This is a genomic window from Bradyrhizobium sp. RP6, assembly GCF_003837805.1.
GTDB lineage: Bacteria > Pseudomonadota > Alphaproteobacteria > Rhizobiales > Xanthobacteraceae > Bradyrhizobium.
The window spans coordinates 1-108,559 of sequence record NZ_RQIT01000025.1 but is presented as its reverse complement, the minus strand read 5'-3'; the positions used below and the strand labels follow the sequence as shown (position 1 = coordinate 108,559).

The window sequence follows — 108,559 nt, the reverse complement described above, 5'->3', positions numbered from 1 at the left end:
GGGGGGGGGGGGGGGGGGGGGGGGGGGGGGGGGTGGGGGGGGGGGGTAAGCCCCACGGCCGGTGCCCGCGGCTACCCCCCTCTCCAGCTCTCCCCCACAAGGGGGGAGAGAGCAGAGCGGAGCACGTGGTGAGCGCAACGCCAGACATCGGAAGATGCTTTTCCCTTGGATTCGAGACCGTTCTTAGGAACATCGGGGGCTCACGAAAAGCCCTTTATGGCGCATTTTCCCGCTGTCCCACGTTTTGCGCCGGGGGCCCCGCGGGAACAGGAATTGCACGTCGCGGATGGATCGGATTTAAGGGCTCAACACCCGCAATTGAAGGCCCATTTCCTTGCACGAATTGACCAAGACACCCCCGCCCCGCCGCCCCGACCTCCATGTCGCCACCGAGGGCGAATTTGTCGGCTGGCGGACCTGGATTCGCGACAGTTTCGAGTCCCATGTCGGCCCCTTCTGGCACCGGATCGAGGCGGACGGCAGCGTCAGCTGCGCGTTCCGGGTCGAGAAAAAGCACCTCAACGGCTCCGGCAACGTCCATGGCGGCTGCTTCATGGCGTTTGCCGACTACTCCCTGTTTGCGATCGCCACCCATGTCCTGGACAGCCGGGCGGTGACGACCAACTTCGCCTGCGAATTCCTCGACGCGGCACGCGAGGGCGAGCTGATCGAATGCACCGGCGAGGTCAGCCGCGCCGGCGGTTCGCTGATCTTCCTGCGCGGCAAGATGACGTCCGGCGAGCGGCTGTTGCTGACCTTTTCCGGCACGATCAAGCGGATGAAGCGGAAGTCGCTCCCCCAGCCAAACGCATAGCTCTGCGGCTTCCCTTTTCGCGCGCCCTCGCCCAGACTTCCCGGCAAGCGCGTTCGCGCCGGGGAGCAGGAACAAGGTGCCGCAGAGCACATCGCAGGCGGGTCGCGCGGCGGCATCCGCATCAACGCCGTTGCCGTCCATGCCCGCCACCGGCGCGCGCAGCTGGCGCGACTACGCCCTGCTGTTGGCACTGGCCTGCTGCTGGAGCTCCACCTATCCGCTGGCGAAGCTGGCGCTGGATACGATCCCACCCATCACCTTCATCTCGGCGCGCTCGCTGATCGCGGCCGCCTTCCTGTTCGCGATCCTGTGGATGCGCGGCGTCAGGATCCCGACCGATGCGAAGGCCTGGAAGCTGTTCGCGACCCAGCAATTGATCAACTCGACGTTTCCTTTTCTGATCATCACCTGGTCGCAGCAATATGTGCCGGCGTCGAACACGGTGGTGCTGGCCTCGACGACGCCGATCTTCGCCTTCCTGATCACCTCGCTGATCACGCGGCACGAGCCGGCGACGCTGCTCAAGCTCGCCGGTGCGATCCTCGGCCTTGCCGGAACCATCGCCATCGTCGGCCTCGATGCGCTGCGCGGCTTCGGCAGCGAGATCGTGGCCGAGATCGCAATCCTGCTCGCCACCATCTCCTTTGCCTGCGCGACGATCTTCGGCCTCCGCCTGTCCGAATACGATCCCATGGTGGTGGCGGCCGGCTCGCTGCTGTTCGGCGGCCTTGTGCTGCTGCCGCCCTCGCTGCTCATCGACCAGCCCTGGACGCTGCAGCCGACGCCGACGGCGATCGTCGCCACCGTCGTCATGGGCATCGTCTCCAGCGCCTTGGGATTGATGTTGTTCTACGTCTGCCTCGGACGGCTCGGCACACTGACGACGAACGCGCAAGGCTATTTGCGCATCCCGATCGGCGTCGGCCTGTCCGTGCTGCTGCTCGGCGAGAGCGTGCCGTCGAACCTCGCGCTCGGACTATTGCTGGTCATGGCGGGCGTTGCGGCGATGACGGTGCCGGCGGAAAAGTTGAAGTGGCGGTAGCGAAAGATGCTCCCTCTCCCGCTTGCGCTTGCGGGAGAGGTTACGGGCCGCAGTTGCTCAACTGGCCTCGATCAAGCCGATACGAGATAGCCCAGCTGGATGGCGAGAGCGTCGTGAATCCCCGTCTGCACGATCTGGGCTGGTTGAAAGCTTCCGTTGCCGTTTCCATAGAGCACGCCGGCAGAACCGCCATTGTCGAGCGCGGCGATATCGAGGCGGCCGTCGCCATTGATGTCACCGACCGCTATCGAAATAGTTGTTTGATCGCCGTTCGGTGAAGCACCGTTGGACCAATTGGACTGCGGCTGGAACGTACCGTCACCGTTGCCCAGCATGGTGAAGACGCTGCTATTCACGTCGTGCGTCGCGCCGACGATGTCGAGCTTGCCATCGCCATTCAGGTCGGCCAGGATCAGGTCGGTGGTTTCCTCCGACTGATAGGCAATTGAATTCAACGGAATACCACTGGAGAGCGGCATTGCCGCTTGTAAAGTGCCGTCGCCGTTACCCAGCAGCACGGCCATGGAGTGGGGTGTCTTGCCCGGCGCGAGGTTGTTGTCGTCAAATCCCCCGGTGACGACATCGAGCCTGCCGTCGCCGTTGACCGCGCCGACCGTTACCGCTTCGGTCATTTCGTGCTCGACGACGATGTTTCCCGTCGAATAGATCGTGGCCTTCCCAAAACTGCCGTCGCCGTTCCCGAGCAGCATGCCGACGCTTTCGGTCGCGTTGTCCTCCGTCGACGACCCTGCCGCGCCGACGGTCACGATGTCGAGCTTGCCGTCTCCATTGAAATCGCCGCTCGCCAGCGCGTAGGTGATCTGCGACCGCGAGGCGTAGACGGTCCCGGTGCTATAGGGCTTGCCGTCCTGGAAGGTGCCGTCGCCGTTTCCAAGGAGCACACCCAGGCTGCCGTCGGACGATTCAAGGCTCACCCCTGCGGTCGCGATGTCGGGCACACCGTCTCCGTTGAAGTCGGCGATATCGAGCGCGAACGTGTATTCGTGGTTCGGCCCCCACGACGTGCCATCATGATAGGCGGATCCCGGGCCGAAGGTCCCGTCGCCGTGCCCGAGCAGCACCCCGACGCTGGCGCTCGAGTTGGTGCCGAGGCCGGCAAGGGCAGTGGTCACAATATCGGATACGCCGTCACCATCGAGATCGGCGATTCCGATAGCAGTCGTGTATTCGAGCGTGCCGTTATAATAGCTTGTCCCGTTGTGATAGAGGGCCGGGGTCTGAAAGCCGCCGGCGTCATCGTGCAACACGACGGCAAGGGAGCCCGGGTCCGCCACAATGTCCGTGAACTCCGCTCCCACCACAATGTCGAGGCGCCTGGCTTCGTCGGCGCCATGGATGGTCACGTCGATGACTTGATGTGCGGTGCCGTCCGCAGAGGTGACCGTCAGGTGGTCGTGCCTGACATCATTGGCGGTCAATGCCTGGACATTGGCCGCGCCGTTGTCGAGCGTATAGCCCCAGACGCCGGTCGCTGGGTCGAACGCGAAGGTCCCATAGGTGCCTACCAACGAAGCAGGCACCTGGAACTCACTCTGACCGTGATCGGGGTCGGTGACGGTCAGCGCGCCACGTGCGGTCTGGTCGGCGCCGTCCTCCGTCACCGTTCCGGTCGACGTGCCACTGATCGTGGCCGCATCGTTGACGCCGTCGATATGGACGTGGACATGAGCCTCACTCAACCTGCCGTATCCCAACCGGATCGCGTACACGAAATCGTCGTCGATGACGTCCCCGGCCGCCATGGAGTTGAAATCGGTCGCCCCGAGCGCGGACAGCGAATGGCCGAGATCGAGTTCGATCTGGCCGTGATCGATACGGATCAGATTGCCGTTATCGGTGATTTCCCAAGGCGAGGTCCCGTCGGGACCAACGTCCTTTGCCAAAAGCGCCCGATCGAACCGCCAGCCGCCGCCGCCTTCGATCGAATAGAGCCTTGCGGCATGGCTCGCGCGATCATTTGCGAGGACGTCCAGCGACAGGATACCAGTCGTGACCTGTTCGGCTTGCGCCTGATCCTCGGTCAGTCCGAAAACGTCATTGACGGCGTGATGATTGACGGCGTGATGATTGACGGCGTGAGAGAACTTCCAACGCCAGGCAGAGCCGAAGTGCATCAGGATGTTTCCATATGTCGAGCGGTTCACCTCCTCAGCCGCCACGAATGTACACACAGATTGCGACCACTTTTGTGCACAGCGGATCCGACAACCGTGATCGACCGGATTCCTGGTCAGACCCCGTCAATGCACCACGGCAGCCGCGGCGCCTGCGAAAAATGAATGATTATGGACGGAAGGAGCGCCGCTATTTGCTGGCGTCGTCCGCCAGCATCTTCCGGTATTTTTCGACGTCGCGCGTCACCAGCTGTTGCAGCAGTTCCGGCGCATGCTCATTGGTCTCGGGCGCGACGGTCGACAGATCCGCGAAGCGCTTTTTCACCGCCTCGGTCTCGACGGCCGTGCGCGCCGCCGCGTTCAGCTTGGCGATCACGGCCGGCGGCGTGCCCTTGGGCGCGAACAAGCCGTTCCAGCCCTGCGCCTCGAACTCGGGCAGACCCGCTTCCGCGGAGGTCGGCAGATCCGGCAGCGTGGCGAGCCGAACGGTCGAGCCGACCACGAGGCCCTTCACCAGCTTCTCGTTGATCGACTGCGAGACTGAGGCGGCCGCGTCGCAGACGCCGTCGATCTGGCCACCGACCGCGTCGGTCAGCGCAGGCGCGGCGCCACGATAGCCGATCAGCGTCGCGTCGATCCCGGCTGACGTGACGAAGCTTTTACAGATCAGATAATTCGAGGAGCCGACGCCGGCATGGCCGAGATTGATCTTGCCCGGATTGGCGTGGGCGTAGGCGATGAACTCCTTGAGGTCCTTCGCAGGAAAGTCCTTGCGCAGCGCGACGATGCCGAACGTCTTCGCCACCATGGCGATCGGCACGAACGAGTCCGGAGTGAACGGCAGTTTTGGATAGATCGTGTAGGTCGCGGCATTGGTGCCGGCATTGCCTATCGCGATGGTGTAACCGTCGGGCTCGGCGCGAGAGGCGCGCGCCAGCGCGGTCGAGCCGCCGGCGCCGGCAACGTTCTCGATCACGATGGTCTGGCCAAGCGCGATGCCCATTTGCTCGGCGACCGCGCGTGCGATCACGTCCGAGGTGCCACCGGCCGCGAACGGCACGATCATGATGATCGGACGTTTTGGGAAATCCTGGGCGAACGCAGCGGTCGCGAACGACACCGCCGCCATCGCGGCGAGCGTCCGCTTCAACGCCAGCAGGATCACGCGGCTTTTTCCAGATGCTGGACGAGGCCGGCGAACAGGCCGCGGCCGTCGGTGCAGCCCATGATGTCTTCGACGTGGTTTTCCGGATGGGGCATCATGCCGAGCACGTTGCCCTTGTCGTTGACGATGCCGGCGATGGAATGCGCCGCGCCATTGATGTTGGCGGCCTCGTCGACCACCCCGTCCGCGGAGCAGTAGCGGTAGAGCACCCGCCCCTCGCCTTCGAGCCGCTTGATGGTTTCTTCGTCCGCCTCGTAATTGCCCTCGCCGTGCGCGACGGGCACGCGGATCACCTGTCCGGCATTGTAGCCGCGGGTGAACGGGGTGTCAGAGCGCTCGACGCGCAGATGCACGTCCTTGCAGATGAACTTCAGCCGCGCATTGCGCATCAGGACGCCCGGCAGCAGGCCGGATTCACAGAGGATCTGAAAACCGTTGCAGACGCCGAGCACGAGCCCGCCCTTGGCCGCATAGTCGCGCACCGCGTCCATCACCGGGGCCCGCGCCGCGATCGCGCCGCAGCGCAGATAATCCCCGTAGGAGAAGCCGCCCGGCACCACCACGAGATCCGTGCCCGCCGGCAGCGACGTCTCGGCGTGCCAGATCATCGCGGGCTCGCTGCCCGAGATCAGCCTCAAGGCACGCGCCATATCGCGCTCACGGTTGATTCCGGGAAAGACGAGGATGGCGGCTTTCATGGCAGAGGTTCCGACGGTGCGCGGGAATCAGGGCTGGCCCACGGGGCCAATTCGCGAAGAGACATAACCATTTGACGGGGATTTTACCAGTGCTAGCCTCGGGGAAGCGCCTTGTACACAGGCCATCTCGCATGCCGTTTGGCCGGCCGCTTTGCCCGGGATTGAAGCCATGAACGTCCCGTCGCTGCCCGCATCCCCTGCCGAACCGGTGCCCACTGAGGGCGTCGTCGCCGCCGGCGCCTATGTCGACGGCCGGCGCGTCGCCAATATCGCCATCGGTGAAGCCTCGAGCTGGCGGGCCAAGCCCGGCCACGTGGTCTGGATCGGCCTGCACGAGCCGGACATGACTCTGCTCGGCGCGGTCCAGAAGCAGTTCGACCTGCACGAGCTCGCGATCGAGGACGCCAACCACGCCCATCAGCGGCCCAAGATCGAGCAATATGGCGAGGCCCTGTTCATCGTGGCGCGCACCGCGCAACTGATCGAGGGCCGGATCGCCTTCGGCGAGACGCACATCTTCGTGGGCGAAGGCTATCTGGTCTCGGTGCGCCACGGCGCCTCGACGTCCTACACACCGGTGCGCGAACGCTGCGAGAGCTGCCCGCGGGCGCTCGCGCGCGGCGAGGACTACATCCTCTACGCCATCCTCGATTTCATCGTCGACAATTACTCGCCCGTGCTCGAGAGCATTCACGAGGAGGTCGAGGGCATCGAGGACGACGTGCTCTCCAAGCCCCTCAGCAAGGCGCAGATCGAGCGGCTCTACATGCTGCGCCGCGACCTCTTGCGGCTCAGGACCGCGATCGGCCCGCTGGTGGAGGTCTGCCGCCGCCTGGAGCATGACGAGCTGTCGATGGTGCGGCAGGCCATGCAGCCGCTGTTCCGCGACGTCACCGACCACGTCAGGAACATCCAGGAGCGCATCGATTCCATGCGGGAGGTGCTGGCTTTCGCCTTCGAGGCCAGCCTGCTGGTCGGCCAGGCCCAGGAGACGGCGGTGTCCAAGAAGCTCGCCTCGTGGCTCGCGATCATCGCGATCCCGACCGCGCTCGCCGGCATCTGCGGCATGAACTTCAAGCACATGCCGGAGCTGGAATGGGAGTACGGCTACTAGCTGCTCGGCGTGATGCTGACGGCATGCGGCTCCCTGTACTGGCGTTTTCGCAGCGTCGGATGGCTGTGAGCCATCCTGCTCACCCGAGTAGTTCCACCCGATAATTCTCGATCACTGTATTCGCCAGCAGCTTGTCGGCGGCTTCCTTCAGAGCCGCCTCCGCCTTGGCCTTGTCCGCGCCGGCGAGCTCGATGTCGAACACCTTGCCCTGGCGGACGCTGGCGACGCCGTCGACGCCGAGCGACTTCAGCGCGCCTTCGATGGCCTTGCCTTGCGGATCGAGGATACCCGTCTTCAAGGTAACGGTGACACGTGCCTTCACGTCAAAAACCTCTCTCAGCTCTTCACCAGCACCGGGCCGGAGCCCTGCGGACGCTCGTTCTCCATAAGGATGCCGAGCCGCTTTGCGACTTCGGTATAGGCCTCGAGCAGCCCGCCGAGATCCCTGCGGAAGCGATCTTTGTCGAGCTTCTCGTTCGACTTGATGTCCCACAGACGACAGCTATCCGGCGAGATCTCGTCGGCGACGATGATGCGCATCATCTCGTTCTCGAACAGGCGCCCGCACTCCATCTTGAAGTCGACGAGACGGATGCCGATGCCGAGGAAGAGGCCGGTGAGGAAATCGTTGACGCGGATGGCGAGCGCCATGATGTCGTCGATCTCCTGCGGCGTCGCCCAGCCGAAGGCGGTGATGTGCTCTTCCGACACCATCGGGTCGTTGAGCTGGTCGTTCTTGTAGTAGAATTCGATGATCGAACGGGGCAACTGCGTGCCCTCCTCGATGCCCAGACGCTGCGACAGCGAGCCGGCGGCGACGTTCCGCACCACCACCTCGAGCGGCACGATCTCCACCTCGCGAATCAACTGCTCGCGCATGTTGAGCCGGCGGATGAAATGGGTCGGCACCCCGATGTCGTTGAGGTGCTGAAACAGGTACTCCGAGATCCGGTTGTTGAGGACACCCTTGCCCTCGATCACCTGATGCTTTTTCGCATTGAACGCGGTGGCGTCGTCCTTGAAGTGCTGGATCAGGGTACCGGGCTCAGGACCTTCGTAAAGAACCTTTGCCTTGCCTTCATAAATGCGACGCCGACGGCTCATTGGGATGTACCGTGTTTTGTTGAAATCCATGAATTTGGTGTGCTCCGGTTGACTAGGATTACGACCCACAGCGGAGCTGCCGTGAACGGCTGGGAACCCATCTATAAACCCTAGGAAACAGAACGGGAACCAAGCCTTTAGGCAACCTATCCGATTGGCTGTCCCAGCACAATCGATCCGGCCGTCCGGCGCCAACTTATACCATCTTGCCTGCGGCTTAACGGCCCGTTGTTTTGCCGATTCGTGCTATCTATGTAGGCATGCAGCCGGGGCGCCGCAACGGAAGGCTCCCGCGCATTCAGCAGGAGATTTGGAACAAGGCATGAGCGAGTTCGACAAGCGCCAGGAAGGTTTCGAGAAGAAGTTCGCCCTCGACGAGGAGCAGAAGTTCAAGGCGGAGGCCCGCCGTAACCGGCTGCTCGGCCTGTGGGCGGCCGAAAAGCTCGGCATCACCGGTGACGCAGCCACCGCCTATGCCAAGGAGGTGGTCGCGTCGGATTTCGAGGAGGCCGGCGATGCCGACGTCCTGCGCAAGCTGACGGCTGATTTCGCCGCCAAGAACGTCGCCGTCACCGAGCAGGCGATTCGCGCCAAGATGAGCGAACTGCTCGCGGTCGCCGCCGCCGAGGTGAAGGCGGGGAAGTGACGCGAATGTCATTCCGGGGCGGTCCGTAGGACCGAACTGCGGTGCGCAATTGCGCACCTGAGAATCTCGAGATTCCGGATCGCCGCTGCCGCGGCGTCCGGAATGACGGAAAACTAAATCACTCCTCCTTGAAGCCGTATTCCGGCACGTTGCCGCTGGCGCCGTAATATTTGTACGGCAGGAATTTGCCGCTCATGGTGATCTTGACCCGGTCGCCCTTCGGGTTCGGCAGGCGTTCCATCACCATGTCGAAATCGATCGCCGACATGATGCCGTCGCCGTACTCCTCCTCGATCAGCGCCTTCCATGCGGGGCCGTTGACCATCACCAGCTCGTAGAAGCGGTAGATCAGAGGGTCGGTCGGCGGCATCGGCATGCCGCGCATCGGCGTCTCGTTCAGCATCGCAACTTCCGACTTCGACAGGCCGAACAGCTCGCCGGCATTGGCGGCCTGCGGCTTCGTCAATTTCATCTGGCCGAGGATGGCGCCGACGATCAGCACTTCGGAATAGCCGCCGATCTTTTCGCAGATGTGCTTCCAGCTCCACCCCTTCTCGCGCTTGATGTCGAGCAGCTTTTCAGTGAGGTCTTCGCGTTTCATTTGGAGGTCTCCTTGGTTAGGCACTTAATCCGGGACTGCTCCCGGGCATCCACGTTTGCCGTGGCTCATCGCTGGCAGCCGCGACCGTCAGTCCCGGCTTGCCGATCTGCACCAGCGGCACATTGCGCGGATCGTGGCCGGGCGTTTCGGTCGTGAAGGTCTTGCTGCGCGTCACCAGGAAATCGATGATGTGGTTGCGCAAGGCGTAGTAGAGCGGATGGCGGTGCAGATCGGTGCGGCCGCGGTCCCGCGGCAGCGGGTTCTCGACCACCTCGGCCAGCACCGCGCCGGGACCGTTGGTCATCAGAAAGATCTTGTCGGCGAGGTAGATTGCCTCGTCGACGTCATGGGTGATCATGAACGCGGTCTGCCCGGTCTCCAGGCAGATGCGGCGGACCTCGTCCTGCAACGTGCCGCGCGTCAGCGCATCCAGCGCCGAGAACGGCTCGTCCATCAGCATCATCTTCGGCGTGATCGACAGCGCCCGCGCGATGCCGACGCGCTGCTTCATGCCGCCCGACAGCTCCGAGGGACGCTTGTGCTCGGAGCCGGAGAGACCGACGAGATCGATGAATTCTTGCGCATGCGCCCTCACCTTGGCGCGATCCCAGCGCCGCCATTTCGAGCTGACGGCATAGGCGACGTTGCCGAGCACGGTGCGCCAGGGCAGCAGCGCATGGCTCTGGAAGATCACGGCGCGGTCGAGGCTGGTGCCCGAGATCGCCTGGCCGTCGACGATGACGGCACCCTCGCTCGGCGCATCGAGGCCAGCGAGGATGTTGAGCACGGTGGTCTTGCCGCAGCCGGAATGGCCGATCACGCAGGCAAACTCGCCGCGCGCCATCGACAGCCACAGGTTCTCGAACACGGTTGTCGTCGCGCCGCCCGCGCCGGGATAACGCTTGGCGATGCCCTCGATGGAAACGAATTTGTCGGTCACTTGCCCTACTCCGGAAACGTGACCATGCGCGTGAAGCGCGCCAGGATCTGGTCGAGCAGCATGCCGACGACCCCGATCAGGAGGATCGCGATGATGACATTGGTGATCGAGAGGTTGTTCCACTCGTTCCAGACGAAATAGCCGATCCCGGTGCCGCCGACGAGCATCTCGGCGGCGACGATCACGAGCCAGGCGATGCCGATCGAGATGCGCATGCCGGTCAGGATTGTCGGCGCCGCCGCGGGCAAGATCACGGTGAAGGCGCGCCTGACGGTGCCGACCTCCAGCGTGCGCGCGACGTTGATCCATTCCTTGCGGACGCTTGCCACTCCGAACACCGTGTTGAGCAGCATCGGCCAGATCGAGCAGATGAAGATCACGAAGATCGCCGAGATCGATGAATCCTTGATGGTGTAGAGCGCCAGCGGCATCCAGGCCAAAGGCGAGATCGGCTTGAGCACCTGGATAAAGGGATCGAGCGCCTTGCTGAGCAGCGGCGACATGCCGATCAGGAAACCGAGCGGGATCGCGACCAGCACGGCCAGCAGATAGCCGGTGCCGACCCGCGCGATGGAATAGCCGAGCTGGATTCCGAGCCCCTTGTCGTTCGGCCCGTTGTCGTAGAACGGCCGCTTCAGGTGCTCCCAGAGCTTGGCGCCGACATCGAGCGGCCCGGGCATGGCGGATTTGCCCTGCGTTGCGGTCAGGCCCATCAGCTTGGCGTATTCCGGGCTCATCGTCGTCACCGGCGCAGCGGAGCGCGTGGCGAGATGCCAGATGCCGAGAAAGGCCGCGAGCAGCACGATGGAGACGAGGCCGGCGCGGAGCCGGAGGGAGGTGCTCATCTTGCGTGATCTCTCCTCACGTCGTCCCGGCGAACGCCGGGACCCATAACCACAGGGAGAAGTTTGGCGAAGATTCGTCGTCCGGTACTCCTACCGAACACAATCGATAGATCGCGCGGTATGGGTCCCGGCGTTCGCCGGGACGACGAGGGAGAGAGTGGCGCGCTCACGACGCCTTCCTGATCTTGAAGCTCGCAACATAATCCTCCGGCTTGGCCGGATCGAACGTCTTGCCCATCACCGCGAAGGACTTGTACGCGCTTGCTGGCGGCGACAGCCCCATCTCGGTCATCAGCTTCTTGGTGTCGGTGGCGAGGTAGACCTGCTCGGCGATCGCCTTGTAGTCGACGTCGCCCTTGATCTGGCCCCAGCGCTTCATCTGCGTCAGCATCCACACTGCAAAGGACTGCCAGGGGAACGGATCGAAATCGACCCGCTTTGCGTCGGTCTTCACCCCGCCGAGGCCGTCGGCATAGGTGCCGGTCAGGACCTGCTCCAGCACGGTGACCGGCGCGTTGATGTAGTTCGCAGGCGCGATCGCCTCGGCGATCTGCTTGCGGTTCTCGGCCTTCGACGCGTAGGCCGTCGCATCGACGATCGCGCGCGTCAGCGCCGCGAAGCTGTTCGGCGCCGTCGTGATGAACTCGCGACTGGCGGCGAAGCTGCAGCAGGGATGGCCGTCCCAGATCTCCTTCGACAATATGTGCATGAAACCGACGCCGTCATAGATCGCGCGCTGGCAGATGTTGTCGGGGGCGAGAAAGCCGTCGATGTTGTCGGCACGCAGGTTCGCCACCATTTCCGGCGGCGGCACCGAGCGCAGCTGCACGTCGGTATCGGGATCGAGGCCGTGCTCGGCGAGATAGTAGCGCAGCAGATAATTGTGCATGGAATAGTCGAAGGGAATGGCGAACTTCATTCCCTTCCAGTCTTTCGGGTCGCGCTTGTCCTTGTGCTTCATCGCAAGCGTGATGCCCTGCCCGTTGATATTCTCGATCGCAGGAACGGCGAACGGAATGGCATTGGCACCCAGGCCGAGCGAGATCGCGATCGGCATCGGCGCCAGCATGTGCGCGGCGTCGTATTCCTTGTTGATGGTCTTGTCGCGGATCACGGCCCAGCCGGCGGTCTTCACCACGTCGACATTGAGGCCATGCTTCGAATAGAATCCCATCGGCGCCGCCATGATGATCGGCGTCGCGCAAGTGATCGGGATGAAGCCGACCTTGAGGTCCTTCTTCTCGGGTGCGCCCGTCTGCGCAAAGACCTCCGTGGCCGTCTTGATCGGGAAGAATTGCGACAGCGCCGCGAGCGCGGTCGAGGCGCCGACCGATTTCAGGAAGGCGCGGCGCGCCATATCTTGCGGAAACATCGCGCGCATCACCGCAGAGGCGACGACACCCTCGTAGCGCTTCTCCTCGCTCTCGACAGGCTCGCAACGCAGCGCCGTGGCCGCCTGCTCATGCTCTGCCGCGGAGCGGTGCTGGCCACAGGCACAGCCGGCCCGAAGGTTGCGGTCGGGATCAAACGGATTGTCGAACGTGGACATCGGCCCTCCTGCGCGTCGTTGCGAGGGAGAATTACGCAAGGAGCATGCCACGGCCGCCAGTTCGGCCAGCGCCTTGACGACGCAGCACTTTCCATCGATCTTGGTGACTACGAGAATTCGTGATAAACGAGATTTCGTAACTCAATGACGAGATTTCGTAATGGCAACGGCGCCAATGCCTGTCCACGATGATGTGGCTCCCCCGATCGATCCGCGCGTCGCAGCGTTCGAATCCTCGGTCGAGGCGACACTGCTGGTCGATCCCTTCAGCGACCAGATCGTCGATGCCAATCCGGCCGCCTGCGCCCTTCTCGGCTATGACCGCGCGCTGCTGCGGCAGACGAGGCCCAGCACGCTCCACGCCGGCGAGCTTCCGGCCCTCACCGCCTTCACCCAGGCCGTGCTGCACAAGGGCGCCTACTGGACCACGGCGCTGACCCCCCGCCACGCAACGGGGCAAGATCTCCAGCTCGAATATGCAGGCTGCGTGCTGCCGCATGACGGCCGCACGCTGCTGCTGCTCACACTGACCGATCTCGACGCGCGCCGCCGGCGAAATGTCGATGCCGCCGCCGAAGATCACATGCGCAGCGGCATCTCGACCTGGCAGCGGGTCGAACGCGTCTTTCAGGACATCGAGCGCGAGAATCAGCTGATCTTGCGCGCCGCCGGCGAAGGCATCTATGGCGTGAATGCGGAAGGAAAGACCACCTTCGTGAATCCCGCGGCGGAGCGGATGCTCGGCTGGACCGCCGAAGAGCTGGTCGGCAAGGAGATCCACCCGATCGTGCACCACACCCACCACGACGGCCGCCACTACCCCGATCACGACTGCCCGATCTATGCCGCATTCCGTGACGGCGCCGTGCATCAGGTCGATGGCGAGGTATTCTGGCGCAAGGACGGCTCGCCGGCCTGGGTCGAATACACCTCGACACCGATCCGCGACCGCGGCGTCGTGGTCGGCGCCGTCGTCGTGTTTCGCGACGTCAGCCAGCGCCGAGAGGCCGACGAGAAGCTGCACGCCGCGCTTGCCGAGGTCGACCGTCTGCGCGAGCGCCTCGAGCTGGAAAACGCCTACCTGCAGGAGGAGATCCGCATCGAGACCAATCCGCGCGGCATCATCGGCGGAAGCGAGGCGATTCAGAAGACTCTGCGCCAGGTCAAGCTGGTGGCGCCGACCACGGCTGCGGTGATGATCACCGGCGAATCCGGCACCGGCAAGGAGCTGATCGCGCGTGCCATCCACGAGGACTCGACCCGCAGCGACCGGCCGCTGATCCGTGTCAACTGCGCCGCGATCCCGCGCGAATTGTTCGAGAGCGAGTTCTTCGGCCATGTCCGCGGCGCCTTCACCGGCGCAATGCGGGACCGCATCGGCCGCTTCGAATTGGCCGACGGCGGCACGCTGTTTCTCGACGAGGTCGGCGAAATCCCGATCGAGCTCCAGGGCAAGCTGCTGCGCGTGTTGCAGGAAGGCCATTTCGAGCGCGTGGGCGAGGCACGCACGCGCGCGGTCGACGTCCGTGTCATCGCCGCGACCAATCGCGACCTCAAGCAGGAAGTCCAGCGCGGCCGCTTCCGCGAGGACCTCTATTTCCGCCTCAACGTGTTCCCGATCGAGACCGTCCCCTTGCGCGAACGGCGCGAGGACATTCCGTTGCTCGCCCAGCACTTCCTGACGCGCGAGGGCAAGGCGCTGAAGTCGAACCTGCGTCTGTCCGAGGGCGATGCGCGGCGACTGACCCGCTACGACTGGCCCGGCAATGTTCGCGAATTGCAGAATGTGATCGAACGCGCTGCCATCCTGTCCCAGAACGGCCGTCTGCGCATCGATCTGCCTGACGGCTCCGGCGCGCAGGTTCTGACCGGCGCCGCACGCCCGAAGGCCGATGCGCGCCCCGTGGTCATGACCTCATCTGAGATGCGCGACCACGAGCGCGCCAACATTCTCGCCGCACTCGAGGCCTGCGCGGGAAAAGTCTTTGGCCCCGGCGGCGCGGCCGAAATGCTCGATATCAAGCCGACCACGCTGGCCTCGCGGATCAAGGCGCTGGGGATTGCGCCTCGTCCGCGGGCCGTGTGACCGCTGGCACTCACGCCGCCTTGGTCGTCACGTCAGCTGCCATCGGCAATCCCTGCTCGATCGGCAGCGACGGATCGCGCGACCATTCGTTCCAGGAGCCGAAATACATCCGCACGTCCTTCACGCCGGCATTCTTCAGCGCCAGGAACGTGTTCGAGGCGCGCGCGCCCTTGAAGCAGTAGAGGTAGACCGGCGTGGTCTGCGAGATGCCGACGGTGGCGCATTCCGCCAGGATCTCGTCCTTGGACTTGAAGCGCGGGCCCTCGGCCGTCGGCTTCATCATGCGGTACCATTCCAGCCACACCGCGCCGGGGATGCGGCCCTTGCGCGGGCAGAAATCCTTCCCATAGGGAGACGAGCTGTCGCCGATCCACTCGTCGACGTCGCGCACGTCGAGGATGGCGATGCCGGGCTTGCCGACGGCGCCCAGCATGGTCTTGGCGTCGATCAGGATCTCGCCCGCTTCAGGCACGATCGCGAACGAAGCCTTTGCCGGTGTCGGCACGTCCTTGGTCACCGGGAAGCCCGCGGCCGCCCAGGCATCGAAGCCGCCATGCAGCACCTTCACCTTGGGATAGCCGAGCATGGTGAGCAGGTAATAGCCGCGGCAGGACTGGCCGAAGCCCGAGTTCATCGACTGTTCGTAGATCACCGCCGTCTCCTTGCCCGAAAGGCCGGCGCCGCCGAACGCATCGGCGAACTTGGTCTTCAGCTCGGCCATGCCCTCGGGCGTGGAGGTCGCCAGGAACGTGAAAATCTCGTGCACGTTGACGGCATTGGGCAGATGGCCGGCGGCGTAGGCGTCGGGATTGCGGGTGTCGATGACGACACACGGCTCAGTCTTCAAGAGATCGGCGAGTTCGACGGCAGTGATCAGAACGTCAGTCATGGCAGCCTCTCCGTTGAGGTTGGGGGTCTTCAGGTGGACTCGTAGAACTCAGGTCTCGGCGAGCATCTTGCGCAGCTGCTTGGTGGCCGGCGTGACGATCGCGACGAAGTAGGCCTCGCGCATGCGCCGCTGCGCGCGGTGGCTCTTCAGGTAGCCGCGCGCGCCACAATGCAGCATCGCCGCATGCGCCGCCGCGACGCTGGCCTCGCCGGCGCGAAGCCGCAGCGCGATCACCTTGCGCCAGTAGGTTTCCTCCTCGTTGTAGGGATCGCGCGCCAGCGCCATGGTCTCGGCCTCGAGCTCGGCGGCGAGATCGCGGAAATGCACCGGCTGCTGCGGCAGATAGCGGTTGATATGGCCGAGGGGGCTATCGACCTCGTCCATGATGTTGATGCAATCCTTGATGAGGCCGAGCGCCATGCCGGCCTGGAGCAGGATGAAGCCGGCGCGGATCTTCTTGACGAAGGGCCCGGCGGGATCGGCCAGGATCAGCTCGTCCGGCACGAAGACATCGCGGAACTGCACGCCATAGGTGCCGGTGCCGTCCATGGCGAGGAACGGCTTGCACGGCGTCAGCGTGATCGCCGGGTCCGAGCAGTCGGCCAGGAACATCACGGTGGCGGGCTCTCCACTTGCAGTGCCCGGCTCGTCTTCTCGCTCGAAGATGGTGCCGAAATAATGGTCGGGACCGAGATTGGAGACCCAGGGCAGCGCGCCGCGCACGATATAGCCGCCCTCGACCTTGCGTCCCTTCAGCTTCAATTTCTCGATGCCGAAGAAGCTCTTCATGGGGTTGGAGAGCCCGGTGCCGCCGAGCACGCGCCCCGTCGAGAAGGCATCGCCGAAGCGTTTGGCGAGCTTCAGGTTCGTCGAGTTCGCCGCGTACCAGACCAGGGTGTCCTGGCACCAGGCCATGAAGGCCGTGGCCCCGCAGACTTCCCCGATCGCGGCCATCGCCTGGATGGCGCAGCGCAGATCGGCAGGCCCTTCGTGAGGCACGTGACTGCCCCACGCCCCGACTGCACCGAACTTGCGCAGCACCTCGGCCGGATAGACCGTACCGTCGTCGATGCCGGCGGCGAGCGGCGCGAGCTGCTCGCGCGCGATCCGCGCCACCTCGCCCGCAATGGACGGTGCGGGCTGATCCAGAACTTCGGCCCGTGATAAAGCCAGTGAACCCATGATCGTCTCCCGCACCCTGTCCTGATTGCCGTCTGCTAGATGCCGACCTCGAGATTGACCGGCCGGGTGAAGGTGTTGGCGACCGGCGACCATTTCTTCACATGGGCAACCAGCGCATTGATCTCGTCCTGCGAGACGCCCTCGCATTCCATGTCGACCTTGACGCGGACATCGGTGAATCCGACCGGCTTGTCGGAAGTGTCGCCGGTGCCCCAGACCGCGGTGATGTTGAGATCGCCTTCGAGCTCCAGCTCGAGCTTGTTGACGATCCAGCCGCGGTGCACGGCATTGGCGTGCAGGCCGACCGCAAGGCAGGAGCCGAGCGCGGCGAGCGAGGCTTCGGACGGATTGGGTGCGGTGTCGTCGCCCAGCAGCCCCGGCGGCTCGTCGACGATGTAGGGCGGCAGATTGCGGATGTAGTTGGCGTGACGGAATTTTCCTTCCGCGACCGTCTTGCACTTCAAGGTCTTGATGACCTTCGGATTCGCCTTGCCGTTGGCGATCAGCTGCTCGAGCCCATTCTTGTCGATGGGCGCGAGGCACCCCGTCAGCACTGTCTTCTGAACGACGGCAGTCATCAGTCTTCTCCCTGGCAGAAGTGGAAATCGGTAGGATACCGAACGGTCTGTTTCCTTGCATGGAGCGTGCCAGAAGCAGCCAAAAGCGAAATGCGAAGCATTGGAGCCGCTTAAGCGTCGCTGCCTGTCGATTGATCAGACCCCTCCTGCTCAAAGCCGGAGCAGATGCATGGGCGGATGCGAATCTTTTCAGCGCTGGACAGATGCGGCTTGCTGATGCGATGCAGCTGCGATTAAGTTGCAGCCTATGGCAAAGACGTCATCGAAGAAGAACGCGAACTCGCCCCGCGCCGGCGCAGGCGACGACGAATCCGCGCGTGGGCGCCTGCTCAGTGCCGCGACGCATCTGTTCTGCAAGAACGGCATCAACGCGACCGGCATCGATGCGATCATCGAGGAAGCCGGCACCGCAAAGACCACGCTGTATAAATTGTTCGGCTCCAAGACCAATCTCGTCAATGCCGTGCTGGAAAGCGAGGGCAAGCAATGGCGCGAATGGTTCATCGGCGCCATGGAGCAAGGCGGCGGCGATGCGCAGGCGAAGCTCACGCGCATCTTTCCCGCGCTGAAGAGCTGGTTTGCCGAGGAGCGCTTCTACGGCTGCCCCTTCATCAATGCGGTCGGCGAGCACGACAAGGACGCCAAGCAGTTTCGCAACATCGCGCTCAAGCACAAGAAGATCGTGCTCGGCCACATCGAGAAGCTCGCCGGCGAGCTCGGCTCCACCGAGCCTGCGGTGCTGGCCCACCAGCTCGGCCTCCTCATCGACGGCGCCATCGTCGCGGCGATGATCTCGCGCGACCCGGGCGTGGCCGATACGGCGGCGCTCACGGCAGGCCCCCTGCTCGGTCAGTCCAAGGCGAAGAAGAAGCGCGCGGCGGAGCAGCTCGAGGCGGTCTGAGTCCCTGGCGGTTGGTGAAACGTAACCGATCCCGTCCTTTCAGCGGTCACGCGAATGAGGATGTCCGCTTTCCAGTGGGTCAAGCGAGGCTTACCGGCTCTCCAACGCGCACACGCGTCGTGGCCGACGCGGTCTTCTTCCATTGAGGTGCGCGCCACCAGTAAGGTGCTCCGAGAGCATATTGCGAGTGTTCCGGCGCTCTGCCACTTAGAGGACGACTTGCCGCGTCGGTTCCTTTGGGCGACACTGGCCATATTTCAGAGATCGTATTTTTCGAGAGGGCGCCATGCCCGAGATACTGGAAGTCATGCTGTGGTGTGCCGCGCTTGCGACGTGGCTGATGCTTCTCTTCGCGTTCCTGGGCGATGCCTTGAAGCCGCTCGCAAGGAGCATCCGTCGAGCGATCGAGGACGCATTCAAGCCTCACGTGAAGTGATGCCGTCTACGTTGTCCGGTCCAAGCTGAAACGGCCTGGCCCGGTGACGAAGATCAACATCGCGCCTCCCATGATCGAGACGTTCTTGAGGAAATGGTTGTATTGACCAATCTGCTGCGCGCCGGCTGGATATTCCCAGTAGCGGTGCGCGATCACTGTCGCCGCCAGCACGAACATGAACATCAGAACTGCGCAGTAGCGCGTGCCGAGACCGAGTATCAGACCAAGGGATATGAGGACCTCGACTGCTATGTTCGTGATGGTGAACAGCTCAGGTGCTGGAAGGTTCAGCGACCTGAAATAGCCGACCGAGCCGCCGAAATTGGATAGCGCTCCGTACGCGCTTCCGACGAATACCCACGCAAGCAGAATGCGGCCGATCAAGATCAGCACGCCCGCTCTCCTTGTGGCGAACTCGTCGAGCGCGCGTAACTCAAAACGGGATTTCACTGAAAGAATCCCCCCTGCTGTCCACGACCGGCTGAACACCTCCACGGCGAGAGCCAGCCTAGCATGATTGGCGGATCGCACGAAGCGCTCAGACCGCGCGCAGGCCGAGCTGCCGCTCACGAGCGTCAGCGGAGTTGACGCATATTCCTGGGACTTGGTGGAGTACGGCGCTCCTTGAGCCTGCTGCTACGGAGCGCTCGATCCTTCCGCCATCATCCCCTGCAGCCGCACCAGCTCCGCCTCGAGATCGCGCTCCGCATCGGCCGCGCGGATCTCCAGCACCCGATAGTCCCGCGCCTCCAGCCACGTCCGCCGTGACGCGCGGTCGGCCGCAATCGCCTCGCCCTCGCCCGGGTTGACCAGCTCGATCGCGATCCGCTGCGGGAACGAGACGAAATCCGGGATGTGCCGCCCCACAGGGGTCTGGCGCTTGAACTGGCCGGCGAAGCGGCGGTCACGGGTCAGCGCCTGCCACAGCAGGCGCTCGGCGTCGGTCGGGTTGCGGCGGAGCAGGCGGGCAAGGCCGCGCACGGTCGAGCCGCTGTCGGTGACGCCGCCGCCCTGCCCGTGCTCGGCCAAGAGCACGCGCAGGCGCGTCGCCTGCTCGCCGTCGAGCACGCCGCCCTTGGCCGGCCCTTTGCGTCCTTCGGCAATCGCCATGATCACGCCGTGCAGGGTGTGCATGTCCTGCTTGGTCGGCTCCATGCGGGTGAAGATGTTGCGCAGGTTCACCAGCATGGTGTCGCGCTTCTCGGCCGGGCGCAGGAATTCGACCCTGTCGAGCTCGCGCACGAGATTGTCGAAGAAGGCCTGCATCTGGTGCTGCGAGGCGCGCTCGGAGCGTTCCGGCATGGCGTGCGGCAGCTCGCCCGAGGTGGCCCGCTTGAACCATTCATAGCCGACCAGCAGCACGGCCTGGGCAAGGTTGAGCGAGGCGAAGCCCGGATTGACGGGGAAGGTGATGATGCGGTTGGCGAGCCCGACCTCCTCGTTGGTCAGGCCCCAGCGCTCCCGGCCAAAGAGGATGCCGCACCTGCCGCCGGTGGCGACGTGCCCGGCGATCTCGCCGGCTGCGGCTTCCGGCCCGACCACCGGCTTGGCCTGGTCGTGGGGGCGCGCCGTGGTGGCGAACAGGAGGTCGAGGTCCGCGACCGCCTGCTCCACCGTGTCGAACAATTCGACCTGTTCCAGAATGTGGTCGGCGCCGGCCGCGGCGCGCTGGGCGGCGATATTGGGCCAGCCGTCCCTGGGGTTGACGATGCGCAGGCGGCTCAGGGCGAAATTGCCCATGGCGCGCGCGGCCATGCCGATGTTCTCGCCGAGCTGCGGCTCGACCAGGATGACGATGGGACCGTCGAGGGATAGACCCGCCTTGCTCTTGTCAGTCCCCGACATCTCGCTTCGCTTTCACACTGTCTCTCAAGGCCTTGGCCAGGCGCTCTCAGGAATCGATTCAAGCCGCGCCGTCCGGCCGGCCCCGCCCGCCTGTCGTTTGCCTGTCCTGACGAAATTCTCAAGGGAAATAACGAGTTGGATTCGACTTTTGAATCTCGCTGGGAACGCGAGCCCCGGCCCGGCTGCGGCCCTGCTGTCCGCTCCCCATCTGCGGAAGCTGGATGAGCTAAAAGTGCATAATCCCTTGGCTTTCGCCCGCCGCGCGGCGGTGCTAAGAGGCGGCGGATATTCCCGTGGCGCGCCAAAAGCGCCGTTCCCAAGAGGCTTCCCCGATCATGGCAAAAATCAAGGTATCCAATCCCGTCGTCGAGCTCGATGGCGACGAGATGACCCGGATCATCTGGCAGTACATCAAGGACAAACTGATCAACCCGTTCCTGGATGTCGAGCTGCTCTATTTCGACCTGGGGATGGAATACCGCGACCACACCAACGATCAGGTCACCATCGACGCCGCCGAGGCGATCAAGAAGGTCGGCGTCGGCGTGAAGTGCGCCACCATCACCCCGGATGAAGCCCGGGTGAAGGAGTTCAACCTCAAGCAGATGTGGAAGTCGCCGAACGGCACCATCCGCAACATCCTCGGCGGCGTGATCTTCCGCGAGCCGATCATCTGCAAGAACGTGCCGCGCCTGGTTCCCGGCTGGACCAAGCCGATCATCATCGGACGTCACGCCTATGGCGACCAGTACCGCGCCACCGACATCAAGTTCCCGGGCAAGGGCACCCTCTCGCTGAAGTTCGTCGGCGAGGACGGCACCGTGATCGAGAAGGAAGTGTTCAAGGCGCCCGGCGCCGGCGTCGCCATGGAGATGTACAATCTCGACGATTCCATCATCGACTTCGCCCGCGCATCGTTCAATTACGGTCTGCTCCGTAACTACCCGGTGTACCTGTCGACCAAGAACACGATCCTCAAGGTCTATGACGGCCGCTTCAAGGACATCTTCCAGGAGATCTTCGACAAGGAGTTCAAGAAGGACTTCGACGCCAAGGGCCTGACCTACGAGCACCGCCTGATCGACGACATGGTCGCCTCGGCGCTGAAATGGTCCGGCGGCTATGTCTGGGCCTGCAAGAACTACGACGGCGACGTGCAGTCCGACACCGTCGCGCAGGGCTACGGCTCGCTCGGCCTGATGACCTCGGTGCTGCTCACGCCCGACGGCAAGACCGTGGAAGCCGAAGCCGCCCACGGCACGGTGACCCGCCACTACCGCGAGCACCAGAAGGGCAAGGAGACCTCGACCAACTCGATCGCCTCGATCTTCGCCTGGACGCGTGGCCTCGCCCACCGCGCCAAGCTCGACAACAATGCCGAGCTCGCCAAGTTCGCGAGCACGCTGGAGAAGGTCTGCGTCGACACCGTCGAGGCCGGCTACATGACCAAGGACCTCGCGCTGCTGGTCGGCGCCGACCAGCGCTGGCTCTCGACCACCGGCTTCCTCGACAAGGTCGCGGAAAACCTGACCAAGGCGCTGGCGGCGTAAGCGGCCATCCGCAATTTCGCCCGACTGGGCCAGACATCATGAAGGGCCGCGCCAAAGCGTGGCCCTTTTTACTTTTGTGGCCCTCGCGCGGAGATGCGACCATGGCGATCAAGCCTGCCGTCCCCAGCCTGCTATTGCTGGCCGCCATGGCCGGGCAAGCCAGAGCCGCCGATCCTCTCCCCGACGCCATCGCGGCGCCCGGCGAGACCGTCGTTCTCGGCCTCCACGCCGAGGGCGCGCAGGTCTATGAGTGCAAGGCCGCCGCCGACGGCAAGCTCGCCTGGGCCTTCCGCGAGCCGATCGCCACTCTGCTCGCCGACGGCAAGACCATCGGCCGGCATTACGCCGGGCCGAACTGGGAGCTCGCCGACGGCAGCGCCGTCGTCGGCAAGGCCATCGGCAGCGCACCAGGCGCTACCGCCGCCGACATCCCCTGGCTGAAGCTGGAGGTCGCCTCCCGCCGCGGCAGCGGCGTCCTGACGCCCGTGACCACCGTCCAGCGCATCAACACCCATGGTGGCAACCTCGACGGTGCATGCGAGAAGGCCGGCGAGTTCAAAAGCGCGCCCTACTCGGCGGATTATGTTTTCCTGAAGAAAGGCTGACCGCTCAGCGGTCGGCGTCGTTCTTCTCCGCCTGCGCAAGCTCGGCGAGCGCGAGGTCGCCGGTGTCGGCGAGCCTGGCCTTGGCGGTGGTATGGACGTGCTCGGCGAGCGTCGGCATGCGCGCGATCAAAGCGTGGAAGTCCTGGGCGTCGAGCACGAGCAGCCGGGTCTTGCGGGTGGCCGTCACCGTGCCGCTGCGTTTTGTTTTGTGCAGCAGCGCGATCTCGCCAAAGAAGGTGCCGTCGGCAAGCCGCACATGCTGGCTTGGCAGCGCGATCTCCACCTCGCCGCCGGCGATGAAATACATCGACGAGGCGACATCGCCCCGCCGCACCAGGATCTCGCCCTGCTCGATGGTGCGCGCCCTGAGCAGTCGCATGATGTCGGCGATTTCCGCGGCCGCTAGATGCGAGAACAGCGGCACCCGCGCCAGCATGCCCCAGGTGACGACGAAATCGCGCCGCTTCACCTCTTCCGCGAACGCGGTCGAGATGATCGCGACCGGCAGCGCGATCATGGCGAAGCCGGCAATGATGGCAAAGGTGGAGACGAACTTGCCGAGCGGCGTCACCGGCACGACGTCGCCATAGCCCACGGTGCCGAGCGTGACGATCGCCCACCACATCGCCTGGGGAATGGTGCCGAGCTTGTCCGGCTGCACCTCGCGCTCGATCGCGTAGAGCAGCGAGGCGAAGGTCAGCACCGCGCCGATCAGGATGACGATGCAGCCGATCAGCGCCCTCCGCTCGGCATGCACGGCGGCGAGCAGCGAGCGCATCGCCGGCGAATAGCGGATCAGCTTGAAGAACGGCAGCACGCCGAGCGCGGCCAGCGTCGCATGCCCGCCGGTCGCGAGCACGATTGCCGCGGGCAGGAACGCCATGAGATCGATGATGCCGAGCGCGGAGAAGGCGTAGCCGAGCCGGTCGGCCAGCGCGGAGCCCTTGCACTGGGTGTGCCCCGCCACCGTCCACAGCCGCGCCGCATATTCCAGCGCGAACACGATCACGGAGAGGACGGTGATGGCTGCGAACAGCGTGCCGAACTGCGCATCGAGCTCCGGCACCGAGGCGAGGATCATCGCGGCCACATTGAGCACGATGACCCCGATGATCAGCTGGATGAAGCGCGACCCGACCGAATAGGCCAGCGGATCGTGCTCCAGCAAATCGTAGAGGCGATCCCGAAATTCGGGATCGCGAAGCCCACGTCCTCGCGGAACGGGGCGCACCGGGCTTACGCGCCTGCCATCGCTTTTTCGATCGCCGACAGCGCAGCCGCCGCCTTGGCGCCATCCGGGCCGCCGGCCTGGGCCATGTCGGGGCGGCCGCCGCCACCCTTGCCGCCGAGCGCCTCGGAGGCGATGCGGACGAGGTTCACGGCATTGAAGCGCGCGGTGAGGTCCTGCGTGACGCCGACCACCACACCGGCCTTGCCGTCCTCGGTGACGCCGACGATGGCGACGACGCCCGAGCCGATCTGCTTCTTGCCATCGTCGGCGAGGCTCTTGAGATCCTTCATCTCGATGCCTTCCACGGCACGCGCCATCAGCTTGACGTCACCGACCTCGCGCACGCCGGCCGCGGCGCCGTTGCCGGCGGAGGCGCCGCCGCCCATCGCGAGCTTCTTGCGGGCGTCGGAGAGCTCGCGCTCGAGCTTCTTGCGATCCTCCATCAGCGCGACGATCCGCGCCGGCACGTCGTCGAGCGAGGTGCGCAGCTCGTTCGCCGCGGTCTTCGCCAGCGCCATGGTCTCGTTGGCGTGCTTGCGCGCGTAATTGCCGGTCAGCGCCTCGATGCGGCGCACGCCGGATGCGACCGCGCTTTCGCCCGTCAACGTGATCAGGCCGATGTCGCCGGTGCGCTTCACATGGGTGCCGCCGCAGAGCTCGACCGACCAGCCGAGCGCGTTGGCGCCGCGCTCGCGCGCGGTCCTGCCCATCGAGACGACGCGGACCTCGTCGCCGTATTTCTCGCCGAACAGCGCGCGCGCCCCGGCCTCGCGGGCCTCGTCCACGCCCATGATGCGGGTGGTGACCTCGTCGTTCTCCAGCACCACGTCGTTGGCGATGTCCTCGATGCGGGCGAGCTCGTCCGCCGTGATCGGCTTCGGATGCACGAAGTCGAAGCGCAGGCGGTCGGGCGCGACCATCGAGCCGCGCTGGGCGATGTGGTCGCCGAGCACCTGGCGCAACGCCTCGTGAATGAGATGCGTCGCGGAGTGATGGGCGCGGATCGAGGAGCGCCGCGCGTGATCCACCTCGAGCTGCAGCGCGGTGCCGAGCTTGATTTCGCCGCTCTCCAGCGTGCCGACATGGACGAAGAGATCGCCGAGCTTCTTCTGCGTGTCGCTGACGCGGAACTTGATGCCGCCCTCACCCGAGAGCACGCCGGTGTCGCCGACCTGGCCGCCGGACTCCGCATAGAACGGCGTCTGGTTCAGCACGATCGCGCCTGTCTCGCCAGCCTTGAGGCTGGCGACTTCGTGGCCGCCCTTCACCAGCGCGGACACCACGCCTTCGGCGCTCTCGGTCTCGTAGCCCAGGAATTCGGTCGCACCCAGCTTCTCGCGCAGCGGGAACCAGATCGCCTCGGAAGCCGCCTCGCCCGACCCCTTCCAGGACTCGCGCGCCTTCACTTTCTGGCGCTCCATCGCGTCGGTGAACGCCGCCTGGTCGACGCCGATGCCGCGCGACTTCAGCGCGTCCTGCGTCAGATCGAGCGGGAAGCCGTAGGTGTCGTAGAGCGTGAAGGCGACGTCGCCGTCGAACATGTCGCCCTTCTTCAGGCCCGCGCTCTTCTCGTCGAGGATGGCAAGTCCCCGCGACAGCGTCTTGCGGAAGCGGGTCTCTTCCAGCCGCAGCGTTTCCTCGATCAGATTCTCCGCGCGCATCAGGTCGGGATAGGCCTGGCCCATCTCGCGGACCAGCGCCCAGACCAGCCGATGCATCAGCGGCTCCTTGGCGCCAAGCAGCTGCGCATGGCGCATGGCGCGGCGCATGATCCGGCGCAGCACGTAGCCGCGGCCTTCGTTCGAGGGCAGCACGCCATCGGAGACGAGGAAGGCGGAGGAGCGTAAGTGGTCGGCGATGACGCGGAACGAGGCCACGGTCTGCTCGTTCGGCCCGGTGCCGAGCGCGGACGCCGTCGCATCGATCAGGTTCTTGAACAGGTCGGTCTCGAACACGCTCTCGACGCCCTGGAGGATGCAGGCCATGCGCTCCAGGCCCATGCCGGTGTCGATCGAGGGACGCGGCAGCGGCTGGCGGTCCTCCTTCGTCACCTGCTCGAACTGCATGAACACGAGATTCCAGAATTCGAGGAAGCGGTCGCCGTCCTCCTCCGGCGAGCCCGGAGGCCCGCCCCAGATGTGCTCGCCGCGATCGATGAAGATCTCCGAGCACGGGCCGCACGGGCCGGTGTCGCCCATCGCCCAGAAATTGTCCGAGGTCGGGATACGGATGATGCGGTCGTCGGAGAAGCCCGCGATCTTCTTCCACAGGCCCGCCGCCTCGTCGTCGGTGTGATAGACCGTGACGAGCAGCTTGTCCTTCTTCAGTCCGAATTCGCCGGTGATCAGCTTCCAGGCAAGCTCGATCGCGCGCTCCTTGAAATAGTCGCCGAACGAGAAGTTGCCGAGCATCTCGAAGAAGGTGAGATGGCGCGCGGTGTAGCCGACATTGTCGAGGTCGTTGTGCTTGCCGCCGGCGCGGACGCATTTCTGCGACGTGGTGGCGCGCTGATACGGCCGCTTCTCCACGCCGGTAAAGACGTTCTTGAACTGCACCATGCCGGCATTGGTGAACATCAACGTGGGGTCGTTGCGCGGCACCAATGGCGAGGACGGCACGATCTCGTGGCCGTTCTCGGCAAAGAAGTTCAGAAAGGTCGACCTGATCTCGTTGACGCCGCTCATGTTCATCCAATCGGGTGTGCTTGGACCCGCTTCCTGCCATCCAAACCAGAGGTTAGGGCTGATATCTGCGGGCCAGAGCGCTTTTAGACAAGGCCTGCTTCAGTGTCCAGAAACTGTGCAAGGAGATCAGAGGGTTGCCGCGGGCGCGCAATCCCGGTTGAAAAGGCGAAACCGCCGCGTTGACAGGCTTGGCTGGCCTGTGGTCTTTACTTATCTGTATCGTACGGCCACGTCGGGAGAGACCGGCACTGGTGCCGGCGCCGAAGGAGCAACCGCCCCGGAAACTCTCAGGCAAAAGGACCGCGTGGCTTTGACAGCATCTGGAAAGAGGCGCCGACGGGCCTAACGACCCGGGTGGCACCCGCCGACGGGATAATACTCTCAGGCACAGCGACAGATGGGGCTTCGACTGGTTGGCCCGGGGAATCGTCCCCGGGGAACCGCCGAGGGCCCCTGTGATGCCACTACCCGACGACCAGAACTCTCTTCGACAGACGCCCCTCCACGCCCTGCATGTGTCCCTCGGCGGCAAGATGGTGCCGTTCGCAGGCTACGACATGCCCGTGCAGTACCCTACGGGCGTGCTGAAGGAGCACCTCCATACGCGAGCCGCGGCCGGCCTGTTCGACGTCTCCCATATGGGGCAGCTCGCGCTTCGCCCGAAGTCGGGCAGGATCGAGGACGCCGCCCGCGCGCTGGAACGGCTGGTGCCGCAGGACATCGTGTCGATCGCACCGGGCCGGCAGCGCTACGCCCAGTTCACCAATGCAGACGGCGGGATCCTCGATGATCTCATGGTCGCCAATTTCGGCGATCACCTGTTCCTGGTCGTCAACGCCGCCTGCAAGGACGCGGACGAGGCGCATCTGCGCGCGCACCTCGCGGACGACTGCGTCATCGATTCCCTGGCCGACCGCGCGCTGATCGCGCTGCAGGGCCCGAAGGCGGAAGCGGCGCTGGCGAAATTGTGTGCAGAGGCGCCGTCGATGACATTCATGGATGCCGGCCCGCATGAGGTCGCCGGCATCAAATGCTTCGTCTCGCGCTCCGGCTACACCGGCGAGGACGGGTTCGAGATCTCCGTTCCCGCTGCGGAGGCCGAGCGCCTGACCAGGATGCTGATCGAAAACCCGGACGTGCTGCCGATCGGCCTGGGCGCCCGCGACAGCCTGCGGCTGGAAGCCGGGCTTTGCCTGTACGGCCACGACATCGACACCGCGACCACGCCGGTCGAGGCCGCGCTGGAATGGTCGGTACAGAAGAGCCGCCGCAGCGGCGGGATGCGCGCCGGCGGCTTTCCCGGCGCCGGGAAGATCCTTGCGCATTTCGACAACGGCGCATCCCGCCGCCGTGTCGGCCTGCTCGCCCTGGGCCGCGCGCCGGTGCGCGAGGGCGCGCTGCTGTTTGCCGATCAGGCCGGCGGCGAGCCGATCGGCAAGGTCACCTCGGGCGGTTTCGGCCCGAGCCTGAACGCGCCGGTCGCGATGGGCTATGTGCCCACGAACCTGAGCGCGCTCGGCACGAAACTCTTCGCCGAGGTGCGCGGCCAGCGCTTAGCCGTGCAGGTCGCCGCCATGCCCTTCGTCAAAAACACCTACAAACGCTGAGGACAAGACAATGACCACGACGCTGTACACCTCCGACCACGAATGGCTCGCGATCGACGGCGATACCGCCACGGTCGGCATCACCGACTACGCCCAGCAGCAGCTCGGCGACGTCGTGTTCGTCGAATTGCCCAAGGTCGGCCGGAGCTTGAAGAAGGCCGAAGCCGCCGCCGTCGTGGAATCCGTGAAGGCCGCCTCCGACGTCTACGCGCCAATCTCGGGCGAAGTGATCGAGGCCAACGAGACGCTTGCCGCCGAGCCGGCGCTGGTGAACTCGGATGCGCAAGGCAAGGCCTGGTTCTTCAAGATCAAGATCGCCGACAAGAGCGAACTCGGCGGGCTCATGGATGAAGCCGCCTACACGGCGCATACGGCTTAACGACGATGGAGCAAACGATGACCGCGCACCGTAAATCCAGCGGCGAGACCGCCGCCAGTTTCGTCCGCCGCCACATCGGACCCTCGGCGCGCGATGTCATCGCAATGTTGGAGGCCGTCGGCGCCAAGAGCGTGGAGGCGCTGATGGCGGAAACGCTGCCGGCTTCGATCCGGCAGGCCGCCCCGCTCGACCTCGGCAAGCCGCTCAGCGAGACCGAGGCGATCGCGCATATGGGCGAGCTTGCAGCCCAGAACCAGGTCTTCACCTCGCTGATCGGCCAGGGCTATTCCGGCACCATTCTGCCTGCGGTGATCCAGCGCAACATTCTGGAGAACCCGGCCTGGTACACCGCCTATACGCCCTACCAGCCTGAGATCAGCCAGGGCCGGCTGGAGGCGCTGTTCAACTTCCAGACCATGATCTGCGACCTCACCGGGCTCGACATCGCCAACGCCTCGCTGCTCGACGAAGCCACCGCCGCCGCCGAAGCCATGGCGCTCGCGGAGCGGCACTCGCAGGTGAAGGCGAAGGCTTTCTTCGTCGACAAGGACGTGCATCCGCAGACGCTGGCCGTGATGCGGACCCGCGCCGAGCCGCTCGGCTGGACCCTGATCGTCGGCGATCCCCTCGCCGATCTCGACAAATCAGACGTGCTCGGCGCGCTGCTGCAATATCCCGGTTCATCCGGCGCGCTGCGCGACCTCAGGCCCGCCATCGCGGCGCTGAAGGCCAAGGGCGCGCTTGCGATCGTTGCCGCCGACCTGCTGGCACTGACGCTGCTCGCCTCGCCCGGCGAATTGGGCGCCGACATCGCGATCGGCTCGGCGCAGCGCTTCGGCGTGCCGATGGGCTATGGCGGGCCGCACGCCGCCTATATGGCCGTGCGCGACGCGCTCAAGCGCTCGCTGCCCGGCCGCATCGTCGGCCTCTCCGTCGATTCCCGCGGCATGCCTGCCTACCGCCTCGCGCTGCAGACCCGCGAGCAGCACATCCGCCGAGAGAAGGCGACCTCCAACATCTGCACCGCGCAGGTGCTGCTCGCCGTGATCGCATCAATGTATGCGGTCTATCACGGCCCCGAGGGTCTGGCACAGATCGCGCGCAATGTGCATCGCCGCGCCGCCGTGCTCGCAACCGGCTTGCGCAAGCTCGGCTTTGCGCCTGACAGCGAGAACTTCTTCGACACGCTCAGCGTCGATGCCGGCGGCAAGCGCGCCGAGATCGTCGCGCGCGCGGCGAGCGAAAAGATCAATCTCGGCGTCAGTGACAGCGCCCTGCGGATCGCGCTCGACGAGACCACGACGCCGGCGACGGTGGAAGCGGTCTGGCGTGCCTTCGGCGGCACGCTCGCCTATGCCGAGATCGACGCCGAGACGCGCGAGGCGCTGCCGGACGCGTTGAAGCGCGCTACCGCTTTCCTGACCCATCCCGTCTTCCATGCGCATCGCTCGGAGACGGAGATGCTGCGCTACATGCGCAAGCTCAGCGATCGCGACCTCGCGCTCGACCGCGCCATGATCCCGCTGGGATCCTGCACCATGAAGCTGAACGCGACCACGGAGATGATGCCGCTGACCTGGCCGGAATTCGCGACGCTGCATCCGTTCGTGCCGCGCGAGCAGGCGAGCGGCTATCACGCGCTGTTCGCGCGGCTGGAAAAATGGTTGTGCGACATTACCGGCTATGACGCGATCTCGCTGCAGCCGAATTCAGGCGCGCAAGGCGAATATGCCGGGCTGCTCGCGATCCGCGGCTATCATGCCGCGCGCGGAGAGAGCCATCGCAAGATCTGCCTGATCCCCTCCTCCGCGCACGGCACCAATCCGGCTTCGGCCGCGATGGCCGGCATGGACGTCGTGGTGGTGGCTTGCGAGAAGAACGGCGACGTCGACGTTGGTGATCTCCGCGCCAAGGCGGAGAAGCATGCGAACGATCTCGCCGCGGTCATGATCACCTATCCCTCGACCCACGGCGTGTTCGAGGAGCACATAAGCGAGATCTGCGACATCGTGCACGGCCATGGCGGCCAGGTGTATCTGGACGGGGCCAACCTCAACGCGCAGGTCGGCCTTTCCAGGCCCGGCGATTACGGCGCCGACGTCAGTCACCTTAATTTGCACAAGACCTTCTGCATCCCGCATGGCGGCGGCGGCCCCGGCATGGGCCCGATCGGCGTCAAGGCGCATCTCGCGCCCTTCTTACCCGGTCATCCTGCGACGCAAGCGGATGCGCCGGTCGGCCCGGTCTCGGCTGCGCCGTTCGGCTCGGCCTCGATCCTCACCATCTCCTACATCTACATCCTGATGATGGGCGGCGAAGGCCTGAAGCGCGCCACCGAGATCGCGATCCTCAACGCGAACTACATTGCGGCGCGTCTCGATCCCCACTTCCCGGTGCTCTACAAGAACGCCAGGGGCCGCGTCGCGCATGAATGCATCGTCGATCCCAGGCCGCTGAAGACGACCTCGGGCGTCACCGTGGACGACATCGCCAAGCGCCTGATCGATTACGGCTTCCACGCCCCGACCATGAGCTTCCCGGTGCCGGGCACGCTGATGATCGAGCCGACCGAATCCGAATCGAAGGCGGAGCTGGACCGCTTCTGCGATGCCATGATCGCGATCCGGAAGGAGATCGCCGAGGTCGAGGCCGGCCGCTTTGAAATCGCGGCCTCGCCGCTCCGCCACGCCCCGCACACCGTCCACGACATCGCCGATGACGATTGGAATCGCGCCTACACCCGCAGCGAGGGTTGCTTCCCTGACGGCGTCTCGCGCACCGACAAATATTGGTGCCCCGTGGGCCGCGTCGACAACGTCTACGGCGACCGCAACCTGGTGTGCTCCTGCCCGCCGGTCAGCGATTACGCAGAAGCCGCGGAGTAAAGACGCGACGGGACGTCTCGTAGCCTCGTAGGGTGGGCAAAGCGCAAGCGTGCCCACCACCTCTCGCGAAGTTGGAAGATGGTGGGCACGGCGCAAGTGCGCCTTTGCCCACCCTACAACACCGAATGCGCCGCTAGGGCGCAATCAACAGCCGGCTTTCGCGATCCCACCGCCACAACCGTTCATTGGTGAGCAGCGTGCCGCCCCACCAACGTCGAATCGGATTGTGGCGACGGAAAGCTTCGCGGCCTTCCAGAACCGCTTTGCCAAATTCGGTCAGCGACAACCGGCTCCGACGATAGGCGGCGTTGCGACCTCGCGCATCGTGCGGGGCGAGCGTCGCGAGTTTCGGATCGAGACCTGCGACCGCCGGCATCGGGCCCGACGCAAGCCCTTCGAGCAACGGACCCAGCTCCCACTGGTCGAACACGCGCGTTTCGAGCAGCCCGCCCGGCTGAAACAGTTCTTTTGTACGGTTGTGCCCCCTTATCAGCTCGATAAGCCGCGCCTCCGTCGCGCCCAATCCGGTGATTGGTGACGGCAGTTCAGCTAGCAACGCTTCCAGAACCGGTTTCAGGAAAGGGAGCCTGCTTAAATCCCTTGTCAGTAGCCCGAAGCAAAGTTCAGGTGTCGGCGCCCGATACGCCTCCCAGGCCATGTTGGCTATCTCGAAGTCGCACTCTGCGATCTCCGATTCCCGCACCGTACGATCGCGAAGTTGCGGGCCGTCCGCTTCGCGCAGATCGAAATTGACCCGTCGCAGTCTAAGACAATGGGTGATCGATGGATAGGACCGCAAATAGTCCAGGCCAGATCAATTGCAATTGACTGTTAGGCTCAGGGTCGAACCACAGCTCGATGAACTCGACGCCATAGGTCTCGCAAAACCGAACCAGGCCAGTCTCCTTGTGCGCGAGACCGGTCTGAGGCAACCGGCCAACAAGATCGGACCACCGCACTCCGGATCGCCCCTGTAATAGCCTCCCGTAAGATAGTTCTCGAGGTGGTGCGACGTAGGCAACGGCCCCCAAACGAACCGAAAGATCAACGGGACGACCATGTCAGCACGACCGGCATAGGTCACCAACGCCGGACGAACTAGTCAGAATCACGCGCTTCATCGTCGACGCGCCCTCACGCAACACGAAACGGGCACCGAAGACGTCGGCAACTCAACGTCCTCAGTGCCCGCTCCTCGCGAAAAATTTTCCGCGTTAAGTCTTACTCGTCCGCCGGCTCCTCGCCGTCGGCGTCGCGCTCGGGCGTGCCGGCGAGAATCTGCTCGGCGATCAGGCCGGAGTTCTGGCGGATCGAGGTCTCGATCTTGGCGGTGATATCAGGGTTGGCCTTCAGGAATGCCTTCGAGTTCTCGCGGCCCTGGCCGAGACGCTGGCTGTCATAGGAGAACCAGGCGCCGGACTTTTCGACGATGCCGGCCTTGACGCCGAGATCGAGGATCTCGCCCATCTTGGAGACGCCCTCGCCGTACATGATGTCGAACTCGACCTGCTTGAAGGGCGGCGCCAGCTTGTTCTTCACCACCTTGACGCGCGTGGTGTTGCCGACCACCTCGTCGCGCTCCTTGATCGCGCCGATGCGGCGGATGTCGAGACGGACGGAGGCGTAGAATTTCAGCGCATTGCCGCCGGTGGTCGTTTCCGGCGAGCCGTACATCACACCGATCTTCATGCGGATCTGGTTGATGAAGATCACCATGGTGTTGGACTTGTTGATGGAGGCCGTCAGCTTGCGCAGCGCCTGGCTCATCAGGCGGGCCTGCAAGCCCGGCAGCGCATCGCCCATCTCGCCTTCGAGCTCGGCCTTCGGCACCAGCGCCGCGACCGAATCGACCACCAGAACGTCGACCGCGCCTGAACGCACCAGCGTGTCGCAGATCTCCAGCGCCTGCTCGCCGGTGTCGGGCTGCGAGATCAGGAGCTCGTCGATGTTGACGCCCAGCTTGCGGGCATAGACCGGGTCGAGCGCATGCTCGGCGTCGATGAAGGCGCAGATACCGCCCTTCTTCTGCGCTTCCGCCACCGTATGCAGCGCCAGCGTGGTCTTGCCCGACGATTCCGGCCCGTAGATCTCGACGATACGCCCCTTGGGCAGGCCGCCGATGCCGAGCGCGATATCGAGCCCGAGCGAGCCGGAGGACACCGCCTCGATGTCCATGGACCGGTCGTTCTTGCCCAGCTTCATCACCGAGCCCTTACCGAACTGGCGCTCGATCTGGGAGAGCGCAGCGGCCAGAGCTTTACTCTTGTCCATGGAAGATCCTTCGACGATACGCAGGGCAGTTGCGGACATTGGGTCTTGCTCCTTATGGCGAGGATTCGCGTGAGGGACAAACGGTTGCGAGGCAGCTCGGCGATAAAAGCAATGTACCCTATCTGTTCTATGTTCGCAATATGTTCTTTTGCGGATTTGCCCTCGGCACCCTGGTCCTGTTCAGCCACATCCAAATTCGGCAGGCGCACGGCTTCTTCCGTCGCTCAGCGCAACATGGTTAGCGCCCGTTAACGATTGCGTTAACATTTGTTATGTACCCTTCACGCTGCATGGATGGCGAGAGAGAACCACAAGTAGCGTCCGACTGGACCGCCGAGGAGCTGGCGCTCCTGTCCCGTTTGGCCCGGGATCGGATCAGCGCGGCGGACGCAGCGAGGCTCCTGGGACGGCGGGTGAGTTCGGTGCGTCGCCAAGCCCGGCAATCCGGGGTGCTCCTCTACAAGCACGATGGCCGTACCGGCAGGCGGAAGCCTCCATAATTCCCAATCTGCAGTTGCTGGCACACCTGATCGCTCAAGCGCGATGAGACGAGGAGGAATCTTCATCGCGCTTTTCGGTTGTTGTTTGAGCATGATCTTTTCGGACAAATGCTGCGCACTTTTCCCGGGCACGCTTTAGGCGTAGGATTCAACTGATTTGAATCATGGGAGGGTGCAGCTTGACCGCGGTCCTCGTTTAAAATCACCACTGTTGCCTTGGGCGTCCTTTCAACAGTCCTCGCATACACGCTCATTTTCAGCGTCTGAAGAAAGGGAGGCCCCTGCGTCAGCGGCCTCTTTCAGAGATCAGCTTCATTCTGCGTGCCGAGAATCGGGCGAACGTCGATTTATGTTCGTTCCGGTCGCGCGGCACGGCGGCGGTGCCATAGGCTGCCCATGTCGAATTGGGAGCGGCCCGCAGATGCTGGCGTCGCTTGAAAAAACCGACGTGCAACGACCAGCCCAGTTAACTTCATCTTGGCCGTGTCCTGGATCGACCGGGATCGTACGGAGGCACCAGGTTCCAGAATCGACTCGCCAACTTGGCAATAGCGTAGCAGCATGGAGCCTCGCAAGTGCGGCAAGGGAGTGGCTTCATGGAGAGATTCATCGCTCGTGCAAATATCGACCACTACCTGGACCTGTTGAAGGTCCCGGACATCTCGACACACGCGCGGTCAACGATCACAAAGCTGTTGATCGAGGAAGAAGACAAGCTTGGCCGCGATTGTGCTCAACTCGAGTTCGTTGAAAGCAGGGCTGCGACGTGCCGTGCGCGCGCGGACCGGCAAAGGCGATTGATGGATTCATTCGCTCCTGGTTCGGACGATTGGGTGCACGCCGAAAGGCTGCTCGTCAATTTCGAAACGCTTGCCCAGTTCGTCGAAAGCTTCTGTCACCAGATGCGCCGCACCGTGAATGAACATCCCCTTTGAGAGCAGCCTGGCTCCGTTGGCGAGCTATTCGTGGCGGCGCCCAAATGTAATCCAAGTGTAGCGGGGGTGGAGCTGCATGGACGGAGTTCTGAGGTTCATTTCGGCTTCCCAAGTCCCGCTGTGCACACAATTGAACAGACGCGGATCCGTTTATGCATCCTAATGGATCATCACAGTACGGACCTTGGCCACCATCGGTGATGCGAACGCCGACCTGCGCTCCCGCCCTCCTCGCATGGAAATAAGAGCGCCATGTTCAAGCGGCGGCGTTTCAAGCAACAGCTGACCCTTCAAGACCGGCTTTCCGCATGGGTGAAGCAGGTTCAGGAGCAGGCCTCCAGGCTTCCGCCCGGTCCCGAGCGAGACGCCCTCCTCAAGAAGGCTCGCCAGGCCGACGTCGCCAATCATCTGCACGACTGGGTCAAATCGCCCGGGCTTCAACCACCGAAATAGCGGGCATACGCCGTGTTGCTCTTGGAGAGAGAAGCAAGGCGCGTGTCCGGGCGGCCTTGCTCTCCCGAACTCCATCACAATCGGGGATATGGCCGATTCAAACGAGTGAGGGCCGCTGTTGTAAGCGGCCCTCTTTCCCGGGTTGCAAATTATTCGAAATGAAATGTCGTTTCCTCCCCGGATTGCCAAGTTTTCCCGGTTGTGAAGGGTCCCGCTAGCACATTTGTGAATCGGCCATGTCAAATGGGCTTTGCGACTGTCCTGATCAGACCAGCACGGATTAAACGATTGCCCTCATCTGCGACTCGACCGTGGGTTATCCGCATCCGCGCTAAAGCAGAGTCGATCTCGATTCGCCCATTTTGCTTGCGCGGGAAAACTGAACAGGCGCGGATCCGTTGATGGATCTCACGACTGGGTCAAATCCGCCCGGCTTCAACCACCGAAATAGCGGCCATGCGCCGTGTTGCTCTTCGAGAGCAAGGCTTGACCCGCATCAAGGGCGCGTGTCCGGTTCGCCGTCATGTTTCCGTAATCCTGCGGCACCGAACCTTTTCGGGGTCTCCGGCCTTCTGTGGGGATGGGACCGCAACTCTGGGGACCTCAGTCATGACGGAAAACGACACGCAACACCATGCGATCAGACGCAACCCGCTGCTGGAGGCAGCGCAGAAGGAGATGGTGAAGTTCGAGCGCAAGGAAAACGAGTTCCGCAAGAAAGACCGTGAAGAGCGCGCCGCCGAGCTCCGCCTGCCTCTCAACGAGATCAAAATCCACTAGGCCCCAGGACCAGCTTCGGCGTCGGCCAAGGCCGCTCTCGATGCGGCAGCGGGCGCCGGTCCCCCGGCCTTGGAGCGATCGCCTGTCGATCTCGATCCGGCATCGCGTGCCGGGCTGCATGGCCCTGCGCAGTCGCAAGGTATCTAAATACTACTCATAACTTGTTAACCGATAGACGAAATTCTGAAGCGACCTACTGTGCATGGGGTTGTTTTCGACTTTTTGAATGTCGAGGCGTGCCAGGTGCCATCCTCCGGATGGGGCACTGTCGCCGTTCCCGCACGCAACCCCTCTACAGCAGCGCCAGCAGCACCAGGCCAATCACCAGCACTACGAAGCCAGCCGCCGTCGCGGCGGCGAACGACCGCTCTACATTATCCATGATGCCACCCCGTTGTCGGCGAGCCACGTTTCCCCCATGGCCGCGCCGAACGGATAAAATCTTGCCGACGGGTGTGTCCGCAGTGGCGCGAACGGATGTCGAAATTGGGACGGGTGCGCGGTCAGTCTGCGGCCGTTCGAGCGCGAGCTTCAAGCCCGCCGGCCGACTCGCGGGTCGCTCTCCTCCCGAGTCAGGCGCAGCGAGAAGGCGCGGATCGCGGGCGCCGCCAGCAGCACGACAGGCAGCATCGCGCCCCAGGCGATCAGCCACGACACCATCCAGTGCCGAACGAACATCATCGGGCCGCCTGCGGGCAAGCTGGCAATTCCCGTTGCGACCAGCGAGGTCAGTCCGGACTGGATGATGCCGAAGACGAAATGGGAATAGCGGCGGGGAATGCCGAGCATGTTACGTCCATGGTTGCCTGCCTCGTCAGGCAAGCAAGGCACATGCCGTCACTTGGCCGGGATCTGGCAGCGTTGGCAGGAACCGCCGTGCATCCACGCCTTGACCCGTTGACCGGATGCAACCTGGACGGAGCGCCAGGAACTCTGTTCATGGTCGGAGAACCACGGAGTTCGAGCGGCCTTTCGCGGACCGGCAGCCGCGCATCGATCGTGCGCCGAAAACGAACGCGAAACTCGGCCTGAACCGGCCGCGCGCCAACAGTCCCGCGGTGCTTAGTCCGTAGCCGCCCGGGATTGATCTGACGGTGGTTTGGGATTGGACTGCGGGCGCGCCCAGGGCCTTGGGAGACGAGGCACCAATGCGCGCGATCGGTCCCCTGCCATGCCGCTCTATTTCTTTCGAATCCGCAACGGCCGCTATTCCGGCTGCGCCGACCAGGCGACGGAATTTGCCGATCGCGACGCAGCGTGGAAGGAGATGACCAGCGTCTGCGCCGCCATGACCGCCGGCATTGCCCGCAAGCTCCAGGAAAATTCCGAATGGCACATGGAGCTGCTCGACGAGGACAAGGAGCCGGTGTTCCGGATCCGCATCGTTGCCGAAACCCTCGACTAGCAAGGTTTTTTCGGATCAGTCCGCGCTGGGCAGCCGCCGCATGGTGAACTCGATGTCGCCGCCGGGCAGTTCGCGCCAGGTCTCGACGGCACTCATATAGCCGGCCTTGGGGTAGCGGGCGAAGAAGGCCTGCGCCCGTTCCCGCGCCGCCGCGCGCGGCAACGTGAAGGTCTCGCGCAGATAGCCGTCGCCGGCCGCCTGGCCCGGCTTGCCGGCCGCCTTGCGCCGGCGTGCCATCCGCTCGGCGAGATCCCGCGGACGATCGGCCATGTCTGCCCTCCTTGACGCGCTACGCTCAACCAAATGTAGGGCGCGGGCCGGATCAAGAGGAGTCCTGTCCGAAGGGCATCGTGCCGCCCCCGAGGGGCTTGCGGTCAGTTGGCGGCCGTGCCGCCCTTCGTCTTCTTCGGCGCGCTGGTTGCGGCCGCCTTCGGTGCCGCCGGCTGCTTCGGCGGGTCGGCGCGCATACCGCCCCAGGGATCGTTGGACACCTTGGAATCCGGAATCTTCTTCAGCGTTTCCTTGTAGGCCTTTTCACGCTCGGCTTCGGCAGCCTTCTCCTCCGGGGTCTTGCTCGGGGCATCCTGCAGCAGATTGAGATTGGGCATTTGCGCATAGGCCGGTCCCGCCAGCACGGCCAGCACCGCGGCCAAACGGAAAAGCTTCATCATCCACTCCTTGATCATCCATGGCGCGGATCGCCCGCTGCCCTGTCATCCTTGTCTCAGCCCGGTCGCAAGCTGGGGCCGCTCCAGGCCGCGCAGGTCCGCTAGAGCCGATCCGATCTGCACGATTTGGGGGCATGCAACCAGTCGTCCCAGATCGGGCCGCATTTGGTGCACCCGCTCAGCGCGAGACCGAGCGCGGCCATGCCAAAGATGAGGACACACCGACGCAACATCATCCACCCGTACCCAAGCGAGGCATCATACCGGGTCAAGTCGGGCAATTTCAAGCCGACGGGACCGGCGCAAGACCGGGTGACTTTGCCGCGCCGATGCGCGCACAATGAGGCGAAACATCCGGCAATAGAGGAGCGCGCCACAGCAATGCAAATGCAGCCAGAAGCCGAGTTCGGCCTCGCCGACGCCCGCCGCATCCTCGGGGAGGTTTTCGCGCCCTGGGTCCAGGATCTCAACCTCGCGGTCGAGCGTATCGAGCACGCGCAGCCGGCAGACGCACCGGACTGGCAGCCGGGCGCGATCCTGCGCATGCCGTTTTCGGAGCGACTGTGCCGGAACGGCGGCGTGGTCTGCGGCCAGGCCCTGATGGCGCTCGCCGACACCGCGATGGTGATCGCGATCCTCGCGGCCAATCGCGGCTACCGCCCCATGACCACGGTCGACCAGACCACGCATTTCATGCGCGCGGTCGCCTCGATGGACGTGCTGGCGGACGCGCGCGTGGTGCGGCTCGGGCGCACCATGAGCTTTGGCCGCGTCACGCTGCTTTCCGCCGCCGACAGCAGGCCGGTCGCGATGGTGTCGAGCGCGTTCGCGATGCTGCCGGGATGAAGCGCGCGTAACGCCATGAGAGAAAGGCTCGTCGGGCGTTCGCTGAGCGGCTCTCCGCTCCAACGTGGTCAACAAAGTCTGAAGTGCCGTGCAAGTAGCGCCAGTCATGCGCGACCAAGGCGACGGCGCCTCGCGGCTTGGCTGCGCTATAAGCAATGCAAGTGCGAGCCTGGCCGAAATCAAACCGGCATGTCCGCAAGATCAGCCTCACTTCATTTCGGCTTCTTGGCAGGTTCGCTCGGGCGGGCGCCGCCCCAGGGATCGTACTTGTCCTTGGGCTCGGGAATGCGCTCGAGCGCGGCCTTGTAGGCCTTCTCGTCGACCTTCGGCGTGTTGTCCGCCGGCTTGGGTCCGTCATTGGGCTGGCGCCGCCCCTGCGCCTGCGCCGAGGCCGCCGCCAGCGCCAGGACCGCGGCCGCTATGACCAAAATCCTCATCGATGCAATCCCCCTCGTGTGGGGTACAAACTAGCCGCCAATCGCGGAATAGCAACTGCCGCGAGTTCCAGGCCTTCAGCAAATCTTGATCGGCATGGTCTTCGTCGGATCGCATTCGTGCCTATCTGTTCGCCCGCAGGGGACCTTCACGGATGTTGCGGATCATTGCTCATGCAACGCTGCTCGGTGGCGCGCTTGCGCTCGGTGGCTGCGGCTTTGCCGATAGCCGCGCACCGGTGCCGGAGTTCATGCGCATGAAGGAGGCGGAACAACCGCCGCCCGAACCGCCTCCGGACGTCAAGCGCGTGGTGCGCGAGCAGATCGACGTCGTCTTTCTTTCAACGTCGTACCCGCGCGAGGTGCACGTCGCTCCGCCTCATCGTGAGGTGCGAGGACCGGGCTGGACGGCGTGCGTCCGCGCGCAGCTCACCTCCGCGACCGGCACGCCGCTCGGCGCTCAGACCTACATCGTGACCATCAACGGCGGGAAAGTCGTGGACCGCCGGCGGGCGGAAGCCGACGACATCTGTGGCACGGAGACTTTCGAGCGGATTTAGGAACCCGCCGCGACGATGCGGTTCCGGGAAAAACCAGCATCGCAGCCGGGAACGATCACCGCCTCCCCTTCTTGTTACCGCCGAGGGCAGTTTCGAGGAGGACATGATGAGGACGTTGACTATTGCGCTGTTGGCGGGCGTCGGTGCTTTGGCAGCCGCGTCGAGTGCGAAGGCTTCCGATATCTATACGAGCAGCGAGTACACCAATCCGGACCTCATTCAGCAGGTACGACTTGTCTGCGACGATTCCGGCCGCTGCTATCGCACACGGAGCGGTTCGCGTGTGATCGTACGCGATTCCTATAACTACATGCCGCGCGAACGCTATTACGAGCGCCGGACCTATCATCGCGATTGGGATGACGGTCCGCGCGCCGGCGTCGGCATTCGCGCGCCTGGCGTCAGCGTCGGCGTCGGTGTCGACGACCGCTGGTAATCGATCAAGAATGGGCGGGACCGGAGAAGACGTATCGCCCGGTCCCGTCCGCATAATCATGTCAGGCGACCGGCGCTATCCGGCGGTCGATTGCTGCTGGAACTGCTCATAGGCCGCGATCGCATCCGCCGCGTACATCAGCGACGGCCCGCCGCCCATGTAGACGGCCATGCCGAGCGTCTCCTCGATCTCCTGGCGCGTCGCGCCGAGCTTGACCAGCGCCTCGGTGTGGAAGCCGATGCAGCCGTCGCAATGCGCGGCGACGCCGAGCGCCAGCGCGATCAGCTCCTTCGTCTTCTTGTCCAGCGCGCCGTCGCGCGTGGCCGCCTGGGCGAGTACGGCAAATCCCTTCATGGTGTCGGGAATGTCGCTCCGCAGCTTCTTCAGGTTGGCCGAGATGTTCCTGGTGATGTCGACGTAGTTCTTGTCCATCGGTTCCTCGCTAGCTGGATCTGGCTGTGGTCGGAGCCTCTTCGCGCGGCGCGCGCAAGGCGATGTAGATCGCGGGAATCACCAGCACGGTCAGCAGCGTTGACGAGGCAAGCCCGAACAGGAGCGAGATCGCCAATCCCTGGAAGATCGGATCGAGCAGGATGGTTGCCGCGCCGATCATGGCCGCAAGCGCGGTGAGCAGGATCGGCTTGAAGCGGACGGCGCCGGCTTCCAACACAACGTCGCGCAGCGACTTGCCCTCGGCGCCGCTGTGCCGGATGAAGTCGACCAGCAGGATCGAATTGCGCACGATGATGCCGGCCAGGGCGATGAAACCGATCATCGAGGTCGCGGTGAACGGCGCACCCAGGAGCCAGTGCCCGATCAGGATGCCGATCAGCGTCAGCGGAATCGGCGTCAGGATCACGAGCGGCAGACGGAAGCTCCTGAACTGGGCGACGACCAACACGTAGATTCCGAGGATGGCTGCGCCGAAGGCCGCGCCCATGTCGCGGAAGGTCACCCAAGTGATTTCCCATTCGCCGTCCCACAAGAGCGTCGGACGCGACTCGTCCGACGGCTGGCCGTGCAGGCTGATCGCGGGCTTCGGCAAATTGCCCCAGTCATGGGCGTCGACACGATCGGCGACCGCAAGCATGCCGTAGAGCGGCGCCTCGAAGCGGCCGGCGAGTTCGGCCATCACCATGTCGGCGAAGCGGCCATCGCGGCGGAAGATCGTCGGCGAGCCCTCTTCCATGGTCGCCTTCACGACCTGGCCGAGCTCGACCACCGTCTTGCTGCCGGGCAGCGTATTGGCAGGCACCGGCGTCGAGGCCAGCGCCTCGTCCCAGACCAGGCCGCGCTTGGGTAGATGCACCGCGATCTCGATCGGGTTGCGGTCCTCGCCGCGATGCGAATAGCCGATCGAGGTGCCGCCGAACAGCGCCTGGATAGTGTCATAGACGTCGCGCTGCTCGACGCCGAAGAATTCGAGCCGGTCCTGATCGATCGAGAGCCGCAGCCGCGGCCGCTTCACGCCGATGGAATCGTCGACGTCGACGATGAACGGCACTTGGGCAAAGATCTTCTTCATCTCCGCGGTGACCGCGCGGCGCGTCGCGGCATCGGGGCCGTAGATCTCGGCCAGCAGCGTCGCCAACACCGGCGGCCCGGGCGGCACCTCGACCACCTTGATGCTCGTATTCTTGGGAATATCGAGCGCCTTCAACCGCTCGCGCAGCTCGAGCGCGATGTCGTGGCTCGCCCGCTTGCGTTCGCCGCGCGCGGCCAGATTGACCTGCAGCTCGCCCATTTCCGGCCTCTCGCGCAGGTAGTAGTGCCGCACAAGGCCGTTGAAATTGAACGGCGCCGGCGTGCCGGCATAGGATTGCAGCGAGGTCGCCTCCGGCAACTGCCGCGCAATCTCGGCCGCGCCGAACAGGGTACGCTCGGTCGCCTCCAGGCTCGCCCCTTCCGGCAGATCGACCACGACGGCGATCTCGGACTTGTTGTCGAACGGCAGCAGCTTGACGGTCACCGACTTGGTCGCAAACAGCGTCATCGACAGCAGCGTCGCGATGCCGACGCCGAGCAGAAAGATCCAGGCCGAGCGCTTGCTCCTGACGATCGGAGTGGCGAAGCGCCGGTAGATCCGGCCGAGCCGGCCTTCATCGTGCGCCGCATGAGCCGCCGCCATCTCGCCCTTCGGCGCCAGCTTGAGCATCAGCCAGGGCGCTACCACCATGGCGACGAAGAACGAGAACAGCATGGCGGCCGAGGCGTTCGCCGGAATCGGCGCCATGTAGGGGCCCATCAGGCCCGACACGAACAGCATCGGCAGCAGCGCCGCGACCACGGTCAAGGTCGCGACGATGGTGGGATTGCCGACCTCCGCCACCGCCTCGATGGTCGCCTGCAGGCGCGGCCGGCCATCGCGCATGCCCCAGTGCCGCGCGATGTTCTCGACCACGACGATGGCGTCGTCGACCAGGATGCCGATCGAGAAGATCAGCGCGAACAGGCTGACGCGATTGATGGTGTAGCCCATCAAATTGGCCGCAAACATCGTGAGCAGGATCGTCGTCGGGATCACGACGAAGGTCACCACCGCCTCGCGCCAGCCGATCGCAACCGCGATCAGCACGACGATCGAGATCGTCGCGAGACCGAGGTGAAACAGGAGCTCGTTGGCCTTCTCGTTGGCGGTCTCGCCATAGTCGCGCGTCACCGTCACCTGGATGTCGTCGGGGATAAGCCGCGCCTTCAATCCCTGCAGGCGATGATCGATGTCGGCCGAGACCACCACCGCGTTGGCGCCGGCGCGCTTGGCGAGTGCGAGGCTGACCGCGGGCACCCGCGACCATTGCCCCTTGGCATCGCGCGCATCATTCCAGACGCGGTGCTCGAGCGTATTCGGCCCGATGACGACGGAGGCCACGTCCTTGACGTAGACCGGCCGCCCGTCGCGGGTCGAGATCAGGAGGAGGCCGATGTCGGGGATGCCGGACAGCGTCTGGCCGGCCGCGACATTGCGCACGATACCGGCATCGCGGACCTGGCCCGCCAGGAACGAGCGGTTGGCATCCTTCACCTTGGCGACGAGCTGCTGCAGCGTGATGCCGAACAGCGACAGCTTTTCCGGATCGGGTTCGACCCGGATCTGCTGCGCCGCGCCGCCGGAAATGTAGGTCAGACCGATATTGTCGACCTTCATCAACTCCGAACGCAGCTTGTCCGCGAGCTCGAACAGATCCTTGTCGGTCCAGTGCCCGGCGGCCTCCGGCTTCGGCGACAGAGTCAAAACCGTCACCGCAACGTCATTGATGCCGCGGCCGACGATCGAAGGCTCAGGGATCCCGACCGGGATGCGATCGAGATTGGCGCGGATTTTCTCGTGGACGCGGAGAATCGCATCCTCCGCCTTCGTTCCGACCAGGAACCGCGCGGTGACCATCACGCGGTCATCCTCGGTCTGGCTGTAGACGTGCTCGATGCCGTCGATGCCCTTGACGATCGCTTCCAGCGGCTTGGTGACGAGCTCGACCGCGTCGGGTCCGCGCAAGCCATCGGCGTTGACGCGAATGTCGACCATCGGCACGCTGATCTGCGGCTCCTCCTCGCGCGGAATCACGACGACAGCGATGAGGCCGACCACGAGCGATGCAAGCAGGAACAATGGCGTCAGTGGCGACCCGATCGTCGCCTTGGTCAGCCGGCCTGAGAGTCCGAGATTCACGGCCGCACCAACTGGTCGCCGGTACGGATGCCGGACAGGATTTCAAGTCCATCGGGAAGAGCGGGCGTCGGCAACTCGCGGCCGCGCTGTACCGGCACGTCGACAACTTCGCCGGGCTTTTGAAGCTGGACATAGTCGATGCCGAACCGGGTCTTCACGTAGCCTGCCGGAATCACGAAAGCCGACCGCCTGCCGCCGGAGATCCACACCCGCAGCCGATCGCCGACGAAATATTCGCCGAGCCCCTCGACGGTCGCGTCCGCAATGACGCGCCCCTCCTCGATCTGCGGATAGACGAGATCGATGACGCCCCATCTGGCGGCTTCGCCGCCAAGCTCCGCACCATCGACGCGCACCTTGTCGCCGGCCTTGAGAGAGCGCGCGTGGCGCTCGGGCACTCTCAGCCGCAGCTTGAAATTCTGCTGCGCGACGGTGACGATGGGATCGCCCGCGAGCACGACGGAACCAACCGTGATGAGCCTCTTCAGCACACGTCCCCCTGCCGGTGCCAGCACCTGCCCCTGGTTGAGCTGCTCGTTGATGACGGCACGCTCCGCGGTCTTGGCGCGCAGGCCGTTCTCCGCCACGTTCAGCGCCGTCCTCTGCTCGTCGAGCTTGACGCGCGGCAGAATGCCACGCTCGACCAACCCCTCGATGCGCGTGAAATCGATTTGCGCCTGGCTGGCCTGCGCCTGCAGCGCCTCGATCTGCGCATCCAGCGACTTCATCTGCAGGCCGAGCTTCTCATCGCCGATCGCGGCAATCGCCTGACCGGCGGTGACGCGGTCCCCTTCCCTGACCTGGAGCTGGACCACGGTCCCGCCGATGCGCCCGCGCGCGGGCACGACGCTGATGCTTTCCACCGTGGCAAAGACGGCCTTTTCGTCGGCCACCGGATGCTGCGCCACAGTGAGCGTCTCTGCGCGCGCAACGCCTGCACACAGGCCGGCGACCAAGACAACAAAAATTCCTTTGAGCCGCATAGGGCGCATTCGTGTCAGCATGAACCATCACACCGCGCTCGCGGGTGTCCTCTGTAGTTGATCGGCATCCTCGAAGCGGACGTTGATCTCGCTCAACGCGCCACGCTCCGGGCGCTCATAAAGTACGCTTCGTCCTTGCGGATTCCGGCGCGCAGAACGCCTGATAGAGCGTCTTCAGCACCTCGCGCGCCGGCTCGCTCGCAATCGAATAGAAGATCGTCTGCGCCTCCCGCCGGGCCGACACCAATCCATCCTTGCGAAGGAGCGCAAGATGTTGGGAAACCGTGGAGTCCCGGAGGTTCAGGAACTCGGCGAGTTCGCCGACCGACCGCTCGCCGTCGATCAACTGGCAGATGATCAGCAGGCGGTGCCGGTTGGCGAGTGCCTTCAGCAGCTCGCTCGCCCGATCCGCCGCCCGCTCCATGACTTCAGCATTAACCTTCATACTTGCGTATATACGAAATTACGAATATATAGTCAAGCGCCGTACGACAGTCGGGGATGAACCGGCGGAGCGGTGAACCCCAACGGAGGAACCCATGGCGGAAGTCGTCGTAATCGGAGCTGGTCTAAGCGGAACACTGATGGCCTATGAATTGCTGCCGCAGCTGAGAAAGGAGGATCGCCTCAGCGTCGTCTCGCAAGGCGCCGTCTATCATTTCGTCCCATCCAATCCTTGGGTCGCAGTCGGCTGGCGCAAGCGCGAGGAGATCGAGATCGATCTCGCAGACGTCATGAAACGCAAGGGCGTGCGACTGCTGACGCAGGGCGCAACGCGCGTCCACCCGCCCGAGAGCCGTGTCGAGCTCGGCGACGGGACGTCGATCGACTATGATTACCTGGTCGTCGCAACCGGTCCCGAACTGGCGTTCGACGAGATTCCGGGTCTCGGGCCGCAAGGCCATACCCAGTCGATCTGCCACGTCGATCATGCCGCAAATGCCCGTGAAGCCTTCGAGAAGCTCGCGGCGAATCCGGGTCCGGTGGTCATCGGCGCGGTGCAGGGCGCCTCCTGTTTTGGGCCGGCCTACGAATTCCTCTTCATCCTGGAAACGGAGCTGCGCCGGCGAAAGCTGCGCGACCGGGTCCCGATGACGTTCGTCACCTCGGAGCCCTATATCGGCCATCTCGGTCTCGATGGCGTCGGGGACACCAAGGGCCTTCTGGAAAGCGAGATGCGCGAGAAGCACATCAAGTGGATCACCAATGCACGCGTCGATAACGTCGGCCCCGGCTTGATGTCGGTAGAGGAGTTCGGCGACGACGGCACGTCTCGCAAGGCCCACGAGCTGCCATTCGCCTATTCGATGATGCTGCCCGCCTTTCGCGGCGTCGAGGCGGTGCGCGGCATCGATAAACTGACCAACCCGCGCGGCTTCGTCGTCGTCGACAAGCACCAGCAGAATCCAACTTTCCCCAATGTCTTCGCGGTCGGCGTATGCGTCGCGATCGCGCCGGTCGGCGCGACACCTGTGCCGGTCGGCGTCCCCAAGACCGGATTCATGATCGAATCCATGGTGACGGCGACGGCGATGAACATCGGTGCCCTGCTCCGCGGCAAGGCGCCCACGGCACAGCCGACCTGGAACGCAATCTGCCTCGCCGATTTCGGCGACTCCGGTGTTGCCTTCCTGGCGCAGCCGCAAATCCCGCCGCGAAACGTCAATTGGTCCTCCAAGGGCGAATGGGTGCATCTCGCCAAGGTCGCCTTCGAGAAATACTTCCTGCGCAAGATGCGGCGCGGCGAGAGCGAGCCGTTCTATGAGCGTTTCCTGCTCGACCGGCTGAACATCGCCAAGATCAAGGAGGTCCGAACCGGCACATGAGCACGACACGCCAGATCGTCTGCGGACATTGCGGGCGCATCAATCGCCTGCCTGCCGAACGCGCCGCGCAAGGCGCGCGTTGTGGCGCCTGTCACCAGCCGATGTTCACCGCTCATCCGATCGAGGTGGACGAGGAGGCCTTCAGCCGCCATGTCGCGAGCAGCGACATTCCCGTGCTGGTCGACGTCTGGGCACCGTGGTGCGGCCCGTGCCGCGCCATGGCGCCGATGTTCGAGCGCGCCGCGCAGCAGCTGGAGCCGAACGTTCGGCTGTTGAAGCTCAACTCGGACAACGCACCTGCACTGTCGTCGCGCCTCAACATCAGCGGCATTCCCACGCTGCTGCTGATGCGCGGCGGTCGCGAGATCGCCCGCCATTCCGGTGCGATGGATGCACGCAGCATCGTCGCCTGGACCGAGGCCAACCTCACCCGTTCGTAACGTTCCGCACCTGGAAAAGGAGCCTACCATGAATGTCGACAAAGCCGTTCTCGCGTTTGCGGGATTCGTCGTCCTGCTCGGTCTCGCACTGGGCACCTATGTGAATGCGTATTGGTACCTGCTGACGGCATTTGCCGGGCTGAACATGTTGCAGGCCTCGTTCACCGGCTTCTGCCCGGCGGCGATCGTGTTCAGGAAGCTGGGCCTGAGCAGCGGCTGCGCGTTCACCTGAACGCGCAATCCAGCCTGTGATGCGGGGGAATTTGCCATGACCGACGACACCTTCATCGAGGGACCGCTCTACGAGAAGCGGAGGAAGGTCTATCCGCAGTCGGTCCACGGCCCCTTCCGCCGCATCAAATGGGCGATCCTCTGCGTCACGCTCGGGACCTATTATCTGTTGCCGTTCGTGCGCTGGAATCGCGGACCCGGCCTGCCCGACCAGGCCGTGCTGATCGACCTGCCGCACCGCCGCTTCTACTTCTTCTTCATCGAGCTGTGGCCGCAGGAAGTCTACTACTTCACCGGCTTGCTGATCATCGCGGCCATGACGCTGTTCCTGATGAATGCGGTGGCGGGGCGGCTGTGGTGCGGCTACATGTGTCCGCAGACCGTGTGGACCGACCTGTTCTATGCGGTCGAGCGCTGGGTCGAAGGCGACCGGCGCGAGCGCATGCAGGGCGACAAGAACTACTGGACGTTCGGTCACATCCGAAAGGTCGCACTCAAGCATTTCCTCTGGATCATGATCGCATGGTGGACCGGCGGTGCCTGGGTGCTCTATTTCGCCGACGCACCGACGCTGGTGAAGGAACTCGCGACCTTCCAGGCCCCGCTTCTCGCCTATATCTGGATCGGCATCCTGACCGCCACGACCTATCTATTCGCCGGTCATGCCCGCGAGCAGATGTGCATCTACATGTGTCCGTGGCCGCGGATCCAGGCGGCTCTCACCGACGAATGGGCGCTCAACGTCACCTATCGCCGCGACCGCGGCGAGCCGCGCATGTCGGTGAAGAAGGCGGATGCCGCGCGCGCCCATGGTGATCTCGCCGGCGACTGCGTCGACTGCCATCAATGCATCAATGTCTGTCCGACCGGCGTCGATATCCGCAACGGCATCCAGCTCGGCTGCATCCAGTGCGGCCTGTGCATCGATGCCTGCGACAACGTCATGCGCGAGATCGGCCGGCCCGCGGGCCTGATCGGCTACGACACCGACATCAACATGCAGCGCCGGCGCGAAGGCAAGCCACCGATCTACCGCATCATCCGTCCGCGCACGCTGATCTATGCCGCTTCCATCACCGTCGTCGGCAGCATCATGCTGTACACCCTCGCGACGCGCGCGACGATGGACGTCAACGTGCTGCACGAGCGCAATCCCGTTTTCGTCCAGCTCTCGGATGGCGGTGTGCGCAACGACTACACCGTGCGCATCCTCAACAAGGGCGCACAACGATCGTTTGCCCTCGATATCTCCGGATTGCCCGGCGCGACCATTCGCGCCGCCGGTACCGAGGTCGGCTCGGACGGCAAGCCGGTCGTCGAGGTCGGTCAGGATCAGACCCGGGAGGTGCGCTTGTCCGTACAGGTCGGTCCGGCACATCTGCCACGCACGTCACGGGACATCGACATCGCGATCACGGATATCACCGGCGGCGGACGGGCAAGCGCCCGCGACCATTTCGTCCCGGGTGACCAGTGAGAGGCCACCGAGCTCCGGCGGACGGCCGCCGGATGCTCAACGAGACGTTAACACGACCGCTCGAATTGAAGCAGCATCCCAACGGTATTTTTCCGATCTTTGCGCTAAGCATCGCCGTAGCGCGGCCTAGGCTCGCGTGAACGGGGAAATGGGACGTGGTCGACATCGCGCAGCAGGCGGCGATCAATCCGGCATCCGCAAGGGACGCCGCGACGGCGCGCGCACACGTTGCCCTCACCTCAATCGACCCCGGCCAGTGGCGCGCGCTCGCGCAGCGCGCGGTCGAGCCGAACGGATATTATCTGCCCGCCTGGGAGCTGGCTGTCAGTGCGACCGCCCGCGGGCGCAGCAATGCCTCGGCGCTGCCGGCATTCGACGCATCGTCGACGCGGCTGATCGGGCTGATGCCGGTGATCTCGCTCTGGCGCGCCTGGAAGATCCCCCTGCCCGCGCTGGTGAGCGCGCATCCCTACGGCACGCTGTGCAGCCCGCTGATCGACCGCGATGCGCCGATCGAGGCCGCCACGCGCCTGTTGCAGCGGGCGCGCGAAGCCGGCGCGCATGCGCTCGTGCTGACCGACGTCGCCCTCGACGGCGCTGCGATGGACGTGCTCAGGCAGGTTCTGGGCCGCGCCGGCCTGAAGCCGCGAATCCTCTCCTCCTACATCCGCGCCAGCCTCGACGCGATACAGGATGGCGAAACGCTGTTGCGCGACGCGCTTGGCGCCAAGAAGCTCAAGGAGCTGCGGCGCCAGCGCCATCGCCTGGAGGAGCATGGGCCCGTCGTATTCGAGGTCGCGCGCAAGCCCGACGAGATCGGGCCGGCGCTCGAGACATTCCTGCGGCTTGAAGCCGGCGGCTGGAAGGGCAAGCGCGGCACCGCGCTGGTCCAGCATGCGGGCGATGCGACCTTCATCCGTCGCGCCGTACCGGCGCTGGCCGAGACCGCGCAATGCGAGATCATCACGCTTCGCGCCGGCGCGACGCCGATTGGCGCCGGCATCGTGCTGCGCCATCAGGACCGCGCCTTCTTCTTCAAGCTCGGCGTCGACGAGCGCTTTGCAAGATATTCGCCGGGCGTGCAGCTCACGCTCGATCTCACCCGCCACCTCTGCGCCGATCCCGCCATCGCCAGCGCGGATTCCACCGCGAGCGCCGACCACCCCATGATCAACCCGATCTGGCGGGGGCGCTTTGCGATCGGCGATGTGCTGATCCCGCTCCGGCGCAACGATCCGATAGTGGCGCTCGTTCACGGCGCGCTGGTCGGTCTCAACGCCGCGCACGAGGCCGCGCGAGGCGTGGTTCGCCGGCTCCGCAAATGAGCGACGCTACTCCGCCGCCTGCGCATTGATCTCCACCGAGACCTGGCGGATGGCGCGGGCGAGCAGGTTCGGATCCTGCGCGCCGGAGACGGCGTATTTTTGCGCGAAGACATAGGTCGGCACGCCGGAGATGCCCTTGTCGGCGGCTTCCTGCGCGTCCGCCGAGACGCGCGCGACGTCCTCGTCGGTGGCAAGGCGCTTGCGCACGTCGTCGGCGTCGAGGCCGATGTCGGCGGCCGCCTGCACCAGCACGTTCACATCGGTGAGATCGCCGCCGTCGCGGAAGTACAGCTCCATCAGGCGCTGCTTCATCTCGGGCGCCTTGCCGATCGCGTCCGCCCACAGGATCAGGCGGTGGCAGTCGGTCGTGTTGGGCTGGCGCGCCACCAACTCGGGCTTGTACACGAGCCCCTCCTCGCTCGCGGCCGCGACGACGCGACCGGCAATACCCTTGTACGCCTCGACCGAGCCGAACTTCTGGGTGAGATAGGCCTCGCGGCTGATGCCCTCGCGCGGCACCCAGGGATTGAGGAAGAAGGGACGGAAGTTGAGCTTGACGGGAACGTCGGGCACCAGCGCCAGCGCGCTCTCGATGCGGTGCTTGCCGATATAGCACCAGGGGCACACCACATCGGAGACGACGTCGATCTGGAGCGGTTTCACCGTGCTCATGTCAGGCGCCTCCTTCGGGCACTTCGAGGGTCCGCCCGAACATAGGCCGAACCGGGGGCGGCGCAAGGCACCCGTCCCGCATGGCTCACGACTTCACCTCTGCGGTTATTGTGACCGGATCTCCCCGCCCCAATAGTTGCGGCCACGATCAAGCCCAAACGGGAGACCGCGATGACCGCCATTTTCAAGCCGAAAGGCGATCTGTTCCGGGCCACCGAGCATGCCGGCGGGCCGTGGTCGCCGGACATGCTGCAGGGAAGCGCCACCACCGCACTGATGACCCGCGAGGTCGAGCGCCTCGCCGCCAAATCCGGCTTTGCGGTGCGGCGCCTGACCTTCGATCTCTGGCGGCCGGCGGGCCTGCGCCTGTTCGGGACCATTAGCGAGCTGCTTCGCGACGGTCGCAAGGCCAAGACCTTGCAGGTGCGGCTGATGGACGGCGAGGCCGAGATCGGCCGCTGCACGGCGCTGCTGACGGCGCCGAGCGGGGAGTCGCCCGTCGATCCTTTCGCGAGGCCCGTGACCCTCGACAGGGGTCCTGAAGCGGGCGCCCCGCCGCCGGCCTTCGCGCAGAAATGGAGCCGCTATTTCCAGAACGTGTCGGTGCGCCTCATCGAAGGTGCGCTTGAGAAGCCGGGCCCGGCGGCAGCCTGGATGCGGCTCGATGCGCCGCTGGTCGAGGGCGAGCCGAACACGCCGCTGCTCCAGGCGGTGCAGGCGGCCGACTTCTCCAGCGGCGTCGCGCAGATCGTCGACATGCGCAGCTGGACCTTCATCAACCCGGAGATCAGCCTCTACCTCTTCCGTCCGCCCGAGGGCGAATGGATCCTGATCCGCGCCGCCACGCGCGTCGGCGCCAATGGCGCGGGCCTCACCACGGCGACACTGAGTGATCGCAACGGTCCGTTCGCGGAGGTGATGCAGGCGATGAGCTTCGAGCGGCGCGAGGCCGTGCAGGCTCAGGCGTCCTGAGCAGCAAGCGCGACCAGGGCGGCCTCGGACGCGGCATCAACAGGCATGAACATCTCGACGCGGAGCTCCTGCAGCGTCACGTCCTGCGGCGTGCCGAGCGTCAGCACCGCACCGATCAGGCCGATGCCGACATCGCCCTTGCGCAGCCGCACCTCGCACAGCGGCCCCGGCACGGCATTGTCCTCGATCGCCGTCGCCGGAAGCTCCGGCAAGCGCATCAATTCGCGCCAGGTCGATTGCAGGGCTTCATCGAGGGGCGCGGCCATTGCCTCATGCCGCGCCCGCGCCAGCAGCGCGGCTGCAACAATCGGCCAGTTCTCGACGAACGGCTTGAGCTCCTCGGGAGCGAGGAACATGCGCATGTGGTTGAGCGGCCGCTGCATGCGCGTAGGGCCAAGCAGCATGGTCATCAGGCGCGAGGCGGCGCGATTGGCCTGCATCACGTTCCAGCGCCGGTCGGTGACGATCGCCGGGAACGGCTCGTGACGGAGAAGCAGAAGATCGATGGCACGCCGCGCCTCGCCAAGCTCCAGCGCCGACAGATCGCGCTCGCCATATTGCCGCGCAAAGCCGCCGGCCTCGAGCAGCGCGTTGCGGTCGCGCAGCGACAGATCGAGCGCGGATGCGAGTTGCAGCAGGATGTCGCGGCTTGCGGCCGCCTTGCCGGTCTCGACATAGCTCAGATGCTTGATGGAGATGCCGGCCTCGAACGCCAGCTCGGCCTGGCTCCACGCGCGGCGGGTGCGCCAGCCGCGCAGCAGGTCGCCGACAGGGTTGGCCGGCCGCAGTCGCCGGAACGCGCGTGTGTCCATTCCAGGGATTATGCGGGGGCTGCGGCTGTCTGTAAACGCCGCTACGGCAGACCGGCCGACATCTGCCTGAGCCGTTCGGCGGTGCGCTCGTCCGCCGGGAAGAAGGTCTCCAGCGCCAGCTCCGACAGGGTGATATCGACGGGCGTACCGAACACCATGGTGGTGGAGAAGAAGCTCAGGATCTCACCCTCATGGCGCAGCTTGAAGGGGATGGCGACGTTGTCACTCGACAGCCGCCCTGCGCGCGCCGGGATCGGGTAGCTCTTGAGATCGCCATAGAGCTTGATCAATTCGGGATCGGCCGTCGCCTCGCATTGCCGGTGCAGCCGCTCCAGCAGGTGCCCGCACCATTCCGCGAGATTGACGGTGCGCGGCGCCAGCGCCTCGGGATGGAAGGCGAGCCGCAACACGTTGACGGGCTGGCCGAGCAGATGCTGAGGGATGCCATCGAGCAGCGGCGCCACCATGCGGTTGGCGGAGACCAGGTTCCAGTGCCTGTCGACCGCAAGCGCCGGATTGGGTTCATGCGCCTTAAGGACGAGGTCGATCGCCCGGCGGGCTGATTTCAAGGCAGGATCCTCCAGCGGGCGCTGCGGGAACGCCGGCGCGAAACCGGCGGCAACCAGCAACACGTTGCGTTCGCGCAAGGGCACGTCGAGGCGCTCGGCGAGCCTCAGCACCATGTCGCGCGAAGGCGCCGCACGGCCGGTCTCGACGAAGCTCAGATGCCGCGCCGAGATCTCGGCTTCGCCCGCGAGATCGAGCTGGCTCATGCGGCGGCGCTGCCGCCATTCACGCAAATGGTCGCCGATATGGACCGGCTGGCTGCGTTCGGTACGTGCCGTGGAAGCATGTGCGTTCATGGCCGAAAACCTAGCATGCGGATTTCGGCCCTTCCATTACCCGCGAGGTAATCGAATTGGGGCGCGGCCGCGCGCATCTTGCTCGCAACAGGAGATGACCATGATCGCACTGCTGCTCTACCGGACCGTTGCAGACCACGTCCTGCCATGGGCCATGGCATTCGCGACCCGGATGCTGGCGCGCAGCCTCAACATGCCGGAGCCGCTGGTGCATTCGACCGGCGACTATGTCGTCGCCCGGGTCATCGCCTTCGAGCACGGCGTCGGCAGGAGCCTCTGCCCGTTCCGTCTCGCCCGTCTGCTCCGCGCCTGGTGGCGCGGTCGGCGCTAAAGTTCCACCCCGGTCCAACCAAGGAGACCTGAGATGATCGATGCATCCACCTTCCTGCGCCGCGCCCTCTTCGCCGACGCCGTCTTCAGCGGCGTCGCCGCACTCGGCTTCACCATCGGCGCGAGCGCGTTCGCAGCGCTGTTCAACCTGCCCGACGCATTGCTGCGCGAGACCGGCCTGTTCCTGATCGCCTACACCGCCCTGGTCGGCTGGCTCGCTTCGCGGGCAACGATGGCGAAACCGCTCGTCCTGCTGGTCGTGATCGGCAATGCGGCCTGGACCGTCGGCAGCATCGCGCTGCTGCTCTCGGGTGCGGTGTCGCCGAACCTCGCCGGCGAACTCATGGTCGTCGCGCAAGCGATCGCCACCGGCGTGTTCGCCGAGCTGCAATATGTGGGATTGCGGAAGAGCGCGAGCGTGGTGGCAGCGTGAGGCCGCACCACGTACATCGTCGCCCGGCTCGGCCGGGCGACGACAACATTCAGACAATCAACCTATGCGGACAAGCTGCGGCGTGCACGATGGTTCGGTCCCGGCTCCGTGACACCTGAGCAGGAAGCTTGGGCGTGTTATGCCCTTTCGCGACCGACCTTGCCGGCGAAGTGCTTGCCGTTCAGCTTCTTCTTTTTCGCCGTCGCGCTCTTCGCATCCGCTTTCTTGGCCTTGCGCTCGGCCCGCGCCTTCACCTTGGCGCGTTCGGCCCGCGCCTCGGCGCGCAGCTTCTTGCGCTTCCTCTCACAGGAGTCGCACTTGCAGCCGATCGGCTTCAGATAGGCTTTGAAATAGTCGGTGCCGTAATCGTAGTTGATCTCGTCACCCGGCTCGATGTTCTTGATGGCACGGATATAGACCTTGCGCTCGCGCGGCCGGACGTCGGATTCGGCGTTGGGCCGGCAGGAATGGTTGATATAGCGGGCGAGGTTCTTGCGCACCGAGCCGTCGATGGTCCAGCGCCCGTTGAGTTCGAACAGATATTTGTTCTCGATCTCGTCATGCTCGGGGATCCTGGAATCCAGGATCGGTCCGAAATAGCGGATGATCCGGGTACCCTTCTTGATCGGTTTGGTGGCGAAGAGGCCGAGTCCGGTCTTGGAACGGCCGACGCGATAGGGTTTGTTCGAGGATGTGGCTGGCATGATCAAGGAAACGAGGAACGCGAACGAGGCCGGATCGGCCTAAAGCGAAGCCGCTCTTCTAGAACGATTCCGCGCCGCTGTCAGGTATATCCCGCCCCTGTTTGAACCTTGCCCACAATCAAGACGTCTGATGGTACGGAGTTCCAGCTGCCTCGAAGTGTCATCATGATCCGTATGACCGCCCCATCGCTCACCGCGCTGCTGATCTGCGCCGGCCTCGGCTGCGCCGACGCCCAATCCGTGAGCAGCACCTACACCTCGACGGCGCCGAAGGACTGCCGTCAGATCGGCAAGCCCAGCGCCCTCGACGGCAGCACCACGCGGCTATGTCGGGGCAAGGACGGGCTCGTGGTGCTGATCGCCGAGGACGATCTGCGCGAGATCGTCTCTGTCGGCCGCAATCGCAAGCAAGCGGCGGAGGAACCGGCAGCCAACGTCTGGTTCGCGCCGTTCAATTCATCGGAGAGCATCATCGAATGGCGCGCTGCCGGCGCAAAGCCATTTGCGATCATCCAGCGCTGGCACATCGCGGACAACACCGATCCTGACATGCAGGGACGGCCGAACACCAAGGCCGTGCTGGTCGTGACCCGGCTGCCGCCGGGCCCGGCCTGCCACGTCGCCTATGTCGACGCGATCGCCAACCCGAACGCCAACGAGCTCGCGCGCAAGGCCGCGGACGATTTCGCCCGCGGTTTCACGTGCGGCAAGGACAAGGTCAAGATCATCGGCGCGCCGGGCCGCGCCGTCGAACTGGCCACGATGCGGTAAGCCTTGGCGGGCGCAAACAGCCGCTACACGGGAATGTTCGGGGCCAAAGGCGCCGTCAGCATCGCCTCGAGCAGCCGCTCCGCGGTCGTCCCCTCGGGCATTCGCTCGAGAATGTCCTCGAGCCGTCCATCCAGCAGCAGCATGGTGAAGCCGTGCACCAGCGACCAGGCGCGCGCGATCGCCGCGCCCTGGTTCAGCGTCAGCGCGTCTTCGCTGATCTGCTCCTGCCGCATCATGCCGATCGCATTGGCAAGCCCCGCGAAGGAGGCCTCGGCGGCCTCGTGCAGCGAGGGTCTCGAATAGTCGAGCCGCTCGGTGCGGAACATGATGCCGTACATGCCGGGATGCGCCTGCGCATAGGCAATGTAGGCTTTCGGCCTTGCCAGCGCGCGTTCGAGCGGCGTTGTGGCGGCATCGCAGGCAGACGCCATCGCGGCATTGAACTGGCGGAAGCCGATGGCGGCGAGCTCGCTGAGAAGCCCCGTGAGATCGCCGAAATGATGAGTGGGCGCGGCATGCGAGACGCCCGCCTCGCGTGCCACCGCGCGCAATGTCAGGCCGGCGAGTCCGTCGCGCTCGAGCACCCGTTCGGCGGCCTGGAGCAGCGCCTCGCGCAGGGCGCCGTGATGATAGGGCGTCTCGGTCCTCGTGGCCGTTCGGCGCCGTGCGGGACGCGCCTGCGCCTTCGCGGCCGACGATGCTTTTTTCGGAGTGCGCGGGTTAGGCGCGGTTTCGCTCTTGCCCATGGGACAAGCTATATGACGCAATATTGACAGTGTAAAGATTTCGCTTGACCGGAGCGAAAACCAGCATTACCTAATCTTGACGATGTAAAGATAAGGAGGACACGCCGTGCAGCAGGTCGCCGAGCGCTACGACAACATCGCACCGATCCCGTTCGAGGCCGACGCGCCTTTCCTGAAGGTCATCGGCGAATTGCCGCGCGAGCTGAACGGCACGCTCTACCGCAACGGCCCTAATCCGCAGTTCGAATCGCCCGGCGCGCACTGGTTCGTGGGCGACGGCATGCTGCATGCCTTCCATCTCGAAAACGGACGTGCCGGATATCGCAACCGTTGGGTCCGCACGCCGAAATGGCTCGCCGAGCACGATGCCGGCCGGGCCCTGTTTGGCGGCTTCGGCCGCAAGCTGCCGGATGCACCGGCCAACCTCACCGACGGCGGCGTCGCCAACACCAACATCATCTTCCATGCCGGCAAACTGCTCGCGCTGGAAGAAGCGCACCTGCCGACGGAGATCGAGCCGGGCACGCTGGCGACGCGCGGCTATCACAACTATCAGGGCCGCGTCGCCGGCAACTTCACCGCGCATCCGAAGGTCGATCCCGTCACCGGCGAACTGGTGTTCTTCGGCTACAACGCCGCGGGCCCGTTGACGCCGGCCCTCTCCTACGGATCGATCGACGTAACAGGCAAGGCGACGCGCTTCGAGCGCTTCGAGGCGCCCTATGCCAGCATGGTGCACGACTTCATCGTCACCGAAAACCATGTGCTGTTTCCGATCCTCCCGATCACGGGCAGCATGGAGCGCGCGATGAGCGGACGGCCGCCCTATGCCTGGGAGCCGGACAAGGGCGCCTATGTCGGCGTGATGAAGCGCAGCGGCACCGCCAAGGACATCGTCTGGTTCCGGGCCGAGGCCTGCTACGTCTTCCACGTCATGAATGCGTGGGAGGACGGCGATCGCATCGTGGCCGACGTCATGCAATTCGAGGAAGCTCCGCTGTTTCCGCATCCCGACGGACGGCCGACCGATCCGGAGAAGTCGCGCGCCCGTCACTGCCGCTGGACCTTCGATCTCTCGGGCAATACCGATCGCTTCCAGCAGACTTACCTCGACGATCTCACCGGCGAATTTCCGCGCATCGACGATCGTCGCGCGGGCATGAAGAGCCGTCACGGCTGGTACGCCTGCGCCAATCCGAAGCTGCCGATGTTCGGCGCGCTGTCGGGCGTCGTCCATGTCGACGGCAACGGCCGACGGGCCGGTCATTATCTGCTGCCGGCCGGCGACACCATCTCCGAGCCCGTTTTCGTCGAGCGGTCGAAGGATGCGACCGAGGGCGACGGCTGGCTGCTGGCGGTGGTCTGGCGCGCGCGGGAGAACCGCAGCGATCTCGCCGTGTTCAACGCCACCGATGTCGAGGCCGGCCCGGTCGCGCTCGTGCAGCTCGGCCACCGCGTGCCCGATGGCTTTCACGGCAATTGGGTTGGCGCGGCGTAGCGCTTGTGATTTCCGGGCGCGACGACGTCGCATGCCCGGAAGCACGACGGATGTAGGGTTACGAAAGAAGTCCCATGCCCATGCCCTCGATCACCGCGGACCTCCTCGCTGTCCTGGCCTTGGCCTCCGCCGCACTCGCATTGCTGACAATCCGGTTGCGGCAAAGGAGCTTCACGTTCTTCAACGGCGGTATCCTGCTCGCGGTCTGCCTTCTGATCGTCTCGGGGCTGCCGATCCTCTCCCACCTGCCTTGGGCGGAATGGGTCGATGCCTCGCTAGATCAGGTCGTTGCGCTGCTTCACTTTTTTGAGGTCGCCTATACGGTTTGGACGCTGTGACGTTTCAACGACCCAACTCCGCTCGCAACCATCGATCTTATTGAAGCGGTTCCAGCGGGACCCCGGCGAGGCTGATTTCTTCTATTCCAACATCATTGCCGGTGCCTGGGCTGCGGCCACGCGCTTGATGGCGGCCGCGTTCTCGTCAATCTTACCGTTTGGTCCCCGCGGCACCGCGATTCATTTCACAAAGTGGTATCCCGAGTATCGCCAGACCAAGTATGGTACGTCCAGCCGCGCATTGCGCAACGCACGCTGAACAGGATCACGATGAAGGATGTATTTGCCCGTCTCGGTTCCGATCTTTTCTCCGCCATCCTCTTCCTGGCCGTCTACCTCATCACCGACAATGTCATCGTGGCGACGTCTGTGGCGATTGCCGGCGCAGTCGCGCAAGTGATCTATGCCCGCGTCAAGGGGCAGCAGCTCAACTACATGACCTATGCGAGCCTCGCGCTCGTCGTCGGATTGGGCGCGATCACACTGCTGACCAACGATGCCCGCTTCATGCTGGCAAAGCCCGCGATCGCGCATTTCGCGGTCGGCCTCATCATGCTCAAGCGCGGCTGGATGCTGCGCTACATGCCGCCGGTCGTCGTCGAGACCGTTCCGGAATATGTGACGGCCGCGGGCTATGCCTGGGCCGCGCTGATGTTCGTGATCGGCGCCGGCATGATCGTGGTTGCTTCCACGGGCGATCTGAAGCTGTGGGCGTTCTATCTCACGGTGGTCGCAGGCGGCGGCAAGATCCTGGCCTTTGCCGTGCAATATCTCGTTCTGCGCCTCATCGTCAGCAGTCGCCGGCGTGCGGCGGCCCGCGCCTGAATGCGGGGTTAGGCAGGCGCGTCGAGTTGGGTTATAGGCTCGCCACGGGACTGGCCGCGGATCGTCGCGGTCCGCCGGTGATTTGTTCGGGAGACGGGAATGGCCGTAGACGGCAACTGGAATCTGACCATGACGACGCCAATGGGCGAGCGCCAGGCCACGCTGAGCCTGAAAGCCGCGGGCGGGACGCTCACGGGCACGCAAGGTGCGGAAGGTAATACCGCCGAGATCTTCGACGGCACCGTCTCTGGCGACGCCGTCAACTGGAAGGTGTCCATCACCAACCCGATGCCGTTGACGCTCGAGTTCATCGGAAAGGTCTCCGGCGACAGCATGAGCGGCGAGATGGGCATCGGCCCGATGGGCAGCTTTCCGTTTACGGGCGTACGGGCGTAAGCGCGCGCTGCTCCGATGCGTGCGCTTCGTCTCGTCGCGGCGACAATCCTGTGTGTCGCGACACAAGCGGCGCGCGCGGATGACACCGAACCGGCGTGGCGCGCGAGCGCGCTCGCCATGGTGCCGGCGGGCTATGTTGCCGGCACCGCCTATCGCACCGAAGGTGCGACCGGCTATCTCGCCGTCTATCCGGCGACGTCCAACGATCCGAAGACACCGGCAAGCGTGTTCACCGCGCGCCAGGCTCTCGTCGTCACGCTGACGGCTGATGCGACGCGCGCGATCTCGGCCGAGTTAAAGCCGCGCGTCGCGCTGGATGCTGGTAACGACGACACCGATTTCGCAAAGCTGCACGCCGATCTCGCCGCGAAACGCGCAAGCCTACCCGAAGGCACTGAGCCCTGCGATCTCGGCGCATGGTCCATCGACAAGGACCCGAACGGTCTCAACGTGCGCGCCGAACCCTCAGTGAAGGCGCGCGTGCTCGGCACGCTGCCGCCGCCCTACCGGTTGAAGTTAGGCGGCGCCGAGAACACACCGGAGGGCGGCTGGCTCACTGAATTCAGCATCATCGGCTTCAGGGACGGATGGTTCCTGATCGAAGGCGCGAGGCCGCCGGGCAAGGATTACGAGGACGAAAAGCGATATCCGCGCAGCGCGCCAAAGCCCTATGCCGGGCGTGGCTGGGTCGCGTCAAACAAGGTCGGCGCATCCTATGCCAATGGCGCCACGCGCATGGGCGGGCTTTTCCAGGCGCCCTTCGTCGACGCCAAATGGATGCCGGCCCAGCGCGAGCTCGGCGGCCCGATCGACGGCGACGGCGGACCGAAGCGGCTTCTTGCCTGCAGCGGGTATTGGGGCCTCGTCGAGAGCCACGACGGCGTGCGCGGCTGGTGGCGCGCGCTGTGTTCCAACCAGGTCACGAATTGTAGCTAGCGAGATAAAGCGAGCAAGCGCAACGCTCGTGTCCCGGACGCGTCGCAGCACGAAGTGATGCGACGCAGAGCCGGGACCCAAGCTCCACGATGGACCCCGGATCAGCAGCGCAGCATTTCATGCTGCGTAGCATCCGGAACTCCGCCTCAGCCCAAATTCAGCTCCTTGAAGAAGTCGTTGCCCTTGTCGTCGATGATGATGAACGCCGGGAAGTCGACGACTTCGATGCGCCAGATGGCTTCCATGCCGAGCTCGGGATATTCGAGCACCTCGACCTTCTTGATGCAGTGCTCGGCAAGGTTCGCGGCGGCGCCGCCGATCGAGCCGAGGTAGAAGCCTCCGTACTTCTTGCAGGCCTCGCGCACGGCCGGCGCCCTGTTGCCCTTCGCCACCATCACCATCGAGCCGCCGGCGGCCTGGAACTGGTCGACGAAGGAATCCATGCGGCCCGCAGTGGTCGGACCGAACGCGCCGGAGGCGTAGCCTTCGGGCGTCTTGGCGGGGCCGGCATAGTAGACCGGGTGGTTCTTGAAATAGTCCGGCAGCGGCTCGCCCTTCTCCAGCCGCTCGCGCAGCTTGGCATGCGCGCTATCGCGCGCGACGATCATGGTGCCGGTCATCGAGACGCGGGTCTTGATCGGATGTTTCGAGAACGTCGCCAGAATGTCCTTCATCGGCTGGTTGAGGTCGATCTTGACCACCTCGCCGCCGAGCGACTGCTCGACCTGCGGCAGGTACTGCGCCGGATTATGCTCGAGCTCCTCGAGATAGACGCCGTCCTTGGTGATCTTACCGAGCACCTGGCGGTCGGCCGAGCAGGACACGCCAAGCCCGATCGGCAGCGAAGCGCCGTGTCGCGGCATGCGGATCACGCGCACGTCGTGGCAGAAGTATTTCCCGCCGAACTGCGCGCCGACGCCGAGCGACTGCGTCATCTTGTGGATTTCCTTCTCCATCTCGACGTCGCGGAAGGCGTTGCCGTCGGGCGAGCCGTGGGTCGGCAGCGCGTCGAGATAGCGGGCGGAGGCGAGCTTCACCGTCTTCATGCACAGCTCGGCCGAGGTGCCGCCGATCACGATGGCGAGGTGATAGGGCGGGCACGCCGCGGTGCCGAGCGTGAGGATCTTCTCCTTGAGGAAAGCGAGCAGCCGGTCCTTGGTCAGCACCGAGGGCGTGGCCTGGAACAGAAAGCTCTTGTTCGCACTGCCGCCGCCCTTCGCCATGAACATGAACTTGTAGGCGTCGTCGCCCTCGGCGTAGATCTCGCACTGCGCCGGCATGTTGTTGGCGGTGTTCTTCTCCTCGTACATCGAGAGCGGCGCGACCTGCGAATAGCGCAGATTGCGGCGCAGGTAGGCATCGCGCGCGCCTTCCGACAGCGCGGCCTCATCGTCACCGTCGGTGATGACGTTGCAGCCCTTCTTGCCCATGATGATCGCGGTGCCGGTGTCCTGGCACATCGGCAGCACGCCGCCGGCGGCGATGTTGGCGTTCTTCAGGAAGTCGAGCGCAACGAACTTGTCGTTCGGGCTCGCCTCGCTGTCCTCCAGGATCGCACGGAGCTGCTTCAGATGACCGGGCCGCAGATAATGGTTGATGTCGCCAAAGGCCGCCTCCGACAGCGCCCGCAGCGCCTCGCGCGACACCACCAGCATGTCCTTGCCGAGCACCTTCTCGACCCTGACGCCCTCGGACGAAATCTTCTTGTAGGGTGTCTCGTCCTTGCCCAGCGGGAACAGCGGGGTGTGCTTGTAGGGCGGAACGGGCTTGGACTGGTCGGGGAAGGCGGTGGGAGCGTTCATGGGGCAAATCTCGGGGTTTTGGGGCCTTGGCGGGCCTCTCAGCATAGAAGCGTTCTAAGCGCATTTCGGCCAGAAAAGAAAGGGAGCGGTACGCATGGGAGCGGCAGGCCAGGGTTGGGAAGGCATTGGCACAGCTCGTGGAAATGCCCCTGCCCACCCTTGCGCTTCGCCCGCGAGGACGGTTGAATGCGCGGCCTAAGGGGCTTTTCATCATGACTTTCAAACTGAACGTCCGCGGCGCGATCACGGTCGCCGCCGCCATCGCCGGCCTTGTGGCCCTCGCCTCACCCGCGCGCGCCGACCGCTGTGACGACAGCGCCAAGGAGCTGGCGAACCAGGTCGATCGCCTCAAGGTGAATTTCCGCGCCGGCAATGTCGTCTACCTCTCGCACCCGGCGGCCAAGGAGCTGTCCGTGGGTTGCCGCGGCGACAAATATTCCATCGAGCTCTATGCCAAGGGTGATCGCAAGCCCAAGCCTGAGTTCTATGCGCTGGTCGGATCGATGGCCGCGATCGTCTTCACAGTGACGAAGGACGACACGACGACGGGCGCGACACGCTGCCTGAAACGGATGGGTCTGCTCCGCGGCGACAAGATCAGCATGCGCTATCGGCGCCTCAACATGGAATGCACCCGCACCAAGACGGAGGCTTCCATCGCCATCACCCGCGGCAAGGACGAATAGGCGGGGCGCTCACTGCTTTCCGCACGCTGGCCGCGCATGCATCGGGACGCCGTCTAGCACGAACTCTGTCATTGCGAGTGCAGCGACTTGTCCGCCGAAGCTTGGCGAAGGCGGAAGCAAACCAGAAATCTGTCCGCGGAGGCAGTCTGGATTGCTTCCTCACAAGGGCTCCTCGCAATGACGGGGAGAGGCCTCGTCGTCTCCTGTTTGCACCGCGCGGATGAGACGCATACACGGCATTCATCGCACCAATTCCCTCGCATTTTAGCGATTGCCTTGAAGGAAATTTCGCTCCTCGCAGCGCAGGCTGAATTGTTTCCATATGTGAGGATTTGCGGATGAAGGTTTCCACCGTAACGCCGCCGCCGATCGCGATCGTGGTCCCTAACTACGACACGACCAAGCAGCACGACGAGCCGACCAAGGACAAGGACGAGGATCCGACCTTCAAGCCGCAGCCGCCCGCGCCACTGCCACCGGGCCAGGGCACGCGGATCGATCAGCTCGCCTGATCAGGCTTGCCGAGGCTGAAGCGCCCGATCAAGTCGATCGGGCTTTTCGCGCGTCCGGCCGCATCTTTGCCGGATAGCTGCGGCAATCATGCGCCGTTCATCCGGGACCCGCGCATGATCGCACGCCTGCTGTTGCAGAACACGATCTTCGTCGTCGCAATGGGCGCGCTGCTGTTTGCGTGCGCCGGAACACTGCATTGGCCGTCGGCCTGGACGTTCCTCGTCACCTCTGCGCTGCTCGGCCCGCTCTGCGGGTGGTGGCTCTACCGGATCGATCCGGCGCTGCTCGCCGAACGTCTGCGGCCGGTCCTGCAAAAGGATCAGCCCGCCGCCGACAAGACGTTCATGGCCGTCTTCGTCGTCGCGATGCTGGCCTGGCTGGTCGTGATGGGGCTTGACCGGCGCTTTCAATCCGCCGACATGCCGATTGCGTTGCAGGCGCTCGGCCTTGCGCTGTTCCTGGCCTCGACACTGTTCACCATGTGGGTGTTCCGCGAGAACTCGTTCGCCGCACCCGTAGTGAAGCTGCAAACCGAGCGCGCTCAGCACGTGATCTCGACCGGTCCCTACGCCCATGTCCGTCATCCCATGTACAGCGGCCTGGTGCTGTTCTTCGCCGGCGTGCCGATGCTGCTGGGGTCGTGGTGGGGACTTGCGATGATGCCGCTCTTCATCGCCTTGCTCGCGGTCCGCATCCCCATCGAGGAGCGCACGCTGCGCGAGGGCCTGCCGGGCTATACCGATTATGCCGCGCGGGTGCGCTATCGCCTTGTACCCGGCGTCTGGTGAGGGCGGATCATTGTCCCGTCCGGGCCGGCTAACCGTCGAGCTCGCGATAGCGGCGGAAGATGCCCTGCTCGTTGAATGGAATGCGGCGCTCGCTTTCGAGATAGGCCTTGATGTTCGGCCGTGCGGCGATGCGGTCGTGCAGGCCGACAAGGCCCGGGACATCCGCCTCGAACGCCCTCATGCGCCTGGGGAAGGCGTAACGCAGGCCGTCGACGATCTGGAATAGCGAGAGGTCGACGTAAGTCAGGCGGCGACCGGCGACATAGGTGCCGCCGCTCCCGTCGAGAAGCCGCTCGAAATAGCCGAGATATTTCGGCACGCGCTCGTCCCAGAACTCGGCCGTGCGCTTCTTCGCCTGGGCCTTCTGGTCCTCATAATAAAGCGAGGGTCCGAGCGGATGATGCGTGTCGTGGATCTCGACGACGAAGTCCGTGATCGTGAGCTGAAGCTGGTGCACCCAGAGCCTGCCGGCTTCGGTCTTCGGCGCAAGCCCATGGCGGCCGCCGAGATAGAGCAGGATGTTGGCGGTCTGGCCGATGACGAGCTTACCTGCTTTCAGGAACGGCGGCGCAAAGGGCGGCGTGCCCTTGTGCGCGTCCATCATCTTAATCATCGCAGCCGATCCGCGCGGACCGCGCGCGACGTCGACGTAAGCGGCCCCCGCCTCCTCCAGCGCCAGCCGCACATATTCGCCGCGGCCCTGGATCTCGGGCCAGTAGTAGAGCTCGTATTTCATGGGAGAGGTCCGTGAGCTTGGGGGGCGATCGGACCAATGTGGCACGTGGCTGAAGGTTCCGTGAGGATGAGACGGAACGGCCGCGCAACATACGCCGTCATTGCGAGCGTAAGCGACTTGTCCGCCGAAGCCTTGGCGAAGGCGGAAGCAATCCAGATATTTCCGCGGAGGCGGTCTGGATTGCTTCGTCGCAAGAGCTCCTCGCAATGGCGGTGGAGAGAACTCAGCGCCTCAATTCGCCGCGAAGCAGTACAGCAGACCGTCACCGCCGGTGGTCTTCAAATCGGCCTGCGAGCAGCCGCCGTCGGGACCACGCGAGGGGTGAGAGCTGTTCCAGGATTTCGAGGGCTCATCGTCGCGCAGACCCCGGCGATCGAAATGGCCGACCATCGCGGCGCCTTGCGTGCTCGACGTCCAGTTCTTGCAGGTGCGATCGTCCGGCCCGGCGAACGCGGTGCCGTCCGGTTGCGATCCCGTGAGGATGTCGTGCCGGTTCGGCTGGTCGCCGGCACCATTGATGACCTCACCCTTTTCGCTGAGCGCGGTCTGCTTGGTGAGATTGTTCGTCGCGCCGTGCAGCTCGGCGACGTCCTTGGCGATCACCGTGCCCTTGGCGTTCTGCCACGGCCCCTTGCCGATGCGATCCTTAGCGTTGATGGCCGGCTTGCCGTCGGCGGCCTGCGTCGACAGATAAGCGCGCCAAGTCTTTGTGCCCGCGCCGGCGGCTTGTGCAAGCTTCTGGCATTGCGCATCGGCTCCTTCGAGACCGCCGAGATCGGCGCCCTTGCCGGGCCCGTTCGAGGTCACGAAGAAGGTCATGTCGGCCGACTGCGCCAGCGCCGATGGGGCAGCAAGCAAGACCATGGCCAGCGCAACACCGGAAATCGTCATGGATCTCTCGATACGGATCATCCTGTCCTCCCAACGTTGTTTTTGTTCGCCGCCTGACTTCAACCCGAGGCGCCCCCGCTTATTCCGATGCGTGCTGCGAGAGGCCAAAAAGAAAAGGGCGCCGTGCCTGAGCACGACGCCCTGGTTCCTCATCTCGTCCGCGATCAGTTGGTCTGCTGAATCGCCGACAATTCCCAACCGGTGCCCGGCCGTCGGGCGAAGGTCCAAACTTCGGTGGCCTCGCCCGGCTGCTCGCTGCCGGCAACGACTGCGCCGGTGTTGCGGTCGACCGTCTTGTCGATGAGCGCGAAGCGCAGCGCCACCGTGGCATAGTCGGTCTCGCCTTCGCGCCAGGCTTCCGCGAGGTCGCCCTGCAGCAGCTTGACGTCGGTCACCTTGTTGACGACGTTGCGGGCGCGGTTCTGGGCGAGATCCTGCTCGAAATACGAGACCATCTCCGGCGTCGCGACCGTGTGCAACTTGGCCACGTCCTCGTTCGACCAGGCGGTCTGGACATCGCCGAGCAGGCGCTCGAACGCCTCATAGTCGTCCGGCTTGATCTCGAGCGGCGCGTTGTTGGCATTGCCGCCGAAGCCGAAGCCGCCAAGACCACTGCCAAGACCACCGCCGAGCCCGCCAAGAGCGCTGCGCTGGTTCGGCTGCGGTCCCGGACCGGCACCTGCTTCAGCATTGGCATAGGCCGTCCGCGGGGCGTGACGGCGCTGCCACCAGGACATAGCCAGGCGAACCACCAGCACCACAAGCGCGATCTGGATGATCAGGCCGAGAATCGAGGACAGGCCGCCGAGGCCGCCGAACAGGCCGCCGCCGAACAGCATGCCGAGCAGGCCGGCGCCGAGGAAGCCGGCCGCAAGGCCGCCCAGGAAACCGCCGCCGCGGCCGAACAGGCCGCCGCGCGCAGGCGCGGCAGCAGCCGAATTCATGCCTGGGCCCGGCTGGGTATAGGTGCGGTTGAACTGCGAGGTCGAGCCCGGCGCGGTCGTTGTCGACGGCGGCGCCGTATAGGTGCGCGAGCCGCGCGAACCCGACGAGAAGCCGCCGCCGGCGCGGGCGTCGGCGGACGAGATCGTCAGCGCGGTCGGCAGCGCAAGCGCCAGCACGACGGCGAGCGTCTTGAAGAGACTGCGGGAGCGTTGCGAGAAAGTCATGTTCGTTTCCCAAATCCCCGGCATGGGGACGTGCGCTTAACATGGGCAGACTTCCCGAAAAGTGAAGCCGGTTTCGGAGCGAGCGGCTGCGGCCCTCAGTCGCGGGGATGTGGCAAAACCCCATATTTGGCCGCGACTTGGCCGGGCGCGTCGCGGAACCGAGGTCGCCGGCTACCGGTGCTTTCGCGACGAATATTCCGCTTCTTCCTCGTCGGAGCATAGCGGACGTAATCCAGAATCCGTCCGAGGGAGCAGCCCGGATAACTTCGTCGCATGGCTCACGATGACGGCGTTGAGGCTCCTCACCCCTTCGTCATCGTCTCCTTCACCGCCGCGACGAGCTGGCTGAGCGTGAAGGGCTTCGGCAGGAAGTCGAACTGCTGGCCTTCGGGCAGGCTCTTCTCAAAGGCGTCCTCGGCATAACCGGAGACGAAGATGAACTTGATCTCGGGATTCTTCTCCCGCATCGCCTTCAAAAGGGTCGGGCCGTCCATCTCGGGCATCACCACATCGGAAACGACGAGATCGATCGCACCGCTCTGCTCCTCCAGCACCTCCATGGCCTCGACGCCGTTCTCGGCCTCGACCACGGTGTAGCCGCGCGAGCGCAAGCCACGCGCGTTGAGCGCGCGCAGGCCCTCTTCGTCTTCGACCAGCAGGATGGTGCCCTGCCCGGTGAGGTCGGTGCGCGGCTTGGCCTCGGCCGGCGCGGCTTCCTTCGCGGTGCCGCCGGTCGCGCTGATCGCGGCTGCGGGCTGCTCGGCCGGCACGTCCTGCTCGGCGTGATGGCGCGGCAGGAAGATATGGAACGAGGTGCCCTGCCCCGGCTCGGAATCGACATAAATGAAGCCGCCGGTCTGCTTGACGATGCCATAGACCGTGGAGAGCCCGAGACCCGTGCCCTTGCCCACTTCCTTGGTCGAGAAGAACGGCTCGAAGATCTTGTCGCGGATGTCGGCGGGAATGCCGGTGCCGGTGTCGGCGACCTCGATCCGGACATAATCCGCAGCCGGCATGCCCTTGTAGGCGAGCTTGCCTGCGTCCTCGGTGGCGATGTTGGCGGTGCGGATGATCAGCTTGCCGCCGTCAGGCATGGCGTCGCGCGCATTCACCGCGAGGTTGACGATCACCTGCTCGAACTGGGAGACGTCGACCTTCACCGGCCAGAGATCGCGGCCGTGGACGAGGTCGAGCTTGACCTTCTCGCCGATCAGCCGGCGCAGCAGCATGGTGAGATCGGACAGCGCGTCGCCGAGATCGAGCACCTGCGGCCGCAGCGTCTGACGCCGCGAGAATGCGAGCAGCTGCCGCACCAATGTCGCGGCGCGCGTCGCGTTCTGCTTGATCTGCATGATGTCCTGGAACGACGGATCGGTCGGCTTGTGCGCGTTCAGCAGGAAGTCGTTCGCCATCATGATGGCGGACAGCACGTTGTTGAAGTCGTGGGCGATGCCGCCGGCGAGCTGGCCGACCGTCTCCATCTTCTGGGACTGGTTGATCTGGTTCTCCAGCGCGCGCCGCTCGGTCGTCTCGAGCATGTGCACGATGGCGGCTTCCGCCTCGTTTTCGGCCGTATCGACCGGCGTGACGAAGAACTGGCCCCAGCGCTCCTTGGCCCCTTCCAGCGCCACCTCGACCGGCGCGATGTCGGCCTTGCCCTCGGCGGCCTGGTTGATGGCCGAGATCAAGAGGTGCCGGTCGCGCGAACTGACCGCGCGGAAGATCGACTTGCTGGCGCTGTCGAGCCCGAGCGCCTGCCCGAGCTTGGCATAGCGCGCATTGGCGCGCACGACATTGCCGGCGCGATCGACGGTCGCGATCGCCATCGGCGTGTGGTCGAAGAAGCGCATGAAGCGCACTTCGGCGGCGCGGTCGGGATCGCTGCGCTCGTCGCGGGCGCGGCTGATCACGAGCGTGCGCGACGGCCCCGGCGCGCCGTCGGCGCCGAAGGCGAGCTTGTGATAGAGCCGAACCGGCATGGTCTTGCCGGTGCGCATGCGCAGGTCGATGTCGAAGACCTCGGTCTTCACCTCGCCCGGCACCGCCACGATCGAGGTCAGCAGCGAGGCGCCGTCGCCGGAGACGATGTCGGTGAGCTTGAGGCCGCCCGAGCCGATCTCGGCGAGATCGTAGTCGAGCCAGTTCGCCAGCGTCGCATTGACATAGGCGAGCTCTCCGGCCGGATTGACCGAGAAGAAGCCGCACGGCGCGTGATCGAGATATTCGATCGCGTGCTGGAGCTCCTGGAACACGTCCTCCTGGCGTTCGCGGTCGCGGGTGATGTCGGCGATCGACCAGACCGCATACTTCGCCTCGCGCTTTCCGGTGCCGAGCGGGCGCACCCGCATTCGCAACCAGCGGCCCTGGCTGCCGTCATGGCCGGAGAGGCGCACCTCTTCCTGCTGCCGCTTGCCTTCGCGGGCGGCCTTGAGCAACCGGAACACCGCTTCGGAGACATCAGGGTTGCCGATGAAGACGCGCTCGACGGGACGCACGTCCTGGGGGCCGCTGGCGCCGGTCAGCGTCAGATAGGCGGCATTGGAGTAGACCACGTGACCGCGCGCATCAGTTACTGCGAGCCCGTCGAACGCGTGATCGGAGATGCGGCCAATGATGGGATCGTCGAGATTGCGGTCCGCGAAGCGGATGATGCCGGCGGCGAAGGCGAACAGGTTGAACAGGCCGACCATCGCCAGCACGGCGAGGATGCCGAGGATATAGGGCTGCGCCTGCGCGCGCCCGAGCGTCATCAGCCCGACGGCGACCGCGACGAGGCCGGCGGCCACCAGCAGCACCAGTGCAATACTGCCCGAGCGCGGCGACGGCTCGTGCGCCGCAACGGGCTCGCGTGTGAGGTCGTGGTCGGTCTCAGCAGTCATCTCGAGCTGGCGCAGCCTGTCGGCAGAGAATCAACGCATTACGGGGCGCGTGGGGTCCTCCCTGCCTGAATCGGACCCAGGGGTGCAAGGGCAGCAGGGGCGAAAGGTACGCTGATTCCCAGATTAGGGCCATTTCCGGTGCTTTCCGGGTGTTTTATCCCCGCCCGGCGCTGAATCCGCGCTTCAGCCGCATGACGTAGCCGATGACTTCGGCGACCGCGTGATAGTGCTCGGTCGGGATTTCCTGGTCGATATCGACCGTGGCGTAGAGTGCCCGGGCCAGCGGAACGTTCTCCACGATCGGGATGTCGTGCTCGCGCGCGATCTCACGGATCTTGAAGGCGAGGTTGTCGACGCCCTTGGCGACGCAGATCGGGGCCGACATGCCGCGCTCGTAGGACAGCGCCACCGAATAGTGGGTCGGGTTGGTGATGATCACCGAGGCCTTGGGAACCGCCGCCATCATGCGCTTCTTGGCGCGCTGCTGCCGCAACTGCCTGATCTTGCCCTTGATGTGCGGGTCACCTTCGGACTGCTTGAATTCTTCCTTGATCTCCTGAAGCGACATCTTCTGCCGCTGGAACCAGCTTCGGTACTGGAAGAAATAATCGGCGATGGCGACGATCGCGAGCGCCGCGACCACCGCGCCGAGCAGATGAATGGTCATGCTGGTGGTCGCGCCGAGCATGGCGGCCGGATCGAGCCGGACCATCGCCTCCATGCGGTGCCGCTCCGGCCACAGGACCATGGTCATGACCACGCCGAGCAGGACCAGCTTGCCGATGCCTTTGAGAAAATTGGCGGCCGCCTGCTTGCCGAAGATGCGCTTGAAGCCGGCGCCGGGGGAAATCTTGTTGAATTTGGGTTTCAGGGATTCGGCCGACCACACCAGGCGGTGCTGGAGCATGTTGCCGGCGATCGCCGCCAGCATCAGCATCAAGAGGGGCACGCCGACGGCCGCGAGCACGACGAATTCGATCTGCTGCATCAGCGCGAGCAGAGCCTTGCCGTCGGTCTTGATCATCCAGGAATTGGCGAGCAGGTTGCGCATCGGCGTCAGCAGCCCGCTGCCGACCGAGCCCGAAAAGGTCGAGACCACGAGGGTGCCGCCCGCCATCATGAACCAGGTGTTGATCTCCTGGCTCTTGGCCACGTCGCCGCGTTCGAGCGCATCGTCAAGGCGCTTTTGCGTCGGGTCTTCTGTTTGACTCTCGGGATCGTTGTCTTCCGCCATCGGTCGATCCCTATTGCTTGAGCGGCATCATCTGGTGCATGACGCCGATGAAATAATCGAGAAACGTGCCCATCATCGCGGTCAGCACCACGGCGAGCACCAGGAAGCCTGCGAAGATCGACAGCGGCACGCCGACGAAATAGACCTGCATCTGCGGCATCAACCGCGCCAGCACGCCGAGCCCGATGTTGAAGACGAGGCCGAACACCAGGAACGGTCCCGAGAGCTGCAAGCCGAGGCGGAACGCGGCGGCGAAGGCGCGCGTCGCCAGCGAGGCGATATCGCTGCTCGATACGGTCTCGCCCGGCGAGAAGATCGTATAGCTGTCGTTCAGCGCCGCGATCACCAGATGATGACTGTCGGTGGCAAACAGCAGCGTCACCCCGAGCATGGTCAGGAAGTTGCCGACCAGCACGCCCTGCTGTCCCTGCGTCGGATCGACCGACGTGACGAAACCGAGTCCCATCTGCTGTGCGATCACGGCCCCGGCGACCTGAAGCGCCGACAGCGTCACGCGCGCGGTCGCGCCGAGCACGATACCGATCGCGATCTCATGCAGCATCAGGACTAGCAGCGGCGCGAGCGAGCCCATGTCGACCTGGTAGGCATTTCGATGCAGCGGCAGGATGATCAGCGTGAGCAGCAGCGCGATCGACAGCTTTATCCGCGTCGGGATGTTGGTCTCGCCCAGGCCTGGCAGCAGCATCACCATCGCGCCGACCCGGGCGAAGGCGAGCATGAAGGAAGCGGCGAGCGCCGGCAGCAGCAAGACGTCGATGCGCATGATTTACGCATCTTGCCTCAGCCGCCGATGATTCGCGACGATATACGCATCATGTGAGCGTGGAGCGAGTCGGCCATGAACGGCAGCGCCAATAGCATCGTGGCGAAGATGGCGAGTATCTTCGGCACGTAGATCAGCGTCTGCTCCTGGATCTGCGTCAGCGCCTGGAACAGCGACACGATGACGCCGACCACGAGGCCGACCACCATCAGCGGCGAGGACACGATCACGATGGTCCAGATCGCATCGCGCGCGACGTCGAGGGTCTCAGGTCCGGTCATGTGCAGGATTCCTTGTTCAACCTTCATCCCCGCCGCCATGGCGAGGAACGAACGCCCTCTCCACCGTCATTGCGAGCGTAGCGAAGCAATCCAGACTGTCGCTTGAGGAAAGACTCTGGATTGCTTCGCTGCGCTCGTAATGACGAATGGGGCGGGCGCCAGCGCGCGTCAGATCGGCATCTTCAGGATGTCTTCATACGCCGCGATCACGCGGTCGCGGACCGAGACCAGCGTGGACACCGCCACGTCGGTGTCTGCGACCGCCGTCACCACATCCATCACGTTGGCCTTGCCGGCGGCCATCGCCACCGTCTGCGCGTCGGATTTGCGCCCGGACTCCATGACGCTGCCGACGGCGTCCTTCAGCAGCGAAGCAAAGGATTGCCCGGTCGGCTCGCTGCCCTTGCCGGCGCCGGTGTTCTCCAGCACGCGGGCAAGGTTGGCGTAGGCGTTCGCGGCGATTGTCGGTGATGCCATGGCTCAGATGTCCTGTTCAGCTCTTGAGTATGTCGAGCGTGCGCTGGATCATCCGGCGCGTCGCACTGATGATGTTGAGATTGGCCTCGTAGGACCGCTGCGCATCGCGCATGTCGGTCATCTCGACCACCGAGTTCACGTTGGGATATTTGACGTTGCCGCTCGGATCCGCAGCCGGATTGTTCGGCTCGTATTTGACGCGGAAGTTGGACTGGTCGGGCTTGATCCTGCCGAGAGTGACGACCTGCGCGTCGAGCGCGCGATCGAGCGCGGAGGAGAAGGTCGGAACCTTGCGCCGATAGGGATCCCCGCCGGCGGTCTGCGCCGTCGAGTCGGCATTCGCGATGTTTTCCGAGATCACCCGCATGCGCCCGGCCTGCGCGCGCAGGCCGGAGGTGGCGATCGCCATCGAGCGGGCAAAGTCGCTGCTGTCATTCGCCATGATGCGCCTCTAGCTCCCCTGGTTCCGGAATCACGCCTAGGCCTTGCCGATCGCGGTTTTGAGCAGGCGCAGGCTCTTCGAATAGAGCGAGGTCGCCGCCGCATAGTCCATCTGGTTGCTGGCGGCCTTCATCATCTCCTCCTCGAGATTGACGGCATTGCCCGCAGGGCGGGTCTCAAAGCCCGTGTTCTTGTCCTGGTCGAAAGCGGAAGCGGCGCCTGATGAGGTCAAGTGCGAGGCGCTGGTACGGGTCAGGGCCAGCGGCCCCATGCCCCCCGTGACCGCGCCGGTCCTGTCGAGCTTCGGCTCGACCAGATCGCGCGGCCGGAACCTGGGGGTGTCGGAATTGGAGACGTTCTCGGACAGGACGCGCTGGCGCTCCTGGTGCCACTGCATCTTGGTGCGAAGCGCCGACAGCACCGGGAGGTCGTTGATGGACATCGTCGCGGCTCCTTCCGCCCCTTGCGGACCTTGAGGTCCGAAGCTAGGCAGAATTTGCCGCCTGTATGGTTAACAGCTGGTTAAGGACAATCTCGATGTATGTCCCCGAGCGATACACCATTTCTGCACGCCCGTGATTCTACGCCTCGAAAAGTGGCATTAACCCAACCGTTTGGCGGTGGGTGCACAGGGCAAGAAGTCGTTTTGGATCGGGCGATTCATGGGTTATTAAGAGTTGGGGACGGCAAAACTTGCCGTGGAACGTTAAGAAATCGCAGCTTGGGGCATCGTACGCCGGTGGTTGGCGCATCTGACCATGGGCACGAGAAAAGCGCCATTTGTCGGGGACAAGTATGCAAGGCAGCCCTATCACCTTCATCGTCGCGTTCATCGCCGTTCTGGCGTTGATCGGCGTCGCTGCATGGCTGGTTCGCCGATTCGGCAGCAGCCGGCTGGGCGCCAACACCCAGCGTGGCAGGATGCCGAGGCTCGCCGTGATCGACGCCGCCGCGGTCGACGGCCGGCGCCGTCTGGTGCTGGTCCGGCGCGACAATGTCGAGCATCTCCTGATGATCGGCGGCCCCACCGACATCGTCGTCGAGCCCAATATCGTTCGCGCCGCGCCCAGCCGCGACCAGCTTCCGCAGCGTCCCAACGCCGCCGAGCCGCCGCGCCTCGCCCCCATGCCCGACCTCGCTGGTTGGGCCGACGAGGCGCCGCGACCGGAACTGCTCGATCATCCCGAGCCGCAGATGCCCGAGCCGCCGCCGCGGCCCGCCCGCCCATCCTTCGCCGACGAGGTGCGGCGGCCTGCTCCTGCGCCGGCCGAACGTCGCGGCGAACCGGCCCTGGGAGGCTTTACACCGGAGCCGATCGCACCACGTCCCGAACGCGAACCGCGGCCCGAGCCCCTGCCGCCACGCATCGCCCGCGGCGAACCGCCGATGCCGCGTCCACCGCGCCAGAGTGAGCCGATGAAGATACCGCCAGTGCGCCCCGAGCGGGCCGCTGCACCAACGCCGCCTCCGCCCGTGCCGCAGGCGCCGCCCGTTCCGGCACCGGCCCCTGTCCCCTCGAGCGCCGAGCAGAATCTCGCCGAAATGGCGCAGCGGCTGGAGGCGGCCCTGCGCCGCCCGGCGGGCGAAACGAGCGCGCCCCCAGTCGCACCGGAGCCGCCGGCCGCGCCGCCGCGTGCGGCCCGCAGCGAGCCGCCGGCGCCCCCCGCCCCGGCAGCGAAGCCGGCCGCGGAAAAGACCAGCTTTGAAAATCTCGAAGACGAGATGGCCTCCCTGCTCGGCCGTCCGAAGCCGTCTTCGTGAGGTTGCCGGCCCTCCCGCGTAGAGTTCTTTTCGTTTCTGTCCTGATCGGCGCGGCATCGCTCGCGATGCCGGCGCATGCCCAGGACATCAGCATCAATCTCGGCGGCGGCGCTGGCGGCGGCGTCACCGAGCGCGCGATCCAGCTGATCGCGCTGCTCACGGTGCTGTCGATCGCACCGTCGATCCTGATCATGATGACGTCGTTCACGCGCATCGTGGTGGTGCTGTCGCTGCTGCGCACCGCGTTGGGCACCGCGACTGCCCCGCCCAACTCGGTAATCATTGCGCTCGCGATGTTTCTCACCTTCTTCGTGATGGGCCCGGTCCTGCAGAAATCCTACGACGACGGCATCCGCCCGCTTGTCGCCAACCAGATCGGCGTCGAGGATGCGCTCCAGCGCGCCTCCGTCCCCTTGCGCGGCTTCATGCAGAAGAACGTGCGCGAGAAAGACCTCAAGCTGTTCCTGGACCTGTCGGGCGAGCCGCCGCCGGCCACCCCCGACGAACTCGCTTTACGCATTCTCGTTCCCGCCTTCATGATCTCCGAGCTGAAGCGTGCCTTCGAGATCGGCTTTCTGTTGTTCCTCCCCTTCCTGATCATCGACCTCGTCGTCGCCTCGGTGCTGATGTCGATGGGCATGATGATGCTGCCACCGGCGACGATCTCGCTGCCGTTCAAGCTGATCTTCTTCGTGCTGGTCGATGGCTGGTCGCTGGTCGCCGGCAGCCTGGTGCAGAGCTACGGGGGATAAGAGAGGCCTCTACCGGGTCATCTTGATCTGCCGCACGACCGGGATCGTGGGCAGCGAGCCGGTGTGGTCGGACTCGTCCTTGGCCTGCGGCGAGCCCGGCGCGCGCGCCGTGGCGTCGGGGAAGCGCTGCTTCATCTCGCGCAGGAAGCCGTCGAGCGTATCGACGCTGGCGGCCAGCTTGGCGATCTCTGCGAATTCGGCGCTCGAGGCTGCGGCCGGCTTGCTGGCGACGTCGAAGGCGAGACGGTCGGCGCTCTCGCTCATCAGTGGCGCGTATTTCTCGCGGAAGCGCGACAGGCCGATCGAGTCGTCGGCGAGCGCGTAGCCGACGGCGGCGCGGATGATGTCGCTCTTCTCGACCGCATTGAGCGGCTTGAAGTCGCGGAAACGGTCGCCGTAATAGAGTTCGATCTGCTCGGCGGACTCGCGCCAGCGCCGCGCCGCCCAGAAGATGTCGGAGCGAAGGCGGAGCACTTCACGCCCGGAGACGTTGGAGACGATGTCGAGCGCGAGATCGTGACGGCCGACGTCGCTCTGTGCACGCGCTTCCAGGAGCAGGCGCTGCTGCCGGAGCTCGCCGGAGAGATCGCTGATGCGGCTCGCGCGCAACGCGGTGATCGCCATGTCGGGCTTGCGGTTGGCGAGATAGATCATGGAAAGGCGCGCGGCGACCTGGGCGCGTGCCGCGCCTTCAAGGCGATGATCGACCTGGTATTGCAGGAGCTCGGCAGCCTGGTCGAGCAGGTCGATCGAGGCGAGGCGGTCGGCGAGCCGGCGGATCAGCTCGTCGCCGCGGCGGCCGATCGGCGTCAGCTCGCGGAACTCATAGAACATCCCGAGCGCCTCGACCGGCGGCAGTTCGTCGCCCTTCGGCCCGAGGAAGAGCTGCGTGAACAGCTCGGAGGCGAGATCCTGAGCCTGACGCGAGGCTTCCGCGTTCGGCTGAAGCCTCGTCGCGGTGCGCGCGGCGGTGAGCGCATCCCGGTAACGCCCGTTCTCGGCATACAGCTGCGACAGCATCTGGAGCGTCTTGACCTCGATCGTGTCGCCGCGCCAGGTCATCGACAACGTCTCGAGTTCGCGCAGCGCCTCTTCCTTGCTGATCTCGTCGCGCTTCTGACGCAGTGCGACGTCGAGCTGCTTGGCCTCGGCCGCAGCCTGCCGGTCGCTCGAGGCGACCGCGAACTTGTAGTCGTCCAGCGCATCCTTGTCGTGGCCGAGCGCCTCGGCAAGCCGGCCGCGCAGCACGGCGAATCCGGGCGCAGCCTCAGGCGGGACACCGACCACCTCGAGCTCGCTGCGGCGCTTGGAGGCGCCGGCATAGTCCTTCACCTCGAGCGAGGCGCGCATCGCGTCCATCGTCACGATGCGCTGGATGTCGAGCGGCAGAGAGGCGATGGCGAATTCGACGTTCTTGAACTTCTCGCGCGCGTCCGCCCATTTGCCCTGGCGCGCATAGGCGAGCGCCTTCCAGAGCTGGGAATCGTGGCTGTTGCCGATCACGGGATTGGCGAGGTCCTTCAGGCCCTGCGCCGGCCGGCCGATCAGGATGCTTGCGATCGCATGCATGATCAGCGCACCACTCTCCTCCTTGTTGAGGGGATCTGTCAGCATCACGTCTGTCACGGCCTTGGCCTCGTGATACATGGCGCGCGACATGTAGAACTGCGCGAGGTCGAGCCGCGGCAGCGAACGCAACGCCGGTTCGACCGCCGAGATCGCCATCATCAGTTCGCTCTGGCGCGCCATGAAGTTTTCCGACTGGCCCTTGCGCCAGCCTTCCGGGCTGAAGATCGGGCGCACCGCGGTCGGCGCCCGCTCGGCCGAGATGTCGACCGGCGAGAGCGTCAATCCTCCCTTCTTGCCGACAATCACCTTGTCGGAGCCGACCTCGATGCCGACCTCGTCGGAGTTGGGCCGGATCGCGATGCCGTGCGCGGATTCCAGGAGCGAAAGATCGACGAGGTCCTGCCGCTTGATGAAGCCGCGCACCGGCCGCTGCGCGGTGACGACATAGAGGGTATCGCCGGCATCGGGGTCGGTGAGCTTGTGCAGGAGGCCCGGATTGGCGAAGGGAATCGCGATGTTGGCGAGCGCCGGATCGGTGATGTTGCGCGACATCATCAGCGGCAGCGGCGTCGCCTGGATCTTGTCGGCGAGCGTCAACAGCCAGTTGGTCTCCTTGCCGACCTCCTCGCTCGTCAGCGAGTAGACCAGCGGACGGGTGAGACGGATGCGCACCGCCTGCCCCTTGTCGAGCGGGATGCGGCCGACCTCGCCGATCATCGCGCCGCCCCTGGTGCGGATCGCCTCGACATCGATCCGCTTCGGCGTATCGAACACCAGCCATACCGTGTCGCCGCGGCGGAACGCCGCCGCCGGCGTTGCGACCTGAAGCGGGAACGTCACGCGCAAGCCGTCGCTGTCGCGGCGCGCATCGACACCGGCGACGGCGGGCTGCGGCGTGTCCGTGGCCGCGAGCGCAGCCTTGACAGCTTCCTTGACCGGCTCCTTCGCGGCCTCTTTCGGCGCGTCGGCCGGCGCCGGCGTGGCGACCGCCGCCGCAGCTTCGGGAGCGGGCGGTGCCGGCTTCGCAGCTTCCCTGGGCACTTGCGGAGCAGGCGCAGCTTCGATCGCGGGAGCGGCTGCCGGTTTCGGCGCCTCGGTGGATGGCGGCGCGACGGGCGCTTCCGGCTTCACCTCGGGCCTGATGTCGATCTTGGCTTCGCGCGCGATCGTCTCGGAGGTCGGCGGCGCGATCTCACTGCGGGAGTCCTTCGGCTTCTCGGCCGCCGGTTTTTCCGGCGCAGGCTCCGGTCCGTGACCGGCGGGCTTCATCTGGGCGATCACCGCCTCAGGCGTCGCGGCCGTCTTGCCCTTTTCGGGCTGGAAGGCGACATCGACGACGTAGTTCTTCTCGTCGCGGAACGAATGCACGTCTGAATCGCCGATCAGCGCGATTTCGACATTCGTCTGGTCGATGTCGGCCTTCTGCTTGATCGAGGCGACGTTCGGCGGCGCTGCGACGACCGCGTCCGCGAGGTCGAAATTGAGGTTGGCATTGAAGACGAGCGTGAGCTTCTGCTCGTTGAGCACGGAGGAAACGCCGACGCCGTCGGGCATCTCAAACACGAAGCGCACGAACGTCGGCTGCACCGAGGCACGTACGCGGATCTGCGGACGCTTCCTGGCCTCGGCGGCGGCGCGCTGGGCGCGCAGCGCGCGCTCGGCCACGCGTGCGCGCTCGGCGAGCTCCTTGACCACGTCCATGGGCAGACTCGGCGGCGGCCCCTTCCACCCCTCGGGCAGCAGGTCGACGAAGGTGCGCTCGCCGGCGTTCATGGTGTTGACGGTGACGCGCCGCGCCAGCGACAGGCGGATCGCACTCCCATCCGGGTCGCGGCGGGCGGAGTTGACGTAATCGGGCGCTCCTTCCGGAATCCGGTCGACGGGAACGTCGACGGGCCGGTCGAAGCGGATGACGAGGATGGAGCCTGCGGTCGTCACCTCGGACGGGACGTCCTCGCCGAGCTTGACGACGAGACGGGCAAAGCCGCCGCCAGCCGAAAAACTGGCCTCGCCCCTGACGGGATCAGCCGCGCGAGCCGGGGCCGCAAGGCCAATCAGGAAACAGGCCGCCAGCAAGGGCGCTTTTCGGACATGACGCGACAATCCCCGCGCCGCTGCGCGGGCTCGCGACACAAATCCAGCGGCAGCCTCTCGCGCCATTGGCGGCAGTTCTTCCATTTCGACAGTCATGCCAGCATCAAGGCCGGCCCATGCCATCGACTGTAGGTCTCGCCAATTAAGGACTTGTTAATGCTAGATCTTGATTTGTCGTGGAGGCAGCACGCCGCCGCATCGAGCGTGGGCGGATTCGCCGGATTGCATTTGAGACGCAGATGGTTAAGGCCTTGTTACACCCGCAAAACGGGTGCTGTCGCGATCGGCCGGTCTCACGGCACCCCATAGCGGGCAAAGGCTTCGCCGATTCCAGGGTCGATCCTCCTGGCCGCCAAGATATCGCTTTGGCTACCATCCGTATCGCCGAGCTTGGCTCTGGCAACCCCTCGCCCGTAGAGCGCGCTCGCCAGCTTGGGCGCGAACCGCAGCGCTGAGTTGTAGTCGTCCACGGCTGCGGAGAATTGCCCCATTTTCAGATTTATCAGGGCGCGCGAGTCGTACGTCGCGGCGTTGCCTGCTCCCGATCGAAGCGCCATGTCGCAATCTTCCAGCGCGGTCTGCAAGGCACCCAGAACGGCTCGGGCCCAACAACGTCCGCTCCACACCGCCTCCAGCTTCGGATCAAGGCGAATTGCCTGGTCATAGTCGTGCACTGCACGCTCGTACGCATTCTTCTTCAAGTAGGCTGCCGCGCGGTTGGCAAAAGCAGCGCCATAATTGGGATTGAGCCTGAGCGCCTCCTCAAATGCGCCGAGAGCAAGGTCGAGGGCGCCCGTTCTCAGATAGGCCACGCCGAGGTTATTGAAGGCTTTCGCATAATTCGGGTTGAGCTTGGTCGCTTCGACGAAATCCCCGATCGCGCGTTCGTAATCGGCATGAGCGCTATAGGCATTGCCCCTGTTGTTGTGGGCGACGGCGAAGCCGTTCGCGCTCCCCTCGCCGGCATCGATAAACGCCGTGCAACCTTCGATCCGGGCTTCGGGCAACAAGCGATCCGAGCCGTTACACAGTTCAACATTCTTGAGCGAACTGCTCTTCTTTGGCTTCTGCGCGAGGCTCGACGAGCAGGACAGTACGATGATGAGAATGAACATCACTGCGTTGATGACACCGGCTCTTGCGGTCATTTTCACACCGTGCGTCAGACTCCGAGACTGAAGCAGATCTAGTCCAAGTCTGTCTGTGCGGCCCAATTTGCGCGGGCATCACAGGCGAGTTCGGCCGAGCAAACTTCTCAGCATCCACGACAGATATTGAGCCGGCGGTTGCGGCTTCGATCGGGCTCCGCCGCCGCGGCAGCCCGTGGCTTCTTCAGGAGCTTGCTTTTGCCCTCTTCGATCAGCGTCGAAAATTTGACTGACCCATCATCTGAAATTTCGATATGCGGCGTTGTGCCCCGGATCCCCAGCGTGGCGACGGGAGTGTCGACCTTCATGTCCCCGGTCTTTGCGACATTGCCCGCAACAAAAGTGAACGTTCCTTTGGCGAGACTGAATAGAGTCGCATTGGCCTTGCCCTCCGGCTCATACACATAATGATCCAACGCCATACGGGCGTTGCTCGACAGGTTGAACGAGGTTCCGTCGGTAAAGTTGATCCCGACGCGACCGTCGGCCCCGGTCAGCACGACATCGCCAAGATATACGGGATCACCCGTCTTTGCCCGGTCGGGCTCGTTCGAGACATTGGCCTGAACGACCACTGCCCCCACATGTTCGATCGTGACCGAGCCTGTGACCGCCGTCACCTTCCCGATCGGTTTTGACGGCGTGCTCGCGACGGCGGGTTTGGCGGAATCGGTTTGCGCTCGAACCACGCTCGGCGAGAAATTGGTAAGCGCCAAAACAACGTAGGTCGCCAAAGTCGCTATTGCTGGTCTGCACATGATCCCCCCTTTCTGAGAAGATCTCGCTATCGGTGGCCCGCTTTCGAACCGCGTAGCGCCGCCACAATAAATAATAAGTGTTGTTTAATTCTATTTATCATTCTAATTTATATCCAGCGCTATGGAAGCGCCACAAATTAAATACGACTCGTTTGTCAATTTAGTCACATTGGCGGGAGGGGCACGGCGGAATGGCGGATACGCGGCGCCGTCCCGCGCGCAATGCCTCTCTCTCGATCGAACTTGATTATTTCGGCGGGCAAGCCTTCGGGCTGCCAGCGCTCAGGAAATTTTGTCCCTTGGCGAGGGCCCGAGCAATATTATGGCAGCACGCCGAGCCTGAATCGATCACCCAGGCGAGGTTTGAGCCATGTTAGCTACATCCGACATCCAGGTTGGCACCGGGGCTCACACGGCCCTGCCCGTCGAACGCATCGGCCATATTCATACAGTGACCGGCTGCGTTGCGCTCACCCAGGCGAGCGGCGTCGCCGCACAGGCGGTAGCCGGTGCGCCTATCTGCCGCGGAGACGTGCTAGAGACCGATGCCGACGGACAGATCACGCTGCACTTCATCGACGGCACTCTGTTCAACATCTTCTGCGACGCTCACGTAGCGCTGAGCGAATTCATCTTCGCAGTCGAAGGCAGGACACCGACAGCCCTGTTCGACGTGACCCGTGGGAGCTTCAGTTTCGCACCCGGCCGGCTGAGGGAAGCCGGATCGCTCCAGCTGAATACGCCAATCGCTGGCATTCGCACCAGGAGCCACGCTGGCGGTTTTGGGATGCTGACGCTTGCGGCATTGACCTTCTCGGTCGCGCAAGATGCCGAAGCCGCAGATCCGGATGTCACATTTCTGGATGACGACTCCATCACCTACAAGGACCTTGCGCACGGTGCATTTGAGCTCGTGACCAAGGAGCGGATCCCGCGACACATCATCGTCGAAGATCCCGGCGAGACGATCGTCCTCAAGAAGGTGGGATCGACGATCAGTGTCAATCAGGTCGCGAACACAGCTGGGCGCATGGAGGAGCTGCGTGCCGCGCAACAGGACGTGCTCGCCAATCTAGGAGAACAAGGGCCGCGTGGCTCGAGCACGCCTTTCTTCGTCAAATCCCAGCCACTGCAGCCGATCAATTTCATTCAGCCGGAGGCGCCCGCGCTGCAGATCTTGCCGAACACGTCGCCACTCATCACTTTCGCGCTGGTGGACCCTGTACCGCCGATTCTCAGCACCGGGGCTGGGCCAACCGAGCTCGACACGGTCGTGTTTGACACATTCACGGCGACGACGGGAACCTTCAGTGCCAGTAGCACTAGCGGCGGTGGCCAGCTGAGCTTCGGCGTCGTCGGGGCAAATCCTGGCAATACGGTCGTGGGCGGAGTGACGTACGATCTGTCGAAGGCGAGCCCCTACGGGGTGCTCTACGTCAACAGCACGAGCGGCGCCTACACGTTCGTGCCTGACAGCGCAGCAATCAACGCGCTGAAGGCGCCCACGACGGAGGGCTTCGTCATCACTGCCTCCGACGGACTAACCTCTGTCAATCAGACGTTCACGGTCATCATTAACGGTGTCAACGACGCCGCAATCATCGCTGGCACCACGACCGGCTCGACCATCGAGGCTGGCGGCATCGCCAACGGAACGCCCGGCATGCCGCTGGCGACCGGCACCCTCACCGACACCGATGTCGACGATCCGCCCAATACGTTCACCGCCGTGAGCTCGCCAACCGCGAGCACCAATGGCTATGGTACCTTCACGATGACCGCTGCCGGCGTGTGGAGCTACACTTTGGACAACGCCAATGCGGCCGTACAGGCACTCAATGCCGGCGAGACGCTGACCGACAGCTTTACGGTGACCTCCATCGGAGGCACCCCCCAGGTGGTGACAATCACCATCCACGGGACCAGCGACGCGGCGATCATCTCCGGCGAGACGACCGGCACCGTGATCGAAGCTGGCGGCACCGCCAATGCAAACCCCGGCACGCCGACCACGACTGGCACGCTCACCGACGTTGACGTCGACACCACCGCAAACACCTTTACGCCCGTCAGCTTGCCCAAGGCAAGCGAGGCGGGCTATGGCACTTTCACCATGACGGCAGCGGGCGTGTGGATCTATACGCTCGACAACGTCAACGGGGCAGTGCAGGCGCTCAATGCAGACGAGATACTGACCGACAGTTTTACGGTGACCACGCTGGACGGCACCGCTCAAGTGGTGACGGTCACCATCCACGGCACCAACGACGCTGCCGTCATTTCCGGCATGACCACCGGCTCGGTGACCGAAGCCGGAGGCGTTTCCAATGCGACACCCGGCGCTCCGAGCGCAAGCGGCACGCTCCTCGCGGCTGACCTCGATAATCCTTCCAATACCTTCACGGCAGTAACGTCGCCCAAGGCCAGCATCAGCGGTTATGGCACTTTTACGATAACCGCCGCCGGCGTGTGGACCTACACGCTGGACAACGCCAGTGGCGCGGTGCAGGCACTCAATGTCCGCGACACGCTCACTGACAGTTTTACGGTGACAACCGTCGACGGCACGCCGCAGGTGGTAACGGTCACCATCAACGGCACCAATGACGCAGCCATCATTTCCGGCGCCACGACCGGCTCGGTGAACGAGGCAGGAACTTTCTCACCCGGCACCCCCATCGCGACCGGCACGCTCACCGATACAGACGTCGATAACTCGCCGAATACTTTCACCGCGGTCTCTTCGCCGACGGCCAGCGACGACGGATACGGCACCTTCACGATGACCGCGAGCGGCGTATGGACTTACACGCTCGACAACAACAATAGCGTGGTTCAGGCACTCGAGCCCGGTGACACGTTGACCGACACTTTCACCGTGACTTCGATCGATGGCACGACGCAGGCGGTGACCATTGCCATTCATGGTGCCAGCGACGCAGATCCCAACGATTTCGATAATTTGGCTACCGGATCCGCCGTGATTTCCGATCCTCCCTACGTGTATGGAACGCCGGGAAGCGAAACCATCGCGGGCGGCGGCGACACAGGTCAGATCATCTACGCGGGAGCCGGCAGCGATGTCGTTAACGGCACCGGCAAAGGCGACGTTCTCTACAGCGGATCAGGCAATGACACCATCAAAGGCAACGATGGAGACGACACGATCTTCGGCGGCTCGGGCAACGATACAATCAACGGCAACAACGGCGCCGACACCATAACCGGTGGATTTGGTGCGGACCAGCTCACTGGCAGCAATGGGAACGACCGTTTCGCTTATTTGTTCGTCGCGGATTCCAACACAAACCAATTCGACACCATCACCGACTTCGCATCGGGAGCGGACAAGATCGACTTGACCGCGTTTGGCGCGCTCGGGTTCGCCATCCTGGCGTTGAGCTCAACCAGCACCGCGGTGCCGGCACATACGATTGCCTGGTTCTATGACAGCGCGGCGAATGAAACGATCGTGTACGTCAATCCAACGGACCAGACCCTGCACGTCGGCGATTCCAGTCTGCTCGAAATCCATTTGCAGGGCATCGCAACCATCGACGCGTCGGACTTCATCCTGGCGCCGGCGGCACCACCTGTCATGGCGGCTGCCAGCGAGCTCATCGACCCCACCGCAACCGTGGAGAGTGATGCGGCTGCTGTGATGACCGACATATCCGGGACCTCGTCCGACTCGGGAACCGGCGCCAGCACGCTCCTTGCCGACGCGAGTTTGCCCATCGAGGCAAGCGAGCCGGCCCACAGCCTGGACCCAAGCTGGGACATGATCGAACAAACTGAATATTCGAGCCTCTCCAGTTCAGCCGCGGTGCAAACGCCAACGACCGAAGCGCAGCACACTGATCCGGCAACGGCCTCGGCCAGCGGCCTGTCTGCGATCTCGCAACATATCGCCGCACCGGCGGATGTCCACTTCGTCTTCGACCACTTGACGGTACTCGACACAGCCTCGACGGCTGGCAAGGACGGCGCGGTTGCCGGCAGCGGCCAGCTGGCTGACATCGCGATCTCTGCGCTGAATTTTGGCCACGTTGTCGCCGAACAGCACGTCGGGCACGGGCTTGCGCTGGGGAGCGAGGCCGGAAGCCACGACGTCCCGCCACCGGGAATCGCCTACCAGGCGGGCGCGCCTCATGCCCACGGTCGCAGCAGCGATGAAACGGCAGACACGACGTCCAATCCAAGCCTTGTGAAGTCATCGACCGGAGGTGCCAGCCATACGCTTGCAGGCGAGACGCTACCGTTGGGCGAGTCATTTCATTTCAAGGATGATGCTTCGCAGGGCTCACAGCACAGCACGCTGCTGGATCATCTCTCAGACTTCGTCGGTCATCACGACCAGGCCGGGGAATTGCATGGGTCCGAGGCGGCGTTCATGCCTGAAACATCGCCGCCCAATATCGATCATCTTCATGGGGCGAGTACAGCTCACGGCCATGTGTCGCACGATCTGATCGTGTGACAGCCTTGAGCCGATGGCGTCTTCAATGTTTGCTTGCCGGCGCCTTCCGGCGCCGAGGAGCTTGCTTCGTCGAGAGAAGATTGATCATCGTCACCGCCGTCGCCTTCCGGCGGCGCGGCATGCTGATGGTTGAGGGCGGAGATCCATGCGGATGTCATCGCCGCGATGAGCAGCCGGTTGACGGCGTCGATGACGCACGCTGCTGCGGACGAGTAGTTCATGGCCTCCTCCTGCGCTGCCGATTGCGGATGGCCAAAGCGTAGGACCGTGCCTTGAGCGCCACTGTACGCCACTTCACACCTGCGCGCGTCAACTCATCGCAGTCCCAGAGGATGCCGCCAGTTTCGACTTCATCCGCCACGGGAGTTTGATCCGCCGCCTTGACGAGTTGCCGAGAGAGCGCACGCACAACCTTCGGGGCGTTGCGGTTCGCGCGCGACTCTGAATCAGATGTCTCGGCGATGCGAATCGCATTGGTTAGCTTTGGGGGTAATCAACGAGCGGAGAAGCCGGTTGCATTGTGTGTAGCAGCGCAAGAGCGGTCGTAGCGATCGTTCCGATCGCCAGAGGATATGCCCTGAAGACGTATGAATGCTCCTGTTGCCACAGCACCCTGCAGCTGTACTCGCGTCACGAAGGCAGCGCTGATCAAGCAGCAGGTCGATACCCTTTCCCGGGGTGCATAAGCAGTTGCGCCCGTCTGTTGTCGGGGCGCAGCAGGCCTTGGCAAACTAGCACGCTAGGACCTTGCCAAACTCCAACTGAACGACCACGCGGCAACGCGCAAGCACGCTTCGCCGCGAGCCATCAATTCGGCTTTTGCGTCGGCTTGCCCTCGATCTTGGGAAGATCGCCGGCCGAGGCCGACTGATCGCCGCCGCCATTGGCGCGGCGGGCCATCTCGACGGTCAGCCGCTCGGCGGCCTCCGACGACATCAGCCCCAGGATGTCCGACATCTTGCGTGGCGCGATGGCCGAGGCGATCTCGATCAGCACGCCCATCTCGAGCCGGTCGAACACCCGCGCGGCATCCTTGGGCTTCATCCCCTCGTACATGGTCACGAGGCCCTTCATGCGCTGGGCTTCGGCGGCCTTCTGCTCGGCCTGCGTTGCGGAGATGCGGGTTTCCACCGCCTTCATCTCCTCGACCTTGTTCTCGATGCGCTTCTCGGCCGACTTGAGCAGGCTTTCGCGAATGTCGATCTCGCGCTGGCGAGCCTCGATCTCCTGCCGCCGCGCCTGCAACCGTTCCAGGATCGCACGCTCCGAGGCCGAAACCTGCGGCTGGCCTTCCTCGATCTTGACCACGGTGCCCTCGGGCTTGGTCTCGGGCGCGGCAGGCTTCGGCGCCTCCTTCGGCGCACCATGGGTCGAGCCGGTGATGTCGGAGTCCTCGCGGCCGGTCGGGAAATTCAGGTTCTCCTCCGCCCAGGATTTCTTGCCCTGGTTCGGCTTGTACTCGAAGACGTAGCCGCCGTTGATCGCGAGGCCCGCCACCTTCAGCGTGGCAAGGCCTGCGACGGCGACCAGGACGACCGGAATGACGCGGATGTTACGAAAGGACTTCATGCTCGGGCTTCATGCGGCAAGGCCGTTGGATCGTCGGCGCTCGGAAAAGGCTTCGGCCGCCGCCGCGACCGCTTTTGCCGACGAGGGCTTGGCCGCAGGCGCAGCAACAGTCTCGGGGTTTGTCACCGGACGCGCGGCGCTCGCGATCTTGGACAGGCGCCGCACCACATTGTCGGCCTCGCCAAGCTGCTTGTAGAGCTGATCCGACATCTGCGTCGCGGCGGCGAGCTGGCTGCCCAGGTTCTCGTTGACGTCGCGCACGGCGAGCTTCAGCCCGCCGATCGCGCGCTCGGCGATCTCCGTCGCTGTGATCAGCTCGCCGATGACCGCCTTCAGCGAATGCTCGTCCGCCTTCAGTCGCGTCAGCCTTTTGTTGAGCATGACGCAGTAGACGATCGTCAGCATCAGCAGGATAGCCACCAGCGTCTCGATCGCCATTCCCAGGGAGTGGTTCATGGGGCCTCCATCATCTTGTTCTGCTCGTCGACCTTCTCGAACATCGCAAGTGTCGTACTTGGCTTGCGCAAGGGTTTCGTCACGCGGATCGCGACGCGGTCGCCGACCCGGCCCATCCGCCCCTCGGTCAGCGTGACGTCGCCGCAGCGCACGGTGACGTTGGCGTCGGCGCGCATGTCCAACGGCAGCGTGTCGCCGACCTTGAGCCGCATCAGCTGCTTGAGCGGAATGTCGGCCTCATAGAGCACCGCATCGACGGCGATCTCGGCCTGCACGATCTCGGTGGCGAAATGGCCCTCCCAGACCGGGTCGCGGCCGAACTTTTCGCCCATGAACATCTGGAGCAGGACGCCCCGGATCGGCTCGATGGTCGCGTAAGGCAGCAGCAGCTCGATATTGCCGCCGCGGTCTTCCATGTCGATGCGCAGGCGGACCAGGATCGCGGCGTTGGCGGGACGGCTTATCGCGGCGAAACGCGGGTTGGTCTCGAGCCGGTCGATCGTGAAGGTCACCGGCGACAGCGGCCGGAATGCCTGCTCGGCATCGGCCAGCACCACCTCGACCAGCCGCTTGACCAGCTCGGTCTCGATCGTGGTGTAGGGCCGGCCCTCGATGCGGAGCTGGCTGGTGCCGCGGCGGCCGCCGAGCAGCACGTCGATCATCGAATAGATCAGGTTGGAATCGACCGTCGCCATGCCGAAGTTCTCCCACTCCTCGGCCTTGAAGACAGTGAGGACGGCGGGCAGCGGGATCGAATTCATGTAGTCGCCGAAGCGCACCGAGGTAATGCGGTCGAGCGAGACTTCGACGTTGTCCGAGGTGAAGTTGCGCAAAGACGTCGTCATCAGCCGCACCAGGCGGTCGAAGACGATTTCGAGCATCGGCAGACGCTCGTAGGAGACCATCGCCGAATCGATGATCGCGCGAATGCCGGAATGGTCGTCGAGCGTGACGTCGCCGACAGTGAAGCCGAGGAGATTGTCGATCTCCTCCTGCGACAGCACCCGCTCGCCGGAGTTCTTGCCGGTGCCGAGATCGCGGCTGCCGTCCTCGACCATGGCCGCCCATTGCAGCGCCATGGTTTCCGACAGCTCGTTCTCGGCGGCAGCCTTCGCGGCCTCGGCGGGATCCTCGGAATCGAGCGAGGCCTCCCACTGGGCGGCAATTGCATCCTGGTCGACCTGGTCGTTGCCCGCCATGATCCCTAGTCCGCCATGCTCACTGGACCACGACTTCCTTGAACAGCACCGCGCTGACCTGGATCGGGGCGACCGCCGCGTTGACGCGCTTGGTCAGTTCCTCCTTGAGGCGGAAGATGCCGGCGGAGCCGTTGAGGTCGGAGGGGCGCAGTTCGCGCACATAGGTCTGGAAGATGTCGGTGACGCGCGGCATCGTCGGCTTGATCGCCTCGATCTGCTTCTCTTCCTTCAGCTCCAGCACGATCTTCAGCCGCAGATATTGCACGCGCTCGCCGGGCGAGCCGGCGAGGTTGACCATCAGGTCGGGGACGTCGACAAAGGCCGGCGGCTTCGGCGGCGGCGCGGCCTCGGCATGGTGCTCGCCCTCGCCGTGACGGAAGAAGAAGAACCAGGTCGCCGCACCGCCTCCGAGGACGGCGAGCAGACCGACGGCCATGATGATGAGCTTGAGCTTGTTTTTCGGCGGAGCGGCTTCCGTGCCGTCGGCGGCTGCGCCGCCTTCCTCATTCTCTGCCATGATTGCCGCGCTCGTTCATCTCTCAAAGGGGTCGAAAGAGCGAAGTCTCCTGGCAGACAGTGACGCGATACAAATGCCCCAGCGCAATGCGCTCCTCTTATGCGCAAACGCTACGGTAATAATGGTTAACGGAACCTTTCGATTGGGCCTCCGCTAGGAAAAATCTGCCGGGCAAACATGGCTAACAGAACCTTTCTGCCGCCCTCCCGCGCCCATCAAAAATCGACAACAAGCTGAAACTACTTGGTTTTTTGAGTTGGCACGGCTTTCGCTGGGAGAAGGCCGAGACCTCACGGTTTGGGAGAACCTGATGTCTCGTTCACGGGATCCGCCAAGACGCTTGGGAGAGCGAGATGGCTGATCTCACTCAGGGGAGATTTCCGATGCAGAACGCGCTTCTGATCGGCTTGTCACGGCAGATGACGCTGGAACGGCAGATGGATGTCATCGCCAACAACGTCGCCAATGCCAACACCAACGGCTTCAAGGCCGACCATTCGCTGTTCGAGGAGTATCTCAACTCGAACGCACGTCATGACAATTTCATCGGTCGCGACCGCCGGATCTCCTATGTGCAGGATCGCGGCACCTTCCGCGACGTCGGCCAGGGGCCGATGGAGGCGACCAACAACCCGCTCGACATGGCGATCAACGGCACCGCCTATTTCGCGGTGCAGGCCAATGGCGGCGAGCTCTATACCCGCGACGGCAAATTCTCGCTCAACAGCACCGGCCAGCTCGTCACCGCGAGCGGCAATCTCGTGCTCGGCAATGCCGGCCCGATTACCTTCCAGCCGACCGACCACGACATCAATGTCGCGCCCGACGGTACCGTCACGGTGCTCGAGGGGACGGCGCGCACCGACTCGATCCGCGGCAAGATCCGCATGGTGTCGTTCGACGATCCGGCCAAGCTGACCAAGCTCGGCGGCAACCTCTATGGCGCCGGCTCGGCCAACCAGCAGCCCGACACCAGGTCCACCCTGCAGCAGGGCTACGTCGAGAAGTCGAACGTGAATGCGGTCGGCGAGATGACCCGCATGGTCGAGGTGATGCGCAGCTACACCGCGATCGCCAGCCTGCTCCAGCAGCAGAGCGACCTGCACAAATCGGCGATCGACAAGCTCGCCGACGTTCCGGCCTGATTGAAGGAGAACTGACATGCAGGCGCTTCACACCGCTGCGACCGGAATGGCGGCACAGGAACTCAACGTTCAGGTGATCTCCAACAACATCGCCAACCTGCGCACCACCGGCTTCAAGAAGCAGACCGCGGCGTTCCAGGACCTGATCTATGAGCACGTCCGCCGCGTTGGCGCCCAGTCGTCCGACCAGGGCACCATCCTGCCGGTCGGCGTCGATATCGGCGGCGGCGTCAAGACAGTCGGCACCCCGCGCAGCATGACGCAGGGAACGCTCTCGCAGACCGGCAACGATCTCGATCTCGCGATCTCGGGCGAGGGATTCTTCAAGATCCTGATGCCCGACGGGACCTACCAGTACACCCGCGACGGCACCTTCCAGATGGACAATCAGGGCCGCGTCGTCACCGCACAGGGCAACCCGGTGCAGCCGACCATCACCATTCCGAACAACGCCTCGGGGATCTCCGTCAGCGAGCAGGGCCAGGTCTCGGTGACGCTGCCGGGTTCAACGACATCGTCGATCATCGGCCAGATCGGCGTCACCCGCTTCATCAACAAGGCGGGCCTTCAGCCCGTCGGCAACAACCAATTCATCGAAACCCCCTCCTCCGGCGCGCCGCAGGACGGCACCGCCAACTCCGAGGGCTACGGCAAGCTCACACAGGGCAGCCTGGAGCAGGCCAATATCGACGTCGTCTCGGAGATGAGCGATCTGATCGCCGCGCAGCGCGCCTACGAGATGAACGCCAAGGTCATCAGCGCGGCCGACCAGATGATGCAGTCGACCACGGCGCTGTTCCGCTGAGGTGATGACGATGATCCGCACCACGCTCGCCTCGATCTCCACCCTTCTCGCGCTGGCATTGCCGGCAGTGGCCGCCGACGAATTCATCCCGCCACCGACGCTGCGCGCAAGCGTCACCGTCACCTCGGACGTGGTGCGGATCGGCGATCTCATCGACAATGCCGGATCAGCCGCGTCGATTCCGGTCTACCGCTCGCCCGATCTCGGCACCACCGGCACGCTGACGGTCGGCCAAGTGCTCTCGGTGCTGCGGTCAAAACAGGTGATCGGCGTCATGACCTCCAATCTCAAGGAGGTCCAGGTCACCCGCCTCGCCCGCACACTCGCGAGCAAGGATATCCAGAACGCGGTCGCCGCTGCACTCGAGCGCCGCTTCGGGCTCGGAGAAGCCGCCAACATCACCGTCACGTTCGACCGCGGCGTCGCCGAGATGCGGCTCGATGCCTCCAACACCGGCGCGCTCGAGCCGGTCGCAACCCGCTACGACGCCCGCAGCGGCCGCTTCGACATCGCCTTCGAGATTGCCAACGACAGCAACTCTGCGCCGACCAAGCTGCGCTTCACCGGCACTGCGATCGAGACGGTTGAAGTGGCCGTGCTGACCCGCGACATCGACCGCGCCGAGCTTCTGAAATCCTCCGACGTCTCGCTGGAGCGCCGGCCGAAGGCCGAGGTCACCGGGGAACCGGCGGCGCGCGATCGCAGCATCGGCATGCAGCTGCGCCGGCCGATGCGCGCAGGCACGCCGCTCCGCATGGCCGACATCGTCAAGCCCGACTTCGTGCTGCGCGACCAGGCCGTCACCATCATCTACCAGGTGCCCGGCCTCTATCTCACCACGCGCGGCAAGGCGATCGAGAACGGCGCCGAGGGCGACACCGTCAGCGTGCTGAATTTACAGTCCAAGCGCACGCTGACCGGCGTCATCACCGGCCGCGGCCAGGTGACGGTCCAGGGCGCAAGTCAGTCCGCACCGATGACGCCTGCGGTCGAGCAGACCTCGTCGATCAAGCGTGACGACGTGCCGCCGGCCGCAGCCCTGGCGCAGAGCCTGGTCCAGACACCCGCGTCTGCGGCCCAGATCGCCCAGGCACAGATCCCGCAGGCCCAGATTCCGCAAGCCCAGATTCCGCAAGTTCGCCTCTCGCAAGCTCCAGCCAAGTCAGAGTAAGTCATGTCCACGTTCAGTTCGGCTTTCCGCCTTCGTCGCATCGCGATCTCTGCCCTGCTGCTGGCAACTTGTACGCTGGCGAGCGGCTGCTCCTCGATCGACCGCCTGTCGCAGATCGGCGAGCAGCCGAAGCTGTCGGCGATCGACAATCCGACGACGCAGCCCGGCTACAAGCCGGTGCAGATGCCGATGCCGAAGCCGGAAGTTGCCTCCTACAATCCGAACTCGCTGTGGCGCAACGGCAGCCGCGCCTTCTTCAAGGACCAGCGCGCCCGCCAGGTCGGCGACCTCCTGACCGTGACCGTGAACATCACGGATAAGGCCAACATCGAGAACGATACTTCGCGCAGCCGCACCAACAAGGAAGATTCAGGAATCACCAACTTCATTGGTGCCCAAACAATCACCCAGGCCAACAAGATCCTGCCCGGCCGTATCCTGACCGCCGACTCGACCTCGACAAGCGAGGGCAAGGGCAGCGTCGACCGCAAGGAAGCCCTGCAAACCAACGTCGCCGCCGTGGTGACCCAGGTGCTGCCGAACGGCAACCTGGTCGTCGAAGGCAAGCAGGAGATCCGCGTCAACTTCGAGATTCGCGAGCTGATCGTGGCCGGCATCGTGCGCCCCGAGGACATCCAGAGCGACAACACCATCGACTCCACCAAGATTGCCCAGGCCCGCATCGCCTATGGCGGCCGCGGCCAGATCACCGACGTGCAGCAGCCGCGCTACGGCCAGCAGGTCATGGACGTGCTGCTGCCCTTCTAACCTTCTTCAAGAGCTCCCACATCGTGTTCGCGAACCTAGGCGCGAGCGACGGTGTACTACGCGGCCCTCGCTAGCTCCCCTGGCGAGGGCCGCACGTATTTTGGCAAACGGGCACTTGCGTACAGCGTGTCGGGTCCGCGCATCTATTGCGACGCCGCCGTCTCAAACCCGCGTCATTGCGGGCGATCCAAACTGCCACCGCGGAGAGATTCTGGATCGCTTCGCTCGCGATGACGGCACGGAAGGGCTACGTAAACTCCGCCTCCACCACGCCGAGCCCGTCCAGCTCCATCCGCGCCTTGTCGCCGGCTTTCAGCCACAGCGTCTTGACCAGGCTGCCCGTCAGCACGAGCTGCCCCGCATGCAGTCCCTTGCCCTCGGCAGCGAGGTGATTGGCGAGCCAGGCGAGGGCGTTGTGGGGATGGCCGAGCACGTCGGCGCCGGTACCCTGGCTCACCTCCTCGCCGTTGACGATGGCGCGGCCCTTGACCGCCTTCAGGTCCGGAACCGACGAGCGCGGCACCGAAGGTCCCAGCACGCAGCCGGCGGCGAAGAAATCGTCGGCGATCAAGGTGGGAGCGCCCATCGTTTCCCACTTCACGTAGCGATCGTCGACGATCTCGATCGCGGGATGATAGGCCTCGACGGCTTCGCCGACCCATTCGGCCGTGAACGGCGCCTCGCCGGCGGCGAGGTCGCGCTTGAGCCGCACCGCGATCTCGCACTCAACACCGACCCGGACATAGTTGGAGGTGGCGAGCTTGGCGCCGCTGTCATGGACGCCCTTCTGGAACACGCCGCCGCCGCAAGGGTGCGGGATGCCGATATACTCCTGCATCACCTGGCTGGTGCAGCCGATCTTGTAGCCGACGAGCGGGCCGAGATGCGGCAGCAGGAGATCGTGCACGCCGCGCTGGACCTGATATCCCTCGGCTTCATCGGCCGGAGGGCGCTCCAGCGTCGCAAGCGGCGCATGATTGCGCCGCGCCAGCGCGATCGCCTTTGCGGCTTGGAGAATCCTGTCCATCGGCGCCGCCTCCCACGCTACGCATTCGAAGGCGGCACTTGAGCATCCCGGCCCGCGCGTGACAAGCCAGGGGCAACCTCACGCCGTGACCAGGCCGAGCCGGATCAGGCTCTCGGCGGTCGCAAGGATTGCCTCGTGGTTGGAACGGGGCTCCCAGCCGAGCAGCGACCTCGCTTTGGCGCTGGTGGAATGCCGCACCCTGCCGAGCATCGGCACGACCGCACGCAGCAGGGGAATCCGGGTCGCGGCCAGTCGCACCAGCCAGTCGGGTGCCTGAAGCCGGGGAACCCGGCGTGCGGACGGCCCGAGTTCCCGCCGCAGCAGGTGTGCGATGTCGAGGATCGACATCGTTTCACCGGAGACCGCGATGAAGCGCTCGCCCTTGGCCTCGGGCGCCGTCATCGCCCGCAGGTGCAGATCGGCGACATCGCGCACGTCGACCACGCCGAAATAAACCCGCGGCACCGCCGGCATGGCGCCGTCGAGCAGCGATTTGACGATCTCGATCGAGCCGGAGAAGTCCGGTCCCAGCACGGGACCAAAAATGCCGGCGGGATTGACCACCGACAGTTCGAGGCCATCGCCCTCGCGCGCGATGAAATCCCAGGCCGCCCGCTCGGCCAGCGCCTTGGATTTGATGTAGGGCTGCACGTCGGCACCATCGAGATTGGTCCAGTCGGTCTCGTCGAACGGCTTTTCACGCGGCTGGTGGCCGTAGCTGATCGCGCCCAGCGATGAGGTGATGACGACGCGCCTGACGCCGGCCTCGCGGGCGGCACGCAGCACCCGCAGCGTGCCGTCGCGGGCCGGGACGATCATCTCGTTCTCATCGTTGGGCACGCTGGTCGACAGCGGCGAGGCGACGTGCAGGACGTAGTCGCACCCGGCGATCGCCTCGCGCCAGCCCGCGTCTGCCGTGAGGTCCGCCGTGAAGAAGGTCACAGTTTCCGGCGAAGCCGCCCCGCCCTCGCTCAGCATCGCCAGCACGTCGTCCCGACGATCAGTCCGGCGTACCGTCGTCCGCACGGCATGGCCCGCGGCCAGAAGTTGCAGGACGACATGAATACCGACGAAGCCCGACCCGCCGGTGACCAGAACAGTGCTCATTGCCAAATTCCCCTCGATGCGAGGGCCGGCGGATCGATCCCGCCGTGGCCCTGCTCAAGGCCGCATCTGGTCACTATCTCCAAGGGGACAAGTAGAATGGATTTCGAGACCGGTATGGAAAACCTGACCACCAACTGCGACGGCGACTGCGATTGCAGCCCGGATCCTGCCCTGCTCGGCGACTTCAAGCGGGCCATCCACGCCCTCGGCGGCAAGTGGAAACTGGAGATTCTGTTTACGCTGATGAACGGTGCGGTTCGCTTCGGTGCCTTGCGGCGATCGATCCGCGGCATCACCCAGCACATGCTGACCACGCAGCTTCGCGAGCTCGAGCAGGATGGCCTCGTATCGCGCATCGTCCTCGCGGAGAAACCCTTGAGGGTCGCGTACGAGCTGACCGATGCGGCTTACGGCCTCCTGCCGGCATTTAAGGAAATATTGAGCTGGTCCAGGCTTTATGGTGATGCGCGCCTCCTGGCGGCGCGGCAGACCTGATGGCAGCGATGCTGGATGCAGCTGGATCGGCGTCTCACCATTCGAGCCGATGTCGTTGACGCGACTCGCAAAACTCGCCCCACCTGAAGTGAAGGCTGTGTCTCATCCGAACTCACGTGAGCTCGGAGAGAACGAGTCTAGCCCATTGATCGTGATTCACTTTTCGCGATCACGCTTGCTCGTTGCCGCACACGGCTGCAGGCGACGGGCAAAATAGTGGTCGCGGCGCCGAACGGCACCTTGCGTCGCAAAAACAAAGAGCCGCACTTGGCGGCTCGGGCTCTATTCGTCGCGATAAACCTTCTCGCGTTTTTCGTGGCGCTCCTGCGCTTCCACCGAGAGCGTCGCGATGGGCCGGGCTTCGAGCCTCTTCAACGAGATCGGCTCGCCGGTCTCCTCGCAATAACCGTAGGTGTTGTCCTCGATGCGCTGGAGCGCGGCGTCGATCTTGGCGATCAACTTGCGCTGGCGGTCGCGGGCGCGGAGTTCGATGGCACGGTCAGTTTCGGACGATGCCCGATCGGCGAGATCGGGGTGGTTCACGTTCTCCTCCTGCAAAGCTTGCAGGGTGAGCTTGGACTCTTTGAGGATCTCATCCTTCCAGGCGAGGAGCTTCAAACGGAAGTACTCCTTCTGCCGGTCGTTCATGAAAGGCTCTTTGTCGGTCGGTCGGTAGTTTTTCAACTTTTCCAAGGGAGGCCTATCTTCTTAAGCAACGACTCGGGAACGGAACGGGGTCCGTTGAGCCGGCGGTTATATAGTGGCCTCCCGTGACAGACAATATTTCCCTGCCGCCCCAGTCGTCGCCTCCAAGCCCTTGCACAGGAAGGTTTATCCTTGAGGGCTCGGAGGCGGGTCGACCGCTTAATAGCCGACCGTGAAGCGCTGCTTCGGATGGGCGGGCCGTTCGATCTCGTCGGCGAGCGCGATGGCGTAGTCGGCGAAGGTGATCCAGCTCTTGCCGTTCGCATCTGCGAGAAGCTGGTCGGCCCCAAGCCGGAACTTGCCCGTGCGTTCCCCCTCGACGAACAAGGCCGACGGCGAGATGAAAGTCCAATTCAGGTGCTTTTCCTGCCGCAGCAGGTCGAGGAAGGCCGAGCCCGCCTCCGCCTCAGCCTTATATTCGGCAGGGAAATTGGGAGTTGTGACCAGCTTCACACCAGGGGCAACCTCGAGGCTGCCAGCGCCGCCGACCACGAGATAACGACCGACCTTGGAGTCCTTCGCCGCACCGATCAGCTTGAGTGGGTCACTGACCAGGAAGTGCACGGAACTCACGGCGACGTCGTGCCCGGACCACAGCTTGGCGAGGCCGGCCTGGTCGAGCACATCCCCCTTGGTCGGGGTGACGTTGGGGAGGGCTGCGATCTTCTCGGGGTTCCGGGCGATGGCTGTGACGGCGTGGCCGCGGCAGGATAATTCCCTGGTGATCTCCGACCCGGCCCGACCCGAAGCGCCGGCGACTGCGATTTTCATGGAAGCTCCTTTGCTCTATAGTAACCAATGGTGACTAGATATCGCAAAGAATGCTGGTGTTAAGAGAGCACTTTGTGCTTACCTGATTACGCAACGGTAACCTGGACGCGCAACCGATCACGCACAGCTGGCGTGCGCACCGCCAGCGGCGGAAATGAGGACCGACGATGAAACCGGACGTCTATGCAGCGAACTGCCCCACCCGTCAGATCCTCGATCGCGTCGGCGACAAATGGGCGGTGCTGATCCTCCTGTTGCTGCGCGAGGAGCCGATGCGCTTCAATCAGTTGCGCCGCACGATTGAAGGCATCTCGCAGAAGATGCTGAGCCAGGTTCTCAAGTCCCTAGAACGCGACGGCCTGATCAGGCGCCATGCCATCGCGACCGTGCCCGTAACGGTGGAGTATTCGATCACGCAGCTCGGTCTGACGCTGGCCGCCGCGGTCGATCCTCTGCGCGATTGGGCCGAGCAGAACCTGAAAGACGTGCTCGCTGCCCAGCGTCGCTATGACGCGCAGCAGAAGGCGGAAGCGGCGTAACGGGACGAGGAGCAGACCCGTCACCGTGAGAGACGGATGACTATCAAGCCTGCCCGGCCTTGGCGAGCTCGACCTCGACGCGCAGCTCGATCTCGGAAAGCACCGTATCGAGACCTGGATCTCCCGAGGACGATTTCAGGTCCGCCGCAGCGTCCCGCAGGCGCATCACGGTCGACGCATCGAGATTGCCGGACAGCAGTCCCATCTTGAGATCGTCGAGCACGTCGAGTGCAGTCCTGCCGCGGGCGACCGAGCGCTTGCGGCGCTCGACCGGATCCTCCTCGACGCCCTGCAATGCCAGCAGCGCATCGATGTTGGCGGTGGCCTTCGGTGCGGAGGCGCTCCGCATCTCCTGCGCCAATGAGGTGTCGGGCAGCACGAAGGTGCCGGTGCCCGTCCGCCTGGCCTGGCTGGCCGGCGCTCCAAGCGTGGTGCCGTTCGGTCCGTAGATGCGCATCGGAAGAATCCGGATGATCGATGCTCTCACCTTCGCCGTCTTATGGTTAACGGCGCGTAAACAGCCCGGCAAAATCTGCCGACAGGCGGCAGTTTCGCTCCTCAGGCACAACACCGGCTGACATCGGTCCAAACAGATTTATTCAACCTATTCAGCGACCTATCCGGAAGCCCCGGATTGGCACAGCGCTCGCAAGGAAAGCGCCGGACCAGCTCGTCATGGGAGTGTCGTGCAGGTCCGTCCGATTTGAGGAGCCTTTCTAGGAGCCTTGGGGAGCAGAGGATGCCAGGCGTTCGTTGGGTGAGGATTGTTGGGGTGGTGGCCTGCGCCGCGCTGTCAGCGCTGGCGCTCTCGGTCACGTCAGCGGCTGCGACCTCGCGCATCAAGGATCTCGCCAACATCGAAGGCGTGCGGCAAAACCAGCTCATCGGCTACGGCCTCGTCGTCGGCCTCAACGGTACCGGCGACACGCTCAACAACATCCCCTTCACCAAGCAATCGCTGCAAGCGATGCTCGAGCGCATGGGGGTCAACATTCGCGGCGCCACCATCCGCACCGGCAACGTCGCCGCAGTGATGGTCACAGGCAACCTGCCGGCCTTCGCCACCCAGGGCACGCGCATGGACGTCACCGTCTCCGCGCTCGGCGACGCCAAGAATCTCCAGGGCGGCACCCTGCTCGTGACCCCCCTGCTGGGCGCCGACGGCAATGTCTATGCAGTGGCGCAGGGTTCGCTCGCGATCTCCGGCTTCCAGGCCGAGGGCGAGGCGGCCAAGATCGTCCGCGGCGTTCCGACCGTGGGACGCATCGCCAACGGCGCCATCATCGAGCGCGAGATCGAGTTCGCGCTCAACCGGTTGCCGAACGTGCGCCTGGCGCTGCGCAACGCCGATTTCACCACGGCCAAGCGGATCGCGGCTGCGGTCAACGACTATCTCGGCGTCAAGACCGCCGAGCCGATCGACCCCTCGACGGTGCAGCTGTCGGTCCCGCCGGAGTTCAAGGGCAACGTCGTCGCATTCCTCACCGAGATCGAACAGCTCCAGGTCGATCCCGATCTCGCCGCCAAGATCATCATCGACGAACGCAGCGGCATCATCGTGATGGGTCGCGACGTCCGCGTCGCCACCGTCGCTGTGGCGCAGGGCAACCTGACCGTCACCATCTCCGAGAGCCCGCAGGTCAGTCAGCCCAACCCGCTGTCGCGCGGCCGCACCGTGGTCGCGCCGCGCACCAGTGTCACCGTCACCGAGGACGGCAAGAAGCTGGCCGTCGTCAAGGACGGCGTCTCGCTCCAGCAGCTCGTCGACGGCCTCAACGGCCTCGGCATAGGTCCCCGGGACATGATCAGCATCCTCCAGGCGATCAAGGCCGCCGGCGCGATCGAAGCCGACATCGAGGTGATGTGATGCAGGCAGGCTCGATCAACACCCCGCGCGTCGCCACCTATTCGGCTTTCTCGGTGGAGAGCCGCAATGGCCGGCCGGACTTCGAGCTTGCCGCCGCGCTGCAGAAAGTCTCGCCGCAGCAGCAGGCCAAGGCGCAGAAGACCGCCACCGATTTCGAGGCGATGTTCCTCAACAGCATGTTCTCGCAGATGACCTCGAGCCTGAAGAGCGAAGGTCCGTTCGGCGATACGCCCGGCACCGGCGTGTGGCGCTCGATGCTGACCGAGCAATATTCCAAGAACTTCGCCCAGGCCGGCGGCGTCGGCGTCGCCAGCGATGTCTACCGTACCCTGATCCTGCAGCAGGCGAAAACGATCCGCACGGCATAAGGTCAAAACGAGATGAACCATTTCAACGCCTCACGTCAGCCGATGCAAGCCCAGCGTCCGAACACCGCGCCCGGCAGTACCGAGGCGCGCAAGCTTGCCGAAGGCCTGATGGACGCGATGAGCGCCCTGCTCGGACTGATCGAGCGCGAGACCGAGCTCGTTCGCGCCGGCAAGGTCCGCGAGGCGATGACGCTCGAGAGCAAGAAGCAGGAGCTGTCGCGCAACTACGTCGGCGCCGTCAGCCAGTTGAAGGCGAACCAGGCCCAGCTCGCGAAATCCGCGCCGGAGTTGCTCTCCACGCTGCATCGCCATCACGATGCGTTTCGCGCGATGCTCCAGGTCAATCTCACCGTGCTCGCGACCGCGCACGCGGTTTCCGAGAGCGTCGTGCGCGGCGTCAACGCCGAGATCCAGAAGCGCAACGTGCCGAACACCTATACGGCCGCGGGGCGCCGCGCCGCGCCGGGTCCGCGCCACATCACCCCGCTCGCGGTCAGCCGCTCGCTCTGAGCGCGCAGGAACACGCGATAACTTTACGAAAATTTGCGCGGCGATATCGTCGCGCGATTAGGCACGTTTCCTTACCAGGTCTTCAAACCTGGTGTTCCATGGTTGCGCTATTAGAGGGGTTGGGATTTGACTCACGTAAGGCAACCAGGAGGCTGCCATGAGTACAGATTTCAGCATCAGGCCGGTGGGGATCCCGGCTCCCACGCAAATCGTACCGACGTCCAACGCGGCGGCGAACGAGGCTGTGCAAACGGATCTTCCGGTGAGCCAGACAGTCGCTGCGAGCGATACCGGCGCACCTGTGCGCAATGATTTGCCGAACCACGAGAACGTTTCCCGCCAGGTCGTGTTCGACCAGGCAGCCGCGTCCTTCGTCTTCCAGGTCGTCAACGCCAAGACCGACGTGGTGGTGAACCAATTCCCCGATGAGGCGATGCTGCGCCGGCGCGCCTATTTCCATGCGCTGGATATGCAGTCTGAGCCCTCGCGTCCGCTCAGCACCGACGTCAGCGCCTGACGGCCAGCTGTCGACCGTCACGGATCGGCAACAGCCAGACCGGTCGCAAGTTCGGTGGCGTTGTCATTGATCCGGCCCCACCGGCATCCGTCAGCGTGAACCTGGTCCACGGAGGATGCTCGACGGCGATGGCTCTCCGTCACGGCCGTCCGGACAGACCCGCAGCGATATTGCGGTTGATCTCGATCAGCGGGCGGAAATGATCGAACTGCGGGCTCATCTGGAGCGCGGCAGTCTGGCTCAGCACGAACACGCTGATGTTGGCGATCTTCTGCCGGACGTCGATCGGCTGCGGATTGGTGTCACGCATCGCCTCGCTCAGGAAGATGGTCCAGAGCTTGCGGTTGAACATCAGGGCCTGCGTCGTCTGCTCGCTGAACGGATCGGCACTGTTGATCGCATCCTGAAGCTTGTTGGCGGCCTTGAGCAGGGTCTGCGCCTCGATGTCGCGAGGAGATGCGGTGGTCGTTGCGACACGCGCATAAGCCGAGGCAGCGGAATTCGACATCAATCACACCCTGGACGTTACCCAGCGCGTTGCACGCGCTTAAGGATTTCTTTCCCAACCCTAGGCAGCACCGCTTAAGATTTGCTTACGTGTGTGCTTGGAAGCGCTCCGGACAATTACGGGGCGCGGAGCTCTTCGTCAGCGCAACGCTAGATGCACGCACACACGATGTAAACTCGCCTCGCGTCATGCATGTCGATCTCAGCTAATCTTGTCTTAGCGATCTCCCTTAAAAGAACGGCGGAGCGTTAGCCCCGCCGCGAAATCTCGAGTAGCGAACCTGCGCTGCGAAATTAGCGGAGCAGCTGCAGCACGCTCTGTTGCGACTGGTTGGCCAGCGACAGCGCGGAGACCGCGATCGACTGGCGCGTCGAAAGCGCCTGGCTATTCGCTGCTTCCTCATTGGTGTCGGCGAGTGTCAGGTTGGCCGAACCGGTCTGCAGCACATTGATCAGGTTCTTGGAGAAGTCCTGACGCACCTGCACGATCGACAAATTCGAACCGAGCGTGGATCCTTCCGAGCGTAGCGTGCTCGAGGCTGCGTTCAGGCTGGCCAGCACCTTGTTGGTGGCGCCGTTGTCGATGAAGTCGACACCGTTGACGAGATTGCTGAGACCGAGGCCCGCCGCATTGAACACCACGCCGTTGATGCTCAGCGTGGAGCTGCCGGTTTCGTTGAAGACGAGCTTCAGCGTGTCGCCATTGAGCAGGTTGACGCCGTTGAAGGAGGAGTCCTGCGACGTCGTGTCGATCTGCGCCAGAATGTTGTTGAACTGGTTGACCAGGTTGGAGCGCGCGGTCTGCGCCACGGGATCCTGGACCGGCGGCTGCGCGGTGGTGAAGGCCAGCACGCCGGTGATCGTGCCGCCGACTGCGCCGCCCGCGAGGGTCGAACCGAGCGTCGAGGAGGCGTATTCGTTGACCGTGGTCACCGTGAGCACGCCGTTGGCATCGATCGTCGCCGTCAGGTGGTTGGCCTGCAGCTGCGCGTTGAGCTGGTCCAGCGTCTTGACGGTGCCGTTGGTGCCGTCGCCGAAGGTGACGTTCACCGGCGTGCCGCCGTTGAACGAGGTGAAGGTCAGCGTCTTGCCGCTGATGCCGCCGACGCCGGACGTGCGGGCCGCAGTGAAGGCGGTCGCCGTTCCCGTGTTGCCGCTGAGACCGAATGCACTGAGGGCATTGCCGGTGCCGGTGATCGAGAGATCGGCGTTGATGCCGGTGGAGAGCGCAAGCTGGCCGCTGCTGTTGACCGACGACGGGATCTGGCCCGCCGTGGTCGACAGCGTCGCCGCGCCGTTGAAGATGCTTGCGGTCTTGACGCCGGTCGCGAGGTCGACGGCATTGAGCAGGTCGCTCAGCGTCGCGCTCTGGATGTAGACGGTCGAGTTGCCGTTGCCGTCCGTGACGACGTTGCCGCTGACGCCACCCGACGTGACGCTCGCCGCCGATTGCGGCGTTTGCGCGTTCTTGAAGGTGATGGTGTGGCCGTCGATGTTCAGCGTCGAGCCGTCCTGAACCAGCGTGCCGAGCGAACCTGCGGTGGTCGACCGGGCCGCAGTGACGTTGGCATTGCCGGCGCCGGTTGCGGCCGTCAGACCGAGCGCCTTGAGGAAGTCGGCCTTTCCGGTCACGCTGAGATCGGCACCGGTCGAACTCTTCAGCGTGACCTGGCCGCCCGTGATGGACGATGCCACCTGCAGCGTGCCGACGGGACCGGCAGAGCCGCTGACCGAGATGGTCGCGGCGCCGGCGCTGATCGTCGCGCTCTTGACGCCGCTCGCCAGATCGATCGCACTCAACAGGTCGTTGACGGTACCGGTGGGCGCGGCGGCCGTCCCCATGTAGACGATCGAATTGCCGTTGCCGTCGGTGGCGATGTGGCCGCTGGCATCCAGACCCCAGCCGGTCGGCTGCGTCGCGGGCGCAGCGCCGGTCCGGAAGGTAATGGTCTTGCCGTTGACGGTGATCGAATCCCCGTCGGCAGGCGACGAGCCGAGGGTGCTGGCTGCCGTGGTGCCGATCAGCGTCGCGGTGCCGGTCAGTGCAGTGGTGCCGTCGGCGGCATTGGTGACGGCGCCGAGCAACGTGCCCGCGGTCGAGCCCAACGATGCACCGAGAGCGGCGGCGGCAGTCACCGGCGTCACGCCCCCGGGCGCACCGGTATAGAGCACGTTGCTGTTGGCGGTTGCGCTTGCATACGACGTCGTCCCGCGCAGATCGGCCGGCGTCGCACCGGGAATCGTGGTCGAGACGTTCGACTTGGTGGAATAGCCGACGGTGGTCTGCAGCGCCTGGTTGGCGATCGATTTCGCGCTGTCGATCAGCTTTTGCAGCGAGGTGATGCCGGTGTTGGCGGCCTGGAGCACCTGCACGCCGTTGTTGATGCCGTCGAGCAGGTTGCTGATGTCGCTCGCCCGGTTGTCCAACCCCTGCGCCGTGAAGAAGTTGGTGGGATTGTCGAGCGCCGTATTGACCTTTTTGCCGGTCGACAGCCGCTCCTGCGTCGTGGCCAGCAAGTCGGCCGTCGACTGCAGCGACAACAGGTTCTGGCGAACGGACGCCGAGAGAACGATGTTGGACATTGGCGAGTCTTCCTCTTGAACCGGATACGAATCGGCCGCGCCGTCTGCAAAGCGGGGCTTTGGTCCAGTTTTAGAAGGTGTCCTTTAAAGTATGGTTAACGCCGGTTTAAGGGATAGGGTTAATGGCGGGTGAAAGCCCCTGCCCGCCTCCAAATGCAAAAGAGCGGCGGGGCAAATGGCCCCGCCGCTCGATTTTACCTTTTAATTTCAGCTGCTTACTAGCGGAGCAGCTGAAGCACGCTCTGCTGCGACTGGTTGGCCAGCGATAGCGCGGAGACCGCGATCGACTGGCGGGTCGAGAGCGCCTGGCTGTTGGCCGCTTCGACATTGGTGTCGGCCAGGGTGAGGTTGGACGAGCCGGTCTGCAGCACGTTGATCAGGTTCTTGTTGAAGTCCTGACGGATCTGCACCACCGAGAGGTTCGAGCCGAGACTCGAAGCCTCCGAGCGCAGCGTGCTCGAGGCGGCGTTCAGATTGGTCAGCACCCTGTTGGCGGCGGCGTTGTCGATGAAGTCGACGCCGACGGTCAGCGCGGCGAGGCCGAGGCCCTTCGAGTTGTAGGTCACCCCGGTGATGTTCAGGCTCGACTTGCCGGTCTCGTCGAACACCAGCTTGAGCTGGTCGCCGTTCAGGAGGTTGACGCCGTTGAACGAGGAGTCCTGCGCGGTCGTGTCGATCTGGTTCAGGATGTTGTTGTACTGAGATACCAGGTTCGCACGGGCCGTCTGTGCGACCGCATCCTGGACGGGCGTGGAAGCCGTCGAGAACGTCAGCGCCGAGGTCAGCGTGCCGCCGATCGCACCGCCCGCTGCAGTCGAGCCGAGCGTCGAGGAGGCATAGTCATTGGACGCCGTGATCGTCAGCAGGCCATTGGCGTCGATCGTCGCGGACAGGTTGTTGGCCTGAAGCTTCGAGTTGAGCTGGTCGAGCGTCTTGACCGTGCCGTTGGTGCCGTCGCCGAAGGTGACGTCGACCGCGGTGCCGCCGTTGAAGGAGGTGAAGGTCAGGCTCTTGCCGCTGATGCCGCCGATCCCGGAGGTGCGCGCCGCCGAGAACGCCGTCGCGTTGCCGGTGTTACCCGAAAGACCAAACACCGCCAGCGCGTTGCCGGTGCCGGTGATCGACAGGTCGGCGTTGATGCCGGTCGAGAGCTGGAGCTGGCCGCTGGTGTTGATCGACGACTTGCTCTGGCCGGCTGCGGTATTCAGTGTCGCCGCGCCGTTGGCCGCAATCGACGCGGTCTGCACGCCGGTGGCAAGGTCGATCGCGTTGAGCACGTCGGCGACGGTGCCGGCCTGGAGATAGACCGTCGAGTTGCCGTTGCCGTCGGTGATCACGTTGCCGCTCTTGCCGAACCCGGCTGGAATGGCCGGCGCACCTGCTGAGCCCGGGACCGGCGCGTTCTTGAAGGTGATGACGTGGCCGTCGACATTCAGGGATGCGCCATCGGAAATCAGCGATCCCAGCGAACTCGTGGTCGTGGTCCGGTTGACGCTCAGCGACGCATTGCCGCCGCCCGTTGCGCCGGAGAGGCCCAGCGCCTTGAGCAGGTCGGCCTTGCCGGTCAAGGACAGATCCGCACCCGTCGAGCTCTTCAGCGCCACGATACCCGCGGCAATCGAGGAGGGTGTCTGGCCCGCGCTGTTCGCGATCGTCGCCAACCCGCTTGCTATGACCGAGGTGTTCACGCCGCTGGCGAGGTCGATCGCGGTCAGGAGGTCGTCGACGGTCGCGGCCGGGGTGCCGGCGGTGCCGAGATAGACGGTGGTGTTGCCGTTGCCGTCGGTCACGAGGTTGCCGCTGAGGCCCGAGCCGGCCGGGACGGCGGCCGCCAAGGGAGCCGAGCCGGAGCGGAAGGTGATGGTCTTGCCGTTCACCGTCAGCGTGTCGCCGTCGGCCGGAGCCGAACCGATCTTGGTGGCGGCGGTGGTGCCGATCAGGGTCATCGTGCCCGTCACAGCGGTCGTGCCGTCGGCGGCGTTCACGGCAACCGTGTTCGAGAACGTGCCCTGGGTCGCGCCGAGGGTGGTGGTTGCGACGGCCGCGGTAACGCCGCCCGCCGTGCCGTTATACAGCACGTTGCTGTAGGCGGTCGCGCTGGCATAGGAGGTCGTGCCGCGCAGATCGGCAGCGGTTGCGCCCGCGATCGTCGTGGAGACATTGGACTTGGTGGAGTAGCCGACGGTGGTCTGCAGCGCCTGGTTGGCGATCGACTTGGCGCTGTCGATCAGCTTCTGCAGCGAGGTCAGGCCGGTGTTCGCGGCCTGCAGCACCTGCACACCGTTGGCGATGCCGTCGAGCAGATTGTTGATGTCGCTGGCGCGGTTGTCGAGCGACTGGGCCGTGAAGAAGTTGGTGGGATTGTCCAGAGCCGAGTTGACGCTCTTGCCGGTCGACAGACGGTTCTGCGTGGTGGCGAGGAGGTCGGCGGTGGACTGGAGAGAGAGCAGGTTCTGACGAACCGATGCGGAGAGAACAATACCGGACATGACTCTTACCCTTCTGGCTTACGCGTCTTCGTTCGATCGCTTCGGATCGAGTGACGGGCACAGCCTGCGCGGACATGGCTAACAAAGAGTGAAACGGATCTCGCCGGCATAAGCCGCGGTTCACCATAAGCTGCCGGAAGGCGCGGATGGCATCGACAACCCGTCTGAAATAATTGGCGTTTCTCTGCGCTTACGCTCCATTAACCATAACCGCTGGTTACTATTCAGAGCGTCTCCTGGTTTCTCGAAAGGTCGAACGACATACGAAAAAGCGGCGGGGCCGAAGCCCCGCCGCCGGATCCTGCTTGCGATGTGGTCCGCGACTTAGCGGAGCAGCTGGAGCACGCTCTGCTGCGACTGGTTGGCCAGCGACAGCGCGGAGACCGCGATCGACTGGCGGGTCGACAGCGCCTGGCTGTTGGCCGCCTCGACGTTGGTGTCGGCCAGCGTCAGGTTGGACGAGCCGGTCTGCAGCACGTTGATCAGGTTCTTGTTGAAGTCCTGACGCACCTGCACGATGGTCAGATTCGAACCCAGAGCGGAGGCTTCCGAGCGCAGCGTGCTCGACGCAGCGTTCAGGTTGGTCAGCACCTTGTTGGTGGCCGCGTTGTCGATGAAGTCGACACCGCTGCTCAGCGCAGCAAGGCCCAGACCCTTGGAGTTGTAGGTCACACCGGTGATGCTCAGGCTCGACTTGGCGGTCTCGTCGAACACCAGCTTGAGCTGATCGCCGTTGAGCAGGTTGACACCGTTGAACGAGGAGTCCTGCGCGGTCGAGTCGATCTGCTGGAGGATGTTGTTGTACTGGTTGACCAGGTTGGCACGCGAGGTCTGCGCGACGACGTCCTGGACGGGGGTGGAAGCCGTCGAGAAGGTGAGCGACGAGGTCAGCGTACCGCCGATCGCACCACCTGCGGTGCTCGATCCGATGGTCGAGGACGCGTAGTCGTTGGTGGTCGAGATCGTCAGCAGGCCGTTGGCGTCGATCGTCGCGGACAGGTTGTTGGCCTGAAGCTTCGAGTTGAGCTGATCCAGCGTCTTGACCGTGCCGTTGGTGCCGTCGCCGAAGGTGACGTCAACCGCGGTGCCGCCGTTGAAGGAGGTGAAGGTCAGGGTCTTGCCGCTGATGCCGCCGATGCCGGAGGTGCGGGCCGCCG

107 protein-coding genes, 1 pseudogene and 1 riboswitch are annotated in these 108,559 nt (G+C 64.6%); of the genes and pseudogenes, 49 read left to right on the top strand and 59 right to left on the bottom strand.

The window, feature by feature from the left end; translation table 11 throughout:
• The first annotated feature begins 334 nt into the window (after positions 1-334).
• Together EHH60_RS31355 and EHH60_RS31350 are read left to right on the top strand one after the other, a co-directional pair.
• The gene (locus EHH60_RS31355) at positions 335-814 is read left to right on the top strand and encodes a PaaI family thioesterase (protein WP_199752263.1); all 480 of its coding nucleotides are present in this window, start codon (positions 335-337) and stop codon (positions 812-814) included.
• A 76-nt stretch (positions 815-890) separates the two neighbouring features.
• Positions 891-1,856, top strand: coding sequence for a DMT family transporter (locus EHH60_RS31350; RefSeq protein ID WP_124163205.1), 966 nt, complete (start codon positions 891-893; stop codon positions 1,854-1,856).
• Between the two features lie 71 nt (positions 1,857-1,927).
• Here EHH60_RS31350 and EHH60_RS31345 read toward each other — a convergent pair whose 3' ends face one another.
• From EHH60_RS31345 to purQ, 3 genes are all read right to left on the bottom strand, one after another.
• Positions 1,928-3,991, bottom strand: coding sequence for an FG-GAP-like repeat-containing protein (locus tag EHH60_RS31345; RefSeq protein WP_124163204.1), 2,064 nt, complete (start codon positions 3,989-3,991; stop codon positions 1,928-1,930).
• A 190-nt stretch (positions 3,992-4,181) separates the two neighbouring features.
• A complete protein-coding gene (locus EHH60_RS31340; protein ID WP_199752261.1) occupies positions 4,182-5,156 on the bottom strand; it encodes a tripartite tricarboxylate transporter substrate binding protein BugD in 975 nt (324 codons plus the stop codon).
• Positions 5,153-5,854 carry a phosphoribosylformylglycinamidine synthase subunit PurQ gene (purQ, locus tag EHH60_RS31335; protein ID WP_124163203.1) on the bottom strand — a complete coding sequence of 234 codons (702 nt, stop codon included), beginning with the start codon at positions 5,852-5,854 and terminating at the stop codon, positions 5,153-5,155. The genes EHH60_RS31340 and purQ overlap by 4 nt, the downstream gene beginning before the upstream one ends.
• Positions 5,855-6,023: 169 nt before the next feature.
• Here purQ and EHH60_RS31330 point away from each other — a divergent pair.
• Positions 6,024-7,037, top strand: a pseudogene (locus EHH60_RS31330) (magnesium and cobalt transport protein CorA).
• 10 nt (positions 7,038-7,047) lie between these two features.
• Here the strand turns inward: EHH60_RS31330 and purS are convergent.
• Positions 7,048-7,290, bottom strand: coding sequence for a phosphoribosylformylglycinamidine synthase subunit PurS (gene purS, locus EHH60_RS31325; RefSeq protein ID WP_025037302.1), 243 nt, complete (start codon positions 7,288-7,290; stop codon positions 7,048-7,050).
• Between the two features lie 14 nt (positions 7,291-7,304).
• The gene (gene purC / locus EHH60_RS31320) at positions 7,305-8,072 is read right to left on the bottom strand and encodes a phosphoribosylaminoimidazolesuccinocarboxamide synthase (protein WP_173015815.1); all 768 of its coding nucleotides are present in this window, start codon (positions 8,070-8,072) and stop codon (positions 7,305-7,307) included.
• A 322-nt stretch (positions 8,073-8,394) separates the two neighbouring features.
• Here purC and EHH60_RS31315 point away from each other — a divergent pair, with 322 nt between their 5' ends.
• Positions 8,395-8,718: a DUF1476 domain-containing protein gene (locus tag EHH60_RS31315; RefSeq protein ID WP_124163202.1), complete on the top strand. Its 324-nt coding sequence runs from the start codon at positions 8,395-8,397 to the stop codon at positions 8,716-8,718.
• 118 nt (positions 8,719-8,836) lie between these two features.
• Here the strand turns inward: EHH60_RS31315 and cynS are convergent, their stop codons facing one another.
• From cynS to EHH60_RS31290, 4 genes are all read right to left on the bottom strand, one after another.
• Positions 8,837-9,319 carry a cyanase gene (gene cynS, locus EHH60_RS31310; RefSeq protein ID WP_124163201.1) on the bottom strand — a complete coding sequence of 161 codons (483 nt, stop codon included), beginning with the start codon at positions 9,317-9,319 and terminating at the stop codon, positions 8,837-8,839.
• 16 nt (positions 9,320-9,335) lie between these two features.
• Entirely contained in the window at positions 9,336-10,259 is a 924-nt protein-coding gene (locus EHH60_RS31305; protein WP_124163200.1) for an ABC transporter ATP-binding protein, read from the bottom strand.
• A gap of 5 nt (positions 10,260-10,264) precedes the next feature.
• Positions 10,265-11,104 (bottom strand): nitrate ABC transporter permease, encoded by an 840-nt coding sequence (ntrB, locus tag EHH60_RS31300; RefSeq protein ID WP_124163199.1) that lies wholly within the window; start codon positions 11,102-11,104, stop codon positions 10,265-10,267.
• A gap of 166 nt (positions 11,105-11,270) precedes the next feature.
• Entirely contained in the window at positions 11,271-12,653 is a 1,383-nt protein-coding gene (locus EHH60_RS31290; RefSeq protein WP_124163198.1) for a CmpA/NrtA family ABC transporter substrate-binding protein, read from the bottom strand.
• 160 nt (positions 12,654-12,813) lie between these two features.
• On the opposite strand from EHH60_RS31290, the gene EHH60_RS31285 reads away from it, so the two are divergent.
• On the top strand, positions 12,814-14,739 hold the full coding sequence (locus tag EHH60_RS31285; protein WP_124163197.1) for a sigma 54-interacting transcriptional regulator: 1,926 nt from the start codon (positions 12,814-12,816) through the stop codon (positions 14,737-14,739).
• Between the two features lie 10 nt (positions 14,740-14,749).
• Here the strand turns inward: EHH60_RS31285 and EHH60_RS31280 are convergent, their stop codons facing one another.
• Genes EHH60_RS31280 through EHH60_RS31270 form a run of 3 tightly spaced genes read right to left on the bottom strand, consistent with a single transcriptional unit; the run spans position 14,750 to position 17,388 of the window.
• Positions 14,750-15,628, bottom strand: coding sequence for a sulfurtransferase (locus EHH60_RS31280; protein WP_124163196.1), 879 nt, complete (start codon positions 15,626-15,628; stop codon positions 14,750-14,752).
• Between the two features lie 48 nt (positions 15,629-15,676).
• On the bottom strand, positions 15,677-16,810 hold the full coding sequence (locus tag EHH60_RS31275) for an acyl-CoA dehydrogenase family protein (RefSeq protein WP_199752259.1): 1,134 nt from the start codon (positions 16,808-16,810) through the stop codon (positions 15,677-15,679).
• 35 nt (positions 16,811-16,845) lie between these two features.
• Complete coding sequence (locus EHH60_RS31270) at positions 16,846-17,388, bottom strand: OsmC family protein (protein ID WP_028178841.1); 543 nt, start codon at positions 17,386-17,388, stop codon at positions 16,846-16,848.
• A gap of 247 nt (positions 17,389-17,635) precedes the next feature.
• Between EHH60_RS31270 and EHH60_RS31265 the strand changes: the two genes are divergently transcribed.
• Together EHH60_RS31265 and EHH60_RS37770 are read left to right on the top strand one after the other, a co-directional pair.
• On the top strand, positions 17,636-18,289 hold the full coding sequence (locus EHH60_RS31265) for a TetR/AcrR family transcriptional regulator (protein WP_124163194.1): 654 nt from the start codon (positions 17,636-17,638) through the stop codon (positions 18,287-18,289).
• 286 nt (positions 18,290-18,575) lie between these two features.
• Positions 18,576-18,725 carry a hypothetical protein gene (locus EHH60_RS37770; RefSeq protein ID WP_197488810.1) on the top strand — a complete coding sequence of 50 codons (150 nt, stop codon included), beginning with the start codon at positions 18,576-18,578 and terminating at the stop codon, positions 18,723-18,725.
• Between the two features lie 6 nt (positions 18,726-18,731).
• Here EHH60_RS37770 and EHH60_RS31260 read toward each other — a convergent pair whose 3' ends face one another.
• A complete protein-coding gene (locus tag EHH60_RS31260) occupies positions 18,732-19,175 on the bottom strand; it encodes a DoxX family protein (RefSeq protein WP_245454635.1) in 444 nt (147 codons plus the stop codon).
• A 186-nt stretch (positions 19,176-19,361) separates the two neighbouring features.
• Positions 19,362-20,570: a TrmJ/YjtD family RNA methyltransferase gene (locus EHH60_RS31255; protein ID WP_124163192.1), complete on the bottom strand. Its 1,209-nt coding sequence runs from the start codon at positions 20,568-20,570 to the stop codon at positions 19,362-19,364.
• A gap of 335 nt (positions 20,571-20,905) precedes the next feature.
• Between EHH60_RS31255 and EHH60_RS31250 the strand changes: the two genes are divergently transcribed.
• Together EHH60_RS31250 and EHH60_RS31245 are read left to right on the top strand one after the other, a co-directional pair.
• Positions 20,906-22,120 (top strand): NADP-dependent isocitrate dehydrogenase, encoded by a 1,215-nt coding sequence (locus EHH60_RS31250; protein ID WP_124163191.1) that lies wholly within the window; start codon positions 20,906-20,908, stop codon positions 22,118-22,120.
• Between the two features lie 101 nt (positions 22,121-22,221).
• Entirely contained in the window at positions 22,222-22,725 is a 504-nt protein-coding gene (locus tag EHH60_RS31245) for a DUF3455 domain-containing protein (RefSeq protein WP_124163190.1), read from the top strand.
• Positions 22,726-22,729: 4 nt separating this feature from the next.
• Here the strand turns inward: EHH60_RS31245 and EHH60_RS31240 are convergent, their stop codons facing one another.
• Together EHH60_RS31240 and alaS are read right to left on the bottom strand one after the other, a co-directional pair.
• Complete coding sequence (locus EHH60_RS31240) at positions 22,730-23,956, bottom strand: cyclic nucleotide-gated ion channel (RefSeq protein ID WP_124163189.1); 1,227 nt, start codon at positions 23,954-23,956, stop codon at positions 22,730-22,732.
• A 5-nt stretch (positions 23,957-23,961) separates the two neighbouring features.
• Positions 23,962-26,640 (bottom strand): alanine--tRNA ligase, encoded by a 2,679-nt coding sequence (alaS, locus tag EHH60_RS31235; RefSeq protein ID WP_199752257.1) that lies wholly within the window; start codon positions 26,638-26,640, stop codon positions 23,962-23,964.
• A gap of 223 nt (positions 26,641-26,863) precedes the next feature.
• A riboswitch (glycine riboswitch) is annotated at positions 26,864-26,952 on the top strand.
• A gap of 146 nt (positions 26,953-27,098) precedes the next feature.
• On the opposite strand from alaS, the gene gcvT reads away from it, so the two are divergent.
• Genes gcvT through gcvP form a run of 3 tightly spaced genes read left to right on the top strand, consistent with a single transcriptional unit; the run spans position 27,099 to position 31,511 of the window.
• The gene (gene gcvT, locus EHH60_RS31230; protein ID WP_124163187.1) at positions 27,099-28,247 is read left to right on the top strand and encodes a glycine cleavage system aminomethyltransferase GcvT; all 1,149 of its coding nucleotides are present in this window, start codon (positions 27,099-27,101) and stop codon (positions 28,245-28,247) included.
• Between the two features lie 10 nt (positions 28,248-28,257).
• A complete protein-coding gene (gene gcvH, locus EHH60_RS31225) occupies positions 28,258-28,626 on the top strand; it encodes a glycine cleavage system protein GcvH (protein ID WP_124163186.1) in 369 nt (122 codons plus the stop codon).
• Between the two features lie 17 nt (positions 28,627-28,643).
• Positions 28,644-31,511 (top strand): aminomethyl-transferring glycine dehydrogenase, encoded by a 2,868-nt coding sequence (gene gcvP / locus EHH60_RS31220; RefSeq protein WP_124163185.1) that lies wholly within the window; start codon positions 28,644-28,646, stop codon positions 31,509-31,511.
• Between the two features lie 133 nt (positions 31,512-31,644).
• Here gcvP and EHH60_RS38195 read toward each other — a convergent pair whose 3' ends face one another.
• Together EHH60_RS38195 and recA are read right to left on the bottom strand one after the other, a co-directional pair.
• Positions 31,645-32,169, bottom strand: a complete 525-nt coding sequence (locus EHH60_RS38195; protein ID WP_245454634.1) for a hypothetical protein — start codon at positions 32,167-32,169, stop codon at positions 31,645-31,647.
• 563 nt (positions 32,170-32,732) lie between these two features.
• Positions 32,733-33,821, bottom strand: coding sequence for a recombinase RecA (gene recA / locus EHH60_RS31210; RefSeq protein ID WP_124163184.1), 1,089 nt, complete (start codon positions 33,819-33,821; stop codon positions 32,733-32,735).
• A 1,057-nt stretch (positions 33,822-34,878) separates the two neighbouring features.
• Between recA and EHH60_RS31205 the strand changes: the two genes are divergently transcribed.
• From EHH60_RS31205 to EHH60_RS37765, 3 genes are all read left to right on the top strand, one after another.
• Positions 34,879-35,217 carry a hypothetical protein gene (locus EHH60_RS31205; protein WP_124163183.1) on the top strand — a complete coding sequence of 113 codons (339 nt, stop codon included), beginning with the start codon at positions 34,879-34,881 and terminating at the stop codon, positions 35,215-35,217.
• A gap of 252 nt (positions 35,218-35,469) precedes the next feature.
• Positions 35,470-35,670, top strand: a complete 201-nt coding sequence (locus EHH60_RS31200; RefSeq protein WP_124163182.1) for a hypothetical protein — start codon at positions 35,470-35,472, stop codon at positions 35,668-35,670.
• Between the two features lie 486 nt (positions 35,671-36,156).
• Positions 36,157-36,450, top strand: coding sequence for a hypothetical protein (locus EHH60_RS37765; protein WP_199752271.1), 294 nt, complete (start codon positions 36,157-36,159; stop codon positions 36,448-36,450).
• Between the two features lie 531 nt (positions 36,451-36,981).
• Here EHH60_RS37765 and EHH60_RS31185 read toward each other — a convergent pair.
• On the bottom strand, positions 36,982-37,239 hold the full coding sequence (locus tag EHH60_RS31185) for a DUF2798 domain-containing protein (protein WP_124163180.1): 258 nt from the start codon (positions 37,237-37,239) through the stop codon (positions 36,982-36,984).
• 382 nt (positions 37,240-37,621) lie between these two features.
• Between EHH60_RS31185 and EHH60_RS31180 the strand changes: the two genes are divergently transcribed.
• The gene (locus EHH60_RS31180; protein ID WP_124163179.1) at positions 37,622-37,855 is read left to right on the top strand and encodes a DUF6894 family protein; all 234 of its coding nucleotides are present in this window, start codon (positions 37,622-37,624) and stop codon (positions 37,853-37,855) included.
• 15 nt (positions 37,856-37,870) lie between these two features.
• Here the strand turns inward: EHH60_RS31180 and EHH60_RS31175 are convergent, their stop codons facing one another.
• Positions 37,871-38,125 (bottom strand): hypothetical protein, encoded by a 255-nt coding sequence (locus tag EHH60_RS31175; protein ID WP_124163178.1) that lies wholly within the window; start codon positions 38,123-38,125, stop codon positions 37,871-37,873.
• A gap of 104 nt (positions 38,126-38,229) precedes the next feature.
• Positions 38,230-38,523 (bottom strand): hypothetical protein, encoded by a 294-nt coding sequence (locus EHH60_RS31170; protein ID WP_124163177.1) that lies wholly within the window; start codon positions 38,521-38,523, stop codon positions 38,230-38,232.
• Between the two features lie 381 nt (positions 38,524-38,904).
• On the opposite strand from EHH60_RS31170, the gene EHH60_RS31160 reads away from it, so the two are divergent.
• Entirely contained in the window at positions 38,905-39,369 is a 465-nt protein-coding gene (locus tag EHH60_RS31160; RefSeq protein WP_124163176.1) for a PaaI family thioesterase, read from the top strand.
• A 212-nt stretch (positions 39,370-39,581) separates the two neighbouring features.
• Here EHH60_RS31160 and EHH60_RS31155 read toward each other — a convergent pair whose 3' ends face one another.
• Positions 39,582-39,806, bottom strand: coding sequence for a hypothetical protein (locus EHH60_RS31155; protein WP_124163175.1), 225 nt, complete (start codon positions 39,804-39,806; stop codon positions 39,582-39,584).
• 152 nt (positions 39,807-39,958) lie between these two features.
• Here EHH60_RS31155 and EHH60_RS31150 point away from each other — a divergent pair, with 152 nt between their 5' ends.
• Together EHH60_RS31150 and EHH60_RS31145 are read left to right on the top strand one after the other, a co-directional pair.
• Positions 39,959-40,363, top strand: coding sequence for a hypothetical protein (locus EHH60_RS31150; protein ID WP_124163174.1), 405 nt, complete (start codon positions 39,959-39,961; stop codon positions 40,361-40,363).
• Positions 40,364-40,466: 103 nt separating this feature from the next.
• Positions 40,467-40,799: a hypothetical protein gene (locus EHH60_RS31145; protein WP_124163173.1), complete on the top strand. Its 333-nt coding sequence runs from the start codon at positions 40,467-40,469 to the stop codon at positions 40,797-40,799.
• 75 nt (positions 40,800-40,874) lie between these two features.
• Here EHH60_RS31145 and EHH60_RS31140 read toward each other — a convergent pair whose 3' ends face one another.
• The 4 genes from EHH60_RS31140 to EHH60_RS31125 all read right to left on the bottom strand — a co-directional run bounded on the left by EHH60_RS31140 (position 40,875) and on the right by EHH60_RS31125 (position 45,873).
• Positions 40,875-41,231 (bottom strand): carboxymuconolactone decarboxylase family protein, encoded by a 357-nt coding sequence (locus EHH60_RS31140; RefSeq protein WP_124163172.1) that lies wholly within the window; start codon positions 41,229-41,231, stop codon positions 40,875-40,877.
• Positions 41,232-41,241: 10 nt separating this feature from the next.
• On the bottom strand, positions 41,242-44,466 hold the full coding sequence (locus tag EHH60_RS31135) for an efflux RND transporter permease subunit (protein ID WP_124163171.1): 3,225 nt from the start codon (positions 44,464-44,466) through the stop codon (positions 41,242-41,244).
• Positions 44,463-45,449, bottom strand: a complete 987-nt coding sequence (locus tag EHH60_RS31130) for an efflux RND transporter periplasmic adaptor subunit (RefSeq protein WP_245454633.1) — start codon at positions 45,447-45,449, stop codon at positions 44,463-44,465. The genes EHH60_RS31135 and EHH60_RS31130 overlap by 4 nt, the downstream gene beginning before the upstream one ends.
• Before the next feature lie 115 nt (positions 45,450-45,564).
• Positions 45,565-45,873: an ArsR/SmtB family transcription factor gene (locus EHH60_RS31125; RefSeq protein WP_245454632.1), complete on the bottom strand. Its 309-nt coding sequence runs from the start codon at positions 45,871-45,873 to the stop codon at positions 45,565-45,567.
• Between the two features lie 115 nt (positions 45,874-45,988).
• Here EHH60_RS31125 and EHH60_RS31120 point away from each other — a divergent pair, with 115 nt between their 5' ends.
• The 5 genes from EHH60_RS31120 to EHH60_RS31100 all read left to right on the top strand — a co-directional run bounded on the left by EHH60_RS31120 (position 45,989) and on the right by EHH60_RS31100 (position 50,748).
• Positions 45,989-47,275, top strand: a complete 1,287-nt coding sequence (locus EHH60_RS31120) for an NAD(P)/FAD-dependent oxidoreductase (RefSeq protein WP_124163168.1) — start codon at positions 45,989-45,991, stop codon at positions 47,273-47,275.
• Positions 47,272-47,715, top strand: coding sequence for a thioredoxin TrxC (gene trxC, locus EHH60_RS31115; protein ID WP_124163167.1), 444 nt, complete (start codon positions 47,272-47,274; stop codon positions 47,713-47,715). Before EHH60_RS31120 ends, trxC begins: the two co-directional genes overlap by 4 nt.
• A 28-nt stretch (positions 47,716-47,743) precedes the next feature.
• Positions 47,744-47,947: a YgaP family membrane protein gene (locus EHH60_RS31110; protein WP_124163166.1), complete on the top strand. Its 204-nt coding sequence runs from the start codon at positions 47,744-47,746 to the stop codon at positions 47,945-47,947.
• A gap of 36 nt (positions 47,948-47,983) precedes the next feature.
• Entirely contained in the window at positions 47,984-49,423 is a 1,440-nt protein-coding gene (ccoG, locus tag EHH60_RS31105; protein ID WP_124163165.1) for a cytochrome c oxidase accessory protein CcoG, read from the top strand.
• A 155-nt stretch (positions 49,424-49,578) separates the two neighbouring features.
• Positions 49,579-50,748 (top strand): GNAT family N-acetyltransferase, encoded by a 1,170-nt coding sequence (locus EHH60_RS31100; protein ID WP_124163164.1) that lies wholly within the window; start codon positions 49,579-49,581, stop codon positions 50,746-50,748.
• 6 nt (positions 50,749-50,754) lie between these two features.
• Here the strand turns inward: EHH60_RS31100 and EHH60_RS31095 are convergent, their stop codons facing one another.
• Positions 50,755-51,420: a DsbA family oxidoreductase gene (locus tag EHH60_RS31095; protein ID WP_124163163.1), complete on the bottom strand. Its 666-nt coding sequence runs from the start codon at positions 51,418-51,420 to the stop codon at positions 50,755-50,757.
• Positions 51,421-51,591: 171 nt separating this feature from the next.
• On the opposite strand from EHH60_RS31095, the gene EHH60_RS31090 reads away from it, so the two are divergent.
• Complete coding sequence (locus EHH60_RS31090) at positions 51,592-52,392, top strand: thioesterase family protein (RefSeq protein WP_124163162.1); 801 nt, start codon at positions 51,592-51,594, stop codon at positions 52,390-52,392.
• On the opposite strand, the gene EHH60_RS31085 is transcribed toward EHH60_RS31090, so the two are convergent.
• Positions 52,380-53,204 (bottom strand): helix-turn-helix domain-containing protein, encoded by an 825-nt coding sequence (locus EHH60_RS31085; RefSeq protein WP_124163161.1) that lies wholly within the window; start codon positions 53,202-53,204, stop codon positions 52,380-52,382. The two genes, EHH60_RS31090 and EHH60_RS31085, sit on opposite strands and share 13 nt — an antisense overlap.
• Positions 53,205-53,245: 41 nt before the next feature.
• Positions 53,246-54,067: a helix-turn-helix domain-containing protein gene (locus tag EHH60_RS31080; RefSeq protein WP_124163160.1), complete on the bottom strand. Its 822-nt coding sequence runs from the start codon at positions 54,065-54,067 to the stop codon at positions 53,246-53,248.
• Between the two features lie 100 nt (positions 54,068-54,167).
• Here EHH60_RS31080 and EHH60_RS31075 point away from each other — a divergent pair, with 100 nt between their 5' ends.
• Together EHH60_RS31075 and EHH60_RS31070 are read left to right on the top strand one after the other, a co-directional pair.
• Positions 54,168-54,398: a hypothetical protein gene (locus EHH60_RS31075; protein ID WP_124163159.1), complete on the top strand. Its 231-nt coding sequence runs from the start codon at positions 54,168-54,170 to the stop codon at positions 54,396-54,398.
• 33 nt (positions 54,399-54,431) lie between these two features.
• A complete protein-coding gene (locus EHH60_RS31070) occupies positions 54,432-54,830 on the top strand; it encodes a hypothetical protein (RefSeq protein WP_124163158.1) in 399 nt (132 codons plus the stop codon).
• Between the two features lie 137 nt (positions 54,831-54,967).
• On the opposite strand, the gene EHH60_RS31065 is transcribed toward EHH60_RS31070, so the two are convergent.
• Entirely contained in the window at positions 54,968-55,534 is a 567-nt protein-coding gene (locus EHH60_RS31065) for an SET domain-containing protein (protein ID WP_124163157.1), read from the bottom strand.
• A 165-nt stretch (positions 55,535-55,699) separates the two neighbouring features.
• On the opposite strand from EHH60_RS31065, the gene EHH60_RS31060 reads away from it, so the two are divergent.
• Positions 55,700-56,305 carry a hypothetical protein gene (locus tag EHH60_RS31060; protein ID WP_199752255.1) on the top strand — a complete coding sequence of 202 codons (606 nt, stop codon included), beginning with the start codon at positions 55,700-55,702 and terminating at the stop codon, positions 56,303-56,305.
• A 23-nt stretch (positions 56,306-56,328) separates the two neighbouring features.
• Here EHH60_RS31060 and EHH60_RS31055 read toward each other — a convergent pair whose 3' ends face one another.
• Entirely contained in the window at positions 56,329-57,051 is a 723-nt protein-coding gene (locus EHH60_RS31055) for a TetR/AcrR family transcriptional regulator (RefSeq protein WP_124163156.1), read from the bottom strand.
• 106 nt (positions 57,052-57,157) lie between these two features.
• Between EHH60_RS31055 and EHH60_RS31050 the strand changes: the two genes are divergently transcribed.
• From EHH60_RS31050 to EHH60_RS31030, 5 genes are all read left to right on the top strand, one after another.
• Positions 57,158-58,549 (top strand): carotenoid oxygenase family protein, encoded by a 1,392-nt coding sequence (locus EHH60_RS31050; RefSeq protein WP_124163155.1) that lies wholly within the window; start codon positions 57,158-57,160, stop codon positions 58,547-58,549.
• Positions 58,550-58,629: 80 nt separating this feature from the next.
• Positions 58,630-58,887, top strand: coding sequence for a hypothetical protein (locus tag EHH60_RS31045; protein ID WP_349629089.1), 258 nt, complete (start codon positions 58,630-58,632; stop codon positions 58,885-58,887).
• Between the two features lie 270 nt (positions 58,888-59,157).
• Positions 59,158-59,712: an inner membrane-spanning protein YciB gene (locus tag EHH60_RS31040; RefSeq protein ID WP_124163153.1), complete on the top strand. Its 555-nt coding sequence runs from the start codon at positions 59,158-59,160 to the stop codon at positions 59,710-59,712.
• 99 nt (positions 59,713-59,811) lie between these two features.
• On the top strand, positions 59,812-60,108 hold the full coding sequence (locus tag EHH60_RS31035) for a hypothetical protein (protein ID WP_124163152.1): 297 nt from the start codon (positions 59,812-59,814) through the stop codon (positions 60,106-60,108).
• Between the two features lie 15 nt (positions 60,109-60,123).
• The gene (locus tag EHH60_RS31030) at positions 60,124-61,044 is read left to right on the top strand and encodes an SH3 domain-containing protein (RefSeq protein ID WP_124163151.1); all 921 of its coding nucleotides are present in this window, start codon (positions 60,124-60,126) and stop codon (positions 61,042-61,044) included.
• Between the two features lie 146 nt (positions 61,045-61,190).
• Here the strand turns inward: EHH60_RS31030 and EHH60_RS31025 are convergent, their stop codons facing one another.
• Complete coding sequence (locus EHH60_RS31025) at positions 61,191-62,846, bottom strand: fumarate hydratase (RefSeq protein ID WP_124163150.1); 1,656 nt, start codon at positions 62,844-62,846, stop codon at positions 61,191-61,193.
• Positions 62,847-63,058: 212 nt separating this feature from the next.
• Here EHH60_RS31025 and EHH60_RS31020 point away from each other — a divergent pair, with 212 nt between their 5' ends.
• The 3 genes from EHH60_RS31020 to EHH60_RS31015 all read left to right on the top strand — a co-directional run bounded on the left by EHH60_RS31020 (position 63,059) and on the right by EHH60_RS31015 (position 64,833).
• Positions 63,059-63,532, top strand: a complete 474-nt coding sequence (locus EHH60_RS31020; RefSeq protein ID WP_124163149.1) for a hypothetical protein — start codon at positions 63,059-63,061, stop codon at positions 63,530-63,532.
• Positions 63,533-63,870: 338 nt separating this feature from the next.
• Positions 63,871-64,044, top strand: coding sequence for a hypothetical protein (locus EHH60_RS37760; protein WP_199752254.1), 174 nt, complete (start codon positions 63,871-63,873; stop codon positions 64,042-64,044).
• 114 nt (positions 64,045-64,158) lie between these two features.
• Positions 64,159-64,833: a methyltransferase family protein gene (locus tag EHH60_RS31015; RefSeq protein ID WP_124163148.1), complete on the top strand. Its 675-nt coding sequence runs from the start codon at positions 64,159-64,161 to the stop codon at positions 64,831-64,833.
• Positions 64,834-64,861: 28 nt separating this feature from the next.
• On the opposite strand, the gene EHH60_RS31010 is transcribed toward EHH60_RS31015, so the two are convergent.
• The 10 genes from EHH60_RS31010 to flgB form a co-directional block, all read right to left on the bottom strand.
• Positions 64,862-65,569, bottom strand: coding sequence for a glutathione S-transferase (locus EHH60_RS31010; RefSeq protein WP_124163147.1), 708 nt, complete (start codon positions 65,567-65,569; stop codon positions 64,862-64,864).
• Between the two features lie 231 nt (positions 65,570-65,800).
• The gene (locus EHH60_RS31005; RefSeq protein ID WP_199752252.1) at positions 65,801-66,481 is read right to left on the bottom strand and encodes a lectin; all 681 of its coding nucleotides are present in this window, start codon (positions 66,479-66,481) and stop codon (positions 65,801-65,803) included.
• A gap of 143 nt (positions 66,482-66,624) precedes the next feature.
• Complete coding sequence (locus tag EHH60_RS31000; protein WP_124163145.1) at positions 66,625-67,653, bottom strand: Tim44 domain-containing protein; 1,029 nt, start codon at positions 67,651-67,653, stop codon at positions 66,625-66,627.
• Between the two features lie 278 nt (positions 67,654-67,931).
• Complete coding sequence (cckA, locus tag EHH60_RS30995; RefSeq protein ID WP_124163144.1) at positions 67,932-70,508, bottom strand: cell cycle histidine kinase CckA; 2,577 nt, start codon at positions 70,506-70,508, stop codon at positions 67,932-67,934.
• 154 nt (positions 70,509-70,662) lie between these two features.
• Entirely contained in the window at positions 70,663-71,742 is a 1,080-nt protein-coding gene (gene flhB / locus EHH60_RS30990) for a flagellar biosynthesis protein FlhB (protein WP_124163143.1), read from the bottom strand.
• Between the two features lie 10 nt (positions 71,743-71,752).
• Complete coding sequence (fliR, locus tag EHH60_RS30985; RefSeq protein ID WP_124163142.1) at positions 71,753-72,526, bottom strand: flagellar biosynthetic protein FliR; 774 nt, start codon at positions 72,524-72,526, stop codon at positions 71,753-71,755.
• A 17-nt stretch (positions 72,527-72,543) separates the two neighbouring features.
• Positions 72,544-72,807, bottom strand: a complete 264-nt coding sequence (fliQ, locus tag EHH60_RS30980; RefSeq protein WP_028180904.1) for a flagellar biosynthesis protein FliQ — start codon at positions 72,805-72,807, stop codon at positions 72,544-72,546.
• A gap of 168 nt (positions 72,808-72,975) precedes the next feature.
• Positions 72,976-73,284 (bottom strand): flagellar hook-basal body complex protein FliE, encoded by a 309-nt coding sequence (fliE, locus tag EHH60_RS30975; protein WP_124163141.1) that lies wholly within the window; start codon positions 73,282-73,284, stop codon positions 72,976-72,978.
• A gap of 16 nt (positions 73,285-73,300) precedes the next feature.
• Positions 73,301-73,726, bottom strand: a complete 426-nt coding sequence (flgC, locus tag EHH60_RS30970) for a flagellar basal body rod protein FlgC (RefSeq protein WP_124163140.1) — start codon at positions 73,724-73,726, stop codon at positions 73,301-73,303.
• Positions 73,727-73,762: 36 nt separating this feature from the next.
• Positions 73,763-74,167 carry a flagellar basal body rod protein FlgB gene (flgB, locus tag EHH60_RS30965; RefSeq protein WP_124163139.1) on the bottom strand — a complete coding sequence of 135 codons (405 nt, stop codon included), beginning with the start codon at positions 74,165-74,167 and terminating at the stop codon, positions 73,763-73,765.
• 353 nt (positions 74,168-74,520) lie between these two features.
• On the opposite strand from flgB, the gene EHH60_RS30960 reads away from it, so the two are divergent.
• A complete protein-coding gene (locus tag EHH60_RS30960; protein WP_124163138.1) occupies positions 74,521-75,486 on the top strand; it encodes a flagellar biosynthetic protein FliO in 966 nt (321 codons plus the stop codon).
• Positions 75,483-76,238 carry a flagellar type III secretion system pore protein FliP gene (gene fliP / locus EHH60_RS30955; RefSeq protein WP_124163137.1) on the top strand — a complete coding sequence of 252 codons (756 nt, stop codon included), beginning with the start codon at positions 75,483-75,485 and terminating at the stop codon, positions 76,236-76,238. The genes EHH60_RS30960 and fliP overlap by 4 nt, the downstream gene beginning before the upstream one ends.
• Positions 76,239-76,247: 9 nt before the next feature.
• Here fliP and EHH60_RS30950 read toward each other — a convergent pair whose 3' ends face one another.
• From EHH60_RS30950 to EHH60_RS30940, 3 genes are all read right to left on the bottom strand, one after another.
• A complete protein-coding gene (locus EHH60_RS30950) occupies positions 76,248-79,967 on the bottom strand; it encodes a tetratricopeptide repeat protein (RefSeq protein ID WP_199752265.1) in 3,720 nt (1,239 codons plus the stop codon).
• Positions 79,968-80,194: 227 nt separating this feature from the next.
• The gene (locus EHH60_RS30945) at positions 80,195-81,049 is read right to left on the bottom strand and encodes a tetratricopeptide repeat protein (protein WP_245454631.1); all 855 of its coding nucleotides are present in this window, start codon (positions 81,047-81,049) and stop codon (positions 80,195-80,197) included.
• Between the two features lie 107 nt (positions 81,050-81,156).
• Entirely contained in the window at positions 81,157-81,783 is a 627-nt protein-coding gene (locus EHH60_RS30940) for a FecR family protein (RefSeq protein ID WP_349629088.1), read from the bottom strand.
• Between the two features lie 394 nt (positions 81,784-82,177).
• Here EHH60_RS30940 and EHH60_RS30935 point away from each other — a divergent pair, with 394 nt between their 5' ends.
• Positions 82,178-86,287, top strand: a complete 4,110-nt coding sequence (locus EHH60_RS30935; RefSeq protein WP_245454630.1) for a VCBS domain-containing protein — start codon at positions 82,178-82,180, stop codon at positions 86,285-86,287.
• Here the strand turns inward: EHH60_RS30935 and EHH60_RS30930 are convergent.
• From EHH60_RS30930 to fliL, 5 genes are all read right to left on the bottom strand, one after another.
• The gene (locus tag EHH60_RS30930) at positions 86,254-86,508 is read right to left on the bottom strand and encodes a hypothetical protein (protein ID WP_124163133.1); all 255 of its coding nucleotides are present in this window, start codon (positions 86,506-86,508) and stop codon (positions 86,254-86,256) included. The genes EHH60_RS30935 and EHH60_RS30930 overlap by 34 nt on opposite strands.
• 586 nt (positions 86,509-87,094) lie before the next feature.
• Positions 87,095-87,856 carry a MotE family protein gene (locus EHH60_RS30925; RefSeq protein WP_124163132.1) on the bottom strand — a complete coding sequence of 254 codons (762 nt, stop codon included), beginning with the start codon at positions 87,854-87,856 and terminating at the stop codon, positions 87,095-87,097.
• A gap of 9 nt (positions 87,857-87,865) precedes the next feature.
• Positions 87,866-88,312, bottom strand: a complete 447-nt coding sequence (locus EHH60_RS30920) for a DUF6468 domain-containing protein (protein WP_024341021.1) — start codon at positions 88,310-88,312, stop codon at positions 87,866-87,868.
• A complete protein-coding gene (fliM, locus tag EHH60_RS30915; RefSeq protein ID WP_061883026.1) occupies positions 88,309-89,511 on the bottom strand; it encodes a flagellar motor switch protein FliM in 1,203 nt (400 codons plus the stop codon). The genes EHH60_RS30920 and fliM overlap by 4 nt, the downstream gene beginning before the upstream one ends.
• A 19-nt stretch (positions 89,512-89,530) precedes the next feature.
• Positions 89,531-90,028: a flagellar basal body-associated protein FliL gene (gene fliL, locus EHH60_RS30910; RefSeq protein WP_124163131.1), complete on the bottom strand. Its 498-nt coding sequence runs from the start codon at positions 90,026-90,028 to the stop codon at positions 89,531-89,533.
• Between the two features lie 383 nt (positions 90,029-90,411).
• On the opposite strand from fliL, the gene flgF reads away from it, so the two are divergent.
• Genes flgF through flgH form a run of 4 tightly spaced genes read left to right on the top strand, consistent with a single transcriptional unit; the run spans position 90,412 to position 93,917 of the window.
• Positions 90,412-91,173, top strand: coding sequence for a flagellar basal-body rod protein FlgF (gene flgF / locus EHH60_RS30905; RefSeq protein WP_124163207.1), 762 nt, complete (start codon positions 90,412-90,414; stop codon positions 91,171-91,173).
• Positions 91,174-91,189: 16 nt separating this feature from the next.
• Positions 91,190-91,978, top strand: coding sequence for a flagellar basal-body rod protein FlgG (flgG, locus tag EHH60_RS30900; protein ID WP_124163130.1), 789 nt, complete (start codon positions 91,190-91,192; stop codon positions 91,976-91,978).
• A gap of 10 nt (positions 91,979-91,988) precedes the next feature.
• Positions 91,989-93,149 carry a flagellar basal body P-ring formation chaperone FlgA gene (flgA, locus tag EHH60_RS30895; protein ID WP_199752250.1) on the top strand — a complete coding sequence of 387 codons (1,161 nt, stop codon included), beginning with the start codon at positions 91,989-91,991 and terminating at the stop codon, positions 93,147-93,149.
• 3 nt (positions 93,150-93,152) lie between these two features.
• Positions 93,153-93,917, top strand: coding sequence for a flagellar basal body L-ring protein FlgH (gene flgH / locus EHH60_RS30890; protein ID WP_124163128.1), 765 nt, complete (start codon positions 93,153-93,155; stop codon positions 93,915-93,917).
• A 247-nt stretch (positions 93,918-94,164) separates the two neighbouring features.
• On the opposite strand, the gene EHH60_RS30885 is transcribed toward flgH, so the two are convergent.
• Both EHH60_RS30885 and EHH60_RS30880 read right to left on the bottom strand, forming a co-directional pair.
• Positions 94,165-94,944 (bottom strand): 2-keto-4-pentenoate hydratase, encoded by a 780-nt coding sequence (locus EHH60_RS30885; protein WP_124163127.1) that lies wholly within the window; start codon positions 94,942-94,944, stop codon positions 94,165-94,167.
• 78 nt (positions 94,945-95,022) lie between these two features.
• On the bottom strand, positions 95,023-96,051 hold the full coding sequence (locus tag EHH60_RS30880; protein ID WP_124163126.1) for an SDR family oxidoreductase: 1,029 nt from the start codon (positions 96,049-96,051) through the stop codon (positions 95,023-95,025).
• 96 nt (positions 96,052-96,147) lie between these two features.
• Here EHH60_RS30880 and EHH60_RS30875 point away from each other — a divergent pair, with 96 nt between their 5' ends.
• Positions 96,148-96,546: a winged helix-turn-helix transcriptional regulator gene (locus EHH60_RS30875; protein WP_199752248.1), complete on the top strand. Its 399-nt coding sequence runs from the start codon at positions 96,148-96,150 to the stop codon at positions 96,544-96,546.
• Positions 96,547-96,828: 282 nt separating this feature from the next.
• Here the strand turns inward: EHH60_RS30875 and dksA are convergent, their stop codons facing one another.
• Together dksA and EHH60_RS30865 are read right to left on the bottom strand one after the other, a co-directional pair.
• Positions 96,829-97,194: an RNA polymerase-binding protein DksA gene (gene dksA, locus EHH60_RS30870; protein WP_085966600.1), complete on the bottom strand. Its 366-nt coding sequence runs from the start codon at positions 97,192-97,194 to the stop codon at positions 96,829-96,831.
• A gap of 216 nt (positions 97,195-97,410) precedes the next feature.
• Positions 97,411-98,022: an NAD(P)-dependent oxidoreductase gene (locus EHH60_RS30865; protein ID WP_124163125.1), complete on the bottom strand. Its 612-nt coding sequence runs from the start codon at positions 98,020-98,022 to the stop codon at positions 97,411-97,413.
• 167 nt (positions 98,023-98,189) lie between these two features.
• Here EHH60_RS30865 and EHH60_RS30860 point away from each other — a divergent pair, with 167 nt between their 5' ends.
• The gene (locus EHH60_RS30860) at positions 98,190-98,561 is read left to right on the top strand and encodes a winged helix-turn-helix transcriptional regulator (RefSeq protein WP_124163124.1); all 372 of its coding nucleotides are present in this window, start codon (positions 98,190-98,192) and stop codon (positions 98,559-98,561) included.
• A 43-nt stretch (positions 98,562-98,604) separates the two neighbouring features.
• Here the strand turns inward: EHH60_RS30860 and EHH60_RS30855 are convergent, their stop codons facing one another.
• Positions 98,605-99,018, bottom strand: coding sequence for a flagellar assembly protein FliX (locus EHH60_RS30855; RefSeq protein ID WP_124163123.1), 414 nt, complete (start codon positions 99,016-99,018; stop codon positions 98,605-98,607).
• 282 nt (positions 99,019-99,300) lie between these two features.
• On the opposite strand from EHH60_RS30855, the gene EHH60_RS30850 reads away from it, so the two are divergent.
• The 4 genes from EHH60_RS30850 (at position 99,301) to EHH60_RS30835 (ending at position 101,823) form a co-directional block, all read left to right on the top strand.
• Complete coding sequence (locus EHH60_RS30850; protein ID WP_124163122.1) at positions 99,301-100,428, top strand: flagellar basal body P-ring protein FlgI; 1,128 nt, start codon at positions 99,301-99,303, stop codon at positions 100,426-100,428.
• Positions 100,428-100,796, top strand: coding sequence for a flagellar assembly peptidoglycan hydrolase FlgJ (flgJ, locus tag EHH60_RS30845; protein WP_199752246.1), 369 nt, complete (start codon positions 100,428-100,430; stop codon positions 100,794-100,796). Before EHH60_RS30850 ends, flgJ begins: the two co-directional genes overlap by 1 nt.
• Before the next feature lie 12 nt (positions 100,797-100,808).
• Positions 100,809-101,306: a hypothetical protein gene (locus EHH60_RS30840; RefSeq protein WP_124163120.1), complete on the top strand. Its 498-nt coding sequence runs from the start codon at positions 100,809-100,811 to the stop codon at positions 101,304-101,306.
• A gap of 157 nt (positions 101,307-101,463) precedes the next feature.
• Positions 101,464-101,823, top strand: coding sequence for a hypothetical protein (locus tag EHH60_RS30835; RefSeq protein WP_124163119.1), 360 nt, complete (start codon positions 101,464-101,466; stop codon positions 101,821-101,823).
• A 139-nt stretch (positions 101,824-101,962) separates the two neighbouring features.
• Here the strand turns inward: EHH60_RS30835 and flaF are convergent, their stop codons facing one another.
• From flaF to EHH60_RS30815, 4 genes are all read right to left on the bottom strand, one after another.
• Positions 101,963-102,331: a flagellar biosynthesis regulator FlaF gene (gene flaF / locus EHH60_RS30830; RefSeq protein ID WP_024341037.1), complete on the bottom strand. Its 369-nt coding sequence runs from the start codon at positions 102,329-102,331 to the stop codon at positions 101,963-101,965.
• 293 nt (positions 102,332-102,624) lie between these two features.
• Positions 102,625-104,913, bottom strand: coding sequence for a DUF1522 domain-containing protein (locus EHH60_RS30825; protein ID WP_124163118.1), 2,289 nt, complete (start codon positions 104,911-104,913; stop codon positions 102,625-102,627).
• A 218-nt stretch (positions 104,914-105,131) separates the two neighbouring features.
• Positions 105,132-107,402 (bottom strand): DUF1522 domain-containing protein, encoded by a 2,271-nt coding sequence (locus EHH60_RS30820; protein ID WP_124163117.1) that lies wholly within the window; start codon positions 107,400-107,402, stop codon positions 105,132-105,134.
• Positions 107,403-107,726: 324 nt separating this feature from the next.
• The coding region (locus tag EHH60_RS30815) for a DUF1522 domain-containing protein (RefSeq protein WP_283811866.1) at positions 107,727-108,559 on the bottom strand (833 nt) is incomplete at its 5' end.

Bases quoted from the DNA above. Each gene is read 5' to 3' on its own strand.
- fliE (WP_124163141.1), bottom strand. From the start codon at position 73,284: ATGGCATCACCGACAATCGCCGCGAACGCCTACGCCAACCTTGCCCGC.
- EHH60_RS30945 (WP_245454631.1), bottom strand. From the start codon at position 81,049: ATGACCGCAAGAGCCGGTGTCATCAACGCAGTGATGTTCATTCTCATC.
- EHH60_RS31285 (WP_124163197.1), top strand. From the start codon at position 12,814: ATGGCAACGGCGCCAATGCCTGTCCACGATGATGTGGCTCCCCCGATC.
- EHH60_RS31315 (WP_124163202.1), top strand. From the start codon at position 8,395: ATGAGCGAGTTCGACAAGCGCCAGGAAGGTTTCGAGAAGAAGTTCGCC.
- gcvT (WP_124163187.1), top strand. From the start codon at position 27,099: ATGCCACTACCCGACGACCAGAACTCTCTTCGACAGACGCCCCTCCAC.
- EHH60_RS30835 (WP_124163119.1), top strand. From the start codon at position 101,464: ATGAGTACAGATTTCAGCATCAGGCCGGTGGGGATCCCGGCTCCCACG.
- EHH60_RS31090 (WP_124163162.1), top strand. From the start codon at position 51,592: ATGACCGCCATTTTCAAGCCGAAAGGCGATCTGTTCCGGGCCACCGAG.
- EHH60_RS30920 (WP_024341021.1), bottom strand. From the start codon at position 88,312: ATGAACCACTCCCTGGGAATGGCGATCGAGACGCTGGTGGCTATCCTG.
- flgH (WP_124163128.1), top strand. From the start codon at position 93,153: ATGTCCACGTTCAGTTCGGCTTTCCGCCTTCGTCGCATCGCGATCTCT.
- purC (WP_173015815.1), bottom strand. From the start codon at position 8,072: ATGAGCCGTCGGCGTCGCATTTATGAAGGCAAGGCAAAGGTTCTTTAC.
- EHH60_RS30930 (WP_124163133.1), bottom strand. From the start codon at position 86,508: ATGAACTACTCGTCCGCAGCAGCGTGCGTCATCGACGCCGTCAACCGG.
- EHH60_RS31095 (WP_124163163.1), bottom strand. From the start codon at position 51,420: ATGAGCACGGTGAAACCGCTCCAGATCGACGTCGTCTCCGATGTGGTG.
- EHH60_RS30875 (WP_199752248.1), top strand. From the start codon at position 96,148: ATGGATTTCGAGACCGGTATGGAAAACCTGACCACCAACTGCGACGGC.
- fliR (WP_124163142.1), bottom strand. From the start codon at position 72,526: ATGCGCATCGACGTCTTGCTGCTGCCGGCGCTCGCCGCTTCCTTCATG.
- recA (WP_124163184.1), bottom strand. From the start codon at position 33,821: ATGTCCGCAACTGCCCTGCGTATCGTCGAAGGATCTTCCATGGACAAG.
- flgC (WP_124163140.1), bottom strand. From the start codon at position 73,726: ATGGCGAATGACAGCAGCGACTTTGCCCGCTCGATGGCGATCGCCACC.
- EHH60_RS31270 (WP_028178841.1), bottom strand. From the start codon at position 17,388: ATGACTGCCGTCGTTCAGAAGACAGTGCTGACGGGGTGCCTCGCGCCC.
- EHH60_RS31200 (WP_124163182.1), top strand. From the start codon at position 35,470: ATGTTCAAGCGGCGGCGTTTCAAGCAACAGCTGACCCTTCAAGACCGG.
- EHH60_RS30865 (WP_124163125.1), bottom strand. From the start codon at position 98,022: ATGAAAATCGCAGTCGCCGGCGCTTCGGGTCGGGCCGGGTCGGAGATC.
- EHH60_RS30855 (WP_124163123.1), bottom strand. From the start codon at position 99,018: ATGCGCATCTACGGACCGAACGGCACCACGCTTGGAGCGCCGGCCAGC.
- EHH60_RS31150 (WP_124163174.1), top strand. From the start codon at position 39,959: ATGTTGCGGATCATTGCTCATGCAACGCTGCTCGGTGGCGCGCTTGCG.
- EHH60_RS31085 (WP_124163161.1), bottom strand. From the start codon at position 53,204: ATGGACACACGCGCGTTCCGGCGACTGCGGCCGGCCAACCCTGTCGGC.
- fliL (WP_124163131.1), bottom strand. From the start codon at position 90,028: ATGGCAGAGAATGAGGAAGGCGGCGCAGCCGCCGACGGCACGGAAGCC.
- EHH60_RS31245 (WP_124163190.1), top strand. From the start codon at position 22,222: ATGGCGATCAAGCCTGCCGTCCCCAGCCTGCTATTGCTGGCCGCCATG.
- EHH60_RS31160 (WP_124163176.1), top strand. From the start codon at position 38,905: ATGCAAATGCAGCCAGAAGCCGAGTTCGGCCTCGCCGACGCCCGCCGC.
- EHH60_RS31180 (WP_124163179.1), top strand. From the start codon at position 37,622: ATGCCGCTCTATTTCTTTCGAATCCGCAACGGCCGCTATTCCGGCTGC.
- EHH60_RS31255 (WP_124163192.1), bottom strand. From the start codon at position 20,570: ATGTCGGGGACTGACAAGAGCAAGGCGGGTCTATCCCTCGACGGTCCC.
- EHH60_RS31290 (WP_124163198.1), bottom strand. From the start codon at position 12,653: ATGTCCACGTTCGACAATCCGTTTGATCCCGACCGCAACCTTCGGGCC.
- EHH60_RS31025 (WP_124163150.1), bottom strand. From the start codon at position 62,846: ATGAACGCTCCCACCGCCTTCCCCGACCAGTCCAAGCCCGTTCCGCCC.
- dksA (WP_085966600.1), bottom strand. From the start codon at position 97,194: ATGAACGACCGGCAGAAGGAGTACTTCCGTTTGAAGCTCCTCGCCTGG.
- EHH60_RS31185 (WP_124163180.1), bottom strand. From the start codon at position 37,239: ATGCTCGGCATTCCCCGCCGCTATTCCCATTTCGTCTTCGGCATCATC.
- EHH60_RS31055 (WP_124163156.1), bottom strand. From the start codon at position 57,051: ATGGGCAAGAGCGAAACCGCGCCTAACCCGCGCACTCCGAAAAAAGCA.
- EHH60_RS31145 (WP_124163173.1), top strand. From the start codon at position 40,467: ATGATGAGGACGTTGACTATTGCGCTGTTGGCGGGCGTCGGTGCTTTG.
- EHH60_RS37760 (WP_199752254.1), top strand. From the start codon at position 63,871: ATGAAGGTTTCCACCGTAACGCCGCCGCCGATCGCGATCGTGGTCCCT.
- EHH60_RS31120 (WP_124163168.1), top strand. From the start codon at position 45,989: ATGGCGGAAGTCGTCGTAATCGGAGCTGGTCTAAGCGGAACACTGATG.
- EHH60_RS31030 (WP_124163151.1), top strand. From the start codon at position 60,124: ATGCGTGCGCTTCGTCTCGTCGCGGCGACAATCCTGTGTGTCGCGACA.
- EHH60_RS30825 (WP_124163118.1), bottom strand. From the start codon at position 104,913: ATGTCCAACATCGTTCTCTCGGCGTCCGTTCGCCAGAACCTGTTGTCG.
- EHH60_RS30885 (WP_124163127.1), bottom strand. From the start codon at position 94,944: ATGGACAGGATTCTCCAAGCCGCAAAGGCGATCGCGCTGGCGCGGCGC.
- flgA (WP_199752250.1), top strand. From the start codon at position 91,989: ATGATCCGCACCACGCTCGCCTCGATCTCCACCCTTCTCGCGCTGGCA.
- EHH60_RS31250 (WP_124163191.1), top strand. From the start codon at position 20,906: ATGGCAAAAATCAAGGTATCCAATCCCGTCGTCGAGCTCGATGGCGAC.
- trxC (WP_124163167.1), top strand. From the start codon at position 47,272: ATGAGCACGACACGCCAGATCGTCTGCGGACATTGCGGGCGCATCAAT.
- EHH60_RS31060 (WP_199752255.1), top strand. From the start codon at position 55,700: ATGATCCGTATGACCGCCCCATCGCTCACCGCGCTGCTGATCTGCGCC.
- EHH60_RS38195 (WP_245454634.1), bottom strand. From the start codon at position 32,169: ATGGCCTGGGAGGCGTATCGGGCGCCGACACCTGAACTTTGCTTCGGG.
- EHH60_RS31015 (WP_124163148.1), top strand. From the start codon at position 64,159: ATGATCGCACGCCTGCTGTTGCAGAACACGATCTTCGTCGTCGCAATG.
- fliM (WP_061883026.1), bottom strand. From the start codon at position 89,511: ATGGCGGGCAACGACCAGGTCGACCAGGATGCAATTGCCGCCCAGTGG.
- EHH60_RS31205 (WP_124163183.1), top strand. From the start codon at position 34,879: ATGGAGAGATTCATCGCTCGTGCAAATATCGACCACTACCTGGACCTG.
- gcvH (WP_124163186.1), top strand. From the start codon at position 28,258: ATGACCACGACGCTGTACACCTCCGACCACGAATGGCTCGCGATCGAC.
- EHH60_RS31070 (WP_124163158.1), top strand. From the start codon at position 54,432: ATGATCGATGCATCCACCTTCCTGCGCCGCGCCCTCTTCGCCGACGCC.
- EHH60_RS30950 (WP_199752265.1), bottom strand. From the start codon at position 79,967: ATGGCGCGAGAGGCTGCCGCTGGATTTGTGTCGCGAGCCCGCGCAGCG.
- EHH60_RS30860 (WP_124163124.1), top strand. From the start codon at position 98,190: ATGAAACCGGACGTCTATGCAGCGAACTGCCCCACCCGTCAGATCCTC.
- EHH60_RS31275 (WP_199752259.1), bottom strand. From the start codon at position 16,810: ATGGGTTCACTGGCTTTATCACGGGCCGAAGTTCTGGATCAGCCCGCA.
- fliQ (WP_028180904.1), bottom strand. From the start codon at position 72,807: ATGACCGGACCTGAGACCCTCGACGTCGCGCGCGATGCGATCTGGACC.
- EHH60_RS30925 (WP_124163132.1), bottom strand. From the start codon at position 87,856: ATGAAGTCCTTTCGTAACATCCGCGTCATTCCGGTCGTCCTGGTCGCC.
- cynS (WP_124163201.1), bottom strand. From the start codon at position 9,319: ATGAAACGCGAAGACCTCACTGAAAAGCTGCTCGACATCAAGCGCGAG.
- EHH60_RS37770 (WP_197488810.1), top strand. From the start codon at position 18,576: ATGCCCGAGATACTGGAAGTCATGCTGTGGTGTGCCGCGCTTGCGACG.
- EHH60_RS31170 (WP_124163177.1), bottom strand. From the start codon at position 38,523: ATGAAGCTTTTCCGTTTGGCCGCGGTGCTGGCCGTGCTGGCGGGACCG.
- flgB (WP_124163139.1), bottom strand. From the start codon at position 74,167: ATGTCCATCAACGACCTCCCGGTGCTGTCGGCGCTTCGCACCAAGATG.
- EHH60_RS31065 (WP_124163157.1), bottom strand. From the start codon at position 55,534: ATGCCAGCCACATCCTCGAACAAACCCTATCGCGTCGGCCGTTCCAAG.
- EHH60_RS31280 (WP_124163196.1), bottom strand. From the start codon at position 15,628: ATGACTGACGTTCTGATCACTGCCGTCGAACTCGCCGATCTCTTGAAG.
- EHH60_RS31130 (WP_245454633.1), bottom strand. From the start codon at position 45,449: ATGCGGCTCAAAGGAATTTTTGTTGTCTTGGTCGCCGGCCTGTGTGCA.
- EHH60_RS31155 (WP_124163175.1), bottom strand. From the start codon at position 39,806: ATGAGGATTTTGGTCATAGCGGCCGCGGTCCTGGCGCTGGCGGCGGCC.
- EHH60_RS31175 (WP_124163178.1), bottom strand. From the start codon at position 38,125: ATGGCCGATCGTCCGCGGGATCTCGCCGAGCGGATGGCACGCCGGCGC.
- flaF (WP_024341037.1), bottom strand. From the start codon at position 102,331: ATGTCGAATTCCGCTGCCTCGGCTTATGCGCGTGTCGCAACGACCACC.
- EHH60_RS30820 (WP_124163117.1), bottom strand. From the start codon at position 107,402: ATGTCCGGTATTGTTCTCTCCGCATCGGTTCGTCAGAACCTGCTCTCT.
- EHH60_RS31110 (WP_124163166.1), top strand. From the start codon at position 47,744: ATGAATGTCGACAAAGCCGTTCTCGCGTTTGCGGGATTCGTCGTCCTG.
- EHH60_RS30935 (WP_245454630.1), top strand. From the start codon at position 82,178: ATGTTAGCTACATCCGACATCCAGGTTGGCACCGGGGCTCACACGGCC.
- alaS (WP_199752257.1), bottom strand. From the start codon at position 26,640: ATGAGCGGCGTCAACGAGATCAGGTCGACCTTTCTGAACTTCTTTGCC.
- EHH60_RS31020 (WP_124163149.1), top strand. From the start codon at position 63,059: ATGACTTTCAAACTGAACGTCCGCGGCGCGATCACGGTCGCCGCCGCC.
- EHH60_RS31000 (WP_124163145.1), bottom strand. From the start codon at position 67,653: ATGCCGGGGATTTGGGAAACGAACATGACTTTCTCGCAACGCTCCCGC.
- flgF (WP_124163207.1), top strand. From the start codon at position 90,412: ATGCAGAACGCGCTTCTGATCGGCTTGTCACGGCAGATGACGCTGGAA.
- EHH60_RS31010 (WP_124163147.1), bottom strand. From the start codon at position 65,569: ATGAAATACGAGCTCTACTACTGGCCCGAGATCCAGGGCCGCGGCGAA.
- EHH60_RS31035 (WP_124163152.1), top strand. From the start codon at position 59,812: ATGGCCGTAGACGGCAACTGGAATCTGACCATGACGACGCCAATGGGC.
- EHH60_RS30960 (WP_124163138.1), top strand. From the start codon at position 74,521: ATGCAAGGCAGCCCTATCACCTTCATCGTCGCGTTCATCGCCGTTCTG.
- flhB (WP_124163143.1), bottom strand. From the start codon at position 71,742: ATGGCGGAAGACAACGATCCCGAGAGTCAAACAGAAGACCCGACGCAA.
- ccoG (WP_124163165.1), top strand. From the start codon at position 47,984: ATGACCGACGACACCTTCATCGAGGGACCGCTCTACGAGAAGCGGAGG.
- EHH60_RS30880 (WP_124163126.1), bottom strand. From the start codon at position 96,051: ATGAGCACTGTTCTGGTCACCGGCGGGTCGGGCTTCGTCGGTATTCAT.
- gcvP (WP_124163185.1), top strand. From the start codon at position 28,644: ATGACCGCGCACCGTAAATCCAGCGGCGAGACCGCCGCCAGTTTCGTC.
- flgG (WP_124163130.1), top strand. From the start codon at position 91,190: ATGCAGGCGCTTCACACCGCTGCGACCGGAATGGCGGCACAGGAACTC.
- EHH60_RS31005 (WP_199752252.1), bottom strand. From the start codon at position 66,481: ATGATCCGTATCGAGAGATCCATGACGATTTCCGGTGTTGCGCTGGCC.
- EHH60_RS31080 (WP_124163160.1), bottom strand. From the start codon at position 54,067: ATGAACGCACATGCTTCCACGGCACGTACCGAACGCAGCCAGCCGGTC.
- EHH60_RS30850 (WP_124163122.1), top strand. From the start codon at position 99,301: ATGCCAGGCGTTCGTTGGGTGAGGATTGTTGGGGTGGTGGCCTGCGCC.
- EHH60_RS31345 (WP_124163204.1), bottom strand. From the start codon at position 3,991: ATGCACTTCGGCTCTGCCTGGCGTTGGAAGTTCTCTCACGCCGTCAAT.
- EHH60_RS31125 (WP_245454632.1), bottom strand. From the start codon at position 45,873: ATGGAGCGGGCGGCGGATCGGGCGAGCGAGCTGCTGAAGGCACTCGCC.
- EHH60_RS31045 (WP_349629089.1), top strand. From the start codon at position 58,630: ATGCCCTCGATCACCGCGGACCTCCTCGCTGTCCTGGCCTTGGCCTCC.
- EHH60_RS31140 (WP_124163172.1), bottom strand. From the start codon at position 41,231: ATGGACAAGAACTACGTCGACATCACCAGGAACATCTCGGCCAACCTG.
- EHH60_RS31040 (WP_124163153.1), top strand. From the start codon at position 59,158: ATGAAGGATGTATTTGCCCGTCTCGGTTCCGATCTTTTCTCCGCCATC.
- EHH60_RS30840 (WP_124163120.1), top strand. From the start codon at position 100,809: ATGAACCATTTCAACGCCTCACGTCAGCCGATGCAAGCCCAGCGTCCG.
- ntrB (WP_124163199.1), bottom strand. From the start codon at position 11,104: ATGAGCACCTCCCTCCGGCTCCGCGCCGGCCTCGTCTCCATCGTGCTG.
- purQ (WP_124163203.1), bottom strand. From the start codon at position 5,854: ATGAAAGCCGCCATCCTCGTCTTTCCCGGAATCAACCGTGAGCGCGAT.
- cckA (WP_124163144.1), bottom strand. From the start codon at position 70,508: ATGACTGCTGAGACCGACCACGACCTCACACGCGAGCCCGTTGCGGCG.
- flgJ (WP_199752246.1), top strand. From the start codon at position 100,428: ATGCAGGCAGGCTCGATCAACACCCCGCGCGTCGCCACCTATTCGGCT.
- EHH60_RS31265 (WP_124163194.1), top strand. From the start codon at position 17,636: ATGGCAAAGACGTCATCGAAGAAGAACGCGAACTCGCCCCGCGCCGGC.
- EHH60_RS31075 (WP_124163159.1), top strand. From the start codon at position 54,168: ATGATCGCACTGCTGCTCTACCGGACCGTTGCAGACCACGTCCTGCCA.